We start from the raw sequence: 115,343 nt of genomic DNA on the forward strand, positions 1-115,343 counted from the left end.
AACCAGGACGACATCCGGGAAGAGCTGGCGGCGCTGACTGAGGCCGCCAAGGGCGAACCGCCCTCGGAATTCAACTACACGCTGGCCGAAGGCCTTGCCAGGCGAGCACACGCGGCAGCGAATGCCTTTGGACGTATCAACTCGCTGTACGAGGAACTGCAAAAGCAGAACAACACCGCCAGCATCGGCCTGCATGCCTGGTTCGTCGCGCTTGGGCGACAGGTGCTGCGTAGCGGAGCCCCCAACAGTGCAGACCGGGCGCTGCACCATGGCCTGCGACTGACGTTGTTTGCGTCGGTGCATGAGACCGCGCTCGACATTCGTCTGAGCGAAGCCGCTCGAAATGGACAATCGCTCAGCTCTCAACGCAGCGGTGGCCAGATTGCACGCTTTCTGGACCAGGCCTGGGCTGAAAGCCTGATGCAGGCAGACGGCAAGAAAAGTGACTTCTACAAAGTGCGTGCCGCCAGCCTGGTCTGCCTGCTGGAAGGCATGCTGATGGCGTTCAAGGCGCGGGAGCTGCCCGACAGTGATGCGCGAGTGAAGACCGAACTCCTGGCGGCTGCGATGACCACGGCAGCAGCTGGCTTTGAAATCGGCGCCAGCTATGTGGACCAGGTAGCAACCCGATACGGCACTAAGAGTGTGACCGGGAAAGGGGCAGCAGCGACATTGGGAAGGTTGAAACTATGGGGCGCTGGACTGGCGGGCATCGGAGGCTCACTGCTCGCGTGGTGGGATTTCACTGATTCGGATGAACATCTCAACAACAGCCACATTGGAACCAACAAACAGACTCAAAAAAAATCCAGAATCTTAGCCACTACGTACCTTGCAAGAGGGATGGCCACAATAACCCTTTCGCTGGCAGAGTTAGGAACAGCAATTGCGATTGCAAAGCCTCTCTTCGACTACCTATCTCAGAACGCAAAAACAAAAGCCGTGCGCATGCTTACCAAATCCATGAGCATTCTAGCAAAAAACCTTGGAAAACAAGCCGCTCGCCTATTGCTTGCGCGCTTAGTATTAGGAGCATTTTGGGTAGGACTGGCCTTGACAATAATAATCTACATATTCGAAGACGACGCACTGGAAGAATGGTGCAAACGCAGCACTTACCGCTTAACAAAAAGCTCGAAGCCCTATTCGGACGAAGAAGAACTGGCAGAACTTTACTCAGCTTTCAACGAGGTCCTGTAATGTACTTGGTCGAATGGGGGTTCTGGAAAATGGCCACTGAGTCGGTGGCCGCACGTAAAGCGTACGAAGCGGAACTGACACCCCAAGAAAAGCGCGATAGCCAGGATATATATGAAAACGAGATAGAAGAAGAAATGCACTTCCGATCCGTCAGTGACAAACCAACCTCTAGAGGACCTGTTTTTGCTTTTAACGACACATTTTTAGAAATGCGCTGCGGTGGTTCAGAAGAAAAGCGCGGCCTTATCACACTCGCAACGCTCGGTGCTATCGTCCCCGCCATCGCTGCCGCACTCATCACAACCACTGACTTTCTATGGATGGATATTACGGATCCTGAGGGACGATCCGCAGTCACGCTTCTCACCACAGTTATAATGCTCTCTGTTACGTCAGCCATACTCTACCTTTACTCAAAGTATGGAATTCATTTAACCCGACTGGAAATGCTCACCAGCCGCTATCTGCTCATTCGGTTTAATCGAATAACTCAACAGGTCCACCTCCATCGACCAAAATATTGCGGCGGCATCTTAACACTCCCATGGGAAGCAACGTGGAGCACAGGCATCAGTCCAGAAGATGATTGGCTCAGCACGGGAATACGACTTGCCCTAATTTGGCACCCGAGCCGTACCGGTCTCCCGCACATGGAAATAGCCCAGATCGGCAAACAAGGCCAAGGCGGCAGTGAACTCCGCGACGAGTGGGAGTTCATTCGCCGCTACATGGAAGAAGGCCCGCACGCCGTCCCCCGCCCTCGCCTGAGCACCCAACTGCCCTCACCCATCCAGGCCTTCAGCGCCCAGTTCGAAGGCCTTGGTCGCTTCTTCCGCAAAAGCAGCTGGCTGTTCAAAGTCGTCCTGCTCATGATCTGGCCCGCGTTCGTCATCATCGGCACAGGCCATTGGCTCAGCCTGCTGCTGTGCTGGCGACCGCACTGGCCGAAAGTGATCCGCGAGGCCGGCATGCCCGGCAAGCCCGTGCCATCAGTGACGACGCTCAGCGACTACCCGTCAGCCATCCAGGAGCGCCTGCTCGCCAACGCCGACCGCTGGCAACTCAAGCCTGGCAGGCGCCCGGCGAAAAAATCGCGCAAGCGCAGCGCCCACCCATAAACCCTTCATGCCATCGCGACAGGTTACCGGCCCTGCGCTAACCTGCCCGCTTTGCCACAGGAAGGCGTGAAATGCAGGCGAACTTGGACATCCCCTCCCGCTTCATCATCCACGAAACCCGGCACTGGGTGCTGAACCACCGCATGAACAGCGCCCTGCCCGGTTACCTGATGCTCAGCGCACGGGCGCCGGTCAACTCACTGGCGGCCCTGCCCGTTGAGGCCCAGGCCGAGCTCGGCATTCTCATGGCGCGCACGCAGCAGGTGATGGAAGCGCAGCTGCAACCGGCGCGGTTGTACATGGGCCGGTATGGCCATGACGCGGGGTATGCCATCCACTTCCATTTCATCCCTGTTTACCCTTGGGTCGAAGCGCTGTTCTGGGCAGACGAGCGATACCGGGCGCTGCAGGCATTGGGCTGGACCGATAGCGTGCAGCCGCAAACCGACGGCGCCGAGTTGACGCTATACGTCTGGCGTGAGTTTTGTGAGCGCCCTGAACCACCGGCGATACAAGGGTATTCAGTGGACGAAGCCATTACCCTGTTGCGCAGCGCATTCTTGGACGGCTGCGCGCCGTATTGACTGAAATGGAAGCCTCCATGCGCCCCAACAAGGCTTGCCCCGTAGTCCTTTCATCCTCGCTGCCTGCAAAGATCCTGCTGTTTCGCCACCCTCAGGCCAGCGGCGACTCCACCACCTGCAGGCCATCCCCGGCTGCACCAGGCAGCTGGGCAGTACACCGATCAGGTCACTGCTGCGCAACACCTCCAGCAGCATCAGAAAGCTCGGCACCGACAGGCATACCCGCCGCGCCCTGCCGATACGCGCGAGCGCTTCATCGCTGACGCCGTGAACGGCACCGCTGCCCAGCGAGACGATTGCGTGCGCCAGCGTACAGAAGGTGTCGAGGTCCAGGTGCCCGGTGGCCCGATCGACATGCGCCGAGCAGTAGTCTGATCCCGTGCGATGCTCGCCTGATTCTGCAAATGATCGCGGCTAGAGCCCGATGGCCACCTCACGCTCGCCGCTCATGTACTGCGCCAGGCGACTGCGCAACCAGCGTTCGGCAGGGTCGCTGTCGGTGGTGCTCAACCAGACCATGGCCAGTTCCAGTGCAGCCGTCTCGAACGGCAACGTCTCGGCCTGAAGGTTGCCCCAGCGCTCCATGCCTTGCGCGGCATAATCCGGGCAGCAGGCCAGCAGGTCGGTGCCGGCCAGAATCGCCGGCAATGAACTGAACTGCGGCACCGACAACACCACCTTGCGTTCACGGCCGATTTCTTTCAGCCAGTCGTCGACCACGCCCTGCGTATTGGCGGTGGGCGAGACCTGAACGTGCGGGCGGGCGCAAAACTCATCCAGTGTCAGTGGGGTGGCTGACTTGTCGGCCCGCACCACCCTGCCCTGCAGGGTGCGCAGCACCTTGCGCTTGGCATTGGCTGGCAGCCCTCTGGTCTGGCTGATGCCAACCGTCACATCGCCTGCTGCCAGCAAATCCGGTATGCGCCAGTAATCCACATGCTGCACAACCACCACCACGTTCGGCGCCTCCACCCGCAGGGCCCGCAGCAGTGGCGGCAGCAAGCCCGACTCCACGTCATCGGACAAACCGATGCGAAACGTCATGTTGCTGGTCGCCGGGTCGAAGTCATGGGACAGGCTGAGGGCGATGGACATCGCATCCAGCGCCGGGGTGAGGTACTGGATCACCTCTTCGGCCCTGGCCGACGGTTCCATGCGGTTGCCCACACGGATCAGCAACGGGTCGTTGAACATCGCCCGTAACCTGGCCAGCGCGGCGCTGACCGTGGGCTGGGCGATGAACAGTTTTTCTGCCGCACGGGTGAGGTTGCGCTCCTGCATCAGGGCTTCGAACACCACCATCAGGTTGATATCGGCTTTGCGCAGTTCGTTTCGGTTCATTGGCGCTCCCGGGGCCATGCTTGTTTTGCGGGTCAATTGCAGCATTGACAGTAATCCTGACCCAGTCAAAGGTGCAGACTTGTATCGCCAGTGCTGGCAACCTACTTTCCAAAGCCCGAATCAGGCTGCGTTGCCCCAGACAACCCAATCCGGCTACCCTTCCCACTCTTCCCTTCCGGCTTCCCCTGCCGTGCACCGCCCAGGCGTTGATTCGCGAAGCGGTCATTCATGATGCCGACCCTTGCATGGCCGCCAATCCCCGGCGTGCCCACCCGCCATCAATACATTCAGGATGACCTCATGATCATTCGCCAAGGCAATGTTGCCGACTACCCGCAGCTGCTCGACATCTGGCTGCGCGCCGTGCGCGCGACGCACCACTTTCTACAACCCGCCGACATCGACGCGTTGCTGCCACAGCTGCGCGACATCTACTTCCCGGCCGTCGAGCTGTGGGTAGCAGTCGACACAGATGACCAGCCGCTGGGCTTCATCGGCTTCAACGAGCAGCATGTGGAAATGCTCTTCGTCGACCCCGACCTTCATGGGCAAGGCATCGGCCGCGCGCTGCTGGACTTCGGCCGCCAATCGCGCCATTCAATGAGTGTCGACGTCAACGAGCAAAACCCGCAGGCTGTGGGCTTCTACCGGCATTACGGTTTCATCCAGACAGGCCGTTCGCCGCTGGATGGCGAGGGCCGGCCATTTCCGTTGCTGCACATGAGCTTGCCCATAGGGAGTGATTGAGACGCACGCATGGCAATGGGTCACCAGGTGCTTGCCGTAAGATATGCAGCGCCTTCGAAATCGAGCGCCGCCCGCGCGGCGCTCGATCTCACAGACGCCGCATCAATTACGTCGAACAATAAGAAAAACAAGAAAAGCCCTGAACACCCACAATTATGTTTCTTAATTAATGCCAAACACGCGATCTAGACTCACTAATTCTCACTTTACCCGCTGGGGGCGAGCCAGAGCGCCGACAGTGCCGACAGTGCCGACAACGTGATCATCCCGTCCACGGTGGTGCGTGGCATTGGCCAGCCGTTCATCATGGTGGCGTTGTCGGTGCTGGCGGTGGCCGGGCTGGACAAGCGCGAGCCCGGCTCGGCTTCGGCGGTGTTCTCCATGCTGCGCGCCCAGCGGGCCGCGTGAGGGGACTGGTACACTGTGCCTCCACACACTGTGCCCGACAGACCAACCGTATGAACCCGACGCGCTACGCCATCGTGGCAAAGGACTTGATGCAAGGCATCGCCAGCGGCCGCTATCCGGTGGGCAGCCTGCTGCCGACCGAGTTCGAGCTGTGCGACCTGTACGGCGTAAGCCGGCACACGGTGCGTGCGGCCATCGACCAACTGCTCGGACAAGGGCTGGTTTCGCGGCGCAAACGCGTGGGCACCCGGGTGGAGGCCAGCAGCCCGCTCGGTGGCTATTCACAGTCGCTGGCCAGCGTGGCCGACCTTGCACACCTGGCCGAAACCCAGCAGCGGGAAATCCAGGATGTGAGGCACTTCGTCGCCGACCTGAGCGAGGCGACACGGTTAGGGTTGGTACCGGGGGAGCATTACTTCTGCGTGTCCAGCATCCGCATCGACCGCCTGCACAGTGCCGCACCGCTGTGCTGGACCGACGTGTATGCGCAGCGCGACTATGCCCAGGTCATCGAACTCGCCCGCGAGCACCCCGACCAGCTGATTGCCGGGTTGATCGAACAGCACTATGGCCGGGCGATCGCGGTGGTCGACCAGCAGGTGCGGGCGGTGTTACTGAGCGCAGAAATGGCCTGCGCGCTGAAAGCCGAGGCGGGCTCACCGGGGCTGAAGATCATTCGCCATTATCGCGAGGAAAACGGCGATTTGATGGCGGTTTCAGAGACGGTGCATCCGGATGACCGCTTTACCCTGGTCACCCAGATGCGCCGGGATCGCTCGCCTGTCTGATCCCAGGCACGCAAGGCCGCTCCTAGAGGGGCCGCAATTGCTGCTCGGCCTCGATCAATTGCTTGCTGCGCACCGACACCACCCGATGATCCCGCGCCAGCCACCCATACACCGTCGGCAGCACGAACAACGTGAACAAGGTGCCCACCAGCATCCCGCACACAATCACCACCCCCAGCCCGAAGCGGCTGTTGGCCCCGGCACCACTGGCGAACAGCAGCGGCAGCACGCCAAAGGTCATCGCCGCCGTGGTCATCAGCACAGGCCGTAAACGTATCTGCGCAGCGCGGACGATAGCCGCCGCCCGATCAAGGTTGTCGCGCACCTGGATCTCGTTGGCGAACGCCACCATCAGGATGCCGTGCTTGCTGATCAGGCCAATCAACGTCACCAGTCCGATCTGCGTGTAGATGTTCAACGTGGCCCAGCCTAGCGCCAGCGGCAGCAGCGCACCGCAGATCGACAGCGGCACGGTCACCAGAATGATCAGCGGATCCACCAGGCTTTCGTACTGCGCCGCCAGCACCAGGTAGATCACCACCAACGCGGCAATAAACGCCCACATCAGGGCAAAGCCCTCCTGCACGTACTGCCGTGATTCCGATTGCCAGTCGTGGCTGAAGCCAGGCGGCAACTCACTGGCCAGCTGCTCAAGAAATGCCACGGCATTGCCCATCGACACACCCGACGCCAGTATCGCCTGCAAGGTGCTGGCATTTTGCTGATCGAATTGCAGCAAGCGATTAGGCGCAACCTCGATATCCAGGTGCACCACCGTGGCCAGCGGCACCAGGCTGTCGTCCTCGGCGCGCACATATTGGCGGTTCAACGCTGCAGGCGTCAGGCGCTGGTCCTGAATGCTCTGCGGAATCACGTCGTAGGAGCGTCCGAACAGGGCGAAACGGTTGAGGTACTGCTCGCCCACCAGCACACCCAGCGACTCGCCGATGGCCTGCATGCTGATGCCCAGGCTGGCTGCCTTGGCCCGGTCGATGCGCACCTTCACCACCGGGTTGTTGTAGTCCAGGTCACTGTCCACCACGGCGAACAAACCACTGTCGCGGGCACGCTGCTTGAGGGCTTCCATGGTCTGGTACAGCTCGGGGTAGTCATGGGCACTGCGCAGCACCATCTGCACCGGCAAGCCTCCGCTGGAACCCGGTAGCGAGGCCACCTGGAAGGCGAAAATGCTGCTGCCTTCGATGTCCGCTACCGCCTGTTGAAGCTGCGCCTGCACCTGTGCAGCAGAGCGCTCGCGGGCCTGCCAGGCACTGAGGTTGATGCCGCCGAAACTGGCGGCCGGGCCGTCGGTGCCGTTGATGATCCAGGTGTCGGTGGTTTCGGCAATGGACTTCATCACCTGGTCGAGCTTCTGCGCAAAGCGTTCCGCATAGTCCAGGCTGGCATGCTGCGGCGATTTGATAGCCGTGAGCACCGCCGCCTGGTCCTCGGGGGGTGCCAGTTCGCGCTGTGGCAGGAGGTACAGCCAGGGCAGGCTCAGGCACACCAGCAGTCCCACGCCGCCACTGATCCAGCGATGAGACAGGGTGTAAGCCAGCACCCGCCCGTAAGCCCCGGTCAGCGCCCCGAACAACCGGTCCGCCAGGTTGGCCAATGCGCCGTGCTGCTGACCGGGTTGCAGCAGCAGCGAGCTCATCACCGGCGACAAGGTAAGCGCCACCACCCCAGACACGATCACCGCCCCCGCCAGGGTCAGGGCGAACTCGCGGAACAGCGTGCCGGTCAGCCCGCCCATCAGCCCGATTGGTGCATACACCGCCGCCAGCGTGAGGGTCATGGCAATCACCGGCCCGGCAATTTCCCGCGCCCCGGCCAGTGCTGCAGCAACCGGCGACTTGCCCTCCTCGATATGGCGGTGCACGTTCTCCACCACCACGATGGCATCGTCCACCACCAGGCCGATGGCCAATACCATCGCCAGCAAGGTCAGCAAGTTGAGGCTGAAGCCGAACAGCAGCATCAGGCCTGCGGCGCCGAGCATCGACAACGGGATGGCCACCACCGCGATCAACACGCTGCGCAGCGACCCCAGGCACAGCCAGATCACCAGCACCACGATCAGCATCGCTTCTACCAGGGTGCGCAGCACCTCGTGGATCGAGGCGTCGATGAAGCGTGCGGTCTCGTAGGCCAACGCCACATGCACGCCCGGTGGCAGGGTCTGCTGAATCTGCGGTAGCAGCTGGCGAATGCCCTCGACAATCACCAGCGGGTTGCCGGTTGGCGTGGGGAACAAGCCCAGGTGCACGGCCGGTTTGCCATCCATGGTGGCACTGGTCTGGGTGGCCGCCGCACTCAGCTCGACGGTGCCGACATCGCGCAGGCGTACCAGGTCGGTGCCCGCGTTACGGATGATCAGTTCGCGAAAGTCCTCGACCCGGGTGAGGTCGGTGTCCACCTGGATGTCGGCCAGCACGTACTGGCCGCGCACCTGGCCAGGCGTCGCCTGGTAGTTGTTGGCACGCACTGCCTGCGCCACATCGGCTGCCGTCACCCCGCGCCCGGCCATCCGCTCGCTGTCCAGCCACAGGCGCATCGCCAGGCGCTGCCCGCCGAACGACTGCACCTTGGCCACGCCGTCGATGCCGGAGAACTGCGGTTCCACCACCCGCGACAGGTAATCGCTCAGCTCGGGTATCGACAAGGTATCACTGGCAAAGCCTACGTAGGCCACGGCAGTGGAGTCACCTGCCGACAGCTCCACCACCGGGTCGTAGGCTTTTTCCGGCAGGCGATAGCGCACCTGATTGACCTTGGCCATGGTCTCGGCCAGCGCCTGGGTCGAGTCGCGGTTCAGCACCATGCGCAGGGTAATCAGGCTGCGCCCCTGCTGCGATGACGAGGACAGGTAGTCGATGCCCTCCACCGAAGACACCGCCTGGGTAATCGGTTGGGTCACGAAGCCTTGCATCAGCTCGGCAGAGGCCCCGGGATACTCGGTGCTGATGGTGATGGTCGAGCTTTCCAGCAACGGGTACTGGCGGATCGGCAGTTTGCCCATGGCAAACAGCCCCAGCAGGATGATCAGGCTGCTGACCACCAGCGCCAACACCGGGCGGCGCACGAAGACGTCGGTGAACTTCACGATTGCCGCCCTCCCTGGCTGGCCTGCAGGCTGTCCTGGGCCACCGGCTCGACAGACATGCCATCGTTCAGTTTCAGCTGGCCAGAGACCACCACCTGATCACCCGGCCCAAGGCCAGAGATCACCTCCACCAGCCCCTGCCAGCGCTCACCGGTGGTGACCTGCACCCGTTTCACACGGGTGCCATGCTCCGCGTCCCGGGTGGCGACGAACACCGTCTGCCCATAGGCGGTGTAGGTAATTGCGGTTTCTGGTACGGCCAGCACCGTCGACGGCTGTGCCGCGTCCAGGCGTACGCTGGCGTACATGCCCGGCTGCAACTGCCCGTCCGGGTTCACCAAGGCGGCCTGCACCTGCACCAGGCGCGCCTTGCTGACAACCGGGTCGACCGCCACTACCTGGGCCTTTAAGCCTCGGCCGCGCACGGCATCCACATCCAGTACCAGCACCTGCCCCACCTGCACGTCGGGCGCAGCCTGCTCGCCCAAGGAGAAGTTGACGTGCAACTGGCGGGTATCTGCCAGGCTGACGATGGTCTCGCCAGCGCCCAGGTATTGGCCCTGATGTACCCGGCGAATGCCCAGCTTGCCAGCGAACGGCGCACGGATGGCCTTCTGCGCGATCAACGCCTCGACGTGCTGCAACTCGCCACTGGCCACATCCACGGCAGTGGCGGCGTTATCGAACAGCTCCTGCGATACAGCATGCATAGCCAACAGTTTGCGGCTGCGCTGCAACACCACTTCGGCGTTACGCAGTTTGGCCCGCAACTGCTGACGCTGGGCCTGCTCCGGGGCGTCATTGAGCTGCACCAGTAACTGCCCGGCCGTGACGGTCTGCCCAGACTCGAACGCGATACGGGTAATGCGCCCCGCCACCTCGGCCGCCACCTGCACCTGGTTGACCGCCTCCAGCTCCCCCGAGGCAAAGTTCTGCCGCGCCACCTGCACCTGCTCGGCCGTGGCCAACGCCACCTTGGTTGCCGGCCATGCGGCAGCAGCGGGTTGCATCGAGCTGTTGCCCACCAGCGCATAGGCGCCCGCCAGCACACCTGCCACAACGCCGGCACAGGCCAGTAACGTCCTTTTGTTCATGCAGTGCTCCGATCAATCAGGAAAGCGGTTGCGGGGAAGATCGGGCAGGACTATAAGAGCTCAACTTAACTTGAGGTCAACAGGCATGGCAGCGGACAACACGCGGATGCTCACGGTAGGCGAAGTGTCCAGGCGCAGCGGCGTGGCGGTGTCTGCGCTGCACTTCTACGAGTCCAAGGGGCTGATCGCCAGTGTCCGCACCGCCGGCAATCAGCGCCGCTTTCCCGCGCTGGTGCTGCGTACGCTGGCGATCATCAAGGTGGCGCAGCGCACCGGTATTGCGCTGGAGGAAATCAAACAGGCCTTCAGCCGTTATGCACCCAACAGCAAGCTCACGGCGGCGCAATGGGGCGAGATGTCCACGGCCTGGCGCGAAGACCTGAACGCCCGCATCCGCACGCTGGAGGCACTGCGCGACAGCCTGGACAACTGCATTGGTTGCGGTTGCCTGTCGCTGGAAGACTGCCCGCTGCGTAACCCCGAGGATGTGCTGGGCAAGGAAGGTAGCGGAGCGCGGATTCTCGAAAAGAAGGCCCGCTAGCCGCACGCGTGTCAGTCGCCTTTGCCCAGCACAAAGCGGTCAAAGTGCTCGATGTGCTCATCCAGGTTGTCTTCGAGCATCATCCGGTACTGCTCGCAGAAGTACTTCAGAATCTCTTCCCGGGCGGCTGCCAGCTCCGCGCCGCTCTTGAAGCTGCGGGCGCTCATCCAGGCACTGAAACGGGTCGCGCCGAAGGTGAGCGAGGCGCTGACCTTGCCCAGGTCTTCGAATTTTTCGATCTGCTGGTTGGCCAGGTCGATGTGCGCATCGGCGCGGTCGTAAAAGGCCTGATCGGTAGCTTGGGTCATTGCGGTTCACCTGGTAACGGAAGCCCAAGCCTTGCATGGTGGCGCGCATACGTGCAAGGCTGAAAAAGGATCACCCGCAATGAAAAAGGAAGCAAAGCACCTCATGCCAGGAATCACACGTATCCATCGCTACTTGCGCCCACTGCCTGCAAACCGGACTGCAGCCAGTGGGCGTGACCTCAAAGACAAACACGTCATCCGCCTCGCCTCCAAACTCGCAACACTGCTCTGCACGCCCCGCTCTGCCCCGCCTTACCTCTGTGTCACGCCCGAGCGTGCACCTGCCAAACGCCTGCCCCCGACCTGACTGCCAACGCTGCAGCGCACAACGCCGTTCTCGCTTGCTACAGGCGGGATGTCTGACGCACTTACAGGGGCAACACTCATGCTTTTATTTCAAGGCAAACAGATTCACAGCGCCATCTTCGACATGGATGGCACCCTCTTCGACACCGAGCGCCTGCGCTTCAGAACGCTCAAGCAAGCCTCGCTGGAAATCTTCGGCAAGGCACTGGGCGAACACACACTGATCGGCTCGCTGGGCCTGAGCGCGAAAAAAGCCGAAGCCCTCGCCAAGGCGCACAACGGTGAAGACTTCCCTTATGCTGAAATCCGCAAACGCGCGGATGAACTTGAGCTGGAGTACGTGCGCAATCACGGCGTACCGATCAAGGCAGGCCTGCTGGAAGTGCTGGAGCGCCTGCGCAAGTCGGGCCTGACCATGGCGGTAGCCACGTCCAGCCGCCGTGCCATCGCCGAGGAATACCTGATCAACGCCAATGTGCTGAAGTACTTCGATATCACCGTGTGCGGCGATGAAGTAAGCCAGGGTAAACCCCACCCCGAGATTTTCCTGAAAGCCGCCCGCGCGCTCAATTGCGAGCCGGGCCAATGCTTCATGGTCGAGGACTCGGAGAACGGCATGCTCTCGGCAATGCGCGCTCAGGGGCAGGCGATCCTTATCGAAGATATCAAACCGCCGGCCCCCGAGATCAAGGCAGGCGCGCTCAAGGCCTACCGCAGCATGACCGAGTTCCTGGCCGATTTGAGCGAGTGCGTTCCCGACCTGGGCATGCCCGAATTGAACGACACCTTCCCGGCCTCCATGAACCAGTTCCGCGTGGGCATTCATGGTTTCGGCGCCATCGGGGGTGGCTACCTGACGCAGGTCTTTTCCCATTGGGATGGCTACACCCGGCCTTGTGAGATCATTGCCGCGACCCGCTCGCGCATGCTGCGTGAAAGCGTCAATGCCTTCGGCCGTTACAGCGTGCGCTACGGGGCCACTTCGTTCGACCAGACCATCGACAATGTGCGCATGATCGACATGGACGATGATGATGCACTGGTCCACATGTACACCGCTGCCGAAATTGTCGGCCTCAGCCTGCCCGAGCAGGCCATCCGCAACCAGGCGCAGGTGATTGCCAAAGGCCTGTTGAAGCGCTTCGAACGCCGTGGCCGTGAGCTGACGTTGCTGATCGTGCTGAACAAGGTGGGCGGCGCTGCGTTTGTGCGCCGCCATGTGCAAGCGGAGCTGGCATTGCTGTGCCCGCCAGCAATCGGCGAGCAAGTGCTGGAAAAGACCCACTTCGCCGAAACGGTGGTCAGCCGCATCGTCTCCAAGCTCAGCAACGACGCTCTGGTACGGCAACTGCGCATCAAGTCGCAGATGTTCCAGAACAGCCTGGAAGACGAGCCGGCGGTCGCCACAAAGGCATCGACGCCAGTGCCTGAATACGAACGACTGATCGGGCGCTTCAGGCCCTTTGCCCAGCCCAGCAGTGCGATGAGCCAGTTGCACCTGATCCTGTTCAACAGCGAACCCGACATGCCGCTGTATGTAGAGCATGGCAGCGACCTGCTCGAACGCCTGCGCCAGGTGAAGACGGTGCCTGACATCACCCAGATCCAGGTCATCAAGAACCGCTTGTGGAATGGCCCGCATGCCATCGTTGCCTGGTACGCCAGCCTGCTGGGCCATGACTCGGTAGGCCAAGGTATGGGCGATGCACAGGTGAGCGAACTGGCCGAGCGCCTGATTCACCAGGAAGTCGGCCCCGCGCTGGTGGCGGAGTACCCACAGATGGCGGAAGTGGTCAGCCGTTTTGCCGATACCTTCCTGGAGCGCTGCAAAACCTCGTTCAAAGACCCTTGTGCCCGGGTGGGGCGCGACCCGTTGCGCAAGCTTCAGCGCAACGAACGCATTTTCAGCAGCATCGAGCTGGCCCACAAGCATGGTATTCAGACCCCCGGGCTTGCGTTGGGTGTGGCGCTGGCCCTGCATCACGCCCTGCATGGCAAAGAAACCAAGGACCTCGAAGCCCAGGCGATCAGGCAGGTGTACCAGGCCAATGACGCCAGTGTAGAAGCCGTGCTTACCCATGAGGGCGACTACAACGGTAAGCGTTTTCCAGGGTTGGACCCGGTCAGGGATGCGCAACTGATCACAGCAATTTCTGGTGCTTTCCGGCAACACATGCCAAAGGAAGTGATAACCGGACTGGACCAACCAAGCGTAGGCACCTGATGCCGTGATGCATCAAGGGCGTTGGCACCGCCACCCTGTGCGAGCGACTTTCTCGAGTAACCCTTGAATGCTGGGCACGACCACTGTGGGAGCGGGCGCGCCCGCGAACACGGGCGAAGCCCGTGCCATCTGCCGCATCGCCTGATTCGCGGGCATGCCCGCTCCCACAGTCACCGCGCCACTTTCAGATCCTGTAAAGAACCCAGGGCATGACACATCGCTTGCATATGACACCTTGTGTCATTAATATCGCGCTGTGTCCTGATGACAGCAACCTGTCCATCAGCAATCCATCGCCCTTTCCCATGCAGGTACCGCCCATGCCGACCACCATGCAGGCTCCCAAGGACCAACTGGTCAAACTCGCCCAGCAGCAAATGCTGACCGCGCTGGCCGACAACACCTACACCGCCCGGCAAAAGCTCGCCCTCACCTGCCGCATCCTCTTCGACGGCGGCCACGACTCAGGCCTCGCCGGGCAGATCACCGCCCGCGCGCAGGAGCCCGGCACCTACTACACCCAACAACTGGGCCTGGGCTTCGACGAAATCGCCGCCTCCAACCTGCTGGTGGTGGACGAGGACCTCACCGTGCTGCAAGGCCGCGGCATGGCCAACCCGGCCAACCGCTTCCACAGCTGGGTGTACCGCGCCCGCCCCGACGTCAACTGCATCATCCACACCCACCCGCTGCACAGCGCCGCGCTGTCAATGCTGGAAGTGCCGCTGGCCATCTCGCACATGGACCTGTGCCCACTGTTCGACGACTGCGCCTTCCTCAAGGAATGGCCCGGCGTGCCGGTGGGCAACGAAGAAGGCGAAATCATCGCGAAGGCAATTGGCGACAAACGCGCCATCCTGCTTTCCCACCACGGCCTGCTGATCGCCGGTGGCTCGATTGAAGAAGCCTGCGTGCTCGCCCTGCTGTTCGAGCGCGCGGCAAAGATGCAACTGCTGGCCATGGGCGCCGGTGACATACGCCCTATCCCCGAAGCACTGGGCAAAGAGGCCCACGACTGGATCTCCACCCCCAAACGTCATGGCGCCGCGTTCAGCTACTACGCACGCCGTGCCTTGCGTGCCCATGGCGACTGCCTGGGCTGATCGAAGCTGTACTCTTTCCTCAACAACGACAAAGGTGCCTGGTCATGTCTACACCTGTAATTCGCGGCGTTATCGGCTACACCATCACTCCCTTCACGGCAGACGGCACGCTCGACCTGGATGCGTTGGGCACGTCCATCGACAGCTTGATTGCAGGCGGTGTGCACGCCATCGCACCGCTGGGCAGCACCGGCGAAGGGGCCTACCTGTCCGACAGCGAATGGGAAACCGTGGTGCGCTTCAGCCAGGCACGCATCGCCGGGCGTGTGCCCAGCGTGGTCAGCGTCTCTGACCTGACCACTGCCCGCACCGTGCAGCGTGCCCGCCTGGCACAGGCCTGCGGCGCCACGGCAGTGATGGTGCTGCCCATCTCTTACTGGAAGCTCACCGAAGCCGAAGTGGTCGCCCACTACAAGGCGGTCGGCGCCGCCATCGACATCCCGATCATGCTTTACAACAACCCGGGCACCAGCGGCACCGACCTGTCGGTGGAGCTGATCCTGCGCATCCTGGGTGAAGTACCCAATGTGACCATGGTCAAGGAAAGCACCGGTGACATTCAGCGCATGCACCGCCTGTTCACCGCTACCGATGGCCAAGTGGCGTTCTATAACGGTTGCAACCCGCTGACCCTGGAAGCCTTGGTGGCCGGCGCTACCGGCTGGTGCACCGCCGCCCCCAACCTGATCCCGGCACTGAACCTGGCGCTGTGGGACGCCGTTCAGCAAGGCCAGCTGGCCGAAGCCCGCACGCTGTTCTACCGCCAGTACGAGCTGCTGGAGTACATCACCCGCCGAGGCCTGCCCACCACCATCAAGGCCGGTTTGAAACTGCTCGGCCAGGATGTCGGCGCCCCGCGCCTGCCCCTGCAGCCGCTGGATGCACAAGGCAGCGCTTACCTGAAAAACCTGCTGGTAGCGCTGGCCAGCTGACCCTGAAACCTGTCCGTCAGCCTGTGGCTGGCGGGCAGCGCATTTCTATAGAAGCAGCCTTGCGCTGTTCTACCTGATCTATACCAGAGGCAACCATGGACGCGCCTGTACAAAGCCCTTCAACCCCGTTTCGGGTGGCAGACATCCTTCACCCCGTTGTGGCAGGAATCGTTTCGGTCATCGTCAACTACGGTGGCACCTTCATCCTGGTGTTCCAGGCGGCCAAGGTTGCCGGGCTGAGCCCCGAGCTAACGTCGTCGTGGGTCTGGGCCGTGTCGATAGGCGTCGGCCTCAGCGGCCTGGCGCTGTCCTGGTACAGCCGCGCGCCGGTGATCACGGCCTGGTCCACGCCAGCCGCTGCGTTCCTGGTCACCGCCCTGGCCAACGTGCCCTACAGTGAAGCCATCGGCGCCTACCTGCTGTCGGCCGTCGGCTTCGTGGTGCTGGGGATTACCGGGTGCTTCGAGCGCCTGGTGCGGGTCGTCCCTGGCGGTGTTGCAGCCGGGCTTCTGGCCGGCATCCTGTTGCAGTTCGGTATGGGTGCCTTTGCCAGCCTGTCGGTGGACCCGGCCCTCGCCGGGCTGCTGATTGCGGCCTACGTGGCATTCAAGCGTTTTACCGCCCGCTACGCCGTGGTCGGCATTCTGCTACTGGGCCTCGGCTACTTACTGCTGCAAGGGCAAGTGGGCCTGACCACGTTCAAGCTGGAATTCGCCTCTCCGGTATTCACCGCGCCCACCTTCTCCCTCAACGCTACCCTCAGCGTGGCCCTGCCATTGTTCCTGATCACCCTCACCGGCCAGTACATGCCTGGCATGCTGGTACTGCGCAACGATGGCTTCACGACCAGCGCCAACCCGATCGTCGCGGTCACGGGCCTGGGGTCATTGCTGATGGCGCCGTTCGGTTCGCATGCCTTCAACATCGCCGCCATTACCGCAGCCATCTGCACCGGCAAGGAAGCCCATGAAGACCCAGACAAACGCTGGGTGGCAGGGATCGCCGCCGGTGTCTGCTACATCCTCGTGGGGGTGTTCGGGGTTACCCTGGCGAGTGTGTTCATGGCGCTCCCAGGCACGTTCATCACCACCCTGGCCGGCCTTGCCTTACTGGGTACCATCAGTGCCAGCCTGGCCAGCGCAATGGCCGATGCCCGTGCCCGCGAGGCGGCATTGATCACCTTTCTGGCGGCAGCTGCCAACATCAGCCTGTTCGGCATTGGCGGGGCCTTCTGGGGCCTGGTCATTGGCCTGCTGGCCCATGCTGCACTGAACGGCCGCCTCCCCGCTTTCAGCGGCAACTCCCGCTGAGCGGGCTTCCCTTCACCTTGCCGTGCGCCAGCGGCGCACGCCGTACAACAGGTATCGACATGCCCCAAGCTGGCCCCAAGTTGCTTACCCAAGTGGCTGCCGTGCACTTCGTCAGCCATGTGCACATCATGCTGATCCCGGCGTTATTGCCCGTGCTTCCCGGCCTGCTGCGGGTGGGCTTCGTCGAGCTCGGCGTTGCCTTGGCAGTATTCAACATCGTCTGCGCCCTGGTGCAGGCCCCGCTGGGTTACGCCGTCGACCACTATGGGGCGCGTAAAGTGCTCAAGGCCGGGCTGTTGCTGGGCAGCCTCAGTTTCCTGCTGCTGGCGGCCAGCCCGGGGTATGCGGTACTGCTGGTGGCGATGGCCATGGCTGGCCTGGCCAATGGTGTGTACCATCCGGCCGACTACGCACTGCTGGCCAACGGCATCGAGCCCGCACGCCTGGGGCGGTCGTTCTCGATTCATACCTTTGCCGGGTTCCTTGGCTCGGCGGTCACGCCAGCCGTGTTCCTCGGTATCGCCGCTGTGTTCGGCACGCGGGCGGCCCTGACGGCGGGCGCGGTAGTCGGGATAGCGGCATTGCTGCTGATCTCGATACCTGGCAGTGGCGTGTACCGGGTGGCAGGGCCTGGCAACCAAGCGGGCGCTGGTCCGGTCGCAGCGACAGGCCGCGTGCGTTTGTTCACACCCATGATCGGCGTGCTGACGGTGTTGTTCATCCTGCTCAACCTGAGCACCAGCGCCATTGAAAAGTTTTCCGTCGCCGCACTCGTACAAGGCCAAGGTCTGACCCTGGCCTGGGCCAACACCGCGCTCACCGCCTTCCTGCTGTGCAGCGCAGCGGGCGTGCTGTGCGGTGGTGCCTTGGCCGACCGTACCCGGCGCCATGGCCTGGTGGCTGCACTGGCTTTCGCGGCGGCGGCCGCGCTGACCGCGCTGGTGGCCCTGGGGCTGCTGCAGGGCTGGGCACTGGTGGTAGTACTGGGTGCCATCGGCCTGCTGACCGGGATCATCGCCCCGTCGCGGGACATGCTGGTCAAGGCGGCTGCACCGAAAGGCGCCGAAGGCAAAACGTTCGGGCTGGTGTCGACCGGGTTCAACATTGGTGGCGCCATCGGGCCGGTGGCGTTTGGCTGGATGCTCGACCAGCGCCTGCCAAACGGGATTTTCGTTGCATCGGTCGTGTTCATGGTGCTGACGGTGCTGCTGACCCTGGCGCAAGAGGCGTACCTGGCCAGGGCCCGCAACGCAGAACGACTGGCGCGCGCCGTGTAGGTGCGGCCTGGGCCTGTCATTTGGGTCGTTCAGGATGCCGGGTTGGCATGTACCACGCGCCCGCCTGCGGCCGGCCGATTGACGAACAACACATCCAGCACGCTGTTGCGCAAGCCCTTCAGCGCATTCCAGTTCGCCGAGGCATGCACATACTTCTCGCACAGCAGCCGCTGTTCAGCCTCGCTCAACCCCGGCTGGTCCGTTTCTCCCAAGGCAAACGCATGCAACTTGCGGCTGATCTCCAGCAAATCCTCCGGCAGCCTGTGCTCAGGCTGCTCGCCCAACGGCGCAAATGGCACGCCAGCCCGCACCGCCAGCGCTCGCATCACGCTCAAGTACACCCGGGACAACTGCCCCGCCACTTCCCGTTCACGGTACAACGCCGCATACACCTGCTTTTGCGCTTCATCTGGCCGGCCACCGGCAAGGGGCGCCTCCCAGCTCACGACCTGCGGCCTGGGCTCGCGGCTATCGGGATACGCCGACGCCAACAAGGCGCTTACCGTGGCGTGCGCACGGCTTTGCTCGGCACGCATGCCCACCGGTACACGCTGGGACTGCGGCTTGCACAGCAGCACCTGCTCCAGCATGGTTTCCGGGTAACCGCCCCCGATATTCGAATGCACCCCCGGCAACACAATGTCGTGACCACTGCCCACCAGCGGAAAGTTATGCCGCTGCTCATCCCCCGCCACCAGTTGCACCACCTGCCGGGCAATGCCTGCCCTGAGGCCAAGGCGCAGGCCGCCCTGGCGGCTATCGGCGGGATCGAAGTCGCCCTGCAACGGCGCGATGATCGCTGCCACGGTGTCGAACAGGCCGATAAAGTTGATGGAAGTGTCGCACGCTATCGGCAACAACCCACCCGCGCCATCCTGTAGCAGATTGGCCAGATGCCGTGCCGCCGCCGCCCCGCGGCTGAAACCGAACAGGTCGAACTCGACCCGCGCCACGGCTGCCTGCGGATGCGCCCGGCACCAGCCACGCAGTTGTTCGGCCATCCCCTGCAAAGCCTCGGCGACCCTCGCCTCAACCCCCGTGCGCCCACGACCGGTGGCCGCGGCATAGGTATGGTCCGCCTCACCTGCCAGGGTACCCACGCCTTCCACGTAGCGTTTCAGAAACACCAGGGTGCCATCGGCATCAGCCTCACCCGCCGGATACAGGGCATGCAACAGGGCCACATTGCTCAGGGCATTGCCATAGCTGCCGCGCGGTTCATCCACGGCCATGGCATTGTGCAGGTTGTTACCGGTGCCATCGAAAAACACGCCAACACGCAGGGTGGCAGGTGTGGGGATTGGCGTGCTACCGCTGCTCATTTTCATCATCGTGCCTTCTGCTTGCCTGAAAAGCACAAGCAGGCGCCAGCACGCCTTCACCGACCATCAGACAATGGCCAGCCTTACCTGGGACATTTCTGTACCGGCGAGCCCCGTAACGATAAATTTACCCGCCGCCATTGGTCGCCGCCCCCCCGGATAGATTAAAGTATCAGCCCTTGCCAGGGCCGCTACCGTCAGCCGCCTCAGGCCCCACACCAGGAACCGTCGCCGATGGAACACCGTGAAGCGCTGATCGCGCTGCGCACCTTTCTTTCTTCCCAGATCCTAGGCCAGGAGAAACTGGTCGAGCGGCTGTTGATCGTGCTGCTGGCCGACGGCCACATGCTGGTGGAAGGCGCACCGGGCCTGGCCAAAACCAAGGCCATCAAAGAACTTGCCGAAGGCATCGAAGCGCAGTTCCATCGCATCCAGTTCACCCCCGACCTGCTCCCGGCCGACATCACCGGCACCGAAATCTATCGCCCGGAAACCGGCAGCTTCGTATTCCAGCAGGGGCCGATCTTCCACAACCTGGTGCTGGCCGACGAAATCAACCGCGCCCCGGCCAAGGTGCAATCGGCACTGCTCGAAGCCATGGCCGAGCGCCAGGTCAGCGTGGGCCGCAGCACCTACGACCTGTCGCCGCTGTTCCTGGTCATGGCCACGCAGAACCCCATCGAGCAGGAAGGCACCTACCCGCTGCCCGAAGCCCAGCTCGACCGGTTCCTGATGCATGTAAAAATCGGCTTCCCCGACGCGGCGGTGGAGCGGCGCATCCTGGCGCAAGCCCGTGGCGAAGCCCTGGGCGGCGAGACCAAGCCCGAGCGCCGGGTCAGCCAGCAGGCCATCTTCGCCGCGCGCAAGGAAATCCTTGGCCTGTACATGGCCGACGCGGTAGAGGAATACCTGGTGCAGCTGGTCATGGCCACCCGCACCCCGGCCAAGTTCGACGCCGAGCTGGCCGACTGGATCGCCTACGGCGCCAGCCCGCGCGGCTCCATCTCGCTGGACCGCTGCGCGCGTGCCCACGCCTGGCTGGCCGGGCGCGACTTCGTCAGCCCCGAAGACATCCAGGCGGTGCTGTTCGACGTGCTGCGCCACCGCATCATCCTCTCGTTCGAGGCCGAGGCGGCGGGGATCGACCAGGACCGCGTGGTCCAGCGCATCCTCGACGTCGTCGCCGTTGCCTGAGCCCATGCCCACCGCGCAGCTGGCCGAGCCCGGTATCCGCATCGGCCTTGCCGAGCTGATCGACATGCGTCACCGCGTGCGCGAAATCCAGCTGTTTTCCAAGCCCGGCCAGCGCAGCCCGCTGGTGGGCCTGCACCATTCCAAGCTGCGCGGGCGCGGGGTGGACTTCGACCAGGTGCGCGTGTACCAGGCCGGCGACGATGTGCGCAATATCGACTGGCGGGTGACCGCGCGCACCCAGGAGCCGCACACCAAGCTGTTCCACGAAGAGCGCGAGCGGCCGATCTTCATCCTCGTCGAGCAAAGCCAGCGGCTGTTTTTCGGCTCGGGGCTGATGTTCAAGTCAGTGTTGGCAGCCCAGGCCGCTGCCCTGTTCGGTTGGGCCGCGCTCGGCCACAACGACCGCATTGGTGGTTTGGTGTTCGGCGATAACGAACACCACGAAATCAAACCTCGGCGCAGCAAGCAAAGCCTGCTGCAACTGCTCAACCGCCTGGCCAAGGTCAACCAGGCACTGCACACCGAAGCCACGCCCGGGGCCGACAGCCTAGGCCTGGCCCTGCGCCGCGCCCGCGAAGTGCTGCGCCCCGGCAGCCTGGCCATCGTGATTTGCGATGAACGCTCGCTTAGCGCCCAGGTGGAACAGCACCTGGCCATGCTTTCTCGCCATTGCGACCTGCTGTTGCTACCCGTGTCCGATCCACTCGACCATGCCCTGCCGGCCGCCGGCCTGCTGCGCTTCGCCCAGCGCAGCGCCCAGCTGGAGCTCGACACCCTCGATGCCAACCTCCGCCAGGCCTACCGCCAGCAGGCCGAAGCCCGCATCGAGCGCTGGGAACTGATGGCACAGAAGCTGCGCGTGGTCCTGATGCCACTGAGCACGCAAAGCGAAATGATCGAGCAACTGCGCGAATACCTGAACGCACAGCGGCCACGGAGCGCGTCATGAACCCTCTCGACCAGTTGCACCCGCTGATCGACCCGGCACCCATCGGTTTATGGCCACCGGCACCGGGCTGGTGGCTGTTGCTGGCGCTACTGCCGCTGCTGGGCTGGGGCCTGTGGCGGCTGCGCCGCTGGCGCCCGGGCAAACGCCGCATCGTGCGTGCCGAGCAACCGCTCGACCCGGTGCGCGTGGCCGCCCTGGCCGAGCTGGCCCTCCTGCCACGCCCCTACGATGGCGCACCGGCCGGCGCCTGGCTGCAACAGATCAACGCCCTGCTCAAGCGCCTGTGCCGCAACCACTACCCCGGTGCCAACAGCCACACCCTCAACGGCCGCCAATGGCTGGCGTTTCTCGACAACCGCTGCCCGGCCGCCGGCCTGACCCGCTGGATGGTGCTGGTCGAAGGCGCCTACAAACCCGAGTGCAAGCTCGACGACAAAGCCATCGCCGGGCTCAGCCAGGCCGTGGAAACCTGGATCCGCAAGCATGTTTGAACTGGCCTGGCCGTGGGTCTTCGCCCTGTTACCGCTGCCATGGCTGGCACGCCTGCTGCTGCCTGCAGCCGACAGCGGCGAGCCGGTGCTCAAGGTGGGCTTCCTCAACGAACTGGAAGGCCTGGCCGGGCGACGCGCGCGGCTCAACCTGCCGACCTGGCGCCAGCAGGCACCGTTCGTGGTCATCTGGCTGTTGCTGCTGTGCGCAGCTGCCCGCCCGCAGTGGCTGGGCGATCCGGTGCCGGTGGCCGCCAGCGGCCGCGACCTGCTGGTGGCGGTTGACGTGTCCGGGTCGATGGACTTCCCCGACATGCAGTGGAAGAACGAAGACATCAGCCGCCTCGACCTGGTCAAGGCGCTGATGGGCGACTTTCTGCAGGACCGCGAAGGTGACCGCGTGGGCCTGATCCTGTTCGGCAGCCAGGCCTACCTGCAGGCGCCGCTCACCTTTGACCGGCGCACCGTGCGCACCTTCCTCGACGAAGCACAAATCGGCATCGCCGGTAAAAACACCGCCATCGGCGACGCCATTGGCCTGGCAGTCAAACGCCTGCGCCAGCGCCCGGCACAAAGCCGGGTGCTGGTGCTGATCACCGACGGTGCCAACAACGGTGGGCAGATCCACCCACTGACCGCCGCCCGCCTGGCGGCCCAGGAAGGCGTGCGCATCTACACCATCGGCATCGGCGCCAACCCCGAAGCCAGTGGCACCCCTGGCCTGCTGGGCCTCAACCCGAGCCTGGACCTGGACGAAGCCGCGCTCAAGGAGATTGCCGACATCACCCACGGCGCCTACTTCCGCGCCCATGACGGCGCCGAACTGGTCGCCATCGGCGACACCCTCGACCAGCTGGAACCGGTGGCCCAGCAACCGACCCAGGCACGCACGGCCCAGGCCCTGTACGCCTGGCCCCTGGCGCTGGCGCTACTGCTTAGCGTGCTGCTGGTGGTGGCCGTGCAATGGCCCGACAACCTGCTGCAACGCCTGCTGCGCAAGCCGCGCTTTCTGCAACCGCACCCGGAATGGCGCCAGCGCCTGAAGCGCCTGCGTTTAAGGAGGCGGCGATGATCGACCTGTGGCCCCAATGGCTACGGCCGCTCTGGCTGCTGGCCGTGCCCCTGCTCGGCTGGCTGTTGTACAAGCTGTGGCACCGGCGCAAACGCGCCGGGCGCTGGCAGATGATTCTGCCGCCGGCGTTCCATGGCGTCTTGCTGGGCGGCGGTAGCGGCAGCACCAGCAAACTGCCATGGGTGGCGCTGGGCCTGGCCTGGGCGCTGGTGATCCTGGCCCTGCTCGGGCCCAGCTGGCAACGCGTCGAAGAAAACCGCCAACGCCCGGCCGACCCGCTGGTGATCCTGCTGGAGCTGACCCCGCAGATGCTTGCCGAAGACAGCCCGCCCAACCGCCTGGAGCAGGCTCGGCGCAAAATCCTCGACCTGCTCGAACACCGGCGCGACAGCCAGACGGCGCTGGTGGTGTATGCCGGTTCGGCACACACGCTGGTGCCGCTGTCCGATGACCTGGCCACCACCCGCAACCTGCTGGAGGCCATCGACCCGTCGATCATGCCGCAAGCGGGCCAACGCGCCGACCTGGCCGTGCAAAAGGGCCTGGCGCTGCTCGCCCAGAGTGGTTTGGGCCAAGGCCGTCTGCTGCTGATCGGCTCGTCGCTCAGTGCGCCGGAGCGCCAGGGCATCAGCCAGGCCCTCGGCCGCCAAGGCCCCAGCCTGTTGATGCTGGGCATCGGCAGCCGCGAAGGTGCCCCGGTGCGCCAGGCCAACGGCGAATTCCTGAAAGACAACCAAGGTGGCATCCTCTTGCCACGCCTGGAAAGCGCCAGTCTCAAGGGTTTCATCAGCGGTACCGGCGGGCGCTACCGGCATGCCCGCATCGACGACCTCGACCTGCGCGGCCTGGGCCTGTTCGACAACCCGCGTACCGCGCGCAATGACGGCCAGACCCTGCAACTGGACAGCTGGGCAGACCAAGGCTACTGGCTGCTGATCCCGCTGTTGCTGCTGGCAGCCTGCGCCGGCCGGCGAGGCTGGCTGTTCTGCCTGCCGCTGCTGCTGGCCTTGCCGCAGCCCAGCCAGGCCTTCGAGTTCAACGACCTGTGGCTGCGCCCCGACCAGCAAGGCCGGCGCCTGCTGGAACAAAACCGCCCGGCCAGCGCCGCGCGTCACTTCCAGGACCCACAGTGGCGCGGCATGGCGCTGTACCAGGCCGGCGACTATGCCGGTGCCGCCGAAGCGTTTTCTCAGGGCGACACGGCAGCTGCCCACTACAATCGAGGCAATGCCCTGGCCCGCAGCGGTGAACTGGAGGCCGCCCTGGACGCCTACGAGCAAGCCCTGGAGCGCCAGCCCGACCTGCAAGCGGCGCTGGACAACCAGGCGCTGGTGCAACAACTGTTGCAACAGCGCGAGGCCAAAGCCGAGGAACAACCGGCCAGCAGCGACGACCAAGGCACACCTGGCAGCGAAACCGAGGGCAACAGCAGCTCGGCCAGCAGCCCGGCCCAAGGCACGCCCGGCAACAACGAACAAGCCAGCGCCGAACAACCCGGCGAAGGCAGCAACAACAGCCAGGCCACGCCCGGTAACCAGGCGGGCAGTGACGACAGCGTGATCCAGCCGCCCCAGCGCCCGGTATCGACAAATCTCGATGCCGAGCAACGCCAGGCCCTGGAACAATGGCTGCGGGAGATCCCCGACAACCCGGCGGAGCTGCTGCGGCGCAAATTCTGGTATGAACAGCAATTGCATCAGGAAACCCCACGATGAGTCGCTTCGGCGTCTTGCTTCTCACCCTGCTGTGGGCCGTGCTGGCCCAGGCCGAACCGCTGCTGCAAGCCAGCGTCGACCGTACCCGCCTGGAAGCTGGCGAAAGCCTGGAACTGACCCTGGAAAGCCAGGACGTGACCCAGTTCGGCAAACCCGACCTGCGCGCCCTGGAAGGTGACTTCGAGGTACGCGGCACGCGCCAGCTGAACAGCCTGCACACCCTCGATGGCGAAACCCGCGCCAGCACCCGCTGGATCATTACCCTGCTGCCACGGCGCAGCGGCAGCCTGCGCATTCCTGAGCTGCAACTGGGCCAGTCGCACAGCCAGCCCATCGAGCTGCAAGTGCTGCAGGCTGATGCCAGCCGGCCCGACAGCGCCTCTCAGGTATTCATCGAGGCAACCCTCGACAGCACCGACGTCTATGTCCAGGCCCAGGCCATGCTGACCCTGCGCATCTACCACTCGGTAGCGCTGTACGACGACAGCAGCCTGAGCCCGTTGCAACTGGATAACGCCAAGGTCGAGCCGCTGGGCGAATCGCGCACCTATGAAAAGGAAATCAACGGCGTACGCCACGGCGTGATCGAAACCCGCTATGCCGTGTATGCCCAGCAAAGCGGCACCCTCGACATCCCGCCGTTGACCTTCACCGCCACGGCCGCTGCCAGCAGCGACGAAAGCGCGCAGGCCAATGCCACGGCCCGCGCCGGCCACCAGGTGCAGGTGAGTTCACTGCCGCTGCGCCTGACCGTGCGCCCCATTCCGGCCGCCTGGCCCGCCGGCGTACCTTGGTTGCCGGCGCGCAGCCTGACGCTGGAAGAACACTGGAACCCCGACCCCGGCAACCAGCAGGTACAGATTGGCGACTCGCTGACCCGTAACATCACCTTGCGTGCCGAAGGTTTGTCCAGCACCCAGCTGCCGCCACTGCCGGCCACCGAAATCACCGGTTTGCGCCGCTACCCAGACCAGCCGCTGCTACGCAACGAAATCAGCGACCGTGGCATGACCGCCAACCGCGAAGAGCGCGAAGCCTTGGTGCCCACCCACGCCGGCACGCTGGCCCTGCCGGCGCTGGAAGTGGCCTGGTGGAACACCCGCGAAGACCACCTGGAGCACACCAGCCTGCCAGCGCGCACCCTGAACGTGCAGGATAACCCGGCATTGGGCGCCGACACCCCGGTAGGTGACAACAGCAGCGCCAGTACCCTGCTGTGGCCCTGGCAGCTGGCCACCTTGGTGTTCGCCCTCACCACCGTGCTGGGCTTCGCCCTGTGGTGGCGCGCCCGCTCACAACCGGCGGTGCTGCGCGCCGCGCAGAACGGGCCAAGCCCACGCACCCTGCTGGACGACCTCAAGCGCGCCTGCCAGGCCAACGACCCTCAGGCCACGCGTCAGGCACTGGACGCCTGGGCCCGGCAGCAGCCGGAGACATTGGCCGAAATGGCGGCGCGCTTCGTGCCGTTGTCGGATGCGCTGGACGGGTTGAACGGGGCGCTGTACAGCGAGAGTGGCCAGTATTGGCAGGGTGAGGAATTGTGGCGGGCAATCGGCACCATCCCTCCGGCCGAGCAAGTGTTGTTGCCGGCCGGGGAGAATGGCGGGTTGCCGCCGCTTTATCCCAAGTAATGGGCTGCCTGAGCCGGCCTCTTTGCGGGTAAACCCGAGCCCACAGCTGCCCCGCGCTTGGGTTACCATACCGCCCTTTCCCCGCTTGCCCGACTCGACACCAACAGGTCATCCATGCGTCTGTTTCATACCTCCGACTGGCACCTGGGCCAAAGCCTGCACGGCCAGGAACGCGACTTCGAACACGCCTGCTTCCTCGACTGGTTGCTCGGCCAACTGCGCCTGCGCCAGCCCGATGCGCTGCTGATCGCCGGCGATATCTTCGACACGGTCAACCCGCCGGTCAAAGCCCAGGAACGCCTCTACGACTTCATCGTCCAGGCCCACGAGCAGCAGCCCAAGCTGGATATCGTGATGATCGCCGGCAACCACGACTCGGGCTCGCGCATCGAGTTGCCCGCCGCGTTGATGCGCCGCCTGCGTACCCATGCGCTGGGCCGTGTGCATTGGCTGGACGAAGGCCAGCTGGATGCCGAGCGCCTGTTGATTCCACTGACCAATGGCCGTGGCAAGGTCGCCGCCTGGTGCCTGGCCCTGCCCTTCCTGCGCCCGGCCGAAGTGACTGGCCCGCACCTGGGTGACGACTACCTGCAAGGCATTACTCAGGTACATCAGCAACTGATCGCCGCCGCGCAAAAAAAGCGCAAGAAAGACCAGGCGCTGATTGCCATCAGCCATGCGCACATGGCCGGTGGCGCGGTGTCGGAGGACTCCGAGCGCAGCCTGATCATCGGCAACGCCGAGGCGCTGCCGGCCAAGCTGTTCGACAAGGCCATCAGCTACGTTGCCTTGGGCCACCTGCACAAGCCGCAGAAGGTCAACCGCGAAGAACGTATCCGCTACAGCGGCTCGCCGATCCCGCTGTCGTTCGCTGAAATCAACTACCCGCACCAAGTGCTGGAAGTGGAGCTGGACGGTAGCGACCTGGTCAGCGTCGAGCCGCGGCCGGTACCGCGCGCCGTGGCCCTGCAACGGGTTGGCCCGGCACCGTTGGGCGAACTGCTGCAGCAACTGGCTGACTTGCCGGTAGTCGACCTGCTCGAAGACCCCAACCGTCAGCCCTGGCTGGAGGTGCGGGTGGTACTGGACGAGCCGCAACCCGACTTGCGCCAGCAGATCGAAACCGCCCTGGAAGGCAAAGCCGTGCGGCTGATCCGCATCAGCGCCGAATACGCCGGCCGCACCAACGCCGAAGACGATGACCTGGCCTTTGTCGAACTGGCCCAAATGACCCCGCAAGACCTGTTCAGCCGAGCCTGGGAACAGGCCTACGGCAACCCCGCCGACGAACAGGCCCTGGCCGACTTTGCCCTGCTGTTGCAGGACGTGCAGCAGGAAGAAGAGCAGCCATGAAGATTCTCGCCATCCGCCTGAAAAACCTGGCATCGCTAGCCGGCCCGATAGACATCGATTTCACCGCAGAACCCTTGGCCAGTGCCGGCCTGTTCGCCATCACCGGGCCGACCGGGGCCGGCAAAAGCACCCTGCTCGATGCCCTGTGCCTGGCGCTGTTCGGCACCGTGCCACGGCTCAATGACATCGGCCGCGAGGCCAAGGTGCCGGACGCTGAGGGCGAAATTCCCACGTCTGACCCGCGCAACCTGCTGCGCCGTGGCACCGGCAGTGGCTTTGCCGAGGTCGATTTCGTCGGCATCGATGGCCGCCGCTACCGCGCCCGCTGGGAAGCCAACCGCGCCCGCGACAAAGCCAACGGCAAACTTCAGCTTAGCCGCCAGAGTTTCTATGACCTGGACAGCGAGCAAGTGCTGGCAAGCGCCAAGAACGAGTACAAGCAACTGATCGAAGCCCGCCTCGGCCTGAACTTCGAGCAGTTCACCCGCGCCGTGATGCTGGCCCAGAGCGAGTTTGGCGCCTTCCTCAAGGCTGACGACAGAGAGCGCAGCGAACTGCTGGAAAAGCTCACCAACACCGCCATCTACACCCGCTTGGGCCAACGCGCCTTTAGCAAGGCCCGTGAAGCCGGTGAAGCCCACAATGCCCTGAAGGACCGCGCCAGCCACCTGCTGCCAATGGCCGCCGAAGCACGCGCCGAGCTAGACCAGCGCTTGGCGCAAGCCCAGCAGCAGTTCAAGGCCGACCAGGCCGACGAGCGCCAGCTGGAGCAGCAACGCAACTGGCTGAATGAACAACGCCAGCTGCAGGCCCAGTACGCCGAAGCCGGCACCGCGCTGCAGGCCGCCGAGCAGGACTGGCAGCAACTGGCCGAACCTCGCCTGGACCTCGTTCGCCTGGAGCGTTTGGCGCCGCAGCGTCACCAGTTCCATCGCCAGCAAACGCTGACCGCTCAACTGGCGCCAGTCGCAGCGACGATCGCTGAACAGCAACAGCAACAAACTGAGTTGCAACTGCGTACCCGTGAACTTGAACAGGCACTGGACAATGTCCGCCAAGCGCTGGCCGACAACCAGGCACGGCACGGTGAAAACGCCCCGCGCCTGCGCCAGGCCTTTGCCGCACAGGACAACCTGGCCCGCCTGGACCAGGAGCTGGCCGCGCAGCGCAGCAGCAGCGAACAGGCCGCACAGCACGTCGCCGACGGCCAGCAACAGTTGCAGCAGCTGGAGCACAACCAGCAACGCAGCGTGCAACAACTGGCCCAGATCGACACCGCGCTCGCCGACAGCCAGCACTTGGCGGGCCTGGCCGATGCCTGGCATGCCTACCTGCCGCAACTGAAGCAGGTGATGCTGATTGGCGGCCGTCTGGCCAAGGGCCGTGAGGAACTGCCTGGCCTGCAAGCCCTGGCCAGCCAGGCCAATGCGCACTTGCAGGCCGAACGCGACACCTACGACCTGCTGTTCCGCGAAGCCAAGGCCGAACCGCACGCCCTGGCGGAACAGATCGACCTGCTGGGCGGCATGCTGCAGGACAACCGCAAGCAGCAACGCGCCATTGAACAACTGTCGCGCCTGCATGGCCGCGAAATGGAGCTGCGCCAGCAGCTGGATGCCGTGCGCGAGCGGCAACAGCAAGCCATGCAGCAGCGCCAGCAACTGATTACCGAAGGCACCGCCGCCAAGGCCGAGCTGGAAACCGCCGAACAGGCACTTGACCTCACCCGTCAGCTGCTGGAGCGCCAGCGTCTGGCGCGCAATACCAGCGTTGAAGAATTGCGCGGCCAATTGCGCGATGGCGAACCCTGCCCGGTATGCGGCAGCGCCGAGCACCCGTTTCATCAACCCGAAGCGCTGCTGCAAAGCCTGGGACGTCACGACCAGGCTGAGGTAGACGCCGCGCAGAAGCAGGTGGAAACCCTCAACAGCAAACTGGTGGAGCTGCGCACCCAGTTGGGTGTGGTCAACGCCCAGCTCAAAGACTATCAGCAGCAACAACTGCACCTGGGCGAACAACTGCACGCCCAGGTGGCCGAAGTGCAGGCACATAGCCTGTGGCCTGCCCTCGCCCCGCAAGACGACAAGGCCCGCAGCACCTGGCTCGACAGCCAGTTGCGACGCCTGGACGAAGAAATCGGCCGGGACGAGAAGCGTCAGAGCGCCCTGCTCGCCCTGCAAAAAGATGCAGCCCGCCTCAATCAGCAACTGCAGGCCGCCCACGAAGCGCAACAGCAAGCCCAGCGCCACCTGGAGCAACAGCACCAGGCCCTGGCCAACGACGAGCAGCAACTGCAGCAAGGCCTCGACGACCTGGCCGGCGTATTGCCCGAAGAAGCCGTCAAGGCCTTGAACGACGACCCGGCCAATGCCTTCCTTGCCCTGGACCAGCAGATCGCCCAGCGCCTGCAACACCTGGAACAACGCAAGGACGAGCTGGAGGAACAGCAAGCCCGTCAGGCCCAACTGGACAAGCTGCGCGACCAGCAACAGGCACGTATACAAGGCCAGCAGCAGTTGCAGCAGAAGCTGGCCGCCCTCGACGAGCAACGCCAGCAGGCCCAGGCCTCCCTCGGCGAACTGCTTGGCGAGCACACCAGTGCCGAAGCCTGGCAGCAGCACATGGACACCACGCTGGAACAGGCCCGCGCCCTCGACGCCGACACCGCCCAACGCCTGCAAGCGCTGCGCACCCAGGGCGTGCAGCTGGCCAGCGAACTCAAAGCCAACATCCAGCAGCAACAGGCACTGAACACCGAGTGCCAGCAGCTACAGGGCCAGATCAGCCAGTGGCGCAGCGAGCACCCGGAGCTGGATGATGACGGGCTGGATCGCCTGCTGGCCATGGATGACGCGTACGTCCATGAGTTGCGCCAACGCCTGCAAGGCGCGGAAAAGGCCATCGAACAAGGCCGCGTACTGCTGCAGGAACGTGAGCAACGCCTGCAACAGCACGCCGCGCAGATGACCGTGGACACTTCGGCCGAAGCTCTGGAGCAAGCCCTGACCGAGCTGCGCGAACGCCTGGCCAACCACGAACAGCAGTGCGCCGAACTGCGCGCCCAGCAGGCTGACGACCAACGTCGCCAGCAGGCCCATCAGGCACTGGCGGCCGAAATCGAACAGGCTCACCAGCAGTGGCAACGCTGGGCCCGCCTGAACGCGTTGATCGGTTCGGCCTCGGGCGATGTGTTCCGCAAGATCGCCCAAGGCTACAACCTCGACTTGCTGCTGCACCACGCCAACGCCCAACTGCGTCAACTGGCCCGCCGTTACCGCCTCAAGCGTGGCGGCAGCGCCCTTGGCCTGCTGGTGCTGGACACCGAGATGGGCGATGAACTGCGCTCGGTGCATTCGCTGTCGGGCGGGGAAACCTTCCTGGTGTCGCTGGCCCTGGCCTTGGGCCTGGCATCGATGGCCTCCAGCACCCTGCGCATCGAGTCGTTGTTCATCGACGAAGGCTTCGGCAGCCTGGACCCCGAGTCGCTGCAACTGGCGATGGATGCGCTCGACGGCCTGCAGGCCCAAGGCCGCAAGGTGGCAGTGATCTCTCATGTGCAGGAAATGCACGAGCGCATTCCGGTACAGATCCAGGTGCGGCGCCAAGGCAATGGCCTGAGCGACGTGGAGGTGTGCGGGTGATCCTCTACTCGTTCCGCCGCTGCCCGTGGGCCATGCGTGCGCGCCTGGCCCTGCGCTATGCCGGCTGTGAGGTAGACATCTGCGAGGTGGCGATGAAGAACAAGCCGGCAGAGCTGCTGGCCTTGTCGCCCAAGGGCACGGTGCCGGTGCTGGATACCGGTGCCGGGGTGCTGGAAGAGAGCCTGGACATCATGCGCTGGGCGCTGGCGCAACACGACCCGCAGGACTGGCGCTTGCAGGCAGACCCTGCGGCGGCGCAGGTGGCTGACGGGCTGATTGCGCGTAACGACAGCACGTTCAAGGCGCAGGTGAACCTGTACAAGTATGCCGAGCGTTACCCGGAGTATTCCCGCGAGCATTACCGCCAGCAGGCCGAGGCCTGGCTGGCGGAGCTCGAAGGCCTGCTTGAAGGCCGGCCTTACCTGCTGGCTGATCACCCGAGCCTTGCCGATGCTGCGTTACTGCCCCTGATGCGCCAGTTTGCCGGGGTCGAACCACAGTGGTTCGCCGAGGCGGCTTATCCGCGGGTGCGGAGCTGGCTGGAGGGGTGGTTGGCTTCGGAACTCTTCAAATCGATAATGGCCAAGTGATCGGATCGAGTCAGGCTTGACTCAGTGATGCTGCTTGCCGCTAAGGGCCGCATGGAAGTTCGCGCTCTGGCGCAGGTACTGCTCGGTGTAGCTGTGGGTGGCAACAGCCTTGCCGCTGCTGTCGGCATGGGCATGGGTCGGCAGTACGACCGAAGCGGAAATGGCGGATGCGGCAATGACCGGGAAGAGATTGAAGTTCATCTGGGCTGACCTCGACGGCGGTGGTTTGACGGTGGCCCGTTTGGGCCTTGGGTCAAACTTACGCCGCCAAGGCCGAACGCAAAAATTCATTGCGGCAGTATCGATTATCACGCCGATCGATATCACTCGATGAACTTCAGGTCCGATGGGGCATCCTGTTTCAGTGTCTGCACCGTCTCCAGCAGCTTGCCGCTGCGCGGATCGCGGCGTATGACCACGATCTGGTTGCTCTTCTGGTTGGCCACCAGCAGGAAGTTGTCACTCGGGTCCAGGGCAAACTCACGTGGGTGATCGCCCTCCACCGAGCGCCGCTGCAGGAAGGCCAGCTGGCCGTCCTGCTTGCCCACGCTGAACGCAACGACCTCGTTGGCCGTGCCACGGTTGCTCACGTACAAGAAGCGCCCGTCTGCCGACAAGTGCAAAGCACCCGCCGCCTTCGCTGCTGCCTCGTGACGTTCGGTCAGTGGCAGGCGCTGGCGTTCCACCAGGTTGCCATCCTGCACATCGAACACCACCACCTCGGCACTCATTTCCAGGGTGAGATAGGCGTGCAGGCCCTTGGCGTCAAACAGCAGGTGACGCGGCCCACTGCCCGGCGGCAACGCCACCGACGCGGGTATCGCCGGGGTCAGCGGGTGGTCCGCGCTGGCGCCGTCGTAGCGGTAGATGAACACCTTGTCGGCACCCAGGTCGCTGGCGTACAGGTGCCGGCCGTCCGGCGACAGCACCAGCGAATGCACATGGGCACCGGCCTGTCGCTCCGGGTTGACCCCGCTCGGCTTGTGCCGGGTCTGTTGCACCACGGGCTTGAGCTTGCCGTCCTTGGCCACCGGGATCACCACCAGGCTGCCCCCGGGGTCGGGGTTGACCGCGTAATTGGCCACGAACAGGAAGCGCTGGTCGCGGCTGAGGCTGGCGTGGGTTGGCTCGTCGCCCTGGCTGGCCACTTGGTTAAGTGGTTTGATTTCGCCTTTGGTGCTGATGCTGAAACTGCTGGCATGCCCCTGCGGGGTTTCATTTACCGCGAACAGCTGGCGCTGGTCAGCCGACAGCACCAGCCACGAAGGGCTGACGCTTTTCACCACTTGCAGGGGTGTGGGGTCGATATGGCCGGCCTTGTCGTCGAACTGATAACGGTAGATGCCCTGGCTGGCGCCATCGGTGTAGCTGCCCACCAGCAAGGTAGCGGCGTGGGCATGGAGTGTCAGGCTCATCAGGCTAGCGGTCAGCAGGCTCGTCCAGATCCGGTTCATCTTGGTCGTCGTCCGGGGCACGAAAGGCACTCATACAGACTAGACGATGCTCGCCATCGGCATCGTTGAGTTGCCATTCATCACCCGTGGCGATGGCGGCGGCGACTTGCTCGGGAGTGAAGGACCAGCGGCGCAGTTGGCGACCATCCATACATTCGACGGTGAGGCCGGACTCATCAGCGGTGAAGTCGAAGGCGTGCAGGCCGTCGATCAGGAGCATGTCGCAGGTTTGCAGGGCGGTGGCGAGGGGGGACATGGGGGTACCAATTTGAAATGAACCGGCATTATAGCTTGGGGCCGCCAAGCGGCCCCCAACTATTCAATGGGCGAAAATCGACCCACCCTCCTTGCCCACCATCTTCTCCGGTTTGATCAGGAACCGCGCCAGCGCCGGCAGCAACCACAACGCACCAAACATGTTCCACAACAACATGAAGGTCAGCATCAACCCCATGTCGGCCTGGAACTTGATCGCCGAGAAGATCCAGGTGCACACGCCAATGGCCAGGCACAGGCCGGTGAACAACACGGCTTTACCGGTCGAGCGCAGGGTCTGGTAATAGGCTTCCTGCAACGGCAGGCCGGCCCGCAAGAAGCTTTCCAGGCGGCTGTAGATGTAGATGCCGTAGTCCACGCCAATGCCCACGCCCAGCGCCACCACCGGCAAGGTCGCCACCTTCACCCCGATGCCCATGTAGGCCATCAGCGCGTTGCCCAGCACCGAGGTCAGCACCAGTGGCAGCACGATGCACAGGGTGGCGGCGAACGAGCGGAAGGTGATCAGGCACATCACCGCCACGCAGATGTACACCAGAATCAGGATGGTCAGCTCGGCCGACTTGATCACTTCGTTGGTCGCCGCCTCGATCCCGGCGTTACCCGCCGCCAGCAGGAACTGCAGGCCTTCCTTGTTGTGGCTGTCGGCAAACGCCTTGGCCACGGCAGTGACCCGCTCCAGGGTCTCGGCCTTGTGATCGTTGAGGAACACCAGCACCGGCGCCAGCGAGCAGTCGCCGTTGTACAGGCCGTCGGCACGGGCAATGGAGTTGTTGAGGATGTCCGGGTTACGCGACAGGGTCTCCCATTTCAGGCTGCCCTCGTTCATGCCCTTGATCACCTGCTTGGACACGGTCACCAGGGAAATCGCCGACTGCACGCCCGGGGTGTTCTGCATGGTCCACATCAGCTCGTCGATCGGTGCCATGGTCGAGTGGATTGAGCACTGCTCCGGTGGAGTCTTGACCATGATCACCAGCACGTCGGAGCTGGTGGAGTAGTTGCTGATGATGAAGCTGTTGTCCTGGTTGTAGCGCGAATCGGGGCGCAGCTCTGGCGCGCCCTGGTCAAGGTCGCCGATTTTCAGGTTCTGGCTGTACCACAGGCCACCGGCAAAGGCGACCAGCGCCAGCACCACCGACACCGGCGCCACCTTGGCACTGGCAAAGTTCGACAGCAGCCGCCAGAACGGGTGTTCGCGGGTGGCGTCCTTCTTGCTGCGCTCGATGGCCTTCTTGCTGATACCGACGTAGGAAATGGCCACCGGCAGCAGGATCAGGTTGGTGAACACGATCACCGCCACGCCGATGGAGGCGCCGATGGCCAGCTCGCGGATCACGCCAATGTCGATGATCAGCAGGGTGATGAAGCCTACGGCGTCGGCGAGGATGGCGATCATGCCCGGCAGGAACAGCTGGCGGAAGGTGCGACGCGCCGCCGTAAGGGCGTTATCCGCGTCACTCGACTGCAAGGCGATGCCATTGATCTTCTGCACCCCGTGGGAAATCCCGATGGCGAAGATCAGGAACGGCACCAGCATCGAGTACGGGTCCAGGCCAAAGCCCACCGCATGCATCAACCCCAGCTGCCAGACCACTGCCACCAGGGTAGTGATGAGCACGGCGATGGTGCTGCGGATGCACCAGGTGAACCAGTACAACAGCACCCAGGTGATCACCAGAGCGACGCCGAAGAACATTGCCACCATCACCAGGCCGTCGATCAGGTCGCCAACCTTCTTGGCGAAGCCGACGATGTGTACCTTCACGTTGGGGTTCTGGGCCTGGAACTTGTCACGGATCTTTTCTTCCAGCAGGTGCGAGAACTGCTGGTAGTCCAGCTTCACCTGCTTGCCTGGGTCTTGCGGGTCGGGGTAGCTCTCCAGCAGCGGCACATCGACGATGCTGGACTTGAAGTTGTTGCCCACCAGCCGCCCTACCTGGCCCGACTTGAGCACGTTGTCGCGCAGGGTGTCGAGGCTGTCCTGCGAACCGTTGTAGGTGTTGGGGATTACCTCACCACCGGAAAAGCCCTCTTCGGTGACCTCACTCCAGCGCACGCTGGGGCTCCACAGCGATTTGAGCCCGGCACGGTCGACACCCGGGATGTAGAACACCTCGTCATGGACCTGGCGCAGGGTCTCCATGTAGTCCTTGTCGAAGATGTCGCCGTTCACTGCCTCGACCGAGATGCGCACGGTGTTGCCGAGGTTGGCCAGGTCGTTGCGGTGTTCCATCATCTGCTCGATGAACGGGTGTTGCAGCGGGATCATCTTCTCGAAGCTGGTGGACGGGCGAATCTGCGTGGCCTGCCAGAACAGGAAAATGCTCACCAGCACGCACAGGGCGATGACCACAGGGCGGTTGTTGAAAATCAGGCGTTCGAGCAGCGTGGCCTTGTCCTGGTGATGCGGGTGCATGGTAATGCTCTCCCTGCTGGTCATCGGCTTGCCCCCTCGGCCCCTTGGGCATCCGCCAGGTGTACACCGCCCTGCCCTACCAGCAGCAGCCCACCGTTGGCCAGGCCGCTGACGCCGGCCAGGGCGATACGGTCGGCACGGTTGTACACGCTGAAGGCCTGGCCGCCATCGGTACTGCGCAGCACGCTGCCGCCGTTGCCCACCAGCACCAAGGTGCCATCATCGAGAAGCGTAGCGCTTGCCAGGCCGAATTCGAGGTTGCCGCGCGCGGCCTTGAGTTCGATCGGCTGCCAGCTGTCACCAAAATCGGTGGAACGGAACAGGTTGCCGCGCAGGCCGTAGGCCAGCAGGGTGTGCGGCTGGGCGGTGCCGATCACGCCGAACAGCGAGCCTTCGTAGGGGCCTTCGACCTTGGCCCAGGTCTGGCCGTTGTCGGCGGAGCGGAACATGCCGCCCTGCTCGCCCACGATGAACAGGCCGGCGTCACGCACTCGGGTAATGCCGTTCAGGTGAAGCTGGTCGGGGTTGTCCAGGCGCTCGGCCACGTCCTGCCAGTGCTGGCCGCCGTCGGTGGTTTCCAACAAGGCGCCGTAGGCCCCCACGGCAAAGCCGTGCCGCGCGTCGAGGAAAGCGACGTCAAGCAAGGGCGCTTCGCGGGCGAGATCTTCGAACTGCTTGGTCCAGGTCGCGCCGCCGTCGTTGCTGGCGAGGATTTGCGAATCGTGGCCGACGGCCCAGCCGCGCTTGTCGTCGAGGAAGAACACGGCGGTGAGCAGTTGCCGGGTGGGCACGCGGGCCTGGGTCCAGGTGCTGCCCTGGTCGTCGGAGAACAGGATGTGACCCCGATCGCCCACCACCACCAGGCGGCTGCCGGCATGGGTGGCGCCGATCAACAGGCTTTGGCTGGCCTTGGCCGATTCGGTGGAGTATTCGTCGGCGGCGGCGGCCTGGGCGCTGTCGGCCCACACCCCCAATGCCAGTGCCAGCACTGCGCTGGCTGCCCATGGCCAGGCACCGCGCCTGGCTGGCGCCTGTAGCTGTTCCCTCATGACTGCCCCCTGTTGTGTTCTTCTTGGTGGGTCAATGCACTGCAGGCACTGCGAGATGCCTGATCTAGAGGCCTGCAATAGCTTGAGGGGATCGTAGCGGGGATGTTTGCGGGATTACAACGGGCGGGGTGTTATGTTTTGTTGTCGGCTTGAAAAAGCAGGGGGCCGCTGTGCGGCCCCACTGGCCCTCAAGCCAGGCTCTTGCTCACCACTTCATACACATCACTGGACAGCTCACCCGAAGCCAGAATCCGCTCCAGCTCACCCTTCATCAGGGCCTGACGCGCGTCATCATACTTGCGCCAGCGGGTCAGCGGCGCCAGCTGGCGCGAGGCAATCTGCGGGTTCAGCGCATTCAGTTCGATCACCAGGTCCGCCAGGAAGCGATAACCCGAGCCATCCGCCGCATGGAAGTTGACCAGGTTCTGCCCGGCAAAGGCACCCACCAGCGCACGGACCTTGTTCGGGTTCTTCAGGGTGAACGCCGGGTGCTGCATCAGCGCCTTGACCCGCGCCAGCCCGCCCGGCAGCGCGCTGGCCGCCTGCACGCTGAACCACTGGTCCATGACCAGCGGGTTGTCCTTGAAGTGCTCGGCAAAGGTGTCCAGCGCCTTGGCGCGTTCAGCCTCGAACGGCGAATTGACCAGCACCGCCAACGCCGTCAGGCGCTCGGTCATGTTGTCGCACTGGTCAAACTGCTCAAGGGTCGCTTCCAGCACTTGCGGCTTGCCGCTCTGCATCAGGTACGACAGGGCGATGTTCTGCAGGCTACGGCGGGCAAAGTGTTCGGCAGAGGCCACGTAAGCGGTGCTGCGCGACACTTCGCGGTTGGCCTGGTAACGCGCCCACAGGGCGTCGAACAGCTGTTCGGCGATCTGCTGGCGGGCGAACTCGCGAGCGGCGTGGATGGCATCCACGTCGGCCACCTGGCTGATCTCGGTGAGGTAGGCCTCACCCGGCAGCGAAAGCATTTCGGCCACCATGGCCGGGTCCAGCGCTTCGTTACCCAGCACGGTGCCCAGAGCGTTGATCAGGCGCTGGTCGAGTTTGAGCGCCTCGCCGCGCTGGTGCTGGCCAATCAGCTCCTGCAACACTTGCACCGACAATTGCTGCCCCGCTTCCCAGCGGTTGAAGCCGTCGCTGTCGTGCTGCATCAGGAACATCAGCTGGTCGCGGTCGTACGGGAAGCTCAGCTTCACCGGGGCGCTGAAGCCTCGCAGCAGCGAGGGCAGCGGCTTGGCCGGAATGCCCTGGAAGGTGAAGGTTTGCTCGGCCTCGATCACCGACAGCACACGGCTGGTACCGCCAGCAGCCGCTTCACCGACAAGGCGCAGCGGCAGGTCATTGCCTTCGGCGTCCAGCAGGCCCAGTTCCACCGGGATCACAAACGGCAGTTTTTCGGCCTTGTCCGGCGTTTGCGGGCAGCTCTGGCGGAAGGTCAGGCTGTAGGTCTGCGCGGCAGCATCATAGGCTTCGCTGACCTCCAGGCGCGGGGTGCCGGCCTGGTTGTACCAGCGCTTGAACTGGGTGAAGTCGACACCGTTGGCGTCTTCCATGGCCTTGATGAAGTCGTCGGTGGTCACCGCCTGGCCATCATGGCGTTCGAAGTACAGGTCGCTGCCCTTGCGGAAACCTTCGGCGCCCAGCAGGGTGCGGACCATGCGCACCACTTCGGCGCCCTTCTCGTACACGGTCAGGGTGTAGAAGTTGGAGATTTCGATGAAGCTGTCCGGGCGCACCGGGTGGGCCATAGGGCCGGCGTCTTCGGCGAACTGGTGGGTACGCAGGTAGGCGACGTCTTCGATACGCTTGACCGTGCGCGAGTTCATGTCGGCACTGAACTCGGCATCGCGGAACACCGTGAAGCCTTCCTTCAACGACAGCTGGAACCAGTCACGGCAGGTGACGCGGTTGCCCGACCAGTTGTGGAAATACTCGTGGGCAACCACGCCTTCGACACGCTGGTGCGCGGCATCGGTGGCGGTTTCGGCACGGGCCAGCACACAGCTGGAGTTGAAAATGTTCAGGCCCTTGTTTTCCATGGCGCCCATGTTGAAGTCGTTGACCGCAACAATCATGAAGATGTCCAGGTCGTACTCACGGCCATAGATTTCTTCGTCCCAGCGCATGGACTTCTTCAGGCTGACCATGGCGTGGTCGCACTTGTCGATATTCTCGGGCTCGACGTAGATACGCAGGGTCACATCCCGGCCAGACTGGCGGGTAAAGGTGTCCTCGACGCACCACAAGTCACCGGCCACCAGCGCGAACAGGTAGGCCGGCTTCATGAACGGGTCTTCCCAGGTCGCCCAGTGGCGGCCATCTTCTGCCGGCCCGCTGCCGATCGGGTTACCGTTGGACAACAGCACCGGGTAACGATGCTGCTCGGCGATCACCGTGGTGGTGAAGGTGCTCATGACGTCCGGGCGGTCGAGGTAGTAGGTGATCTTGCGGAAGCCCTCGGCCTCGCACTGGGTGCAGAACATCTTGCCCGACTTGTACAGGCCCTCCAGCGCAGTGTTGCTTTCGGGGTGGATCTTCACGCTGGTGTCGAGGGTGAAGCGCTCGGCCTTGGGGTGCACGGTCAGGCTGTCGACGTCCAGCTGATAGTCAGCCGCGTGCAGTTCCTGGTCATCCAGCGAAGCGCGCAGCAACTCCAGTTGCTGGCCATCGAGCACCAGTGGCGGCAGCCCGGCACCGCGCGCCGGGTTGCGGCGCATCACCAGTTGCGCGTGAACCAGGGTGTGGTCCTCGAACAGCTCGAAGGTCAGGTGCGTCTCGTCGATCAGGTACTCGGGCGCCTGGTAATCCTTGAGGTAGATCACTTGCGGTTGTTCGGTACGCATGTAGAGGTCCTTTTACTGGAGCACGGCCAGCTGGTAGGCCGTGTACTTGCGAATATTGATCACACCGGTATCGAAGATCAGGTACTGGCCCTTGATACCCAGTAGCGTGCCTTCGGCCACCGGGTCTTTGTCGAGGTTGAAGCTGACGATCTTTTTCGGGTAGGCCTCGACCGGGTAATTCATCTGTACCACTTCGGCGTCGGGCAGCGGCTGAATCGCCTGCAAGCCGAAACGCGCTTGCAGCGCGCTCAAACCGTCGGCACAGGCATCGAAAATCTGCTCACGAATGGCCGGCAGGTCGAGCACTTCGGCATCGCCCTTGAGCAGCGCACGCCAGTTGGTGCGATCCGGCACCTGGCTGCGCAGCACGTCTTCGACCAGGCCGGACTGCTGGCGGGTGGCCACGCGCATGATCGGCAGGGCCTGGCTGGCGCCCTGGTCGAGCCAACGGGTAGGCAGCTGGGTGGCGCGGGTGATGCCGACCTTGATCCCCGACGAGTTGGCCAGGTAGACCACATGGTCGGTCATGCAGAACTGTTCGCCCCACGAAGGCTCACGGCAGGTGCCGGCGTCGTAGTGGCATTTTTCCGGGGCCATGATGCACACGTCGCACTGGGCCAGCCTGGTCATGCACGGGTAGCAGTAACCTTGGCTGAAGCTGGTCTTGGTGCGCTTGCCGCAATGGCTGCAATGAATGGCGCCGAGGTATTCCAGGCGCAGGCGCTGGCCGATCAGCGGGTTGACCGGGACCTGCGTGTCATCAAGGCGGAAGCTGTACTGCACCACGGGTGCCTGCAGGCTTACCGCCATTTTGCTCAACGAGCCACGAGCGAGTTCGATCAATGTACCGAGTCCGACTTGAACAGAATGTTGGGGATCGGCGCGGACTTCGACGCACACTCTTGCGGGCCCATGTAGCCGGTGCGCTGGTCTTCAGGCAGGTTCTTGATCTCCCAGGCGATAACGGCCTGCAGCGACAGCTCTTTCTGCTCGGCGGTGAGCTTGCGGCCATCCGACCATTTGCCGATTTCCACGGCCAGTTTCAGGCTCTCGTAGATTTCCGGGGTAATGTTTTCGATCATTTGCGCGAAAGTGGACATAGTGTCTCCTGATTCAAGCCGACAGTTTACGCCGGGCCAGCGCCCCGCCCAAGAGCCCGGTCAGGCATCCGATGAGCAGCCCGCCCACGTGGGCGGCGTTGGCGATCTGGCCAAGGCCCAGGGTGCCGACCACGCCGGTGAGGCATACCACCAGCCAGATCAGCATCATTACCAGCACGCCCCTGGGCAGGTTGAAGTAACGGTTGGGCGCCAGCCACTGGAACAGCCATACATGCCCGAGCAGGCCATACAGCACGCCGGACAGGCCGCCGAACAGGCTCGGCCCGCTGGTGTAGTGCTGGGCCACGTTGGACACCAGGCTGAACAGCAGGGTCAGGCCCAGCAACATCCAGGGGCCTTGGCGCAATTCGATGCGTTTGCCCAGCTCCCAGTACCACAGGCTGTTCATGGCCAGGTGCAGTACACCGAAGTGCAGCAGCATGGGCGAAACCAGCCGCCACCATTGGCCTGCGTCCAGGGTTTGCGCCAGCGGGCTGAAGTACAGGTAATCGCCCTGGACGCGGAAGTCGAGGAAGGTGAACCAGCTGATGGTGGTGAAGTTGTCGCCCAGACTGGTGAGGCCGGCGACGATGAAGCACAGCAGCAGGGTGAGGGTGGTGACCTTGCAGGCTTTGGCTTGTTCTACCAGGGAGGGTTGTGTGGGGCTGTTCGCGGCGGTTCGGCGCCCCGACAAGCCCGCGCCCTCAGGTTCGTCGGTTGCCTGGATGTCTGCGTTGCCGTCAGGGTAGCGCTGGTAGAGTTGCAGCACGTCTTCGGCGAGGGTGTCGGGGGCCCAGAGCACCTGGGCATCGCCCTCCTCGCTCACCCGATGCGGCACCTGCAGGCGCTGCAACAGGTGGACGAAGCCGCTGAGGTCGACCGACAGCGGCAGGCGCATCACTTCGATAATGTTCATTGGTTGGCCTGTGGGCGGTCGACGTCGACCCAGACGAACTTGTGCGGGTCGATGCGGGTTTCATCATCCAGCCGGTAGGCGACCAGCTTGCCGTAGAGCACGGCGCTGTAGTCCAGGCAGGCCAGGTTGGCGCGGATCGGCGCCGGGCGGCCGCTACGCCAGTAATGGCCGACGAACAGCAGAGGCTCGTCTTCGTCGTAGCGCAACAAGGCGTTCTTCTGGCTGTGGCTGAGCGGGGTGCTGGCCACCTCTTCGGGCAGGGCATCGGGCTGGAACACGATGTCACCGTAGGTTTGCGGGTCTTCTTCCCAGAACTTGGTGCGGAAGAAGGCGCGTGTCAGGCCATCACCGCCCGTCAGGGTCAGGCCGTCCGGCAGGCGCATGTCGGTGCCGCGCAACAGGCGGTTGCACACGGTAGCAGCAAAGCTGTTGCTCACCGCCGAAGCCTGGATGAAGTGTTCATCGATGCGCCCGTCGGGGTACTGCTGGCGCAACGGCTCGATCAGTCGCGGGTCCCAGCAGGCATGCACCAGGCGGAAGCGCCCGGCATCGACGAACAGTGGCAGCTCGTAGAACCAGTTGACGAAGTCGTGCCAGTCGCCGGGGTGGTGAGCGAACTGGGTCAGGGTTTCGTCGATCAGCCGGGCGTGGCGTGGCGTGTGCTCGCGCACGTAGGCCTTGCCACTGCCGGGCAGCGCCGGGGTAACCCAACCCAGGGCGTTGTACTCGTGGTTGCCCATGATGCACAACGCCTGGCCGGCCTCGACCATGTCGTGGACGATATGCAGCGCCTCGCGGATGCGTGGCCCGCGGTCGACGATATCGCCCAGGAACAGCGCCATGCGCCGCGGGTGGCGCCATACGCCGGCCACGCGCTTGTAACCGAGGGCGTCGAGCAGGCGTTCAAGGGTCAGCGCACAACCGTGCACGTCACCGATGATGTCGAAACTTCGCGCCGGATCGAACATCAGTCGTCCCTGCTCCCCAGGCGGCTGCCCCAACCGAGCTTGGTGCGGCAGACCTCGTAGTAGTTGTGGTCCAGCGGGTGGATCAGGCGCAGCTTCTGCGGCTTCTTGCTGACCGTGATGGTGTCGCCGGGGGCGCAGGTGAAGTGGTTCTGGCCGTCACAGGACACTTGTGGGTAGATCTGCAGATCCTTCGACACCACGATCTTCAGCTCGCTGTTGCCATCGACCACGATCGGCCGGCCCGACAGGGTGTGCGGGTACATCGGCACGATGACGATGGCGTCCAGCTTGGGGTGCATGATCGGGCCACCGGCCGAGAGCGCATAGGCGGTGGAGCCGGTGGGGGTGGCGACGATCAGGCCGTCGGCCTTCTGGCTGCAGACGAACTGGCCGTCGATGTAGATCTCGAACTCGATCATGCGCGTGGACTTGCCGGGGTGCAGCACCACGTCGTTCAGCGCATCGCCCTGGCCAATGGCTTCGTGGTGGCGGCGCACTTCGGCCTGCAGCAGAAAACGGTTTTCCACCAGGTAGTGGCCGTCGAGCACCTCGGCGACTTTTTCTTCCAGTTCGTCGGGGCGGATGTCGGTGAGGAAGCCCAGGTTGCCACGGTTGATGCCCAGCACCGGAATGTTGTGACGGGCCAGGGCGCGGGCAGCGCCCAGCAGGCTGCCGTCGCCGCCGACCACGATGACCAGGTCGCAGACTTCGCCCAGCAGCTTGCGGGTGGAGGTTTGCAGACCATGACCGGGCAGCACTTCGGCGATGGTGTCCTCGAGGATCACATGCAGGTGGCGCTCGAGGAGGAATTTTTTCAGTCGGCGAATGGTGTCGAGCACCTGCGAGCTGCCAAGGCGACCGATGATACCGATATTGCGAAATTGCTCCATGGGGCTCCTGCAAGGCTCTGCGGCGGGTGACGATGGGCCGATTATGGGCGAAACCACCGGGTAGCGGCAAACCGGCTATGCTCGCTGCATGACGCCTTTCATGCATCTACATGACCTGCCCCGGCACCTGCGCCGCCCTGCGGTACGCGACTTGGCCTGGGCCCTACTGTCGCCGCCCCTGCTCAGCGCCCCGCCCTGCCCCCAGCGCCACCCGCTGGCGGGTAGCCTGTGGGCGCAGCAGCCGCAGCACCTTGAGCAGTGGTTGCGGGCGCTGGATGAAGATGACCGGCCATTGCAAGACTGGCTGGCGAAGCTGGGCAGCGGGCGGCTGGGGCATTACTACGAACGCCTGTGGCAATTCGCCCTGGGCCAGGCGCCGGGCATCGAGCTGCTGGCAGCCAACCTGGCGATCCGAGATGCCGGGCGCACGCTGGGCGAACTGGATATGGTGTTGCGCGACCGTGACGGCGTGCACCACCTGGAACTGGCGATCAAGCTGTACCTGGGGCCGGAAGGCGCCGGGCACGACCCGCATGCCTGGTTGGGGCCTGGGTGCCATGACCGGCTGGGGAGCAAGCTTGCGCACTTGGCGGGGCATCAGTTGCCCATGTCGAACGGGGCCCACAGCCGCGAGCTGTTGACCGGGTTGGGGGTTGGGCAGGTGCAGGCCCATGTATGGCTGGGGGGTTATCTGTTCTACCCATGGCCGGGGCATGCCGAGCCACCGACGGGCGCGAACCCGCAGCACTTGCGTGGGCGCTGGGTACGGAGGCGGGACTGGGTCATGGCTGAGGGTGAGCATTGGCAGCCATTGCAGCGGCATGCCTGGCTGGCACCGGCGCGGGTGGAGGCAGGTGAATGCTGGGCGGTGGAGCAGTTTGCGGCCTGGTTGCATGTGTTGGAGCGCCAGGCCCCGGCGCAGTTGCTGGTGAGGTTGGAGCCTGATGCTGATGGCGCCTGGCAGGAAAAGGAGCGGGTGTTTCTGGTGGCTGATAGTTGGCCATTTTCCCCCGAAGCATGAAGTCGCCCGCGAAAGGACCGGCACAGGCAACACAATTTTCACAGACCTAGCGCAAAGATTCGTTCCCGGTAGCCATTAAAGTAATACCTGAGCGCCAAAAAGAGCGCCATTCCGACCTGATGACGAGGACCGATCATGGTTTCATCCCCCCCCGCGAACCACTACGCGCGCCTGTCCATCGCCCTGCATTGGCTGATGCTGGTGCTGCTGGCCGCTGTCTACGCCCTTATCGAACTGCGCGGCCTGTTCCCTAAAGACAGCGTTGAACGCAACCTGATGAAAGACCTGCACTTCATGCTCGGGCTCAGTGTGTTCGTGCTGGTCTGGCTGCGCCTGGCCTTGCGCCTGAGCCGCCCGACCCCGCCGATCGTGCCCAAGCCGCCGGCTTGGCAAACCGGCCTTGCGCACCTGATGCACCTGGCGCTGTACTTGCTGATGATCGGCCTGCCGCTGGCCGGCTGGCTGATCCTCAGCGCCGCCGACAAACCGGTGCCGTTCTTCGGCCTGGAGCTGCCCCACCTGATTGGCCCGGACCCAGACCAGGCCAAGTTCATCAAGGGCTGGCATGAACGGGTTGGCAGCTGGGGTTACTGGCTGATCGGCCTGCACGCGCTGGCCGGGCTATACCACCACTATGTGCAGCGCGACAACACGCTGCTGCGCATGCTGCCTTACAAGTAACCGCGCCGGCCCTGCAGGCCACCGGTGTGCACGACGATCAGGCGGGTGCCGGGCGCGAACAGCCCGGCCCCGACCTGCTCACGCAAGGCCAGCAGGGCCTTGCCGGTGTACAGGGCTTCGAACGGTACGCCGCTGTGTTGCTCGGACTCGGCGATAAAGGCCAGCAGGTCATCGTCGAACTTGCCGAAGCCGCCACGGCAGGCATCGTGAAGCTGGTAGCCGTGGCCGCCAGCCAAGGCTGCCACCGTCTCGGGTACACCGTGGTCCCGGGGTACGGCCAACGCGCCATGCACGGCATGTGCGCCCGCCTCCGCCAGCACCAGGCCGGCCAACGTGGTACCGGTGCCAGCAGCCAGCCACCAGGCGTCATAATCCGACCAGCCCAGTACCGTGATTTGTGAGCGCGCCTGCTCCATGATCAGGGCACAACCTTGTGCACCGGCCAGCCCGCCGCCACCTTCGGGGATGCAGTGCCAGCCGGGGTAGCGTGCCTGCCACGGGGTCCAGAAGTCTGGTTCGTTGCGCGCGCGGTAGCCACCATAGCCCAACCAGTGCAGTTCCATGCCCAATGCCTTCACGTCACGCACAGTGGGTGTGTCCTGGGCGTGACCCCGTAGCAGGCCGGCGGTGGCGAAGCCGAAGCGCTTGCCGGCGGCGGCCAGGGCATGCAGGTGGTTGGAATGGTTGCCACCTAGGCTGATAAGGCCCGGGGCTTTGCTGGTTCTGGCTTGCTGCAGGTGATGGCGCAGCTTGAACCACTTGTTACCGCTGATCAGTGGGTCGATCAGGTCCAGGCGCAGGATGGCGGCTTTGACCTGAGCTTGTTGCAGCCAAGGGAGGTTCAGGGGTTGCAGAGGGGCTTGGGGGAGGTCGAAGAACATGCTGCGAGTTTACCAGTGAAACCCCGGGGCCGCTGTGCGGCCCCGGAGATTTTCAGAGCTCAGCCGCCAACCTTGAGCCTTGGTTGATCGCCCGCTTGGCATCCAGCTCGGCGGCCACATCGGCGCCGCCAATCAGGTGCACCGACTGCCCTGCCGCCACCAACCCGTCCTGCAATTCACGCAGCGGATCCTGTCCGGCGCAGATCACCACGTTATCCACCGGCAACACCTGCGGCTCGCCATCCGCCACACGAATGTGCAGGCCGGCATCGTCGATACCCAGGTACTCAACGCTATTGAGCATCTGCACCCGCTTGTTCTTCAGCCCGGTGCGGTGAATCCAGCCGGTAGTCTTGCCCAGGCCATCACCCACCTTGGACTTCTTGCGCTGCAACAGGTACACCTGCCGCGCCGGGGCATGCGGCTCGGCCTTGACCCCGGCCACACCACCGCGTGCTTCCAGGTGGGTATCGATGCCCCATTCCCTCCAGAACGCCTCACGGTCCTGGCTGGTGGCCACCCCCTGATGCACCAGGTACTCGGACACATCGAAGCCGATGCCACCCGCGCCAATCACCGCAACCGATTGGCCCACCGGCTTGCGCTCAAGCAGTACGTCGAGATAGCTGAGCACCTTGGCATGTTCGACACCGGGAATGGCCGGGGTGCGTGGGGCAATACCGGTGGCCAGGATGATGTCGTCGTAGCCACCGTCCACCAATGCCTGCACATCGACACGGGTATTCAGGCGCAGGTCCACGCCTGTGCTTTTCACCTTGTTGCGGAAGTAGCGCAGGGTTTCATGGAACTCCTCCTTGCCTGGCACCCGCTTGGCGACGTTGAACTGCCCGCCAATCTCGCTGGCAGCGTCGAACAGGGTGACCGAATGGCCACGCTCAGCTGCCACGGTGGCCGCTGCCAGACCCGCCGGGCCGGCCCCCACCACGGCAATGCGCTTCACGGCCCGTACAGGCAGGTAATTGAGCTCGGTTTCGTGGCAGGCACGGGGGTTGACCAGGCAGCTGGTCAGCTTGCCACCAAAGGTGTGGTCCAGGCAGGCCTGGTTGCAACCGATGCAGGTGTTGATCTCGTCGGCACGCCCGGCTGCCGCCTTGTTGACGAAATCCGGGTCGGCGAGGAATGGCCGGGCCATCGAGACCATGTCGGCATCGCCCTCGGCCAATACGGCCTCGGCCACCTCCGGGGTATTGATACGGTTGGTGGTGATCAGCGGAATGCTCACCGCACCACGCACCTTGGCGGTGACCTTGCTGAAGGCTGCACGCGGCACCTTGGTGGCGATGGTCGGGATACGCGCTTCGTGCCAGCCGATGCCGGTGTTGATCAGGGTCGCGCCAGCCTGCTCGATGGCCTTGGCCAATAGTTCGATCTCGTCCCAGGTGCTGCCACCTTCCACCAGGTCGAGCATCGACAGGCGGAAGATGATGATGAAGTTCGGCCCTACCGCACCACGCACCCGGCTGACGATGTCCACCGCCAGGCGCATACGGTTTTCATAACTCCCCCCCCAACGGTCGGTACGGTGGTTGGTATGGGCAGCGAGGAACTGGTTGATGAAGTAGCCTTCCGAACCCATGATTTCGACGCCGTCGTAACCGGCACGCTGGGCCAGTACCGCGCAGTTGACGAAGTCTGCGATCTGCTTCTCGATGCCCGCCTCGTCCAACTCCTTGGGCTTGAACGGGTTGATCGGCGCCTGGATCGCACTGGGTGCCACTTGCCGTGGGCTGTAGGCATAGCGCCCGGCATGCAGGATCTGCAGGCAGATCTTGCCCCCCGCGGCATGTACCGCTTCGGTGACGATACGGTGCTTGTCGGCCTCCTCCTCGGTGCTGAGCTTGGCCGCACCGGAGTACACCCCGCCTTCATCGTTGGGCGCAATGCCGCCCGTTACCATCAGGCCAACGCCACCACGGGCACGCTCGGCAAAGTACGCCGCCATTCGCTCGAACCCCCCGGGACGCTCTTCGAGGCCGGTGTGCATCGAGCCCATCAGGGTGCGGTTGCGCAAGGTGGTGAAGCCCAGGTCCAGCGGGGCAAGCAGGTGCGGGTAGCGGTCGGCGGCCATGGAAAGGTCCCCTGGTGGCGTGATCACGGTATGCAGGCACCTCACCGGTCAGCGGGGCCTGTCGTTTGTCTGTCAGCGACATTAAACAGCCGTTTGAATTGGCTCAATGATCGAAACTGACAAGTTATTGATCCTGGCATACAGCGGGACTACCCTAAGGAACCCTCGTAACCAAGGCGCAGCCCTGCTTCATGCGAAAACTGCTTGCTGGCGCCCTGGCGCTGGTCTTCCTCGCCGCCCTCTGTGGTTATGGCTTCTGGACCCAACAGCGCCCGGAAGGCCACTACCTGTCCGACCTGCGCATCGAGCTGGCACTGAACCATGGCGTGCCAGGCGAACACGGCAACCTGCTGGGCGTCGAGCCGCTGCTGTACCCCGGTGACTACCAGAACCTGCAGCGCCTGCACCGCAAGCTCGCGGCTTACCTCGAGCAGGCTCGCGCACAAGGACTGATAAGCCCGCGCACGGTAGTGGTGCTGCCGGAGCACATCGGCACCTGGCTGTGGGCGCGCGGTGAGAAAAACGAACTGTATCAGGTGACCCAGAGCCGCGAGGCCCTGCAATGGCTGGAGCTGAGCAACCCGTTGCGCTACGGCCTGGCCATGCTCGGCGCCGACGGCGATGACTGGCGCGCCGATGCGCACCTGCGCATGAAGGCCGAGCAAATGGCCGCAGACTATCAGCAGTTGTTCGGCGGCCTGGCCAAGGAATTCGGCGTTACCCTGGTGGCCGGCTCCATCGTGCTGCCTGCACCTTACGTGAAACAGGGGGTGCTGCACGCCGGTAGTGGCCCGCTGTTCAATAGCAGCATGGTGTTTGCTGGCGATGGCTCGCTACTGGGCGAACCACAACACCAGCAATTCCCTGACAGCGACATGCGCCGCTATGTGCACAATGGGCGCAAGCACCCGTTGCAGGTCGTGCAAACACCTGCCGGGCGGCTGGGTGTGCTGATAGGCAGTGACAGCTGGTACCCGGAAAACCATCGGCAATTGGCACAACAAGCGGTACAACTGGTCGCCAACCCGGTGTTTCTCAGCGGCAAGAGCAGCTGGGAAGCGCCATGGCGTGGCAACCGCCACCAGCACGCCGCCGCCGGGCTGCCCCTGAAGCGTGGCGAAGTCAGCGAACAGACCGCCTGGCAACGCCTGACCGAGGCGGCCGGGGCCAGTGTCAGCAGCATGAGCGTGTTCATGCGTGGGCAGTTCTGGGAGCAAGGCAGTGATGGCCAAGGCTTCGCCCACCAGGCGGGTGAGTTGCTGGTGGGCACCCCAAGCCCAGGTGCCCGCCTGCTGAACCTGTGGCTGTAGCACCATGGCCCGCCCCCGCGTTCGCCTGGGCGACCTGTCGGTTGGCTTTGTTCAACCGCTGAGCGAGGCCCTGCGCGAGCTTGGCCACGCCCCCGAACCGCTGCTGCTGCGCTATGGCCTGGATGGGCCGCGCCTGGCTGAAGCCGGCGCGCGCTTGTCGATCTCCCGCTACATGCACCTTGGCCACGCCGCCATCGAACTGTGCGGCGAGCCCGCCCTGGGCCTGCACATGGGGCGCCTGAGCCGCCTGGCTCATGCCGGCCTGGCCGGGGTCACCGCCGCCCAGGCCCCTACCCTGGGCGAGGCAGCGCGCACCCTGCTGCACTTCGAACCGCTGTACGCGGCCAACTACCGTGGCCACTCCAGCTTTCACGAAGACGCCCAGGGCGCCTGGCTGCGCTTCTACTCCATCAGCCCCTATAACGCCTACAACCGCTTTGTGGTCGACTCGCTGCTCGCGGGTTGGCTAGCCCAGCTAGCCGACCTTGCAGGCACCCCGGTGCAGGCCGAACGCCTGGACATCGAATTTGCCGCACCCGGGTATGCCGCGCGCTACCAACCACTTTGCAGCACACCCGTGCAGTTCGCCGCCGACGGCAACCGTCTGCGCCTGAGCCGCGCCACCCTGCAACTGGCCAACCCCAGGCATTGCCCAAGCACCTGGCAGCACCTGCTGCAACTGTGTGAGGCAGAGATGCAGCAGCGCACGCGGGTGCGCAGCCTGGGTGAGCGCATCACCCATCTGCTGGGACCACTGCTCAATGGCGGCCGCGAACCCGACCTGGAAGAAGTGGCGCTGCACCTGCAGTTGCCAACCTGGACACTGCGCCGCAAGCTGGCCGAGGAAGGCACACGCTTTCGCGACTTGCTCAATGAAACACGGCGCGACCTGGCCGAGACCTACATCCGCGATACGGAGCTGGCCTTTGGCGAGATTGCCTATCTGTTGGGGTTTGCATCGGCAGAGGCCTTCCAGCGCGCGTTCAAGCGCTGGACGGGCCTAACACCGGGGGAGTTCCGCCGCAGCCAGCGGCGGGCGGGCTAAAGCTCGGTGGCGTCGTCAGCCGGTTCCGGGGTGTCCAGTTCGTAAGCCTGGGTTTCGAGTAGTTCTTCCTGATATTCATCCATAGCCCTGCGTCCTCTTTACTCATTTTGTATTCGTCGGTGTCACCTTCAACCTAAGCAGGTTGGATGAAGGAATCATGACAAGCTTATGAGTGGTAAACGTAGCAGGTGTTCAGGAAGTTATCGCGGTGCGTCTGTAACAGGGGATGTGCACGGCCTGTACCTGCGAAAGGGCCGGTACAGGCGACCATTCAAAGGGAAGGCGAAGCGGCCTCGGCAGGCTGTGCATCCTGCTGCACCTGAATCGGCGCAGCCTCCACCGGCGGTGCCACCGGCTGCGAGCCCTGGCTGTCATTCACCACGGGTGCTGCCACCGCCTCATTGGCCGGGGCAACGGCCGCAGGTGCGGGCGCAGGTGCGGGCGCAACTTCAGCCGCCGGTGCGGGTGTCGGGGCCACAGGATTAGCCGCAGCCTGCTCCGGCAACCCCAGGTCAACCGCCGGCTTTTCAACCTTGGGCGCTTCGGCCTTGGCCTTGCTCACCTTCTTCGGCTTGGGCAGGTAACTCTCCACCAGGGCAAAGTAGCGGTCATAGAACTGCGCTGCCGTCACCGTCTCGCTGGCCACTTTGACCATTGAATCGTCACTGGAGCCAATCGGCATCGACACCGAACCCAGCACGCCCACCCCCAGGCTGGCAGAGGTGTTGGATTTTTTCAGCGCATAACGGTCCTGCAGGGCGTTGGCGAACATGGTCGAGCGCTGCTCGTCGCTCACATCCGGTGCACAGGTAACGTTGAAACTGATTTGCAGGTGGTTCTCGCTGTTCTGCTGGAAGCTCTTGTTACCCACCACCTGGTTGGCGCCACTGCTGGTGATGATATACCCCTGGCTGAGCAAGGCACGCCGGGCGGCCTCGCAAGAGCCGGCATCGCTCACAGGGAAGCTGCGCGAGAAAGTGCCCGAGTCGTCGAAGTTCTCGTGCTCGTAGATGGCGGCCTTTTTCGAGGAACAACCGGTCACGCCCGCCAGCACCAGGGCCAGCCCGAGCGCACCAAAGACGGAAGATCTGGTCATTGCGAATTCCGGGTATGTCGAGAAGGTGCCTATTGTGCAACACAGCAGGCAGGCACAGGAACCACTGGTCGGTGAAGAACCTGTCAGGTTGGTGTAAATGTGGGTAAAGGTCGGAATTCTTGCCCGCAGAAACGAAAAAAGCGACCCGAAGGTCGCTTTTCTGTACTTCAAGGCGTTCAAGGGGCCTTGAGGCGAAGATGGCGCAGCGGACGGGACTCGAACCCGCGACCCCCGGCGTGACAGGCCGGTATTCTAACCGACTGAACTACCGCTGCGTATCATTCAGGCTTGCGCCCGATTGAAACCTGGGTCTACCCTTCCGGCGCATTGGCCTCAGGGCAGGCACAAAAAAAGCGATAACATGATCGCTTCTCTTGTGTTGCTTCAAGGTGTTCTAGGGACCTTGAAACGAAGATGGCGCAGCGGACGGGACTCGAACCCGCGACCCCCGGCGTGACAGGCCGGTATTCTAACCGACTGAACTACCGCTGCGTATCGTTCAGGCTTGCGCCCGATTGAAACTGGGATCAGCCCAAGGTTTTTGCCTTGTGGCTTCAGACCGGTGCCAGGCACCCATCTGTTACTGAAAAATGGCGCAGCGGACGGGACTCGAACCCGCGACCCCCGGCGTGACAGGCCGGTATTCTAACCGACTGAACTACCGCTGCGCAGTGCGCTCCTCTCTGGCTTTTGGCTTCTTGCGAAACCTGAAGCGTCAGGAACATCTCAGGAAGTGGTGGGTGATGACGGGATCGAACCGCCGACCCTCTGCTTGTAAGGCAGATGCTCTCCCGGCTGAGCTAATCACCCTCGCGATGTTGCTTGTTGCGTTTGCTTCGCTGAGGCCGCGAAATTTACGCAGATGGCGAAGCTAAGTCAATAGCCCCATTGAATTTTTTTCAAAAAAGGTAAAAACAGAAAAGGGACCTTTCGGTCCCCGTTCCTGGAACACCGGTCTCAGGTGTAGATCATCTTGCGAGTCATACCGCCATCGACCACAAACTCCTGGCCAGTCACGAACGCCGCCTGGCGTGACAGCAGCCAGGCAACCATTGCCGCCACATCTTCTACCGTCCCTACCCTGCCCGTCGGGTGCTGGGCATGGTCGGCTTCGGTCAGCGGTTCGGCACGGCGCTGCGACGGGTCACGGGCATCGATCCAGCCCGGGCTCACCGCATTGACGCGAATCTCCGGGCCCAGGCTCATGGCCAAGGCATGGGTCAAGGCCACCAGGCCACCCTTGCTCGCGGCGTAGGCCTCGGTATCGGGCTCGGACTGCCGCGCCCGGGTAGAGGTGAGGTTGACGATCGCCCCATTGTGCGCACGCAAGTACGGCGCGCAATGCTTGGCCAGCAGCATCGGCCCGTTGAGGTTGACCGCCAGTACCCGATTCCACTGCGCCAGGCTCAGGCTTTCCAGCGTCTGGTTGTGCGGATTGGCAATCGCCGCATTGCACACCAATGCGTCCAGCCGACCAAACTGCCCCAACACCTCGGACACCCCGGCACTGACCTGAGCCTCGTCGGCAACGTCCATTGTGATGAACCAGGCGTTGTCACCCAGGGCCTTGGCCACCTTTGCACCGCGCTGGCGGTCAAGGTCGCTGAGTACCACCTGCCAACCTTCGCAGATCAGCCAGGCGGCAATGCCCAGGCCGATGCCGCGCGCGGCACCGGTTACCAGGGCTACCCGGCCGTTGTGGCCTGGCACACTGCCGCCGATTTCGATCACAGCGCCGCCAGCCCGCGCGCCAGGTCTGCCTGCAGGTCGGCCACGTCTTCCAGGCCCACGGCAACGCGGATCAGGCTGTCGCGGATGCCTGCAGCTTCACGCTCCTGCGGCGACAGGCGGCCGTGGGAGGTGGTGGCCGGATGGGCGATGGTAGTCTTGCTGTCCCCCAGGTTGGTGGTGATGGAAATCACCCGGGTCGCATCGATGAAGCGCCAGGCGCCCTCTTTGCCGCCCTTGACCTCGAAGCTGACCACCGCACCAAAGCCGCTCATCTGACGCTTGGCCAGTGCGTGCTGCGGGTGGCTAGGCAGGCCGGCGTAATGCACCTTCTCCACGCCATCCTGCTGCTCCAGCCATTCGGCCAGGGCCTGGGCGCTTTCACAGTGCGCACGCATACGCAGGCGCAGCGTTTCCAGGCCTTTGGTGAAGATCCAGGCGTTGAATGGGCTGAGGGTCGGGCCTGCAGTCCGCAGGAAGCCCACCACTTCCTTCATCTGCTCGGCGCGGCCGGCCACCACGCCCCCCATGCAACGACCCTGGCCGTCGATGAACTTGGTGGCCGAGTGGAACACGATGTCGGCACCCAGCTTCAGCGGCTGCTGCAGCGCGGGGGTGCTGAAGCAGTTGTCCACCACCAGCATGGCACCGTGGGCATGGGCGATTTCGCTGAGCGCGGTGATATCGACCAGCTCGGCCAGCGGGTTGGACGGCGATTCGACGATCAGCAACCTGGTATTGGCCTTGATGGCCTTTTCCCAGCCAGCAAGGTCGACCAGTGGCACGTAGTCCACCTGAACGCCAAAGCGCTTGAAGTACTTCTCGAACAGGCTGATGGTCGAGCCGAATACGCTCTGCGACACCAGCACATGGTCACCGGCGCTGCACAGCGACATCACCACGGCCAGGATCGCCGCCATGCCGGTGGACGTACCCACGGCCTGCTCGGCACCTTCCATCGCCGCCAGGCGCTCCTCGAAGGCACGTACCGACGGGTTGGTGTAGCGCGAGTAAACGTTACCCGGCGTTTCACCGGCAAAGCGCGCAGCAGCATCGGCCGCCGTGCGGAACACGTAGCTGGAGGTCAGGAACAGCGCTTCGCTGTGCTCGCCCTCGGGTGTACGGTGTTGACCGGCGCGAACCGCCAGGGTGTCGAAACCGACACCCTCGAGGTCACTGTCCAGTCGTCCGGCATCCCATTGATCCGTCATGCCGTCGCTCCCTGAATCAGTTGTTGTAGAGGTCGATGATCGCGCTGACGGCCTGGTTCTTGACCTTGGCCAGGTCATTACGGGCCTGCTCGATGCGGTCGAGGTAGGCCGCGTCGATATCGCCGGTGACGTACTCACCGTTGAATACCGCGCAATCGAAGTGATCGATCTTGATCTTGCCGCCACCGACCGAATCGATCAGGTCAGGCAGGTCCTGATAGACCAGCCAGTCGGCGCCAATCAACTCGGCCACCTGTTCGGTGGTACGGTTGTGGGCGATCAGCTCGTGAACACTCGGCATGTCGATGCCGTAGACGTTGGGGTAGCGCACTGCAGGGGCTGCGGAGCAGAAATAGACATTCTTGGCACCGGCTTCGCGGGCCATCTGGATGATCTGCTTGCACGTGGTGCCGCGCACGATCGAGTCGTCCACCAGCATCACGTTCTTGCCGCGGAACTCCAGCTCGATGGCGTTGAGCTTCTGGCGAACCGACTTCTTGCGCGCAGCCTGGCCGGGCATGATGAAGGTACGGCCGATGTAACGGTTCTTGACGAAACCTTCGCGGAACTTGACGCCCAGACGGTTGGCCAGCTCCAGCGCGGCGGTACGGCTGGTGTCCGGAATCGGGATGACCACGTCGATATCGTGCTCAGGGCGCTCACGCATGATTTTGTCGGCCAGCTTTTCACCCATGCGCAGACGGGCCTTGTACACCGAGATACCGTCGATGATCGAATCCGGGCGGGCCAGGTAGACGTGTTCAAAGATGCACGGCTGCAGGGTCGGCGCTTCGGCGCACTGCTTGGTGAACAGCTGGCCGCCTTCGGTGATGTACACCGCTTCGCCCGGCGCCAGGTCGCGGATCAGGGTGAAGCCGAGCACGTCCAGGGCCACGCTTTCCGAGGCAATCATGTATTCCACGCCTTCGTCGGTGTGGCGCTGGCCGAATACCACCGGGCGGATGCCATGGGGGTCGCGGAAACCGACGATACCGTAGCCGGTGATCATCGCCACCACGGCGTAACCGCCGACACAGCGGCTGTGCACGTGGGAAACCGCAGCGAACACGTCTTCTTCGGTCGGCTGGAGCTTGCCGCGTACCGCCAGCTCATGGGCGAAGACGTTCAGCAGCACTTCCGAGTCGGAGTTGGTGTTGACGTGGCGCAGGTCAGACTCGTAGATCTCCTTGGCCAGCTGCTCGACGTTGGTCAGGTTGCCGTTGTGTGCCAGGGTGATGCCGTACGGCGAGTTGACGTAGAACGGCTGGGCCTCGGCCGAGGTCGAGCTGCCCGCTGTCGGGTAGCGCACGTGGCCAATGCCGATGCTGCCCACCAGGCGCTGCATGTGGCGCTGCTGGAACACATCGCGCACCAGGCCATTATCCTTGCGCAGGAACAACCGGCCGTCATGGCTGGTCACGATACCGGCAGCGTCCTGGCCGCGGTGCTGGAGGACCGTAAGCGCGTCATACAGCGCCTGATTGACGTTCGACTTACCGACGATACCGACGATGCCACACATGCGACGCAACCCCTACTTTGACGAAACTTGAGTGAATAGCGCTCAGGGCTTGGACGGCCCGAGCAACTGTTCCTTGAACGGAAGATCAGCCGGAGCGCTGATCAGCCCACTGGGCGTCCACTGGCCGGTGAAACCCAGGATCAGGTTTTTCGACCAGTCGGCGACCAAGAGAAATTGTGGTATCAGGCGTGATTCCTGCCACCAGGTGTCTTGTTGAACCGGCCCCAGGCTGATCAGGCCTATGGCCACCACTACCAGCAAGGCCCCGCGCGCGGCACCGAAGGCCATGCCCAGGAAACGATCGGTGCCGGACAACCCGGTTACACGGATCAGCTCGCCGACCAGGAAGTTGACCATGGCCCCCACCAGCAAGGTGGCGACGAAAAGAATGGCGCAGCCCGCGATGACGCGCATCGATGGCGTCTGGATATAGCTTTCAAGATACACCGAGAGCGAACCGCCGAACATCCAGGCAACCGCACCGGCAATGATCCAGATGAGCAAGGACAAGGCTTCCTTGACGAAGCCGCGCTTGAGACTGATCAGAGTGGAGACGGCGATGATCGCGATGATCGCCCAATCAACCAAGGTAAATGCCACGGTGTTGCCTGCAGACGTTTGAGGCGGCGCATTTTACCAGAGCAGCGGGCTGGGAGTAAGCGGAATGTCGGGTGGATTCGTGTTAAGCCATTCGCGGGCAAGCCCGCGAATACCTTGTTCAGCTGCGCTCAGGCTGGAAGCGCACCAGAAAACCCTTGAGGCTGTTCTGGCGGTTGATGGCATCCCGCGTGCGCTCGGCTTCGGCCCGCTCTATCAACGGCCCCACGTATACCCGGTTCATCCCACCTGCCGAGCGGATATAGGCGTTGTAGCCTTGGCTGCGCAGGGTTTGCTGCAACTTTTCAGCGCCAGCACGGTTGGACAGGCTGGCCAACTGGATCGACCAGCTGACGGGCAGGCCATTGACGTCGATCTTCGAGGGTGCAGCGGGTTTTGCCACAGCTGCGGTCGGCGCAGGCGTAGCCACAGGTTTCGGCTCGACCTTGGGCGCTGGCGCCTGCGGCTTGGCCGGCTGAACCTGCGCCTGGGTCTGCGGCGATGGCGTGATCGGCTGGCTGGGCGTGCTCGCGGGTGTTGTGGACTCGTCAACCACCACAGGTGGTTGCTGAGGCTCTTCCGGGATGGCCTGCGGCTCCGGCACGGCAACCGGCTCCACCTTCACCTCGGGCAGGCTGGGCATCGCCGGCGCCTGCGGGGCTTCGACATGCACCTGGCGCATCTCGTCCTCGCGGGTGAACAGCATGGGCAGGAAAATCACCGCCAGCGCCACCAGCACCAGCGCACCTACCATGCGCTGTTTCATCCCTTTATCCAGCACTGCCATCTACTTCACCCTCCTGGGTGTGCCGCTGCAGCCATTCCAGCGCCTGGGCGACACAGAAAAACGAACCGAACAGCAGGATCTGGTCATCCGCCGTCGCCTGCGCGCATTGCCCCTCAAGGGCCGCGTCGACGCTGGCATAAGACTTCACCGCAGCGCCGAGGTTCGTCAAGGCCGTGGCCAGTTCTGCAGCCGGGCGGCTACGTGGGGTATCCAACGGCGCCACGGCCCAGTCGTCTACCAGGCCCTGCAAGGGCGCGACAACGCCGTCCAGGTCCTTGTCGGCGAGCAGGCCGAACACCGCCAGGCGGCGCCCCTTGAGCGGCCGGGCGGCCAGGCGCCGGGCCAGGTACTCGGCTGCATGCGGGTTATGGCCCACATCCAGCATCAGCTCCACCGGCTTGCCCTGCCAGTTCAGCAGGCGACGGTCCAGGCGACCGGTGATACGGGTAGCCAGCAACGCCTGGCGCACCTGCGCAGCGTCCCAGGGCAAGCCCATCAGCAGGTACGCCTGCAAGGCCAGCGTGGCATTTTCCATGGGCAGGTCAAGCAAAGGCAGATCACGCAGTTCTACCTGCGCACCATCCGTCCCCGTACCCCGCCAGCTCCAGCTGCCATCGGCGGTTACCAGGTCGAAGTCACGGCCGCGCAGAAAAAGGGGCGCAGCAAGTTCGGCGGCCTTGTCCAGCAGCGGCTGCGGCGGGTCCAGGTCGCCGCACAGGGCCGGCTTGCCCTGACGGAAGATACCCGCCTTCTCGAAGGCCACCCGCTCGCGGGTATCACCCAGGTAATCGACATGGTCTACGCCGATACTGGTCACCAGGGCCAGGTCGGCATCCACCACGTTCACGGTGTCCAGACGACCACCAAGGCCCACTTCCAGTACCACGGCATCCAGTTGCGACTGGTAGAACAACCAGAACGCAGCCAGCGTGCCCATCTCGAAGTAGGTCAGGGAAATGTCGCCCCGCGCCGCCTCGACGGCGGCGAAGGCGTCGCACAGGCGCTCATCGCTGGCCTCTTGGCCATCGATCAGCACCCGCTCGTTGTAACGCAACAGGTGCGGCGAGCTGTACACGCCGACCTTGAGCCCCTGGGCGCGCAGCAGCGAGGCCACGAAGGCGCAGGTGGAGCCCTTGCCGTTGGTGCCGGTTACCGTCACCACGCGTGGCGCCAGCTTGCCCAGCGCCAGCCGGGCAAGCACCTTCTGCGACCGCTCCAGGCCCATGTCGATGGCCGAGGGGTGCAACTGCTCGAGGTAGGCGAGCCACTCGCCCAGGGATCGTTGTTTCATCACGCGACGGCTGCCGCCTCACGCGCTTGCTCCGGGGTTTCCTGGCCTGTCATCTGCGCCAGCAGGCGGGCCAGACGCGGGCGCAGTTCGCCACGGGAGATGATCAGGTCGATGGCACCGTGCTCCAGCAGGAACTCGCTGCGCTGGAAGCCTTCTGGCAGCTTCTCGCGTACGGTCTGCTCGATCACGCGTGGGCCGGCGAAGCCGATCAGGGCTTTTGGCTCACCGACGATCACGTCGCCGAGCATCGCCAGGCTGGCGGAAACACCCCCGTACACCGGGTCGGTCAGTACCGAGATGAACGGGATGCCTTCTTCGCGCAGGCGCGCCAGCACGGCCGAGGTCTTGGCCATCTGCATCAGCGAAATCAGCGCTTCCTGCATACGCGCACCGCCCGAAGCGGAGAAGCAGACCATCGGGCAGCGGTTTTCCAGGGCGTAGTTGGCCGCGCGCACGAAGCGTTCGCCGACGATGGCACCCATGGAACCGCCCATGAACGAGAACTCGAAAGCGCTGACCACGATCGGCATGCCCATCAGGGTGCCGCTCATGGAGATCAGGGCGTCTTTCTCGCCGGTCTGCTTCTGGGCGCCGGCCAGGCGGTCTTTGTACTTCTTGCCGTCGCGGAACTTCAGGCGGTCGACCGGCTCCAGGTCGGCACCCAATTCGGCACGGCCTTCGGCGTCGAGGAAGATGTCGATGCGCGCACGTGCGCCGATGCGCATGTGGTGGTTGCACTTGGGGCAGACATCCAGGGTCTTTTCCAGCTCCGGACGATACAGCACGGCCTCGCAAGCCGGGCACTTGTGCCACAGGCCTTCAGGCACCGAGCTCTTCTTCACCTCGGAACGCATGATCGAAGGGATCAGTTTGTCGACTAACCAGTTGCTCATGCTTTCTTTCTCCAGTATTGGCAGGCGGGGGCCGGTGTCGCCGGCCCTGCCCTGCCCTTGAGCTCAAAATCTTTTATCAAACGATGGTGGACCGGCCGCCGGGGCTTCCAGCGCACCGCTCCACCGCTAATGTGTTGTTCTGCCGCCTGTGCAGGCAGCTGCCCAGCAGGGCTGCGAAAGCTATGGACGATGGCGCGCAGCCAGCCGTCACATCTGCCATCACGCCTGTTTCACGGCCCGCATGAACGCCTCGATCTTCGCGGCATCCTTGATGCCCTTGGCCTGCTCGACGCCACCGCTGACATCCACCGCGTAAGGCCGCACCTGGGCAATGGCCTGGCCGACGTTATCGGCCGACAGCCCGCCCGCCAGGATGATCGGTTTGCTCAGGCGCTCCGGCACCAGAGACCAGTCGAACGCCTCTCCGGTTCCCCCCGGCACACCCGCCACGTAGGTATCCAGCAAAATACCGCGCGCGCCCGCGTACAGCTTGCAGGCCGCCTCCAGGTCGTCACCCGGGCGTACACGCAGGGCCTTGATCCAGGGGCGGTGGTAGCCTTCGCAGTCCTGTGGCGTTTCGTCGCCGTGGAACTGTAGCAGGTCCAGCGGAACCACTTCGAGGATCTCGTTCAGCTCGCAACGCGAGGCGTTGACGAACAGCCCGACCGTGGTCACGAACGGTGGCAGTTCGGCAATGATCGCACGCGCCTGGCGCACGTCCACGGCGCGAGGGCTCTTGGCATAGAAGACGAAACCGATGGCATCGGCACCCGCTTCGGCAGCGGCCAGTGCGTCTTCGATACGGGTGATCCCACAGATCTTGCTGCGAACATTGCTCATGAACAGCGAACCTTGGTTATTGCGGTGAAAGGCCGGATGTTAGCAAATGACTTTTCGCCCGTCAGTCTGCCAACGCCTCATAACCGGTCAAAAAGTGTGGGCCGATGTAACGCTGGGGCAGTGCATATTCCTCGGGGTACTCCACCTGCACCAGGTACAGCCCGTATGGATGGGCCGTGACCCCGGCTTCACGGCGGTCGCGCCCTTCCAGCACTTCACGCGCCCAGGTGACGGGGCGCTCGCCGGCACCGATGGCCATCAACACACCGGCAATATTGCGCACCATGTGGTGCAGGAACGCGGTGGCGCGCACGTCCAGCACGATCATCTGGCCATGGCGGGTAACGCGCAGGTGGTAGATGTGCTTGACCGGCGACTTGGCCTGGCACTGGCTGGCGCGGAAGGCGCTGAAGTCGTGGGTGCCGAGCAGGAACTGCGCAGCCTCGGCCATGCGCTCGACATCCAGCGGGCGGTGGTTCCAGGTGACTTCCTCGGCCAGGTGCGCCGGGCGGATCGGGTCGTTGTAGATAACGTAGCGATAACGCCGGGCACAGGCCTTGAAGCGTGCATGGAAATCGGCCGGCATCGACCGCGACCAGACCACACTGATGTCGTGCGGCAGGTTGAAGTTGGTGCCCATGGTCCAGGCGCGCTCGTCGCGCACAGCGCGGGTGTCGAAGTGCACGATCTGCCCGCAGCCGTGGACACCGGCGTCGGTACGCCCGGCGCAAATCACCGAAATCGGCTCGTTCGCGACTTTGGACAGCGCTTGCTCCAAGGCCTGCTGGACACTTGGCACGCCACTGGCCTGGCGCTGCCAGCCGCGGTAGCGGGCGCCCTTGTATTCCACGCCCAGGGCGATGCGGGAGTAGCCTTCGGCCGCGGATTCGGTGGCGGCGGTGTCGATGATGTCCAAGCGCTTGAAACCTGTGGGGTGTACGGAATGGCGGGGATTATAACGACAACGGCAGCCGTGTAGGGCTGCCGTTGACGTGCACTTCATTTGAGGACGATATCAAACCAGGCGAGAGAGCATGTCCTCGGCTTCCTGGCGCTGACCGTCGTCGCCGTCCTTGACCACTTCATCAAGGATGTCACGCGCCCCCTGACTGTCGCCCATGTCGATGTAGGCACGAGCCAGGTCGAGCTTGGTGGCCACTTCGTCACTGCCGGAGAAGAAGTCGAAGTCCAGGTCGTCCAGTGGCGGCTCGGGATCCGGCTGCGCAACCGCGTCTTCTGCAGTGAAATGCGGCTCCAGAGAGGGCGATTCCAGGCTCTGCGACAGCTTGTCCAACTCGGCATTGACGTCGTCCAGCTCCGAGGCAAAGCTCTTGGCCGCCGGCGAATCATCTTCCAGCGACAATGACAGGTCAAAGTCCGATGGCAGGTCAAAGTCGGAGACCGGTTCGAATGCCGGCTCGCTATCGAAGGCTGCCAGTTCGGCGGCAACATCCACCGGGGCCTCTTCAACGGCATCTGGAGCGGCCGGGGCAACCGGCTCACTGACATCAAGGTCGAAGTCAGACAGGTCCACGGCTGGCTGCGGCTCGGCCTGGTCCAGCATGGCCTCGAAATCGGCATCAGCGTCGGCTTGCAGTTCGGCATCCACGGCAAACGGCGGTTCTTCCGGCTGAGCCTCTTCAAATGCAGGCTCATCCAGCACAGGCTCGGCAATGACCAACTCGTCAGGTACAGACTCCTGCTGCATAGCCTCGTCCAGCAGCGGCGCGGCCAGCGGGTCTTCTTCGGGCAGGTCTTCACCCAGGCTCAAGTCGAAGGCACTGTCCAGATCCTGCTCATCGAAGCCCTGCGCTTCCAGGCCCGATACATCAAGGGTCGGCACATCATCGGAGGCATCCAGCTCGGTTTCTGGCTCGAACACGGCTTCAGGCTCCGCTTGCGCGACGACCTCTGGCTCAGCCTCCACTTGCGGCTCGAATTCAGGCACTTCCTCAGGCACCACGTCGGCAACCACTGGCGCCTCGGCCTCATCGTGCAGCAGCTCCTGCACGTACTGCTCATCCATCTCGGCAGCCAGTGCCGCCGCGCCCAGGCCGGCAGCGGCCAGGCCGAGCATGGCAGGGTAACGTTCTTTCAACCCGGTGACTTCGGCAATGTTCTGCTCGCTGGCCGGCAGCTTGCGCTCCTGCTCGGCGAACGCGCTCTGGTCACCCTGGCGGGCGTACACGCCCATCAGCTTCAGGCGCAGGTCGTCACGTTCTGGCGCGGCAGCCACGGCGGGCTCCAGCAGGTCAGTGGCACGGTTCAGGCGGCCTTCGGCCAGGCATTGGTCAACTTCCGCCAGCAGCGCGGCATGCGGGTCGGCTTGCGGTTCAGCTTCCGGCGCCGACTCGGCAGAAGGCTCAGCCACTTTTTCCGCAGCAACGGCAGCGGCGGCTGAAGCGGCGACCACGGCTGGCGACAGGGTAACGCTCGGCTCCGAAACTTCGACGCCATCGAGGCTCTCGGTATCGGTGTCAAAGCCTGTGCCCTGCTCTTCCTCCAGCGCCCGTGCCATGCGCAGGTGCTTTTCAGCTTCTTGCTGGGCTTTACGCTTACGCGCCAGCAGCCACAGCAGCAGTGCCAGCACCAGCAGGCTGGAACCGGCAATTATCCCGATCAGCCATGGGTTGCCCAGAATCTGGTCGAGCGCGCTATTCGGCTGCCCGACAGGCGCAGGCTTGGCTGCCGGCACCGGCTTGGGCGCTGTATCGACGGCAGCCGGTGCGGGCTTGGCCGCCGGCTGGGCAGTTGCCGCCCGCTCAACCGGTTTGGCGGCGGCGGCAGCCGTCGCCGGCGCTGCCGCACCCTGGGCTTGAAGGCGGGCCAACTGGTCATTCTTCAGCTCGATCAGACGCTGCAGCTTGTCCAGCTGGCTCTGCAGGTCGGACATGCGGCTTTTCAGTTCTTCGTTGTCGCGGCGGCTGGTATCCAGGCTTTCCTGGGCCACCGCTAGCTTGTCATTCAACGCCTTGGTCTGGCCGGCCTGATTGCCCGGACTGACCAGGCGCAAGTTGTCGCCCTGGGCGATGCGCGCCGGCGCAGCCTCGGCGGCACCGCGGCGGGTAGCGTCGAGCTGGCGGGCACGCGGGCCCAGGCGCCGGCCTTCACGCCAGGCGGCATACTGCTCGGCCACTTCGCTGTTGGCCTCGCCCTGCGGAATGTTCTGGATCTGCTGCTGGTCGGGCAGGCGCAGTACCTGGCCCACCTTCAGCTGGTTGATGTTGTTACCGATGAAGGCATCCGGGTTCAGCGCCTGGATTGCGATCATGGTCTGCTGGATCGAGCCACCTTGCGTGTTGCGCGCGGCAATCTGCCACAAGGTGTCGCGGCGCTGGGTGGTGTAGCTGCTGGCACCGGTTGTGGCCGGCATCACATTGCCAGCAGCCGGCTTGTCGCCCTGGGCCTTGGCCTGGTCAAGCAGCACGCTGTAGTCGCGCAGCAGGCGGCCTTGCGGCCACATCACCTGAACCAGGAACTTGACCACTGGCCCTGGCAGCGGCTGGCTGGAGGTAACCCGCAGCACGCTTTTACCGTTGGGGTTGATCACCGGTGTGAAGGTCAGGTCTTCGAGGTAGGTCGGAAACGCCACCCCGGCCTTGCTGAACTCTTCCGGTGGCGCCAGGCTGGGCGCCACTTCGGCGGCTTTGAGGTCGCGCACATCGAGCAATTCGATCTCGGCGTCCAGCGGCTGATTCTGTGCCGACTTCAGGGTCAGCTCCCCCAGGCCCAGCGCATTCGCCATGCCAGACGACAGCGCCGATGCTGCAGCCATGGCCAGAACCAGTTTGCGAATTCGAAGCATGACCTCTTCCCTTGTATGAATCGTCCCGAAACCTGCATGCGGAGCAGGACAAAAGTGCTCGCCAGTATCTTTTACGGCATGTGTTTAATCAACAATTGCGCCACTTGCACGGCATTGAGCGCGGCGCCTTTGCGCACATTGTCGGTGGTCAGCCAGAGATTGAGCTGCTGGTCTTCATCAACACCGTGACGTACACGACCAACATAGACCACGTCTTGGCCTACTGCGTCACCAACCGGGGTCGGATAATCATCACGCTCCACCCGCTCTACGCTGTCGGCTGCTTCCAGGGCCTGGTTGACCGCTTCAAGGTCGACCGGGCGACGGCTCTGCACGGCCACACTGAAGCTATCGCCGAAAAACACCGGGACTTGAACGCAGCTCACGGAAATCTTCAGCTCAGGCATGCCCAGCAGCACACGCAACTCGTTGACCAGCCGGCGTTCCAGCGCCGTGTGGCCATGCTCGTCGGCCGCGCCAACCTGGGCCAGCAGGTTGAAAGCCACCTGGCGATCGAAGAAGCGCGGTTCCAGCGGCCGGGCATTGAGCAGCTCTGCCGTTTGACGGGCCAGCTCGCTGACGGCCTCACGGCCTTGTGCAGACACCGCCAGCGATGCCATTACCTGCACCCGCTCGATGTCCAGCAGGCCCTTGAGCGGTGCCAGCGCGACGGCCACGGCAACGGCGGCCGAGCACGGACTGACAATGCGTGCCGGCAGCGCCAGGCCAGCCAGGCGTTCGGCGTTGGCTTCAGGGACCAGGGCCAGGGCGTCGTCCAGGCCACCGGACAGGTCAATGACGGTGCAACCTGCTTGCAGTGCCTTGCCGGCAAAGCTGCGGCTGACTGCGGCACCTGTGGCGAAGAAAGCCAGCTTGACCTGGGCGAAGTCGAAGCTGTCCACCTCGCGCACCTTGAGCTTCTTGCCGGCGAACATCACGCTGCTGCCCGCCGATTCCATGCTGGCCAGCAGGTGCAAGGTGGCGACCGGGAAGTCCAGCTCTTCGAGGATCTGCACCAAGGCTTCACCGACGCTGCCGGTGGCGCCGACGACGGCGATATCCAAAGGGTGTGTCATGAAAGGATCCTTTTTGCTGAGAACGGCGGGGGCGGCACTTTACTCGGATTGTAGAGGTTTGTCTGTGATGGCCGTATTTTCGCCGGATAAGGGTCGCAATGGGTTGCGTAAGGGCTGCCTGGCGCTGCAAACCTCACCCCAGGCATAAAAAAACCCGCGCTGTCGCCAGCGCGGGTTTTTAATTACAGCAGAACGATCAACGCTCCAGCAGAATCCGCAGCATGCGGCGCAGCGGTTCTGCCGCGCCCCACAGCAACTGGTCGCCCACGGTGAACGCACCCAGGTACTGCGAACCCATGTTCAGCTTGCGCAGGCGGCCAACCGGGATGTTGAGGGTGCCGGTGACTTTGGTCGGGGTCAGTTCCTGCATGCTGATTTCACGCTGGTTCGGCACCAGCTTCACCCAAGGGTTGTGCTGGCTGATCATGCCTTCGATATCGGCCAGCGGCACGTCCTTGTTCAGCTTGATGGTCAGTGCCTGGCTGTGGCAGCGCATGGCGCCGATGCGCACGCAGATGCCGTCGACCGGGATCGGACTCTTGAAGCGACCGAGGATCTTGTTGGTTTCGGCCTGGGCCTTCCACTCTTCGCGGCTCTGGCCGTTCGGCAGTTCCTTGTCGATCCACGGGATCAGGCTGCCAGCCAGTGGCACACCGAAGTTCTCGGTCGGGAATGCATCACCGCGCATGGTCTCGGCAACCTTGCGGTCGATATCGAGGATGGCGCTGGCCGGGTTAGCCAGGTCATCGGCCACGGCGGCGTGGGTGGCACCCATCTGCTTGATCAACTCGCGCATGTTCTGCGCGCCGGCACCCGAGGCTGCCTGGTAGGTCATGGCGCTCATCCATTCCACCAGGCCGGCTTCGAACAGGCCGCCCAGGCCCATCAGCATCAGGCTGACGGTGCAGTTGCCGCCGATGTAGTTCTTGGTACCGGCGTCCAGCTGCTGGTCGATGACCTTGCGGTTGACCGGGTCGAGGATGATGACCGCGTCATCCTGCATGCGCAGGGACGAAGCGGCGTCGATCCAGTAACCCTGCCAGCCGGCTTCACGCAGCTTGGGGAAGACCTCGTTGGTGTAGTCGCCGCCCTGACAGGTCAGGATCACGTCGAGGGTCTTGAGTTCTTCAATCGAATAAGCGTCCTTGAGCGGCGCTGTATCCTTGCCCACGTTCGGGCCCTGGCCGCCAACATTGGAGGTAGTGAAGAACACCGGCTCGATAAGGTCGAAGTCCTGCTCCTCCAGCATCCGCTGCATGAGCACGGAACCGACCATACCGCGCCAACCGATCAGACCTACACGTTTCATCGCAACTACACCTTTGCTAAAAGTGGGCCGCCACCGGGAATTTTGGGTGGCGGGCCAGAGAGATTACAGATTCCGCAGCGCTGCGACTACTGCGTCGCCCATTTCCTGCGTACCAACTTTGCGGCAGCCTTGCGAATGGATGTCGCCGGTGCGCAGGCCTTGGTCCAGCACCAGGCTCACGGCCTTCTCGATCGCTTCGGCGGCAGCCGACTGATTGAAGCTGTAACGCAGCATCATCGACACCGACAGGATGGTCGCCAGCGGGTTGGCAATGCCCTGGCCTGCGATGTCCGGTGCCGAGCCGTGGCACGGCTCGTACATGCCCTTGTTGTCGGCATCCAGCGACGCCGAAGGCAGCATGCCGATGGAACCGGTGAGCATGGAAGCTTCATCCGACAGAATGTCACCGAACATGTTGTCGGTCACCATCACATCGAACTGCTTGGGTGCACGCACCAGTTGCATGGCGGCGTTGTCGACGTACATGTGGCTCAGTTCCACATCCGGGTAGTCCTTGGCCACGTCTTCGACCACTTCACGCCACAGCTGGCTGGAAGCCAGTACGTTGGCTTTGTCTACCGAGCACAGCTTCTTGCCACGCACGCGGGCCATGTCGAAGCCGACACGGGCAATGCGGCGCACTTCGCTTTCGCTGTACGGCAGGGTGTCGTAGGCCTGGCGCTCGCCACCTTCCAGCTCGCGCTGGCCACGCGGGGCACCGAAGTAGATGCCGCCGGTCAGCTCACGGACGATGAGGATGTCCAGGCCCGAGACGATTTCCGGCTTCAACGACGAGGCATCGGCCAGTTGCGGGTAGAGGATGGCCGGGCGCAGGTTGGCGAACAGGCCCAGCTGCGAACGGATTTTCAGCAAGCCGCGCTCGGGGCGGATGTCGCGCTCGATCTTGTCCCACTTCGGCCCGCCCACGGCGCCCAGCAGCACGGCATCAGCCTTGCGCGCACGCTCCAGGGTTTCGTCGGCCAGCGGCACGCCGTGCTTGTCGATGGCGGCGCCACCGATCACGTCGTGCTCCAGGCTGAAGCCGAGCTGGAACTTGTCGTTGGCCAGCTCCAGCACCTTGACCGCTTCGGCCATGATTTCCGGGCCGATACCGTCACCTGGGAGAATCAGAATCTGCTTGCTCATGCTTTCCTCTATCCATTCACGCGGTGCGGCCAAACGGGCCGCACCGAAAAGTGCTTAACGCTCGGCCCACAGCACCAGCACATCGGTGCTGAACGAGCCATCGGCCTCGATCTGGTAATACTGCCGTACTTCTTCGCCCATGGCTTGCTGCAATTGGCGGATGGCCACGCGCATTGGCTCGGGGGTGCGCATGCGCTCCACCCAGCTGCCGAACTCCAGGCGCAAGGGCTGACGGGTGTGACTGCGCACATGCAGGCCAGCCTCGCTGACCTGACGCTGCCATTCGGCGGCGGAGTAGTCGCGCACATGGCTGGTGTCACGCAGCACCTCGACCGTTTGCAGGTAGGTGTCGAGCAGCGGGCTGCCCGGCGACATCACGTCGATGAACGCCGCCACGCCACCCGGCTTGAGCACCCGGCGCACTTCGCGCAGGGCCAGGCCCAGGTCGCTCCAGTGGTGGGCCGAGTAGCGGCTGAAGACGAATTCGAACGAGGCATCGGCGAACGGCAGACGTTCGGCGGCACCGCGCTCGGTGGTGATATTGGCCAGGCCGCGCTCGGCGGCGGCACTGGCGACCACGTCGAGCATGGATTGCGACAGGTCGTAGGCGACCACTTCGCTCACCAGCGGGGCAACGTGGAAACTGACATGACCGGCACCACAGCCCAGGTCCAGCACGCGGGCATTGCCCTGCCCCGCCAGCTCGGCCTGCAGCAGGGCGAATTCACTGCCCTGGGCGTGCACGGCGCTGCTGAGGTAGGCGCTGGCCTGTTCGCCGAACTGGCGCTGGACCACGTCGGTGTGTTGGGTGCTGGTCATGTCTCGATCCTTTAGATTTTTGTTGCCTGTGCCGGCTATATCAATCAGGCATCCCGGAACAACCAAGGCTGCCCGGCGCGGTGCTTGCTTTCGAAGGCCTTGATCGCATCGCTGTCCTGCAGGGTCAGGCCGATGTCGTCCAGGCCGTTGAGCAGGCAGTGCTTGCGGAACGCATCGATCTCGAAGTGCAGCACCTTGCCGTCCGGGCGGGTTACCGCCTGCGCCTGCAGGTCGATGGTCAGCTGGTAGCCCGGGTTGGCTTCGACCTGCTTGAACAACTCGTCCACTTCTTCATCGCTGAGGATGATCGGCAGCAGGCCGTTCTTGAAGCTGTTGTTGAAGAAGATGTCGGCAAAGCTCGGCGCGATGATGCTGCGGAAACCGTACTCGTCCAGCGCCCAAGGGGCGTGCTCACGGCTGGAACCGCAACCGAAGTTCTCCCGCGCCAGCAGCACGCTGGCACCCTGGTAGCGTTCGTGGTTGAGCACGAACTCCTGGTTCACCGGGCGCTTGCTGTTGTCCTGGTAGGGCTGGCCCACGTCCAGGTAACGCCATTCGTCGAACAGGTTAAGGCCAAAGCCGGTGCGCTTGATCGACTTCAAAAACTGCTTGGGGATGATCTGGTCGGTGTCGACGTTGGCACGGTCCAACGGCGCGACGAGGCCAGTGTGCTGGGTAAAGGCTTTCATGCTGCGCTCCCTTGGATCAACTCGCGGACATCGATGAAGTGGCCGGCTACCGCAGCAGCGGCGGCCATGGCCGGGCTGACCAGGTGGGTACGGCCACCGGCGCCCTGACGGCCTTCGAAGTTGCGGTTGGAGGTGGACGCGCAATGCTCGCCGCTCTCCAGGCGGTCCGGGTTCATCGCCAGGCACATCGAGCAGCCTGGTTCACGCCATTCGAAACCGGCTTCGAGGAAGATCTTGTCCAGGCCTTCACGCTCGGCCTGTGCCTTGACCAGGCCCGAGCCCGGCACGACGATGGCTTGCTTGACGGTCGCGGCCACCTTGCGGCCCTTGGCGATCTCCGCCGCGGCACGCAGGTCTTCGATACGCGAGTTGGTGCACGAGCCGATGAACACGCGGTCCAGCTGGATGTCGGTGATCGCCTGGTTTGCGGTCAGCCCCATGTACTTCAAGGCGCGCTCGATCGAACCACGCTTGACCAGGTCGGCTTCGGCGGCCGGGTCCGGTACGCGCTGGTCTACGGCCAACACCATCTCGGGCGAGGTGCCCCAGCTGACTTGCGGCTTGATCTGGCTGGCATCCAGCTCGACCACGGTGTCGAACACGGCGTCGTCATCCGACACCAGGTCTTTCCACGATTCGACTGCCTGCTTCCATTGCTCGCCCTTCGGCGCGTAAGGGCGGCCTTCGACATAGGCAACGGTGGTGGCGTCGGTCGCTACCAGGCCCACACGGGCACCGGCTTCGATGGACATGTTGCAGATGGTCATGCGGCCTTCCATCGACAACGCGCGAATGGCGCTGCCCGCGAACTCCATGGCGTGGCCGTTGCCACCGGCGGTGCCGATCTTGCCGATCACGGCCAGCACGATGTCCTTGGCGGTTACGCCGGCCGGCAACTGGCCTTCCACGCGCACCAGCATGTTCTTCATCTTCTTGGCGACCAGGCACTGTGTGGCGAGCACGTGCTCGACCTCGGAGGTGCCGATGCCATGGGCCAAGGCACCGAAGGCGCCGTGGGTGGAGGTGTGCGAGTCACCGCAGACCACGGTCATGCCGGGCAAGGTGGCACCCTGCTCCGGGCTGATGACGTGAACGATGCCCTGGCGCTCGTCGTTCATCTTGAATTCGACGATGCCGTATTCGTCACAGTTTTCGTCGAGGGTCTGCACCTGCAGGCGCGACACCTGGTCGACGATGGCCTCGATACCGCCCTTGCGCTCTGGCGTGGTCGGCACGTTGTGGTCGGGCGTGGCGATGTTGGCGTCGATGCGCCACGGTTTGCGGTTGGCCAGGCGCAGGCCTTCGAAGGCCTGGGGCGACGTCACTTCGTGAATGATGTGGCGGTCGATGTAGATCAAGGACGAGCCGTCATCACGGCGCTTGACCTCATGGGCTTCCCAGAGTTTGTCGTAGAGCGTTTTGCCAGCCATCAGACTGTTCCTCATCAGCGTCTTTCTATGCCAAAGACCCCTTGGCTTGTACGGACGATGCTATGGGGTTAGATTGAATAACTCAAATTCATAATTTTTATCCTTTGGATAACCAAGAGGAATGCGACCCTTGGACCTGGCCAACCTCAGCGCCTTCATCGCCATTGCCGAAACCGGCAGCTTCTCCGGGGCGGCTGAACGCCTGTTCCTGACCCAACCCGCCATCAGCAAGCGCATCGCCGGGCTGGAGCAGCAGCTGGATGTGCGCCTGTTCGACCGCCTGGGCCGCGAGGTGACCCTGACCGAGGCCGGACGCGCCCTGCTGCCCCGGGCCTACCAGATCCTCAACGTCCTCGATGATACCCGACGTGCGCTGACCAATTTGTCGGGGGAAGTGAGCGGTCGCCTCACCCTGGCCACCAGCCACCACATCGGCCTGCACCGCCTGCCCCCGCTATTACGGGCGTTCACCCGCCAGTTCCCGGCCGTGGCGCTGGATATTCAGTTTCTCGATTCAGAACAGGCCTACGACGAGATTCTGCATGGCCGCGCCGAAATAGCCGTGATCACCCTGGCGCCCGAGCCGCATCACCTGGTCCAGGCGGTGCCCGTGTGGGACGACGCCCTGGATTTTGTCGCCGCCCCTGAGCACCCGCTGGCCAACAATGCGGTCGGCCTGGCCGATGTGGCACGTCACCCGGCGGTGTTCCCCGGCGGCAACACCTTTACCCACCACATCGTTCAGCGCCTGTTCGAAAGCCAGGGCCTCACGCCGAACATCGCCATGAGCACCAACTACCTGGAGACCATCAAGATGATGGTGTCGATCGGCCTGGCCTGGAGCGTGCTGCCGCGCACCATGCTCGACGAACAGGTTGCACCCATCGCTTTGCCCGGCATACAGCTGTCGCGCCAGCTAGGCTACATTTTGCACACGGAGCGTACGCTATCGAACGCGGCCAGGGCATTCATGGCCCTGCTCGACAGCCACGCGGGGCCCGCCTGACCGGCCGTCAGCCAGGTATTTCCATATCCAAGGACGCGTCATACGCCAAAGGTCTGGTACCGATGCCCAAATCAGCAAACCGCTTTTTGCGCCTACCGCGTATTCCTGCGGCCGACCCCCAGGAGTCCGAACAGGCCTGGCAGAACGCCCCACAACTGCTGGCCGCGCTGAACGGGGCCCGGTTAGGGGCATGGCTGTGGGATATTGAAAGCGGCCGTGTCAGCTGGTCACGGGGCACCCAGGCCCTGTTCGGCTTCGACCCGCAGCGCCCGCTGCCTGCTGATGTCGACTACCTCGACCTGCTGCCCGAAGAAGACCGCGCCCGCACGCGACAGGTGTTCCAGGCGGTGTTCAACGGCGAGCCGGTGGAACAGGCCATGCGTCATCGCATCCGTTGGCCGGACGGCAGCCTGCACTGGCTAGAGATCAACGGCAGCCTGACCCACGACCCGCATGGCCGGCCGCAGATGATCGGGGTAATCCGCGAAATCACCCGCCAGCGCGAGCGGGAAACCGCCCTGATCAATTCGGAAAAGCGCTTTGCCACCCTGTTCCACCTCAGCCCCAACGCCATTTTGCTCACCCGCCGCCACGACGGCATGATTTTCGAGGTCAATCAGCACTTCGAAGACATGTTCGGCTGGCCTGGCAGCCAGGTGATCGGCAAGACCAGCCTGGAGCTGGGCCTGTGGGTCAACCCCGAACAACGCCACCAGGTGATGGAGTCGACCCGTGCCAACGGCGGCCCGTTGATCATGGAGGTGCAATTCCGCGCCACCAGCGGCAAGGTGCATGACGGCATCCTCTGCACCCAGGGCATCGAACTGGAAGGCGTGACCTTTCTGATCAGTACCTTCGTCGACACCACCGAGCGCAAGCGCGCCGAGCAGGCCCTGAAGGACAGCCAGGAGCGCCTGGACCTGGCCCTGGATTCGGCGCAGCTGGGCACCTGGGACTGGCATATCCCCAGCGGCATGCTCTACGGCTCTGCCCGGGCCGCGCAGTTGCACGGCCTACCGCCCATCCCCTTTCATGAGTCGTTCGATGCCTTTTTCGAAGGGGTACCGGAGCAGGAGCGCAACTCGATGCGTCAGGCCTACCGCAGCCTGCGCGAAGGGCCCGCCGGCAACTATCAGATCACCTACCGGGTGCAACTGGAGAACGGCATTTCGCGCTATATAGAAAGCCGCGCACGCCTGTACCGCGACGAACAAGGCAACCCGCTGCGCATGGCCGGCACCCTGCTCGACATCACCGACCAGGTGGAGCGCGAACAGCGCCTGAGCGCCTCGGAAGAGAAGTTCGCCAGCCTGTTCCAGGTCAGCCCCGACCCGATCTGCGTCACTCGCCAGGACACCGGTCAGTTCATCGAGATCAACCCGGCGTTCACCCAGACCTTCGGCTGGGGCAGCGAGCAGGTGCTTGGTCGCACCGCAGAGGAAATCGGCCTCTGGGCCGAGTCCATCGAGCGTGCGCAACGTATCGAGCGGGTGATCCGCGAACAGGCCTTGAGCAACGTCGCCGTGGTGGTCAACCACCGCAATGGCGCCCCCCTGACGTGCGTGATTTCCAGCCGCCTGATCACCGTCGATGACCAGCCGTGCAGCGTGACCACCCTGCGCGACATTACCCAGCAGCAACGCGCCGAAGCGGCACTGAAGTCCAGCGAGGAGAAATTCGCCAAGGCCTTCCACTCCAGCCCCGACGCCATCACCATCACCGAACGCCATAGCGGCCGCTACCTGGAAATCAACGATGGCTTCTGCCGCCTGACGGGCTACAGCGCGGCCGAGGTGGTCGGCCACACGGTGTACGAGATCGGCATCTGGGCGGACGACAAGCAGCGCAGCGCGCTGCTGGCCGAGCTACGCGAACGCGGCCGCGTGCATCACCGGGAGATGCTCGGGCGCAACAAGCGTGGCGATATCCTCACCGTGGAAGTCTCGGTCGAGCCGATCACCCTCAACGAGGTGGACTGCCTGCTGCTGACCGCCCGTGACGTCAGCCAGCTGAAAAATGCCCAGGCGCAGATTCGCCACCTGGCCTACCACGACCCGCTGACCAACCTGCCCAACCGCGCCCTGCTGATGGACCGCCTGAGCCAGCAGATCGCCCTGCTCAAGCGCCACAACCTGCGCGGCGCCCTGCTGTTCCTCGACCTTGACCACTTCAAGCACATCAACGACTCGCTGGGCCATCCGGTGGGCGACACGGTGCTGAAGATCATCACCGCCCGCCTGGAGGCCAGCGTGCGTCTGGAAGACACCGTGGCGCGGCTGGGTGGCGACGAGTTCGTGGTACTGCTCAGCGGCCTGGAAGGCAGCCGCGAACAGGTAGAGGAAAAAGTGCGCGAACTGGCCGACACCCTGCGCGAACTGCTGGCCGAACCGATGTCGCTGGATGGCCAGCGGCTGCAGGTAACGCCCAGTATCGGCGTGGCGCTGATCCCTGACCACGGCGCTACCCCGGCCGATTTGCTCAAGCGTGCCGACATTGCCCTGTACCGGGCCAAGGACTCCGGGCGCAACACCACCCAGCTGTTCCACACCACCATGCAGAAAGCCGCCAGCGAGCGCTTGCGCATGGAAAACGACCTGCGCCTGGCCTTGGCCCGTGGCGAACTGGCGCTGCACTTCCAGCCCCAGGTGGATGCCCGCGACAACCGCATCGTCGGGGCTGAAGTGCTGCTGCGCTGGCACCACCCGCAACTGGGTCAGCAACCACCCGGGCAGTTCATCCAGGTGCTGGAGGAAAGCGGCCTGATTCTGGAAGTTGGCAGCTGGATCCTCGATGAAGCGTGCGATGCTTGCGCGCGCATGCTGACCGACGGGCTGATCAACGCGGATGATTTCAGCCTGTGCGTGAACATCAGCCCGCGGCAGTTCCGTCAGAACGACTTTGTCGGGCGGGTACTGCGCAGCCTGGACGACTATCGCCTGCCTCGGCACATGCTCAAGCTGGAAATCACCGAAGGCATCGTGATCCAGAACCTGGAAGACACCATCAGCAAGATGCGCGAACTCAAGCGCTTCGGGGTGAGCTTTGCCATGGATGACTTTGGCACCGGTTATTCCTCACTCACCTACCTCAAGCGCCTGCCGGTGGATGCGCTGAAGATCGACCAGACCTTCGTACGGGACGCGCCGGTCGACCCCAACGACGCGGAAATCGTGCGCGCCATCGTTGCCATGGCCCGCAGCCTGGACCTGGCCGTGATTGCCGAGGGGGTAGAACTGACCGAACAATTGGAGTTCCTCGAGCGGTTGGGCTGCCACTTGTACCAGGGATACCTGCACAGCCGGCCATTGCCGTTGCCGGAGTTTCGGCAGATGTTGCTGGAGGCGCCGGCGGGTTACTGAACCGGCCTGCAAACGCAAGAAGGGCACCCGAGGGTGCCCTTCTTCACTGCAGCGCGATCAGTTCAGCGCTGGCTTGTCACCATTGATCGGGATGCGCTTGGCCTTGGCTTCTTCAGGCACGATGCGCAGCAGGTCGATGCTGAGCAGGCCATTCGCCAGGCCGGCGGCCTTCACTTCGATATGGTCGGCCAGGCGGAACGACAGCTTGAAGGCGCGTTGCGCGATACCTTGGTGCAGGTAGGTCACTTCAGCGGCGCCATCGTCGCGCTTGCCACCGGTCACGGTCAGGACGCCTTTTTCGACTTGCAGGTCGAGGTCCTGCTCCTGGAAACCGGCTGCGGCAACTACGATGCGATAGTGGTCATCGCCATGCTTTTCCACGTTGTAGGGCGGGTAGCTGCTACCGGCCTCGTTACGTGCCGCAGACTCGAACAGGTCGTTGAAACGGTCGAAACCTACGGAATGGCGGAACAGGGGTGCGAGAGAGAAAGCGGTAGTCATGGTCATAAACTCCTGAGAATCAGCAAGTAAGTCATTACGCGACCCGACTTCGGCATCGCGTACTCAAGAGATATGGCCGGTGGAAATGCTTTCAAGGGGCACGTAGAAAAAATCTGAAATCAGTGCAGCCCTCTTCGCGGGTACGCCCTCTCCCACAGATCACCACAGGCCTCAAGACCGGCGCAATACCTGTGGGAACTGGCTTGCCGACGATAGGGCCGGATCAGGCTACACAGGTTTCCAGAGCTTGAGCCTCAACAATCCCCAGCAACCGGCTGATCCGCGCACAGTCATCTTCCCGGCGCAGCTCGGCAAACAGCACCACCGCTTCGGGATAACTGCGAGTCAGCATCGCCAACCACTGCTTCATCCGCCCCGGCGCATAGCGCGGCGACAGCTTGTGCTGAGCCTGGCGCCAGAACTCGCGTAGCAGCGGCAGCAGGTCATCCCAGCTCATCGGCTGATAATCGCGGCCGTCACGCGCCGCCGCAATCTGCAGACCCAGGTCGGGGCGCGACACCAGCCCACGACCCAGCATGATGTCTTCAGCCCCACTGACCTCGCGGCAACGTCGCCAGTCGTCGACAGTCCAGATCTCGCCATTGGCGAACACCGGCACCTTCACCACATCCTGCACCCGCGCCACCCACTCCCAGTGTGCCGGCGGTTTGTAGCCTTCGACTTTGGTCCGCGCATGCACCACCAGATGCGCCGAGCCGCCTTCGGCCAGCGCCGTGGCACACTCCAGCGCACCATCAGGGCTGTCGAAGCCCAGGCGCATCTTCGACGTCACCGGGATATCTGCCGGCACGGCACGGCGCACTTCGCGCACGATGGCGTGCAGCAGTTCCGGCTCCTTGAGCAGCACGGCACCACCCCGCGACTTGTTCACGGTCTTGGCCGGGCAGCCAAAGTTCAGATCGATCACCGGCGCGCCCAGTTCGCAGGCCAGCGCGGCGTTTTCCGCCAGACATACCGGGTCCGAACCCAGCAACTGCACACGCATGGGCACCCCGGCAGCCGTGCGCGCCCCCTGGCGCAGCTCGGGCGCCAGCTTGTCGAACGAAGAAGGCGGCAGCAGGCGGTCGCACACACGAATGAACTCGGTGACGCACCAGTCGATGCCGCCCACGCGGGTCAGTACGTCGCGCAGGATGTTGTCGACCAGCCCCTCCATGGGGGCCAGGGCAATTTGCATGTCGGGGTCTCGGCAGAAAAAGCCGGCAGTCTAACAAAAATTGCCGGGGTTTCAGGCGCCGATCAGCGCCGGGCCGTAACCGTCGAGGAATTCTGCCGGCATGCGTTTGGGCTTACCGCTGGACAGCTCGATGCAAGCGAAGGTGGTTTGCGCACGTAGCAGGGTCACGCCGTCACGCGGGCGCTTGAGCTGGAAACGGCGGGTCATGCGCAGGCGCTGGTCCCAATCGATGATCCAGGTGGCCAGTTGCAGTTCATCGTCCTCGTAGGCGGCGGCCAGGTAGTCGATTTCGTGACGCACTACCGCCATGGCGCGGTCTAGCCGACGGTATTCGGCCAGGTCCAGGCCCAGGCGCTGGGAGTGGCGCCAGGCGCAGCGCTCCAGCCAGGTGACGTACACCGCGTTGTTGGCGTGGCCGAGGCCATCAATATCCTCGCTGCCAACGCGCAGGTCGATGACGAAGGGTGTTGCCAGGTCCCAGCTCATGTTCGCTTCCTTGGCGGAAAAAGTGAATTTAGCCGTGACAGGTGAGGGAATGTCCAGCCCTGCTGCCAGTCAGGCGCTTTGACGCGCCGGTGCAGCAGCGCGGGCGAGCAATTCGAGCACTGCCTCACCCAGCCGCGGGTCGGACAGTACACGCTGATGCCCACCCGCCTCCAGCAGCATCAGCCGGCTGTCGAACCACGCTTTATGGATAACCTGAGCCTCATCGGCGGCCACCAAGGCGTCATCAGCGGCATGCACCACCAGCCCCGGCAACTCCAGCTGATAACCCGTCACATCCAGCCGGGCTATCTGCATCCCCACATCCCGCTCAATCTGCCGAATGAACGCCGCCCGCGCCCGTGCTGGCAGCCCCAGGCGATGAGCAAAACCACGCAACACACCCAACAGCCGTGCCGGGGCTGCAATGCTGACAGCAGCCTCTGTACGCAGCCCCATCTGCAAGGCCAGCAGCACACTGGCACCGCCCATGGAATGGCCAATGACCGCACGCAGCGGCGGCAGCTCGGCGGCGGCCTCCAGCAGGGCCCGGGCAAACAGCACCACATTGGCCTGCTCGCCAGGCGAACGCCCATGCCCCGGCCCCTCCAGTGACACCACCGTGTGCCCGGCCCGGACCAAGGTTTCGATCAAAGCGGCAAACTGGGTCGGGCGCCCTTCCCAGCCGTGCATCAGCAGCACGGTCGGCCCATTACCCCAGCGCAGGGCCGACAAGCCGAAGCGCAGGGTAATGCGCTCGGCACTGGCCAGCACGGGCAGCTCCCAATCCCGCGGCGGCAAGTTGCGTGGCGTCATGAAGGCACGGCGCATCTTGCCCGCGACATGCTCGGGGGCCAGACGGCCCAGGGTGCCATTGACACCACGAATCCAGCTCAGGGTAGTCATTGCCGTGCTCCAGGGTTAAAGCACCGCCGATTTGGCGGCGCGCAGAATGCGGTCTGACAACTCGCTGGTACCCAGAGCGCGGGCCAGGGCCAGGCCACCGACCATCAACGCCAGATCGGCCAAGGCTTTGTCGGCATCCTCGGGGCGATCGACCATGGCAGCGGTCATCAGCTCGATGTGTTCGGCCAATACCTCACGGAAGACTTCCGGCAGGCGCTGCATCTCGCCCAGCGAGTTGGGCAACGGGCAGGCATGCACCTCGGCATCGCGGTGCTTGCGCGACAGATAGAAGGCACTGGCCAGCGCCCGCCGCCCTGCCCCATCGAGGCTGGGGTCGATCTGGGCGAGCAAGGCGCGACGCTCCCCCAACAGCTGGCGGAACGCTTCGAGCATCAGCTCATCCTTGCTGTCGAAATGGGCATAGAACCCACCCACCGTCAGCCCGGCAGCCCCCATCACCTGGCTCACGCTGGGCTCGGCGGGGCCATGCTGGATCAGCGCACTGCGTGCGGCTTCCAGGATGCGTTCGCGGGTTTTGCTCTTCTTGTCGCTCATCTGAACATTCGCCGGACAAAATATGATGATCGAAATATTATTCTCATCATATTTTTTGGCAAGCAGAATTTCTCGCCGCCTGTCGGTTGCGAATTTTTCGGGAGGGAGAAAAACAAAAGGCCCATTCAATAATCGAATGAGCCTTAAAGGTCCCGCAAAACGCGGGTAAAAATGGCGTCCCCTAGGGGACTCGAACCCCTGTTACCGCCGTGAAAGGGCGGTGTCCTAGGCCACTAGACGAAGGGGACGTAACCTTCGCGAAGATCCACTTACGTGAACCCTGGCAGAAATGGTGGAGCTAAGCGGGATCGAACCGCTGACCTCCTGCATGCCATGCAGGCGCTCTCCCAGCTGAGCTATAGCCCCGGATTTCTAGCCTCTCGGCCCAGCGACATATTTAAACATCGCTTGTGCAAAACTGGCGTCCCCTAGGGGACTCGAACCCCTGTTACCGCCGTGAAAGGGCGGTGTCCTAGGCCACTAGACGAAGGGGACGAACCTTCTTACCTTCAAGACCCGGTTGCTGGACCCGGTCTTGCTTATCAGCCTTGGCTGGTAAGCGGAATTTGGTGGAGCTAAGCGGGATCGAACCGCTGACCTCCTGCATGCCATGCAGGCGCTCTCCCAGCTGAGCTATAGCCCCACAATGTCGCTCTGAACAGAATCGCTGGCTGGGTGGCTGGCGTTTCGTTTTCGTTCATCGCTGTGGACGGGGCGCATATTAAGTTCGGATTGCAGGGCTGTCAAACTAATTTTTTAAAATAATCAAAAAAATTTTCACAGATAACAATCACTTACCGCCCTGCCCTACCAAAACCCCAGCATCGAACCCTGTGGGAGCAGGTTTACCCGCGAATGCGGCAGTGCAAGCGCCATCGTATTCGCGGGCGAACCCGCTCCCACAGGTTTCAGCTACAGGCTGGGAAACGCTGTCACGCGATCGAGGCCAACAGCTTTTCCCACTCCTTGTTTTCTTTCTTCGACACGCCACCCAGCAGGTCCAGAGCCTGACGCAGGCGGTAGCGGGTAAGGTCCGGGCCAAGGATTTCCATGGCGTCCAGTACCGAAACCGAACTGGCCTGGCCAGTGATGGCGGCGAACATCAGCGGCATGGCGTCACGCAGCTTCAGTTCCAGCGCCTCGACCACGGCCTGGATGCAGCCGGTGATGCGCTCTTTTTCCCACTGGCGCAGGCTTTCGAGCTTCCACAGGATCAGCTGGATCACCTGACGCACCTGGTCGGCCGACAGTTTCTTGCTTTCGAACAGCTTGGCATCCAGCTTCAGCGCGCCTTCGAAGAAGAACCCGCCCAGCGGGGCAACCTGGCTGAAGGTTTCCACACGGCCCTGCACATGCGGCGCGATCTTCATCATGTAGTCGCTGTTGAATGCCCACTTCTGCAGGCGTGCCGCGAATTCCTCGACCGGCAGCTCGCGCAGCCACTGGCCGTTGAGCCACGACAGCTTCTCGATGTCGAAAATCGGCCCGCCCAGCGAAATGCGCGACAGGTCGAAGTGCTCGACCATTTCGGCCAGCGAGAACTTCTCGCGCTCGTCCGGCATCGACCAGCCCATGCGGCCCAGGTAGTTGAGCATCGCCTCGGGCATGAAGCCCATGCGCTCGTAGAAGGTGACCGAGGTCGGGTTCTTGCGCTTGGATAGCTTGGATTTGTCCGGGTTACGCAGCAGCGGCATGTAGCACAGCTTTGGCTGTTCCCAGCCGAAGTACTCATACAGCTTGATCAGCTTGGGCGCCGACGGCAGCCACTCTTCGCCACGCAGTACGTGGGTAATGCCCATCAGGTGGTCGTCGACCACGTTGGCCAGGAAGTACGTCGGCAGGCCGTCGTTCTTCATCAGCACCTGCATGTCCATGCGGTCCCACGGGATTTCGACATCGCCGCGCAGCATGTCCGGGACCACGCACATGCCTTCGCTCGGCACCTTCATGCGGATCACGTGTGGCTCGCCAGCGGCCAGGCGGCGCTGCACTTCCTCGGCGCTCAGCAGCAATGCGCGACCGTCGTAGCGCGGGGTTTCGCCGCGGGCTTGCTGCTCGGCACGCATCTGATCCAGCTCTTCAGCGGTGCAGAAGCAGTAGAAGGCGTGGCCGGCGTCGACCAGTTCCTTGGCGTACTTGGCGTAGATCTCGCCACGCTCGCTCTGCCGATACGGACCGTGCGGACCGCCGACGTCCGGGCCTTCGTTCCATTCGATGCCGAGCCAGCGCAGGGCGTCGAAGATCTGCTGTTCCGACTCGCGCGTGGAACGCAGCTGGTCGGTGTCTTCGATGCGCAGGATGAACTCACCGCCGTGCTGCTTGGCAAAGCAGTAGTTGAACAGGGCGATGTAGGCAGTGCCGACATGGGGGTCGCCGGTAGGCGATGGCGCGATACGCGTGCGTACGGTGGTCATGGAAGGTCTCGAACGAAAGATGAAACAAAGGCGGGATGTTAGCAGGAGGCAGGCACCGGGCTCCAGCAATGGCGCGAACGTCACTTGTCGACAGGCCCTGTGCCGCTGTTAAATTTATTTACATTTCTGGAACGATAGTCCCCATGCCCGCCCAACTCAAACGCCGCCTGCTGGTCTTTTTCACCCTCGTGGCCCTCATCGCCCTCGCCTTCCTGGCCCACTGGTACTTCAAAGGCCGCTTCTACGAGAGCACCGACAACGCCTATGTGCAGGGCGAAATCACGCGCATTTCCAGCCAGCTGGGCGCCCGCATCGACACGGTGCCGGTCGAGGACAACCAGCACGTCAACAAAGGCGACCTGCTGGTGCGCCTGGAAGCCGCCGACTTCGAGCTGGCAGTTGAGCGCGCCCACGCCGCCCTCGCCACCCGCGAAGCCGAATACGCACAGGCGCAAAGCCGCCTGACCCAGCAAGGCAGCCTGATTGCTGCCGGCCAGGCCCAGGTGGCGGCCAACCAAGCCACTTTCGACCGTTCACGGCTAGACCTGAGCCGCGCCGAGAAGCTGCGCAAGCCTGGTTTTGTATCCGAAGAACGGGTCACCACCCTGTCGGCAGACAGCCACGTCGCCGGCTCCCAGGTCGACAAGGCTCGCGCCGACCTGCAAAGCCAGCGCCAGCAAGTCAACGCGCTGAACGCAGACCTCAAGCGCCTCGATGCGCAAATCGCCAATGCCCGCGCCGACCTGGCCCAGGCTGAGCTGAACCTGACCCGCTGCGAGATCCGCGCCCCGATCAGCGGCACCATTGGCCAGCGCAATGCGCGCAATGGCCAGGTGGTGCAGGCCGGCGCCTACCTGCTGTCGATCGTGCCAGACGAAGACATCTGGGTGCAGGCCAACTTCAAGGAAACGCAGATTGGCCACATGCAGCCCGGCCAGCGCGCTGAACTGCTGTTCGACAGCTACCCCGACACGCCCATCGAAGGCCGGGTCGACAGCCTGTTCGCCGCGTCGGGCGCGCAATTCAGCCTGCTGCCGCCCGACAACGCCACCGGCAACTTCACCAAGGTGGTGCAGCGCATCCCGGTAAAACTCACCTTCCGCGCCGACAACCCGCTGCACGGGCGCATCCGCCCCGGCATGTCGGTAACCGCCACCGTCGACCTGCGCAGCGAAAACGAAGGCCACGATGGCCGGTGATCAACTGCTCAGGCCTACAGCCGAGCCAACCCGACGCGACTGGATCGCAGTGATGAGCGTGATGCTCGGCGCCTTTATGGCGGTGCTGGACATCCAGATCACCAACTCGTCGCTCAAAGACATCCAGGGCGCACTGTCGGCCACGCTGGAAGAAGGTTCATGGATTTCCACTTCGTACCTGGTAGCGGAAATCATCATGATCCCGCTAACCGCCTGGCTGGTGCAGCTGCTGTCGGCGCGGCGCCTGGCGGTGTGGGTATCTGCAGGCTTCCTGCTGTCGTCGCTGCTGTGCTCGATGGCCTGGAACCTGGAGAGCATGATCCTGTTCCGGGCCCTGCAAGGCTTTACCGGTGGCGCACTGATCCCGTTGGCCTTCACCCTTACCCTGATCAAACTGCCTGAGCACCACCGCGCCAAAGGCATGGCCATGTTTGCCATGACGGCCACCTTCGCCCCGTCCATCGGCCCCACTCTGGGCGGCTGGCTGACCGAAAACTGGGGCTGGGAGTACATCTTCTACATCAACATCCCGCCGGGGCTGGTGATGATCGCCGGCCTGCTGTACGGGCTGGAAAAGAAGGAAGCGCACTGGGAACTGCTGAAAAGCACCGATTACGCCGGCATCGTCACCCTGGGCCTGGGGCTGGGTTGCCTACAGGTGTTCCTGGAGGAAGGCCACCGCAAGGACTGGCTGGAATCGCACCTCATCGTGGGCCTGGGCAGCATCGCCCTGGTCAGCCTGATCACCTTCGTCATCCTGCAGTTTTCCAGGCCAAACCCGCTGATCAACCTGCGCATCCTGGGCAACCGTAATTTTGGCCTGTCGAGCATTGCCAGCCTGGGCATGGGCGTGGGGCTGTACGGGTCGATCTACCTGTTGCCGCTGTACCTGGCGCAGGTGCAGGGTTACAACGCCTTGCAGATCGGCGAGGTGATCATGTGGATGGGGATTCCGCAGCTGTTCCTGATTCCGCTGGTACCGCAACTGATGAAAGTGGTTTCGCCCAAGGTGCTGTGTGCGTTGGGGTTCTGCCTGTTCGGTGCGGCCAGTTTCGGCTCGGGGGTGCTCAACCCGGATTTTGCCGGGCCGCAGTTCAACCAGATCCAGATCATCCGCGCCTTGGGCCAACCGATGATCATGGTGACCATTTCGTTGATCGCCACAGCCTACATCCAGCCGCAGGATGCCGGGTCGGCTTCGAGCCTGTTCAATATCCTGCGTAATCTGGGTGGAGCGATTGGCATTGCCTTGCTGGCCACCCTGCTGGATGCGCGGACCAAGGTGTACTTCGATTACCTGCGGGAGGCGGTGGTGCCGAGCAACCCGCAGGTGGCGGAGCGGCTGGCGCAGCTGGCCGAAAGGCTGGGGAATGACAATGCGGCGCTGGGGAAGTTGAGCGAGATTACTCACCAGCAGGCGTTGATCATGGCGTACAACGATGCGTTCCACTTCGTTGGGATTGGGTTGGCGGTGAGTATGGTGGCGGTGTTGCTGACCCGGAAGTTGCCGGAAGGCTTGAAAGCCGGGGAAGCCCACTGAGGCTATTTCAGATTAAATGCGCCCCATGCGGGAGCGGGCACGCCCGCTCCCGCATGGCCGGCGACAGGCTTCAGCTGGTAATCAACCGCTCCCGCAGTTGAGTGATCTCGTCGCGCAACTGCGCCGCCGCCTCGAATTCCAGATCGCGGGCAAACTGCATCATCTTCTCTTCCAGTTGCTTGATACGCTTGGTGATCTCGCCCGGCGTGCGCAGTTCGGCTTCGTAACGGGCGCTCTCCTCCGCCGCCTTGGCCATGCCCTTGCGTTTCTTGCTGCGCGCGCCAGGGACAGTAGCACCTTCCATGATGTCGGTGATGTCCTTGACCACGCCCTTGGGCACGATGCCGTTGGCTTCGTTGAACGCGATCTGCTTCTCGCGGCGGCGCTCGGTTTCGTCAATCGCCCGCTGCATCGAACCGGTGACAGTGTCGGCGTACAGGATCGCCCGGCCATTGAGGTTACGCGCAGCACGCCCGATGGTCTGGATCAGCGACCGCTCGGAACGCAGGAACCCTTCCTTGTCGGCATCCAGGATCGCCACCAGCGACACCTCCGGCATGTCCAGGCCCTCACGCAGCAGGTTGATACCGACCAGCACATCGAAAGTACCCAGCCGCAGGTCGCGGATGATTTCCACCCGCTCCACGGTGTCGATGTCCGAGTGCAGGTAGCGCACCCGCACGTCATGGTCGGCCAGGTAGTCGGTCAGGTCTTCGGCCATGCGCTTGGTCAGCGTGGTGGCCAGCACCCGCTCGCCCAGGGCCACACGCTTGCGGATCTCCGACAACAGGTCGTCCACCTGGGTCAGTGCCGGGCGCACCTCGACCTGGGGGTCGACGAGGCCGGTCGGGCGCACCACCTGCTCCACCACGCGCCCAGCGTGCTCAGCCTCGTAGGGGCCAGGGGTAGCGGACACAAAGATGGTTTGCGGGCTGACAGCCTCCCATTCATCGAAACGCATGGGGCGGTTATCCAGCGCCGAGGGCATGCGAAAGCCGTACTCGACCAGGGTTTCCTTGCGCGAGCGGTCGCCTTTGTACATGGCCCCGACCTGCGGAACACTCACGTGGGATTCATCGATCACCAGTAGCGCATCCGGCGGCAGGTAGTCGTACAAGGTGGGCGGTGGTGCGCCGGCCGGGCGGCCAGACAGGTAGCGCGAGTAGTTCTCGATGCCGTTGCAGTAGCCCAGCTCCAGGATCATCTCCAGGTCGAAGCGGGTACGTTGTTCCAGACGCTGCGCCTCCACCAGCTTGTTGGCCTTTTGCAGGTACTCCAGGCGCTCCTTCAACTCTTCCTTGATACCCTCCACCGCCTCCAGCAGGGTTTCCCGCGGCGTGACGTAGTGGCTTTTGGGGTAGAAGGTAAAACGCGGCAACTTGCGGAAGACCTCGCCGGTGAGCGGGTCGAAGGCGGCGATATTTTCCACCTCGTCATCGAACAGCTCGATACGGATGGCCTCAAGGTCCGATTCGGCCGGGAAAATGTCGATCACATCACCGCGCACGCGGAACGTGGCACGGGCAAAGTCCATTTCGTTGCGGGTGTATTGCAGATCAGCCAGCCGGCGCAGCAGTGCACGCTGATCAAGCTTGTCACCACGGTCTACGTGCAGGACCATTTTCAGGTAGGACTCGGGGCTACCCAAACCATAGATGCACGAAACGGTGGTCACGATGATCGCATCGCGCCGCTCCAGCAGTGCCTTGGTCGCCGACAGGCGCATCTGCTCGATATGGTCGTTGATCGACGCGTCCTTCTCGATGAAGGTGTCCGAAGACGGCACGTAGGCTTCAGGCTGGTAGTAGTCGTAGTAGGAAACGAAATACTCCACCGCATTGTTGGGGAAAAACGCCTTGAATTCGCCGTACAGCTGCGCGGCCAGGGTCTTGTTAGGCGCCAGCACCAGGGTCGGGCGCTGCACCTGCTGGATGACATTGGCAATGCTGAAGGTCTTGCCCGACCCGGTCACCCCGAGCAACGTCTGGTGCGACAGCCCCGCCTCGATGCCTTCGACCATCTGGCGAATGGCCTCGGGCTGGTCGCCGGCCGGCTGGAAACGGGTGACGAGCTGGAACTCGGACATGACGGACCTCGCGGTGCTGCAGCAACTGTAAATTTAGCCAGTAGTCTATACCCAAATGCGCCCGCCTGGGGGCGCTTTCAAGGCGTAGCTGTGAGCGCGTGTAACGGTGGACCCGGCAATTCGACCAATGGTCGAAAAATATTTGCGCAAATAGCCGGAAAAGCTGTGCCCGAGTGTCGCAGTGACCGGTCGGTATCACTATACTGACTCCCCGTTTGTGCACCGCTTCAGTGCATTCGGCTGGAGCGTGTACGTCCTATCACTCTCCAATCAGAGCCAAGGTAACAATGAGCCTGTTTTCCGCTGTCGAGCTGGCACCCCGCGACCCTATTCTGGGCCTCAACGAAGCATTCAACGCCGACCCACGTACCGACAAGGTCAACCTGGGCGTTGGCGTGTACTGCAATGAGGAAGGCCGCATTCCGCTGCTGCGCGCCGTGATCGAAGCCGAGACCCAGCGTGCCGCCCAGCACGCCTCGCGCGGCTACCTGCCGATCGACGGTATCGCCACCTACGACCAGGCCGTGCAAAAACTGATCTTCGGCGCCGAGTCGCCACTGCTGGCCGCTGGCCGCGTGGTTACCGTGCAGGCCGTCGGCGGTACCGGCGCACTGAAGATTGGCGCCGACTTCCTCAAGCGTATCTCGCCAAACGCCGTGGTTGCCATCAGCGACCCAAGCTGGGAAAACCACCGCGCCCTGTTCGAATCGGCCGGCTTCCCGGTGCAGAATTACCGCTACTACGACGCGCCGACCCATGACGTCAACCGCGCCGGCATGCTCGAAGACCTGAACAACCTGCCGTCCGGCTCGATCGTGGTGCTGCACGCCTGCTGCCACAACCCGACCGGCGTCGACCTGAGCCTGGATGACTGGAAAAACGTCCTGGAAGTGGTCAAGGCCAAAGGCCACGTACCGTTCCTCGACATGGCCTACCAAGGCTTTGGTGACGGTATCGCCGAAGACGCCTTCGCCGTGCGTCTGTTCGCCGAGTCGGGCCTGGAGTTCTTCGTTTCCAGCTCGTTCTCCAAATCGTTCTCGCTGTACGGCGAGCGCGTGGGAGCACTGTCGATCGTCACCGCATCCAAGGACGAGAGCACCCGCGTGCTGTCGCAGGTCAAGCGCGTGATCCGCACCACCTACTCCAACCCGCCAACCCACGGCGCCACCATCGTGGCCACCGTACTGAACAGTGCCGAACTGCGCCAGATGTGGGAAACCGAACTGGCCGAAATGCGCGAGCGCATCCACGGCATGCGCAAACAGATGGTTTCGCTGCTGGCCGAATATGGCGCCAAGCGCGATTTCAGCTTCGTTGGCCGTCAGGTCGGCATGTTCTCCTACTCGGGCCTGACCGTTGAACAGGTTGCCCGCCTGAAGAACGACTTTGGCATCTACGCCTTGGACACAGGCCGCATCGCAGTGGCCGCGCTGAACCAGAGCAACATCCACGTTGTCACCAAAGCCATCGTGGAAGTGCTGTAACTCATTGTTTTGCCAAGGGGTAGCTTGACATCCTCTTGGCAATCAGTAAGATACGCGCAGATTCCGCGATAGCTCAGTCGGTAGAGCAAATGACTGTTAATCATTGGGTCCCTGGTTCGAGTCCAGGTCGCGGAGCCAAACACTGAAAAGCCCCCGGTTGCGCAAGCAACCGGGGGCTTTTTCGTGGCCCACCGGAAGGATGTCAGCGCCTGGCAGATCGAGCGCCTTCAGCTACTCCGCCCGATCGGGTAAAACGCCCCTTGGCTCCATACCCCAAGCCACTCGTCACCGTCGATCACACGCGGCACCGCCAGTTCCACCAGCTGGTAGAACACGTTGCGATGAATCAGCGCCTCAAGGTTGCTACGCATCAGCACATAGGGCGACGGCTCTTGCGTCACCGGGTCGATCACCACGCGCAGCGGGCTGTCCGGGCCGGCATCCACCTGATCCTCGACATTGCTGGTAAAGCGCAGCACCTGCTGTTCGCCCTCCCCCAGCACCTCCAGCGCCACCGCCACGAACGGCGCGTCATCCACGCGGATGCCAACCTTTTCTACCGGGGTAACCAGGAAGTAGTCATCGCCATCGCGGCGGATGATGGTGGAGAACAGCCGCACCATCGGTTTGCGCCCGATCGGCGTACCCAGGTAGTACCAGGTGCCGTCGCGAGCGATCCGCATGTCGATGTCGCCGCAGAAGTCCGGGTTCCACAGATGCACCGGCGGCAACCCCTTGGCCTTGGGGATCTGCGCCAGAAGATCATTGGCCTTGCCGGAATCGCTCATCACGCCTGCCTCATTCGCTCATGCCCAGAAGGCTACGAGCGTACTCGCGCATCGGTGCGCCAAGCAAATCCTCGGGGGTATTGTCGTGGAACGTCAACAAACCGCCACGGCTCTTGATGCGTGCGGTATCGATCAGGTAGCGGGTATTGGTTTCGATCAGCATCATCTGCACCACGCCACTGTCCCAACCCAAGCGGTCGACCGCCTGTTCGTCATACCATTCGTCGCCATTGCCGATGCGGTCGTCGGTACGGGCGAAGCGGGTGTACAACACGTAGTCCGCACCAACCGAACGTGCCTGGGCAACGGCTTCTTCCAGGCCCAGCGGGCCTTGAGCACGGCGCACCAGCGGGAAATACTCCACGAAGCTCTTGAAGGCCTGCTCGGCCACCACGTTCTGCCGTGGCACCGGCCCCTTGCCCGGTGGCACGAACGCGCCCTGGCCAATGAAGATGAACGAATCGGGCTGCAGACGGATCGACAGGGTGCGACGGGTATCGCTGTGGTCGAGCAGACCGGCATCGCTCATGTGATAACGAACGCCCTCGCCCATATCGCTGACATTCATGCAACCGCCCAGCGCCATCAGCGCCAGCAGCAAGACCAGGCTACGCATCTTTCCTCCAGTGGCCGGTGACGAAAAACCGGCGAATAGCCGGCGGATGCAGCTTTTGCGCCAGCTTCAGCCGCCGATCACTTTCATCACCATCACATCCCCGGCAAACGCTTGCTCTTGCTTGTCAGCCAAGGCCTTGACCAGCAAGCGCTGCAGGGCCGGCAATGCTTGATGGCGTGGCTTATCCAGCAGATCGCCGACGAAGTGGCGATTGCTGGACGAAAGGCAGCCATGCAACCAGCCTGTCGAGGACAAACGCAAACGCGAGCAGGTGCGGCAGAACGGCAGGCTTTCGTTGGCAATGACGCCGAAGTGCCCACGCCCAGGTATTTGATAGCGCAAAGCCGTGGCGTCCACTGGCGCATCGACTTGGGCATAGGTGTGCCTGCTGCCAATCAGCGTGAGCAGTGGGTCCAGGCCGACGAACTGTTGCAGGAACGTATTGCGGTCACGCGCCAGGTGGCCCATGCGCATGAGCTCTATGAAGCGAAGCTCAAAGCCGCGTTCAAGGCAGTAATCCAGCAGGGGCAATACCTGGTCGAGGTTCTGCCCACGCATCGGCACCATGTTCACCTTGATGCGCATCCCCTTCGCACTCGCCTGCTCCATACCTGTCAGCACATTGGCCAGGTCGCCACCCCGCGCAATGCGGCGGAAGGCTTGAGGGTCAAGGGTGTCGAGCGAAACATTCAGGCGGCGGATGCCAGCTGCCTGCAACTGGGGCAACTTGCGCGCCAACAACTGGCCATTGGTGGTCAACGAAATATCATCGAGGCTTAGTTCGGCCACAGCGGCCAGAAAGGCATCCAGGCGTGGGCTGACCAGCGGCTCACCGCCCGTGATGCGCAGCCGCTCGATACCGGCCGCTTCGATCAGGTAGGCCACGCCACGGGCCAGGGCATCCGCCGACAATTCGTCCTGCGCCGCCACCAGACGCTTGCCGTCTGGTACGCAGTAGGTGCAGGCGTAATTGCAGGCAGCCGTCAGGCTGACGCGCAGGTTGCGAAAACGCCTGCCTTGACGATCGACAATCATGAATGACTCCGGCATGGATGATGAGGGCTGGCAAAACCTGACTCATAAATCAGGTTTTTGCAAGCCCCCGCTTCATACCGGGTATCAGCAGCGAAGGAAGCTGCGCTTCAGTTCGAAGGTTCCGGATCGCGCTTGCGCTTGTTACCCATGCGCACGCCAATGTCCATCAGGAACTGGAAGAAGCCCTCCTGGTCCTCCAGCACATTGCTCCAGAACGGCGAGTGGTACAGCGCCACGGCGCCATGCACCAGTGCCCAGGCGGCGCAATAGTGGAAATAGGGCGGCACGTCTTCAAGCTTGCCTTCGCTGATGCGGCCTTTGATCAGCTGGGTCAGGCGGTCGAAGTTGGAGGCCCGAATGCTGTGCAGTTGCTCGACCATTTCCGGCACCTGATTGCCCTTGACCACCTTTTCTTCCAGGCGGTCGAACAGCCGGTAACGTTGCGGGTCGCGCATGCGGAACTCGAAGTAGGCACGCGACAGGGCTTCCTTGTCGCGGTCGACGTCGGCCGAGTGCAACAGTGCGTTCAGGTCACGCTCATAGTCGAGCATCAGGCGCAGGTAGATCTCCGCCTTGGACTTGAAGTGCTTGTAGATCGTGCCTTTGCCGATGCCCACGGCGTCGGCGATCATCTCGACGGTGACGCTGTCTTCACCCTGTTCGAGAAACAGCTTGAGCGCGGTGTCGAGGATTTCCTGTTCGCGACGGCGAAACTCACGGACCTTACGAGGTTCTTTCTGCATGGGAAGGACTGGATGACAATCGAAGCGGTTTATTATGCCTAACTTGCGGGAAATTGCACGGATCATCCAAGCATGTCTGTGTTTCACGATGCATATGGCCATGCGCTGCGGGAGGAATGGCACCTCGGTGTATTCCAAATCTGTTTAAAAAACGACCAATATGCACTGGCACTGCGCCAAACCTGACCAATACTTGAAGTGTTGGCGCGGCGCATCCCCCCCAAGTGGCGCGCCGATAAAGGTGCTCAGGGACCGCGTACCTTTGTTTTACTCCTAATGGTCTTAACCCGGATTCCCCCCCCAGAACCCGGGTTTTTTTTGTGCGCCCCGCAGGGTGGACTGGCCAGGGAATACAGTTCGAGCGATCAGCGCACTCGCGCCAAGGGGAACAACCGCTTGAAGTTCGCCGTGGTTTGCTCCGCCAGTTGCTCATAACTGGCCCCCCGCAACGAGGCCACATACTCCGCCACCTCGCGCACATACTGCGGCAAATTCGGCTTGCCCCGGTGCGGAATCGGCGCCAGGTACGGCGAATCGGTTTCCACCAGCAGCCGATCGACCGGCACCTGCCGCGCCACTTCGCGCAGGGCTTCGGCATTGCGGAACGTCACGATGCCAGACAGGGAAATGTAATACCCCAGATCCAGCGCCGCCCTGGCCATGTCCCAGTCTTCGGTAAAGCAATGCAGCACGCCGGCCTGCGGCAGGTTGGCCTCGCGTAACAACGCCAGGGTATCGGCGCGTGCCGCCCGGGTGTGCACGATCACCGGCTTGCCAGTCTGCCGCGAGGCTTCCAGGTGCAGGCGGAACGAAGCCTGCTGCAGTTCGGCAGCTTCGGGCTCATAGTGATAATCCAGCCCGGTTTCGCCAATCGCTACCACATGCGGGTGGGCCAGCTCGCGCAGCAGCCACTCCAGCGCTGGGGTTTCACCCGGCGCGAGGTCCAGCGGGTGTACACCTACCGAGCAATCAACATCGGCGTATTGCTCGCTCAGGGCTTTCACCGCGCCGGCGTTCTCGGCACTGACACCGATACAGAGGAAGTGCCCCACCCCACGCTCACGCGCCGCCTGCAAGGCAGCATCGAGGGAGCCCTGATGGGCGCTCAGGTCAAGACGGTCGAGGTGGCAATGGGAATCTACGAGCATGGGATAACAGCACACATGAAAAATGGGAAATCAGCGGGCGCCCGGCAATTGCAGCCAGTGAGCCAGCAGCGACTCTAGCAACAGGGCACGGTTGAGGTTGGCCTTGCCCAGCACCTTCTGGCGCTGCTCCAGGATCCACGCCTGCACCTCCAGCACCTTGGCCTGGCGGCTCTTCTGCGCCAGGTATTGCACCACCTTGCGCATATCGGCCAAGCCTAAACCTTCCTCGTCCTGGGTCAACTGGTAGCGCAGGATCAGGTGCGACCAATCGCAAAACCAGTCGAACAGCAGCAACAACGGTACACCGTTCCAGGCATCGGCCAACTGACTCGGCGATTGCTGCTGTTTGAGCAGCTTCTTCACCCCATCGGTAACCAGCGCACGCTGCTCACGCACGCCTTGCGCCTGCAGACTGACTGCCATCAATGGCGAACCGGCCGCCAACGTCAGCAGCTCGTCACGTTCGGCCTGGTCACTGTCGGGCAACGCTTCGGCCAGCCAAGCCTGGCTCTGGGCCAAGCTGGGCTGCGGGCAGGCGACCTGCTGGCAGCGGCTCTTGATGGTGGCCAGCAGGCGGCTAGGCTGGTGTGTGACCAACAGCAACACGGTATCGCCAGAGGGCTCTTCAAGGCTTTTGAGCAGTGCGTTGGAGGCATTTACGTTCATCGCCTCCACCGGCTCGATCAAGACGACCTTGCGCCCGCCCAGCTGGGCCGTCTGCACCACGAAGGCTACCAGTTCGCGCACCTGGTCGACCTTGATCGGCTTATCGGCCTCTTCAGGTTCGAGGACGAAGTTGTCCGGGTGGCTACCCGCCTTGAGCAGCAGGCAAGACTTGCACCCACCGCAGGCGTTCAGGCCCTGAGGCTGCTGACACAGCAAAAGGGCCATCAGGCGCTCTGCCAAGGCCCGCTTGCCGATACCCTGTGGCCCGTGCAACAGATAGGCATGGGCGTGCTGGCTTCGGCCGGCCAGCTGCTGCCAGAGGGCCTGCTGCCAAGGGTAGGCCTCAGCCACGGCAACGCTCCACGATGCCGGGCAGCAGCACGTCAATGGCCCGCTGCACGGCCTCAAGGGATTGCGCGGCGTCCAGCAGGCTGTAGCGCTGTGGCTCGCGCTGGGCGCGCTGCAGATACGCCTGGCGAACGGCTTCGAAGAAGGCCTGGCCTTCCTGCTCGAAACGGTCCAGGCGACCGCGAGCGGCGGCGCGGGCAAGGCCAACTTCGACCGGCAGGTCGAACACCAGGGTCAGATCTGGGCGCAAGTCGCCCTGTACAAATTGCTCCAGGGCAGCGATACGCTCGACAGACAAACCACGGCCACCCCCTTGATAGGCATAGGTGGCGTCCGTGAAGCGGTCACACAACACGACGGCCCCGCGAGCCAATGCCGGACGAATGACCTGTGCCAGGTGCTGGGCGCGCGCAGCGAATACCAGCAGCAGCTCAGTGTCGGCTGCCATGGTTTCATCGCTGGGAGCCAGCAACAGTTCGCGCACTTTTTCGGCCAGCGGCGTACCACCAGGCTCCCGGGTCAATACCACATCCAGGCCCTGCTCGCACAAGCGCGCGGCCAGGTAGTCACGATTGGTGCTCTTGCCCGCGCCTTCGGGGCCTTCCAGCGTAATAAACAAGCCGCTCACAGGCAGTCCTTAATGTTGTTCGTCAGGCGTCGGCCGTTCGGCCGCTTGCGCGCCACCGGCAGGGGCGTCTTGCACAGGGGGCTCATCGGGTGCCGGCTGCGTAGCCGGCTCATCCGCCGCAGGCACCTCGGGCTGGGCGTCTTCAGCAGCCGGTTGTGCCTCTTGCTGCGGGGCGGGGCTGGAGCGGTAGTCTGCACGGCGCTTGAGCTGGAACTCGCGCACCGCCGAGTTGTGGTCATCGAGGTCGTCGGAGAACACGTGGCTACCGTCGCCACGGGCGACGAAGTACAGGCTGGTACCGTTCGACGGGTTGAGCGCCGCATGAATCGCTTCGCGACCGACCATGGCAATCGGGGTCGGCGGCAACCCTGTGATGGTATAGGTGTTGTAGGGCGTCGGTTCGCGCAGGTCGGCGCGGGTAATCTTGCCGTTGTAACGCTCACCCATGCCGTAGATCACCGTCGGGTCGGTCTGCAGCATCATGCCCAGGCGCAGGCGCCGCACGAACACGCCGGCTATCTGCCCACGTTCCTGAGGGATACCGGTTTCCTTTTCCACCAGCGAAGCCATGATCAGCGCCTGGTACGGGTCGCGGTATGGCAGGTCGGTGGTGCGCTCGGCCCATTCCTTGGCCAGCACTTCGTCCAGACGCATGTAGGCCTGTTGCAGCAACTCGACATCGCTCATGCCACGCACGAAGCGGTACGTGTCCGGGAAGAAGCGCCCTTCCGGGAACACGCCGGTATGGCCGAGCTTGTCCATCACTTCGGAGTCCGACAGGCCGTCCAGGGTGTGCTTGATCTTTTCATGCTTGGCCACGGCCGAGCGTACCTGGCGGAAGGTCCAGCCTTCGACCAGCGTGAGGTTGTACTGCACCACATCAGCACGTCGCCAGGCATCGAACAGCTGCCCGACGGTCATGCCCGGGGTGAGGCGGTACTCGCCGGTGTGCAGGGGGGTGCCGGCCATGTTGAAGCGCCAGTACAAGCGCAGCCACACGGCGTCTTCGAGCAACCCTTCGCTCTGCATGCGATAGAACATGCGGTTGGGGGTGGTGCCATTGGGTACATCGAGCAGGCGCTCCTGCGTGATGTGCAAGGGCTGCTCCAGGACGGCGTTGACCTTCCAGGCCGACCAGCCAAGCGCCAGGCCGGCAAGGATCAAGGCCATTTCCAGCAGCAGCAGGAATTTACGTCTCACGAATTCAGGTTTCCAGTAACGTACGGGCAACGGCCTGCAGTTTACGGGTGAGCGGGCCAGGCGACCAGTTTAGCGCGGCTACGCCACGCACGGGCCAAATGCCGTAAACGCTATTGCAAACAAATACTTCATCTGCGTGCTCCAGCGCCTTGAACGGCAGGTCACAGACCTGCGCCGGGATGCCCAGCAGTACGGCCTGCTCCAGCAACGCCGCACGCATCACCCCGGCTACACCACAGCGGCTGAGGTCGGCGGTAAGCAGCACGCCGTCGCGCACCAGGAACAGATTGCTGTATACCCCTTCGATTACCCTGCCCTGCCCGTCACGCATCAGGCCTTCGGCGTGTTCGCTGTCCTGCCATTCGGCACGTGCCAGCACCTGCTCCAGGCGGTTGAGGTGTTTGAGCCCGGCCAGCAGCGGTTGTTCCCCAAGCCGGGTCTGGCAAGGGAACAACCGCACGCCTTGCTCGGCATGCTCAAGAGGATAACCGGGCAACGGACTGCCCTGCAGGATGCGCCGTGGCGCGGCATCGGCTACCGGGGCATAGCCACGCTGGCTGTCGCCACGGGTGAGGATAAGTTTGGCTACGCCTTCCCCGAGCTGGTTGGCATAGCGAAGCAGTTCGTCGCGCACCAGCGCCAGGTCGGCGTTGATCGCCAGGCGCTGGCAGCCCAGCGCCAGGCGTGCGAGGTGGCCGTCCAGCAAGCTGGGGCGACCGCCGCGCACGGCAATGGTCTCGAACAGGCCATCGCCGTAGGCCAGGCCACGGTTCTGCAGGTTGAGTGCAGCCGCCGGCTGGCCATCGATCCAGCCGTGCATCAACCGGCGAACCGGCGGAACACCAGCGAGCCGTTGGTGCCGCCAAAGCCGAACGAGTTGGACAACACCACGTCGATCGGCATGCTGCGCGCCTGGTGCGGCACGAAGTCAAGGTCACAACCTTCGTCCGGCTCGTCCAGGTTGATGGTGGGCGGTGCCATCTGGCTGTTGATGGCCAGTACGCTGAAGATCGCCTCCACCGCGCCGGCAGCACCCAGCAGGTGACCGGTCATCGACTTGGTCGAGCTGACAGCCAGCTTGTAGGCATGCTCACCGAACACGCGCTTGATCGCAGCCACTTCGGCCACGTCGCCCGCAGGGGTCGAAGTGCCGTGGGCGTTGATGTAGCTGACCTCTTCCGGCTTGATACCGGCATCGCGCAGGGCGTTGGCCATGCAACGGGCAGCGCCTTCGCCAGTGTCGGGCGGCGAAGTCATGTGGTAGGCGTCGCCGCTCATGCCAAAGCCAACCAGCTCGGCATAGATGGTCGCACCACGCGCCTGGGCGTGCTCCAGTTCTTCGAGCACCAAGGCACCGGCACCGTCAGACAACACGAAGCCGTCACGGCCCTTGTCCCACGGGCGGCTGGCCCGGCTTGGCTCGTCGTTGCGGGTGGACAGCGCGCGCGAAGCACCGAAACCGCCCATGCCCAGGCCGCAGGCGGCCATTTCGGCGCCACCGGCGATCATCACGTCGGCCTCACCGTAGGCGATATTGCGTGCGGCCATGCCGATGCAATGGGTGCCGGTGGTGCAGGCGGTGGCAATGGCGTAGTTCGGCCCTTGCAGACCCAGGTGGATCGACAGGAACCCGGAGATCATGTTGATGATCGAGCCCGGCACGAAGAACGGCGAAATGCGGCGCGGCCCCGAGTCGTGCAGGGTGCGGCTGGTTTCTTCGATGTTGGTCAGGCCACCGATACCCGAGCCCATGGCCACGCCAATACGCTCGCGATTGGCGTCGGTGACCTCCAGGCCGGCATTACGCACCGCCTGGAAACCGGCCGCCAGGCCGTACTGGATGAACAGGTCGAGCTTGCGGGCCTCTTTGGCCGACAGGTATTGCTCGACTTCGAAGCCTTTCACCGAGCCGCCAAAACGGGTGGAGTAGGCAGACAGGTCCGTGTGTTCGATCGGACCAATGCCACTGCGGCCAGCCAGAATGCCCTGCCAGGTGCTCGGTACATCGGTACCCAGTGGCGACAGCATACCCATACCGGTGACCACGACGCGTCTACGCGACACAGTACTCTCCTTTTCTAATAACAGAGTCTCTTGGCATTGCATTCATACGATGGAATGAAATGACAACAGGCTCTCGGTGCGCGGTGAACAAAGCAGCCCCGCCAGAACGCGGCGTGCTCGCAAAGAAAAAACCGCACGCCGGCGAAGGCAGTGCGGTTTTCCCCGACAAGAAGCGTCGACTAAAGCGTCTTAGCCTTGGTGGGCAATGACGTAGTCTACGGCAGCTTTAACGGTAGTGATCTTCTCGGCTTCTTCGTCAGGGATTTCGGTCTCGAATTCCTCTTCCAGAGCCATCACCAGCTCAACGGTGTCAAGCGAATCGGCACCCAGGTCATCAACGAAGGACTTCTCGAGAGTCACTTCTTCTTCCTTGACGCCCAGTTGCTCGGCGACGATTTTCTTGACGCGTTCTTCGATGTTGCTCATACCTAGGTTTACTCCTAATGGATATATGTCAGGCAGCTGGCCGGTGGCTAATTTTATAGAAAGACGTTCGCTTTTCAAGCGAAACGCGCTTTCACGCCAGTCACCCCACCCGCTGCCTGGAATCTGGTTGCAGCTTTATAACGGATTTTAGGCTCGCAGTATGACTCTTTTTTTACGAAATCCGTCACATTGAGTTGCAGTGTTACATGTACATCCCGCCGTTGACCGGCACGGTAGCGCCGGTCACGTAGCCAGCGCCGTCGGATGCCAGGAACGAAACCACCTTGGCGATTTCGTCAGCCTGGCCCAGGCGGCCCAGCGGAATCTGGGTCTGCAGGGCTTCGCGCTGCGCTTCTGGCAGCTCGCGGGTCATGTCGGTGTCGATGAAGCCCGGGGTCACCGAGTTGACGGTGATGCCACGCGAGCCCACTTCACGCGCCAGGGCGCGACTGAAGCCTTCCAGGCCAGCCTTGGCGGCCGCATAGTTGGCCTGACCGGCGTTACCCATGGCACCCACGACCGAGCCGATGCTGATGATACGACCCCAACGTGCCTTGGTCATGCCACGCAGCACGCCCTTGGACAGACGGTAGAGGCTGTTCAGGTTGGTGTCGATCACGTCGAACCACTCGTCGTCTTTCATGCGCAGCATCAGGTTGTCGCGGGTGATGCCGGCGTTGTTGACCAAAATGGCCGGTGCGCCGAACTGCTCGCCGATGGCGGCCAGTACCGCTTCAACGGACTCGGCGCTGGTCACGTTCAGCTCCATGCCGGTACCGGTGATGCCGTGCTCTTTCAGGGTGGCAGCGATGCGCTCGGCGCCGGACGCCGAAGTGGCGGTGCCGATCACGGTCGCGCCCTGGCGGCCCAGCTCGAGGGCGATGGCCTGGCCAATGCCACGGCTGGCGCCGGTGACCAGTGCAACTTTACCTTGCAGGCTCATGCAAGCTTCTCCAAATCAGGCCAGTGCCGCGCGGGTGGCGGCAACGGCATCAGGGGTGTTGAGGTTGTAAGTGGTCACGCCATCGGCGCAACGCTTGTTCAGGCCAGCCAGGACCTTGCCCGGGCCACACTCGACCAGGTTGACCGCACCGCTGGCAGCCAGGGTCTGCACACACTCCACCCAACGCACAGGCAGGTACAGTTGCGCCAGCAGGTCGTGCTTGAGTGCATCGAGGTCGGCGGCAACAGCAGCCGTGACGTTCTGCACCACTGGAATTTGCGGGGCCTTCCACTCGATGGCGTTGACCGACTCGGCAAAGCGCTCGGCCGCCGGCTTCATCAGGGCACAGTGCGACGGCACGCTGACCGCCAACGGCAGGGCGCGTTTGGCGCCCTTGGCCTTGCACAGCTCCATGGCGCGATCCACGGCAGCTTTATTGCCAGCGATGACCACCTGGCCTGGCGAGTTGAAGTTGACGGCGCTGACCACTTGGTCTTCAGCGGCTTCGGCGCAGATTTCAACGACCACAGCGTCGTCCAGGCCGAGGATGGCAGCCATGGCACCATGACCCGCCGGTACGGCCTCCTGCATCAGCTGACCGCGGCGCTCGACCAGGCGAACAGCGTCTTTCAGGGTGATGCTGCCCGCAGCGACCAGGGCACTGTATTCGCCCAGGCTGTGGCCGGAAACGAAGGCTGGCTGCGCGCCGCCCTCTTCCAGCCACAGGCGCCACAGCGCGATGGACGCGGTGAGGATGGCCGGCTGGGTCTTGTCGGTCTGGTTGAGTTGCTCTTCAGGACCTTCCTGGACCAGCTTCCACAGGTCGTAACCCAGGGCTTCGGACGCTTCCTTGAAGGTTTCGATGATCACTGGCTTCTCGGCGCCGAGCTCGGCGAGCATGCCCAGCGACTGGGAACCTTGACCGGGAAAGACGAATGCGAGAGATGCAGACATTGAACAAGCCCTTATGATCTTGTCGTCGGATAGGGTGCGCCAGGCCCTGGGCCAGGCGCGGAATCTGAAAACTTGGATGGATACACAGACCAAGCGGTCACATTTAAGCACTTCATGGGCAAAATGCCTAAGGCAACAGGTCTTCGAGGCGCCCATGCAAGCGCTGCGGCAGGTTCTCCTGTATCTCGATCAGCGCCCGCTGGATAGCACTCTGGAAGCCCTGCACGCCCGCCGAGCCATGGCTCTTGATGACAATGCCCTGCAACCCCAGAAAACTGGCACCATTGTGCCGCGCCGGCGCCAGGTCGGCCTGCAGACGCTTGAGCAGCGGCATGGCCACCGCCCCGGCCGCCCGCGACAACACGCCGCCCTTGAACAACTGCTCGATGCGCGCAGCGATCATCGTCGCCAGCCCCTCGCTGGACTTGAGCAGGATATTGCCGACGAACCCATCGCACACCACCACATCGGCCTCACCACGATACAGCCCGTCACCTTCGACAAAACCCACGTAGTTAAGCCCACGGGCATTCTGCAACAGGCTGGCAGCCAGCTTGACCTGCTGATTGCCCTTGATGTCCTCGGTGCCGATGTTCAGCAGCGCCACCCGTGGACGATGCACACCCAGGGCCTGAGCAGCCACCGAGCCCATCACGGCAAACTGGTAGAGGTTTTCGGCACTGCAATCGACATTGGCACCCAGGTCGAGCAACTGGCAGTAACCCGCCTGAGTCGGAATTGCGGCCACCATGGCGGGCCGGTCGATACCCGGCAAGGTCTTGAGCACGAAACGGGACAGCGCCATCAGCGCGCCGGTATTGCCGGCACTGACGCAGGCCTGGGCCTTGCCGTCACGCACCAGTTCCAGGGCGATGCGCATCGACGAATCCGGCTTGCCCCGCAATGCCTGGGAGGGCCGCTCATCCATGCCGACCACCTCACTGGCGGCGACAATCTGCAGACGCGCGCGATCCGCAGCCGCAAGGCCGCTGACAAGATCTTCCAGGAGTGAGGGTTGACCGACGAGGGTCAGGTGCAGCGAGGGAGTAGCAGAAAGGCAGGCAATGCTAGCCTGGACAATGCTGCGGGGACCGAAGTCCCCGCCCATTGCGTCGATCGCGATGATCTGAGCGGACAAGGATTACTCGTCAGCGCCCTTGTCGACCACTTTGCGACCACGGTATACGCCTTCTGGCGAAACGTGGTGGCGCAGGTGAACTTCACCGGTGGTTTTCTCTACCGACAGCGCGTTTTCCGACAGGGCGTCGTGCGAACGGCGCATGTCACGGGCAGAGCGGGATTTTTTGTTCTGCTGAACAGCCATAATTGATTAACTCCTAAACGTTTGGGTCACGCTTTAACTGCGCCAAAACACTGAACGGGTTGGACCGCGATACCTCGTCCTTGCTCGATTCGGGCTCGTCTGCGCCCGCCGGCTGCTGGCATTCTTCCGGATGATGAGCAGGCACGATTGGCAAGGCGAGCAGAAGCTCCTCCTCGATCAATGCCTGCAGATCCAAAGGATCTTCGCCCAGTTCCAGCACGTCATAGCCTTTCGGCAACGACTGGGTATTCGCACCCTCCTTCACCACGGCGTAAGTACATTCGCTGTGAATCGGCAGGGTGACCAGCTCAAGACAACGCTGGCAAACCATCTTGACTTCGACGTCCAGCTCGCTGTGGATAACCACGACGTGCTGTTCATCTCGTTCAAAATCGAACTTCGCCTGCACCGTACCGACATTGTCGGAAAGCGGGTCGCAGAGTCTTTCCAAATCAGCGAGTTGCAGCGAACCGTTAAGGGTTACGCCACGATCGGCTAATTTGCGCGGGTCAACGTGAGGTGGAATCGGGTCATTCAACATAGGCGCAGCATAATAGGGATGCCCCCCGCCCCTGTCAAAGGAAATTAGGCGGCATCGTGCGTGATAGAATTTGTTCAACTGATTCAGGAGTCTACCATGCTTCCTTTGCTACTGGCTTCCAGCTCTGCCTATCGCCGCGAACTGCTCGCACGCCTGCGCCTGCCCTTCACCTGGGCAAGCCCCGATATAGACGAGCAGCGCCTGGCTGATGAACCCGCCGTGGACCTGGTGCGCCGGCTGGCCAGGCAAAAGGCCGAAGCCTTGGCGGGAAGCCACCCCGGACACCTGATCATCGGCTCGGACCAGGTTGCAGTATTGGGCGAACAGGTGCTGGGCAAACCTCACACGTTCGAGCGGGCCTGCGAGCAACTGCTGGAGTGCAGCGGGCAGCAGGTGAGTTTTCTGACCGGGCTGGCATTGCTCAATACTGCGACCGGGCACTGCCAGGTGGACTGCGTGCCGTTTACGGTGACGCTGCGCGAATTGAGCAGGGAGCGGGTGGAGCGCTATGTGACGGCGGAACAGCCACTGGATTGCGCAGGAAGCTTCAAGGCTGAGGGATTGGGGGTGAGCCTGTTCCAGAGCACGCATGGGTGCGATGCAACCAGCCTGATCGGGCTGCCGTTGATTAGGCTGGTGGACATGCTGACAAAGGAAGGCGTGGATATCCCTTAGCCCGCCTGGAGATTTGTTGCGCCCGACAGATCGAGCGCCGCGCGGGCGGCGCTCGATTAATCAGGCGCCGCAGACCGTGCGACGAACCTTCAGCGCAACTGTGGCCCCTGGAACCCCATCCACATCGCCAGGTGCTCGGCCACGCTAGCCCCTACACGCTTGGAGAAGCGGTCGAACGGCGACTCCTGAACGGTGAAGTCCACCAACTCTTTCTCACCAACGACCTCACGTGCCACATAACTGGCACTGCCCAGCCCGTCCACCAACCCCAGCGCCTTGGCCTGTTCACCCGACCAGATCAGGCCACTGAACAACTCTGGATGCTCTTTGTCCTTCAGGCGCTCGCCACGGCCCTGCTTGACCATGGCAATGAACTGGTTGTGCGTGGTGTCCAGCACGCCCTGCCAGAACCGGGTTTCATCAGGCTTTTCCGGTGAGAACGGGTCGAGAAACGCCTTGTGCTCACCCGACGTGTAAGAACGCCGCTCCACGCCGAGCTTCTCCATGGTGCCGACAAAACCATAGCCGGCCGCCGTCACACCAATGGAGCCGACCAGGCTGGCTTTATCGGCATAGATTTCGTCCGCCGCACTGGCGATGTAATAGGCACCGGAAGCACCAAGGTCCGCAATGACCGCATACAGCTTGATGGCCGGGTATTCGGCCCGCAAACGGCGGATTTCGTCATACACATAACCCGCCTGCACCGGGCTGCCACCCGGGCTGTTGATGCGCATCACCACAGCCTTGGTCTTGCTGTCCTTGAACGCCTCGCGCAGGCTCTTGACGATATTGTCGGCGCTGGCGGCCTCCTGATCGGCAATCACCCCGCGCACCTCGACCAGCGCGGTATGGCTGGCACTGCGCGACGCGGCCTTGTCCATGTCCATCAGCGGCGTGAACAACGCCAGGATGCCGAACAGGTAGACGAAGGTCAGCAGCTTGAAGAAGATGCCCCAGCGCCGCGACCGACGCTGCTCCTGCACGCTGGCCAGCAGGGTCTTCTCCAGCAGCTTCCAGCTTTTGCGCTCTTCACGCTCCTCGGGCTCGGCCTCGGGGGCTTTCCATTCATCTGCCATGCTTACCTACCTTGGAAGTGGAATTGCGGAACCAGCCAGCCACTCGCGCAGCTGGGAAAAGTGGTTGATGCACACCTGCGGGCCGAATTCGGCCAGCGCCTGCAGCGACATGGCACCATAGCCCACCGCCACCGAATGCATACCGGCATTGCTGGCCATCTGCAGGTCGAACGCCGAATCTCCGACCATCAGCGCACGCCCGGGTTCGACGCCGCAATGGCCGAGGATTTCCTCAAGCATCAAAGGATGCGGCTTGCCACGGGTTTCGTCGGCGGCGCGGGTGATATCGAAGAACGCCTCCCAACCATTGGCCTTGAGCACCCGATCCAGGCCGCGACGCGCCTTGCCGGTAGCCACCGCCAGGCGGTAACCCTCGGCACGGAAGGCGTCCAGCGACTCGACAACGCCATCGAACAACGGCGAAGGCTGCTGGTCCAGCGCCATGTAGATATCGGCATAGTGCTGACGGAAGGTTTCGACCTGCGCAGGTGCCAGGTGCGGGTACAGGGTATGAATGGCCTCGCCCAGGGCCAGGCCGATGATGCCCTTGACCGCCTCGTCACTGCTTTGCGCCTCACCGGCACGATCGGCAGCGGCGTTCATGGCCTCGACGATGCGCCCGATGGAATCGGCCAGTGTGCCGTCCCAGTCGAAGATCAGTAGCTCATAGCCTTTTTTCATAGATCAGGACGCACTCAGACGCTCAACGGTTTTCGCCCACACTTCATCCACGGGCGCTTCAAGCTTGAGCTCACCACCGTCCGGCAGCGGCACGGTCAGCGCGTAGGCGTGCAGGAACAGGCGCTTGCCACCCAGCTCGCGGATTTCGCGACTGAAGTCTTCGTCACCGTACTTGCTGTCGCCGGCAATCATGTGCCCGGCATGCAAGGTGTGCACGCGGATCTGGTGGGTACGCCCAGTGATCGGACGCGCCTCGACAATGGTGGCGAACTCGCCAAAGCGGCGCAGCACGCGGAACAGGGTCAGCGCTTCCTTGCCCTCCTCGTTCACTTCGACCATGCGCTCGCCGGAGCGCAGGTTGCTCTTGAGCAAGGGCGCATTGACCTGCTTCTTCGAGGTGGGCCAGTGGCCGCGCACCAGCGCCATGTAACGCTTGTCGACACCGTCGCCGCGCAGCGCGGCATGCAGGTGGCGCAGCATGCTGCGCTTCTTGGCGATCATCAGCAGGCCGGAGGTGTCGCGGTCCAGGCGATGCACCAGCTCCAGTTCCTTGGCGTCCGGCCGCAGTTGGCGCAGCGCTTCGATCACGCCAAAGCTCAGGCCGCTGCCGCCGTGCACGGCAATACCAGCCGGCTTGTTCATCACGATCAGCGCCTTGTCTTCGTAGACAATGGCGGCCTCCAAGCGCTGCAGCAGGCCCTGGGCCACCGGCGCCGGCTCGTCGCGCTCCGGCAGGCGGACGGGCGGCACCCGCACGATGTCGCCAGCCTGGATCTTGTACTCCGGCTTGACCCGCCCCTTGTTCACCCGCACTTCACCCTTGCGCAGGATGCGGTACACCAAGGTTTTGGGCACGCCCTTGAGGGCCGTGATGAGGAAATTGTCGATGCGTTGGCCGGCAAGCTCCGGCGCGACTTCGATCAGCTGAACGCCGGAAGTCGGAGGGGTATTGGTCGTCATGGCGGGATCATAACAATTTTTTATGGAATTGAAGCACTTAATCATTGCTGCTATAGTCGCGAACGCCGCCAAAAGCGGCAGGCCAGCGGCACCAGGCTCTTTGCCGGCCCTGACCAACGCAATTCTCCAGGACGCGAGGCCGTCCTACGGGGTTTTCGCCAGTTTACCGAATTGCCTGGAATCGCCACCAGCGCTGTGTAGAGAAGACCGAAAAAAAACGACAAGTGCGGTGTTTCACCTGCTTACCCGATTCTTTTCGCTGCACCTCTGCCCGCCCCGTCGCTTCCACGCAACGCACGGCGAATGCTTCGGAAATACCTGCCTTGGACATGAATGGCGCCAGTGCAGTACCTGCAGTGGCGAAAAATGCAACCCGTTGCGGATTCAGCGCGCGGCAGCACCCGAATTATCAGGGATACGTGCAGGGTGGAGATGCACAGCCCTCGGACCGTGTAGCACCGCGTCCGGCCACCAGCCCACTGACGGCTGGCGAGCGGATAAGGTCCTGAACAGATGCCCCCGGGCGTCCACGGCTGACGGTTGATTCCTCCTCCTGACTGAGTGCACAAGGCCCGCTTGGTTGATTCGGATTCCTATTCGAAGCCACCGGGGCCTTGTTGGCACCGCAGCAAACAGGACGCGTCGTCGCGACAACGGCAGGCTGGGCAACCGGCTGGTGCCGAACGTCGCTCGACACGGGGGTGGCCCGGCCACCCTTTGCGCACCTTGGCACCGACCATGAGACGTCGTGTGTGCCGAACGCCGTTTCCGGCAGCCCGGAAACCGACGGTACAACATGAAAAGAATGCTGATTAACGCGACTCAACCCGAAGAGTTGCGTGTAGCCCTGGTGGACGGCCAACGTCTCTACGACCTGGACATCGAGTCCGGTGCGCGCGAGCAGAAAAAGGCCAACATCTACAAAGGCAAGATCACCCGCATCGAACCCAGCCTCGAAGCCGCCTTCGTCGACTTCGGTTCCGAACGTCACGGCTTCCTGCCGCTGAAAGAAATCTCCCGCGAATACTTCAAGAAGGCCCCCGAAGGCCGCGTCAACATCAAGGAAGTGCTCAGCGAAGGCCAGGAAGTCATCGTCCAGGTCGAGAAGGAAGAGCGCGGCAACAAAGGCGCCGCCCTCACCACCTTCATCAGCCTGGCCGGCCGCTACCTGGTACTGATGCCCAACAACCCGCGTGCCGGTGGCATCTCCCGCCGCATCGAAGGCGAAGAGCGTAACGAACTGCGCGAAGCCCTGAACGGCCTGACCGTGCCGGGCGACATGGGCCTGATCGTGCGCACTGCCGGCCTCGGCCGCAGCAGCGAAGAGATGCAGTGGGACCTCGACTACCTGCTGCAACTGTGGACCGCCATCAAGGAAGCGTCCCTGGACCGCGCCGCGCCGTTCCTGATCTACCAGGAAAGCAACGTCATCATCCGCGCCATCCGCGACTACCTGCGCCAGGACATCGGTGAAGTGCTGATCGACAGCATCGACGCCCAGGAAGAAGCCCTGACCTTCATCCGCCAGGTGATGCCGCAGTACGCCAGCAAAGTGAAGCTGTACGAAGACAGCGTGCCGCTGTTCAACCGCTTCCAGATCGAAAGCCAGATCGAAACCGCCTTCCAGCGCGTAGTCGACCTGCCGTCCGGTGGCTCGATCGTGATCGACCCGACCGAAGCCCTGGTGTCCATCGACATCAACTCGGCGCGCGCCACCAAAGGCAGCGACATCGAAGAAACCGCCCTGCAGACCAACCTGGAAGCGGCCGAAGAAATCGCCCGCCAGCTGCGCCTGCGTGACATCGGCGGCCTGATCGTCATCGACTTCATCGACATGACCCCGGCGAAGAACCAGCGCGCAGTGGAAGAGCGCGTTCGCGAATGCCTGGAAGCCGACCGCGCCCGCGTACAGGTTGGCCGCATTTCGCGCTTCGGCCTGCTGGAAATGTCCCGTCAGCGCCTGCGCCCGTCGCTGGGCGAGAGCAGCGGCATCGTCTGCCCGCGCTGCTCAGGCACCGGCATCATCCGTGACGTCGAGTCGCTGTCGCTGGCCATCCTGCGCCTGATCGAAGAAGAAGCCCTGAAGGACCGTACCGCCGAAGTCCGTGCTCAGGTCCCGATTCCGGTAGCCGCGTTCCTGCTCAACGAGAAGCGCAACTCGATCACCAAGATCGAACTGCGCACCCGTGCGCGCATCATCATCCTGCCGAACGACCACCTGGAAACCCCGCACTTCGAAGTCCAGCGCCTGCGCGACGACAACCCGGAAGTGCTGAACAACCAGTCCAGCTACGAAATCGCCGCCTCCGAGGCCGAAGAAGCGCCGCAGCCGACCGCCACCCGCACCCTGGTACGCCAGGAGGCCGCGGTGAAGACCGCTCCGGCCCGCGCCAATGCGCCAGTACCCGCCGCCGCTGAAGAGCAGCAGCCTGCCGCACAGGTCGCCCCTGCCCCGAGCGCTCCGGAGCCAAGCCTGTTCAAGGGCCTGGTGAAGTCGCTGGTCAGCCTGTTCGCCGGCAAGGACGAGCCTGCTGCCGCACCGGTCGTGACTACCGCCGCCGAAAAACCGGCTGCCGAACGCAGCCCGCGCAACGAAGAGCGCCGCAACGGCCGCCAGCAAAGCCGCAACCGCAACGGCCGCCGTGACGAAGAGCGCAAGCCGCGTGAAGAGCGTGCCGAGCGCGCGCCACGCGAAGAACGCCAACCGCGCGAAGAGCGTGCGCCACGTGAAGAACGCGCCCCACGCGAAGAGCGTGCACCGCGTGAAGAACGTGCACCACGCCAGCCGCGCGAAGACCGCCGTAACAACCGTGGCGAAGAGCGCGTGCGCGAACTGCGCGAGCCGCTGGATGCCACCCCGCCAGCCGAACGTGAAGAGCGTCAGCCACGCGAAGAACGTGTAGCCCGTGAAGAACGCGCTCCTCGTGAAGAACGCGCACCACGTGAAGAACGTGCTCCGCGTGAAGAGCGCGCCCCACGCGAAGAACGTGCTCCGCGTGAAGAGCGTGCCCCACGCGAAGAACGCGCTCCTCGCGAAGAACGCGCTCCTCGTGAAGAACGCGCCCCACGCGAAGAGCGTGCTCCACGCCCACCACGCGAAGAGCGTCAACCACGGGTAGCCGAAGAAGCAGCTGAACAGGCTGCCGAACTGGCCGAAGAGCAACTGCCGAACGAAGAGCTGCTGCAAGACGAGCAGGAAGGCACCGATGGCGAGCGCCCGCGCCGCCGCTCCCGTGGCCAGCGTCGTCGCAGCAACCGTCGCGAGCGTCAGCGCAACGCCAATGGCGAGCTGATCGACGGCGAAGAAGAAAGCAGCGAAGAGCAGCCACAACAGCACCAGGCCACCGAGCTGGGTGCCGAACTGGCCGCTGGCCTGGCAGTAACTGCCGCTGTCGCCAGCAGCAACATCAGTGCCGACGCCGAGGCCCAGGCCAACCAGCAGGCCGAGCGTGCTACCGCTGAAGTTGCCGTCGTTGCAGAGGCCGACAACAGCAAAGCCACCCAGCCGGTTGAACAGGCTGAAAAAGTGGAGCAGGCCGAAGCGGTCGTCAAGGCCGAGGAAGCCGCCGTGGCCCCAGTGGTCGAGCAGCCTGTCAGCGAGCCGGTGGTCGTGACCGAAGTCACTGCCGCGCCAGTGGTCGAAGTCGCCCCGCAGCCAGCCGTTGAGGAAGCACCTGCCGCCGAGCCGGTTGTGGTTGCCGAGGCGCCAGTGGAGGCCCAGGTGGTCGAAGCCGGTGAAATCGAACAGGCCCCGACCGTGGTCGAAGCCGCTCCGGTTGTCGAGCAGCCTGCAGCGGTTGTTGAAGCCCAGCCAGAAGTTGTGGCCGAGCCTGCACCTGTGGCGGTCGAGCCGGCACCGGTCGAAGCCCCGGTAGCGGTAGAGCCTGCTACTGTCATGCTGGCCAACGGCCGTGCGCCGAACGACCCGCGTGAAGTGCGCCGCCGCAAGCGTGAGGCCGAGGCTGCCGCCAAAGCTGCACAGGAAGCTGCTGCTGCCTCCGAGGAGCCAGCCCTGGAAGCCGCCGATGAGCACAAGCCTCATCACGGTTGATAGCCAAAGCTGAATGAAAAAGCCCCGCCAGTGCGAACTGGCGGGGCTTTTTATTGGCCTTGTGTTTTGCCTCTAGCGGCCTCTTCGTGGCTAAAGACGCTCCCACAGGTTCAGTGCTTACCTCAAGGCATGCGCAACTCCTGTGGGCGCGGCTTTAGCCGCGAAAGGGCCAGCACTGGCAATGCATCAATAGAGGTTAGGCTCCATCTCCAGCTCAACCCCGAACCGCTCCAGAATATCGGCCTGAATGCGTTGCGCCAGCGCATGCATCTGCGCCCCACTCGCCTGGCCGTAGTTGACCAGCACCAGCGACTGCAAGCGGTGAACACCGGCGTCACCCTCGCGATGCCCCTTCCAGCCCGCCTGCTCGATCAACCAGCCCGCCGCCAGCTTCACCTGGCCTTCGGCCTGAGGATAAGCCACGACGCCAGGGTAATGCGCACGAATACGCTCGACCTGTGCGGCCGACACCACCGGGTTTTTGAAGAAGCTCCCGGCATTACCCAGCTGCGCAGGGTCTGGCAGCTTCTCGCGGCGAATGCTGCAAATGGCATCACTGATCGCCTGGGCAGTCGGCTCGGTCGCGCCCTGCTCCGTCAGCCGCTGGCGCACCGGGCCGTAATCGAGGTGGGCCTGCAGGGTATGGCTCAAGGCGAAGCGCACACGCAAGATCAACCAGCGGCCAGGGTTGCGCTTGAACACGCTGTCGCGATAACCGAAAGCACAGTCCGCCAAACCAAACTCACGCAGCTCACCTGTCTCGCGGTCCAGCGCCGTCAGGCCGGCAAACACGTCCTTGATCTCTACCCCATAGGCGCCCACGTTCTGCATCGGCGCGGCGCCCACGGTGCCAGGGATCAGGCTGAGGTTTTCCAGCCCGCAATAACCCTGCGCCAGCGTCCACTGCACGAACGGGTGCCATGGCTCACCCGCCTCGGCCTCGACCACGATATGTTCGCCATCGTCGCTGAGCACACGGCGACCACGGCTGGCCATGTGCAGCACCAGCGCATCGATGTCACGGGTCAGCAGCAGGTTGCTGCCGCCGCCGATCACCAGTACCGGCAGGCCCTGCTGATGCGCCTGGCTCAGCGCCTGACGTACCTGCTGGTCATCCTGCGCCTGGCTGAAATAGCGGGCTTTCACGTCGATGCCGAAGGTGTTGTACGGCTTGAGCGATACCTGCTCCTGCCACTGCACTGTCATAGCCGCCCCTTGATTTCCAGCACCAGCGCCTGGCACGCCGACTCGACCAGGTCCAGCACCTGCTCGAAGCCGTCTGCGCCGCCGTAATACGGGTCTGGCACTTCATCCAGCGCAGCACCATAGCGGCGCAGGAACAAGTCAAGCTCGCCCACTGCGTTGTGCGGGCGCAGGGCGCGCAGGTCGCGCAGGTTGCTCTCGTCCATCGCCAGGACCAGGTCATATTCGGCGAAGTGCGCCGCCTTGACCTGCTGGGCACGCTGCTGCGAAAGGTCGTAACCACGCGCCAGCGCCGCCTTGCTGGTACGGCTGTCAGGCGCCTTGCCCACATGCCAGTCACCCGTGCCGGCAGACGCCACCTGCACCTTGTCGGCCAGTCCGGCGGCCTGCAATTGGTGGCGCAGTACGCCTTCGGCAGTGGGCGAACGGCAAATGTTGCCCAGGCACACGAACAAAACGCGCATCAGGCCTCCAGCAAGCGCCGTACGCGCTCCAGGTCTTCAGGGGTATCCACACCCACGGCGGGCGCCTCGATGGCGTCCTCGACATGAATGCGCACGCCATGCCACAGGGCACGCAGCTGCTCCAGCGCTTCGGTCTGTTCGAGCCAGCATGGCCCCCAGCCAACGAAGTCCTGAAGGAAGCCGACGCGGTAGGCGTACATGCCAATATGGCGGCGATACGGCACGCCCTGCGCCAGCACACTGCGGTCCTTGGCAAAGGCATCGCGAGCCCAGGGCAGCGGTGCACGGCTGAAGGTCAGGGCCAGGCCGTTCTTGTCACTGACCACCTTGACCGCGTTGGGGTTGAACACGGTTTCCGGCTCATGGATCGGCTCGGCCAGGGTGGCGATGCCAGCCTCAGGATGCGCCGCCAGGTTGGCGGCCACCTGGTCAATGATGACCGGCGGAATCAGTGGCTCGTCGCCCTGCACGTTGACCACGATGGCGTTAGCCGGCAGGCCCAACTGAGCGGCCACTTCGGCCAGGCGATCGGTGCCCGACTTGTGGTCGGCGCGGGTCATCAGCACTTCGGCACCGAAGGCCTGGCACGCTTCCAGGATGCTGGTGTCGTCGGTGGCGATGACCACGCGGCTGGCAGCGCTTTTACGCGCCTGCTCCCACACATGCTGCACCATCGGCTTGCCGGCAATCGCCAGCAGCGGCTTGCCCGGCAGGCGCGTGGAGCGCAGCCGGGCGGGAATCACTACCGTGAAGTCCAGGCTCATTTGTCCAGACGCTCGTCGTCGGTCAGGGTGCGCGCCTCGCTTTCCAGCATGACCGGGATGCCGTCGCGGATCGGGTAGGCCAGGCCGGCGCCCTTGCTGATCAGCTCGGTCTTGTCGGCGCTGAGCTTGAGCGGGCCCTTGGTGATCGGGCAGGCCAGGATATCGAGCAGTTTGGTGTCCATTGGAGGCTTCCTTTAGGCCAGGTGGCCGGAAATTGAAAACGGGCTCAGGGCTTGCGCAGCAGGCGCTGCAGCTGGCTGTCGAACCAGGCGCTGAACGCCGGTGTGGGCTGCGCCTCGACGGCCAGGTACCACCAGTCGTCAGCGGCGAAGGCCCGGCATTTCACCGCATCCTTCTCGGTCATGACCAACGGCAGCGGAGGGCTGAACGCCAGGCTCTGGGCGCTGAACTGCGCATGGTCGGCAAAGGAGTGCGGCACCGGCTGCCAGTTTAGCCCCAGCAGGGTATTGAAGAAACGTTGCGGGTTACCGATACCGGCTACCGCGTGCAGACGCTGGCCGGCGGGGAAGTGATCAAGCGCCCGGCGTTCGCCACTGCGCAGATTGACCAGCGCAGACGGTTGCAGGCAAAAGCCAAAACCCTCGGCGCGGTCTGTGCTGGCACCATTGAACAGCACTGCGTCGGCGTCGTTCAGGCGTTCTGCGGGCTCGCGCAAGGGGCCGGCCGGCAGGCAACGGCGATTGCCCAGGCCCCGTGCGGCATCAATCAGTACCAGTTCCAGATCACGGGCAAGGCGGTAGTGCTGCATGCCGTCGTCGCACAGGATCAGGTCGAGTGGTTCACTGGCCAACAGCGCCTGCACGGCACGGGAGCGGTCGGGGTCGATCATCAGCGGCACGCCAGTGCGCTGCACGATCAGCAGCGGCTCATCACCGGCCTGCCCGGCAGCTTGATCGGCCTGCACGCGCCAAGGCAACTGCGGCGGCTTGGCGCCGTAGCCACGGCTGACCACACCCACCTTCAGCCCCTGCTGGCGGCAGTGTTCGATCAGCCAGAGAATCATCGGCGTCTTGCCGGTGCCACCGACGGTGATGTTGCCCACCACGATGACCGGCACCGGCGCCCGGTAGCTGGCACTTTCACCGCTGAGAAAACGCGCCCGTTTACGTGTGACCACGCGGCGGTACAGCGCCTCCAGCGGGCGCAGCACGGCCAGCGCAGGGTGCCCATTGTACCAGGCGGCGAGCAAACGGTCGGCGAAAGAAATCAAGGCGTGCCCTGAGCCGCCTCGACGGTGGTCATGCGCAACTGGCTGAAACCGAGCTTGCCGGCGGCATCCATTGCAGTGACCACAGCCTGATGCGGAGTCTTGCCGTCGGCGCTGATGGCCAGCGGCAGCTTGTTGTCGCCGCCCGACTCACGCTCGATGGCTTCGCTCAAGGTGGCCAGGTCGCTCTTGGGCAACAAGTGGTTGTTCACCGAATACACGCCTTCGGCACTGATGGTGATTTCCACCAGCTTGCCCTGGTCGGCAGGCGCCTGCTCGGCGCTGGCGGCCTCGGGCAGCTCGACACGCAGCTGGGTCTCGCGGGTGAAGGTGGTAGTTACCACGAAGAACAGCAGCAGGACGAACACCACGTCGATAAGCGACGCCAGGTTGATGTCGACGTTCTCCCGCTGGCGATTGCGCCGGAACTTCACGCCTTGCCTCCGGCCACTTCCACTTCGCGGTCGCCCTGGATCACTTCCACCAGCTTGATCGCTTCCTGCTCCATGCCCACCACCAGCTCATCGATGCGGCGCAGCAGGAAACGGTGGAAGAATACGGCCGGGATACCGACCATCAGGCCTGCTGCGGTGGTCACCAGGGCCTTGGAGATCCCCCCGGCCAGTACGGCGGCGTTGGCGGTCATCTGCGAGCCCATGAAGGCACTGAAGATGTCGATCATGCCCAGCACAGTGCCCAGCAGGCCCAGCAGCGGGGCCATGGCGGCAATGGTGCCGAGGGTGCTGATGTAGCGCTCCAGCTCGTGGATGACGCGCGAGGCGGCTTCCTCGATGCACTCTTTCATGATTTCGCGGCCATGGCGCGAGTTGGCCAGGCCTGCGGCAAGGATTTCGCCCAGCGGCGAATCGGCACGCAGGGCCTTGAGCTTGTCACTGGTCAGTTGCTTGTCCTTGATCCACATCCACACCTGGCCCAGCAGGTGCGGCGGGGTGACGCGACTGGCGCGCAGGGTCCACAGGCGCTCGACGACGATAGCCATGGCAGCGATGGAACTCAGAATGATCGGCAGCATCATCCAACCACCGGACTTGACCAATTCCCACACAGTAAACGCCCCTTCGGAAAAAGGCCGCCACTCTACCATAGGCGCGGCGAGGGCTCATCTGCCGGAGGTCAGGGAATTGGGGTTGGGGCTGACAGGCGCTGAACATGTATCGGCGTAGACCTGGCCCCCCTAGTCCAGTTGAGCCCGCCAAAACCGCCGCTGCCCCCGAACACCTTCAACCTCCCCCTGCCGCCCCACCACCAACCGCAACGCTCCCTCCACCGCCGTATCATGTATCGCCACCCCATACCGCCGATAGCGCTCGAGCACCTGCACATGCGGGTGCCCAAAGCTGTTGTTGCGCCCACGCGAAATCAGCACCCCGCGCGGCGCCGTGGCACGGATGAAAGCCTCGCTGGACGAGCTGCGGCTGCCATGGTGCGGCGACTGCAACCAGTCGATTCCCGGCGCCTCTGTGGCCGCCAGCCAGGCCCGTTCGGCCCCAGCCTCCATATCCCCCGCCAGCAGCAATCGCTCGCCCTGTGCCTCGACCATCAGCACACAAGAGCGGTCATTGCTGCTCTGTGCGTCGGCCCAACGCCATAGCGAAAACCGCACGCCATCCCAGTCCCATCGCTCGCCGCTGACACAAGGTTGCAACGGAACATCGCCCAGCGCTTCCCCACCGATAATCCGCCGCACCGGCAGACCTCGCTGGATAGCGGCAGCACCGCCCGCATGATCAGCATGGGCGTGGCTGACCAGCATCACGTCAAGGGCCGCCACGCCCAGCTTGCGCAGGGTCGGCAGCACCACCCGTTCGCCCAGGTCACTGTCACCCTTGGCCGGCCCGGCATCGTAAAGCAGGTTGTGATGGCGGGTGCGCAACAGCACTGCCAGCCCTTGGCCGACGTCCAGTTGCCAGACTTCGACCTGCCCAAGCGGCACCGGCTCCCTCGGCACCCACAGGGCCAACAGCATCACGCCCCCCAACCCACGCAACGGCACGCCCCGAGGCAGCAGCAGCAACAGCGCCCCCAGGCAAACCAGCAACCAGGCCCACACTGGCAATGCTGGCGGCATCCAGGCCGGGCGCTGTTGCGCCACCAACGCCAACCCCCGGAACAACAGGTCCAGCAGCCCGCCCGCCAGCCATAACAACGCCTCCCCTACCCCGGGCAATGGCAGCAGTACCGTGCCCAGCAGCGCCAACGGCAACACCGCCAGGCTGATCCACGGCACCGCTACCAGATTGGCCAACGGCGCACTCAAGCTCACCGGCAGGCCAGTGGCCAACAACACTGGCAGCAAACCGATGGCGATTACCCATTGCGCCCGCGTCCAGGCTCGCCAGGGCCGCCAGCCCCCTAGCCGGGCACTGAAGCAATAGAGAAGCGTGGCGACTGCGGAAAACGACAGCCAGAACCCCGGCAACAATGCCGCCAGCGGTTCGACCAGCAACACCACGACCAGCGCCAGCAACAGCGGCAACAGTGCACCGAGGTGGCGAAAACGCAGACGCCAGAGCAACACCACGGCCAGCATCAGGCA

99 protein-coding genes, 9 tRNA genes and 2 pseudogenes (1 of these 110 running past the window's edge) are annotated in these 115,343 nt (G+C 63.5%); 33 read left to right on the forward strand and 77 right to left on the reverse strand.

Going from position 1 to position 115,343, the window contains the following annotated elements:
• The 3 genes and pseudogenes from D906_RS13990 to D906_RS14000 all read left to right on the forward strand — a co-directional run.
• Positions 1-1,200, forward strand: a pseudogene (locus tag D906_RS13990) (hypothetical protein); the annotation flags it as partial.
• Positions 1,200-2,318 carry a DUF6708 domain-containing protein gene (locus D906_RS13995; protein WP_081744219.1) on the forward strand — a complete coding sequence of 373 codons (1,119 nt, stop codon included), beginning with the start codon at positions 1,200-1,202 and terminating at the stop codon, positions 2,316-2,318. The pseudogene D906_RS13990 and the gene D906_RS13995, both read left to right, overlap by 1 nt.
• A 71-nt stretch (positions 2,319-2,389) precedes the next feature.
• On the forward strand, positions 2,390-2,902 hold the full coding sequence (locus D906_RS14000; RefSeq protein ID WP_019097021.1) for an HIT family protein: 513 nt from the start codon (positions 2,390-2,392) through the stop codon (positions 2,900-2,902).
• 414 nt (positions 2,903-3,316) lie between these two features.
• Here the strand turns inward: D906_RS14000 and D906_RS14005 are convergent, their stop codons facing one another.
• Positions 3,317-4,243 (reverse strand): LysR substrate-binding domain-containing protein, encoded by a 927-nt coding sequence (locus D906_RS14005; protein WP_050587795.1) that lies wholly within the window; start codon positions 4,241-4,243, stop codon positions 3,317-3,319.
• Positions 4,244-4,543: 300 nt separating this feature from the next.
• Here D906_RS14005 and D906_RS14010 point away from each other — a divergent pair, with 300 nt between their 5' ends.
• From D906_RS14010 to D906_RS14015, 3 genes and pseudogenes are all read left to right on the forward strand, one after another.
• The gene (locus tag D906_RS14010; protein ID WP_019097018.1) at positions 4,544-4,990 is read left to right on the forward strand and encodes an acetyltransferase; all 447 of its coding nucleotides are present in this window, start codon (positions 4,544-4,546) and stop codon (positions 4,988-4,990) included.
• 240 nt (positions 4,991-5,230) lie between these two features.
• Positions 5,231-5,380 (forward strand): annotated as a pseudogene (locus D906_RS26620) (EmrB/QacA family drug resistance transporter); the annotation flags it as partial.
• Positions 5,381-5,448: 68 nt separating this feature from the next.
• Positions 5,449-6,186 (forward strand): GntR family transcriptional regulator, encoded by a 738-nt coding sequence (locus D906_RS14015; protein ID WP_027609526.1) that lies wholly within the window; start codon positions 5,449-5,451, stop codon positions 6,184-6,186.
• A 22-nt stretch (positions 6,187-6,208) separates the two neighbouring features.
• Here D906_RS14015 and D906_RS14020 read toward each other — a convergent pair whose 3' ends face one another.
• Positions 6,209-9,292, reverse strand: a complete 3,084-nt coding sequence (locus tag D906_RS14020) for a MexW/MexI family multidrug efflux RND transporter permease subunit (RefSeq protein WP_027615847.1) — start codon at positions 9,290-9,292, stop codon at positions 6,209-6,211.
• Complete coding sequence (locus D906_RS14025; RefSeq protein WP_027615848.1) at positions 9,289-10,386, reverse strand: efflux RND transporter periplasmic adaptor subunit; 1,098 nt, start codon at positions 10,384-10,386, stop codon at positions 9,289-9,291. Before D906_RS14025 ends, D906_RS14020 begins: the two co-directional genes overlap by 4 nt.
• Before the next feature lie 85 nt (positions 10,387-10,471).
• On the opposite strand from D906_RS14025, the gene soxR reads away from it, so the two are divergent.
• Positions 10,472-10,927: a redox-sensitive transcriptional activator SoxR gene (soxR, locus tag D906_RS14030; protein ID WP_019097014.1), complete on the forward strand. Its 456-nt coding sequence runs from the start codon at positions 10,472-10,474 to the stop codon at positions 10,925-10,927.
• An 11-nt stretch (positions 10,928-10,938) separates the two neighbouring features.
• Here the strand turns inward: soxR and D906_RS14035 are convergent, their stop codons facing one another.
• The gene (locus D906_RS14035; RefSeq protein WP_016714831.1) at positions 10,939-11,235 is read right to left on the reverse strand and encodes a DUF3144 domain-containing protein; all 297 of its coding nucleotides are present in this window, start codon (positions 11,233-11,235) and stop codon (positions 10,939-10,941) included.
• 385 nt (positions 11,236-11,620) lie between these two features.
• Here D906_RS14035 and mtlD point away from each other — a divergent pair, with 385 nt between their 5' ends.
• The 5 genes from mtlD (at position 11,621) to D906_RS14060 (ending at position 18,387) form a co-directional block, all read left to right on the forward strand.
• Entirely contained in the window at positions 11,621-13,765 is a 2,145-nt protein-coding gene (gene mtlD / locus D906_RS14040; RefSeq protein WP_027615849.1) for a bifunctional mannitol-1-phosphate dehydrogenase/phosphatase, read from the forward strand.
• Between the two features lie 320 nt (positions 13,766-14,085).
• The gene (locus D906_RS14045; protein ID WP_027615850.1) at positions 14,086-14,868 is read left to right on the forward strand and encodes an aldolase; all 783 of its coding nucleotides are present in this window, start codon (positions 14,086-14,088) and stop codon (positions 14,866-14,868) included.
• Positions 14,869-14,912: 44 nt separating this feature from the next.
• Positions 14,913-15,800: a dihydrodipicolinate synthase family protein gene (locus tag D906_RS14050; RefSeq protein ID WP_019097009.1), complete on the forward strand. Its 888-nt coding sequence runs from the start codon at positions 14,913-14,915 to the stop codon at positions 15,798-15,800.
• Positions 15,801-15,895: 95 nt separating this feature from the next.
• On the forward strand, positions 15,896-17,110 hold the full coding sequence (locus D906_RS14055) for a benzoate/H(+) symporter BenE family transporter (RefSeq protein ID WP_019097008.1): 1,215 nt from the start codon (positions 15,896-15,898) through the stop codon (positions 17,108-17,110).
• Positions 17,111-17,169: 59 nt separating this feature from the next.
• Positions 17,170-18,387, forward strand: a complete 1,218-nt coding sequence (locus tag D906_RS14060) for an MFS transporter (protein WP_027615851.1) — start codon at positions 17,170-17,172, stop codon at positions 18,385-18,387.
• Positions 18,388-18,416: 29 nt separating this feature from the next.
• On the opposite strand, the gene D906_RS14065 is transcribed toward D906_RS14060, so the two are convergent.
• Entirely contained in the window at positions 18,417-19,718 is a 1,302-nt protein-coding gene (locus D906_RS14065) for a DUF2235 domain-containing protein (RefSeq protein ID WP_016714825.1), read from the reverse strand.
• Positions 19,719-19,943: 225 nt separating this feature from the next.
• On the opposite strand from D906_RS14065, the gene D906_RS14070 reads away from it, so the two are divergent.
• The 9 genes from D906_RS14070 (at position 19,944) to D906_RS14110 (ending at position 32,342) form a co-directional block, all read left to right on the forward strand.
• The gene (locus D906_RS14070; RefSeq protein WP_016714824.1) at positions 19,944-20,903 is read left to right on the forward strand and encodes a MoxR family ATPase; all 960 of its coding nucleotides are present in this window, start codon (positions 19,944-19,946) and stop codon (positions 20,901-20,903) included.
• Positions 20,904-20,907: 4 nt separating this feature from the next.
• Entirely contained in the window at positions 20,908-21,852 is a 945-nt protein-coding gene (locus D906_RS14075; protein WP_016714823.1) for a DUF58 domain-containing protein, read from the forward strand.
• Positions 21,849-22,343, forward strand: coding sequence for a DUF4381 domain-containing protein (locus tag D906_RS14080; RefSeq protein ID WP_016714822.1), 495 nt, complete (start codon positions 21,849-21,851; stop codon positions 22,341-22,343). Before D906_RS14075 ends, D906_RS14080 begins: the two co-directional genes overlap by 4 nt.
• Positions 22,336-23,412 (forward strand): VWA domain-containing protein, encoded by a 1,077-nt coding sequence (locus D906_RS14085; protein ID WP_016714821.1) that lies wholly within the window; start codon positions 22,336-22,338, stop codon positions 23,410-23,412. The genes D906_RS14080 and D906_RS14085 overlap by 8 nt, the downstream gene beginning before the upstream one ends.
• Positions 23,409-25,127: a tetratricopeptide repeat protein gene (locus D906_RS14090; RefSeq protein ID WP_025754924.1), complete on the forward strand. Its 1,719-nt coding sequence runs from the start codon at positions 23,409-23,411 to the stop codon at positions 25,125-25,127. Before D906_RS14085 ends, D906_RS14090 begins: the two co-directional genes overlap by 4 nt.
• Positions 25,124-26,758, forward strand: coding sequence for a BatD family protein (locus D906_RS14095; protein WP_027615852.1), 1,635 nt, complete (start codon positions 25,124-25,126; stop codon positions 26,756-26,758). The genes D906_RS14090 and D906_RS14095 overlap by 4 nt, the downstream gene beginning before the upstream one ends.
• A 114-nt stretch (positions 26,759-26,872) precedes the next feature.
• Positions 26,873-28,111 carry an exonuclease SbcCD subunit D C-terminal domain-containing protein gene (locus tag D906_RS14100; protein ID WP_019098168.1) on the forward strand — a complete coding sequence of 413 codons (1,239 nt, stop codon included), beginning with the start codon at positions 26,873-26,875 and terminating at the stop codon, positions 28,109-28,111.
• Complete coding sequence (locus D906_RS14105) at positions 28,108-31,752, forward strand: AAA family ATPase (RefSeq protein ID WP_027615853.1); 3,645 nt, start codon at positions 28,108-28,110, stop codon at positions 31,750-31,752. Before D906_RS14100 ends, D906_RS14105 begins: the two co-directional genes overlap by 4 nt.
• Entirely contained in the window at positions 31,749-32,342 is a 594-nt protein-coding gene (locus tag D906_RS14110) for a glutathione S-transferase (protein WP_027615854.1), read from the forward strand. Before D906_RS14105 ends, D906_RS14110 begins: the two co-directional genes overlap by 4 nt.
• Before the next feature lie 21 nt (positions 32,343-32,363).
• Here D906_RS14110 and D906_RS14115 read toward each other — a convergent pair whose 3' ends face one another.
• From D906_RS14115 to D906_RS14165, 11 genes are all read right to left on the reverse strand, one after another.
• On the reverse strand, positions 32,364-32,543 hold the full coding sequence (locus D906_RS14115) for a hypothetical protein (RefSeq protein WP_027615855.1): 180 nt from the start codon (positions 32,541-32,543) through the stop codon (positions 32,364-32,366).
• A 122-nt stretch (positions 32,544-32,665) separates the two neighbouring features.
• On the reverse strand, positions 32,666-33,796 hold the full coding sequence (locus tag D906_RS14120) for a lactonase family protein (protein ID WP_027615856.1): 1,131 nt from the start codon (positions 33,794-33,796) through the stop codon (positions 32,666-32,668).
• Positions 33,762-34,052: a DUF5629 family protein gene (locus D906_RS14125; protein WP_016714876.1), complete on the reverse strand. Its 291-nt coding sequence runs from the start codon at positions 34,050-34,052 to the stop codon at positions 33,762-33,764. Before D906_RS14125 ends, D906_RS14120 begins: the two co-directional genes overlap by 35 nt.
• A 63-nt stretch (positions 34,053-34,115) precedes the next feature.
• Positions 34,116-36,491: an RND family transporter gene (locus tag D906_RS14130; RefSeq protein WP_027615857.1), complete on the reverse strand. Its 2,376-nt coding sequence runs from the start codon at positions 36,489-36,491 to the stop codon at positions 34,116-34,118.
• 20 nt (positions 36,492-36,511) lie between these two features.
• Positions 36,512-37,540: a YCF48-related protein gene (locus D906_RS14135; protein WP_019098173.1), complete on the reverse strand. Its 1,029-nt coding sequence runs from the start codon at positions 37,538-37,540 to the stop codon at positions 36,512-36,514.
• Between the two features lie 188 nt (positions 37,541-37,728).
• Complete coding sequence (pepN, locus tag D906_RS14140) at positions 37,729-40,386, reverse strand: aminopeptidase N (RefSeq protein WP_027615858.1); 2,658 nt, start codon at positions 40,384-40,386, stop codon at positions 37,729-37,731.
• Between the two features lie 12 nt (positions 40,387-40,398).
• Entirely contained in the window at positions 40,399-41,229 is an 831-nt protein-coding gene (locus D906_RS14145) for a DUF2797 domain-containing protein (RefSeq protein WP_019098175.1), read from the reverse strand.
• Complete coding sequence (locus tag D906_RS14150) at positions 41,226-41,486, reverse strand: YeaC family protein (RefSeq protein WP_016714809.1); 261 nt, start codon at positions 41,484-41,486, stop codon at positions 41,226-41,228. The genes D906_RS14145 and D906_RS14150 overlap by 4 nt, the downstream gene beginning before the upstream one ends.
• A gap of 13 nt (positions 41,487-41,499) precedes the next feature.
• Positions 41,500-42,402 carry a rhomboid family intramembrane serine protease gene (locus tag D906_RS14155; protein WP_025754917.1) on the reverse strand — a complete coding sequence of 301 codons (903 nt, stop codon included), beginning with the start codon at positions 42,400-42,402 and terminating at the stop codon, positions 41,500-41,502.
• Positions 42,399-43,370, reverse strand: coding sequence for a metallophosphoesterase (locus tag D906_RS14160; protein ID WP_016714807.1), 972 nt, complete (start codon positions 43,368-43,370; stop codon positions 42,399-42,401). The genes D906_RS14155 and D906_RS14160 overlap by 4 nt, the downstream gene beginning before the upstream one ends.
• Positions 43,370-44,260 (reverse strand): NAD(+) kinase, encoded by an 891-nt coding sequence (locus D906_RS14165; RefSeq protein ID WP_008090067.1) that lies wholly within the window; start codon positions 44,258-44,260, stop codon positions 43,370-43,372. Before D906_RS14165 ends, D906_RS14160 begins: the two co-directional genes overlap by 1 nt.
• Before the next feature lie 88 nt (positions 44,261-44,348).
• On the opposite strand from D906_RS14165, the gene D906_RS14170 reads away from it, so the two are divergent.
• A complete protein-coding gene (locus D906_RS14170) occupies positions 44,349-45,281 on the forward strand; it encodes a DUF1853 family protein (RefSeq protein WP_025754916.1) in 933 nt (310 codons plus the stop codon).
• A 135-nt stretch (positions 45,282-45,416) separates the two neighbouring features.
• The gene (locus D906_RS14175) at positions 45,417-45,962 is read left to right on the forward strand and encodes a cytochrome b (RefSeq protein WP_019098178.1); all 546 of its coding nucleotides are present in this window, start codon (positions 45,417-45,419) and stop codon (positions 45,960-45,962) included.
• Here the strand turns inward: D906_RS14175 and D906_RS14180 are convergent.
• Both D906_RS14180 and D906_RS14185 read right to left on the reverse strand, forming a co-directional pair.
• A complete protein-coding gene (locus D906_RS14180; protein ID WP_027615859.1) occupies positions 45,953-46,843 on the reverse strand; it encodes a 1-aminocyclopropane-1-carboxylate deaminase/D-cysteine desulfhydrase in 891 nt (296 codons plus the stop codon). The genes D906_RS14175 and D906_RS14180 overlap by 10 nt on opposite strands.
• Before the next feature lie 52 nt (positions 46,844-46,895).
• On the reverse strand, positions 46,896-48,932 hold the full coding sequence (locus D906_RS14185) for an NADPH-dependent 2,4-dienoyl-CoA reductase (RefSeq protein WP_027609518.1): 2,037 nt from the start codon (positions 48,930-48,932) through the stop codon (positions 46,896-46,898).
• 191 nt (positions 48,933-49,123) lie between these two features.
• Here D906_RS14185 and D906_RS14190 point away from each other — a divergent pair, with 191 nt between their 5' ends.
• Positions 49,124-50,242, forward strand: a complete 1,119-nt coding sequence (locus D906_RS14190; protein WP_019098180.1) for a carbon-nitrogen hydrolase family protein — start codon at positions 49,124-49,126, stop codon at positions 50,240-50,242.
• 4 nt (positions 50,243-50,246) lie between these two features.
• Positions 50,247-51,287 carry an AraC family transcriptional regulator gene (locus D906_RS14195; protein WP_027609517.1) on the forward strand — a complete coding sequence of 347 codons (1,041 nt, stop codon included), beginning with the start codon at positions 50,247-50,249 and terminating at the stop codon, positions 51,285-51,287.
• A gap of 271 nt (positions 51,288-51,558) precedes the next feature.
• Here D906_RS14195 and D906_RS14200 read toward each other — a convergent pair whose 3' ends face one another.
• From D906_RS14200 to leuC, 21 genes are all read right to left on the reverse strand, one after another.
• Positions 51,559-52,383 (reverse strand): DUF2242 domain-containing protein, encoded by an 825-nt coding sequence (locus D906_RS14200; RefSeq protein WP_027615860.1) that lies wholly within the window; start codon positions 52,381-52,383, stop codon positions 51,559-51,561.
• Between the two features lie 198 nt (positions 52,384-52,581).
• Positions 52,582-52,658, reverse strand: a tRNA-Asp gene (locus tag D906_RS14205).
• A 140-nt stretch (positions 52,659-52,798) separates the two neighbouring features.
• Positions 52,799-52,875, reverse strand: a tRNA-Asp gene (locus tag D906_RS14210).
• A gap of 99 nt (positions 52,876-52,974) precedes the next feature.
• Positions 52,975-53,051, reverse strand: a tRNA-Asp gene (locus D906_RS14215).
• 66 nt (positions 53,052-53,117) lie between these two features.
• Positions 53,118-53,193, reverse strand: a tRNA-Val gene (locus D906_RS14220).
• 147 nt (positions 53,194-53,340) lie between these two features.
• Positions 53,341-54,114 carry an SDR family oxidoreductase gene (locus tag D906_RS14225; RefSeq protein ID WP_019096779.1) on the reverse strand — a complete coding sequence of 258 codons (774 nt, stop codon included), beginning with the start codon at positions 54,112-54,114 and terminating at the stop codon, positions 53,341-53,343.
• The gene (locus D906_RS14230) at positions 54,111-55,322 is read right to left on the reverse strand and encodes an O-succinylhomoserine sulfhydrylase (protein ID WP_016715902.1); all 1,212 of its coding nucleotides are present in this window, start codon (positions 55,320-55,322) and stop codon (positions 54,111-54,113) included. The genes D906_RS14225 and D906_RS14230 overlap by 4 nt, the downstream gene beginning before the upstream one ends.
• A 16-nt stretch (positions 55,323-55,338) precedes the next feature.
• Positions 55,339-56,844, reverse strand: a complete 1,506-nt coding sequence (purF, locus tag D906_RS14235) for an amidophosphoribosyltransferase (protein WP_016715903.1) — start codon at positions 56,842-56,844, stop codon at positions 55,339-55,341.
• Positions 56,845-56,886: 42 nt separating this feature from the next.
• Positions 56,887-57,444 carry a CvpA family protein gene (locus D906_RS14240; protein WP_016715904.1) on the reverse strand — a complete coding sequence of 186 codons (558 nt, stop codon included), beginning with the start codon at positions 57,442-57,444 and terminating at the stop codon, positions 56,887-56,889.
• 118 nt (positions 57,445-57,562) lie between these two features.
• On the reverse strand, positions 57,563-58,228 hold the full coding sequence (locus tag D906_RS14245) for an SPOR domain-containing protein (protein WP_025754983.1): 666 nt from the start codon (positions 58,226-58,228) through the stop codon (positions 57,563-57,565).
• Positions 58,212-59,519: a bifunctional tetrahydrofolate synthase/dihydrofolate synthase gene (folC, locus tag D906_RS14250; RefSeq protein ID WP_025754982.1), complete on the reverse strand. Its 1,308-nt coding sequence runs from the start codon at positions 59,517-59,519 to the stop codon at positions 58,212-58,214. Before folC ends, D906_RS14245 begins: the two co-directional genes overlap by 17 nt.
• Positions 59,519-60,412, reverse strand: coding sequence for an acetyl-CoA carboxylase, carboxyltransferase subunit beta (accD, locus tag D906_RS14255; RefSeq protein WP_016715174.1), 894 nt, complete (start codon positions 60,410-60,412; stop codon positions 59,519-59,521). Before accD ends, folC begins: the two co-directional genes overlap by 1 nt.
• A gap of 219 nt (positions 60,413-60,631) precedes the next feature.
• Positions 60,632-61,252, reverse strand: coding sequence for a phosphoribosylanthranilate isomerase (locus D906_RS14260; protein ID WP_016715173.1), 621 nt, complete (start codon positions 61,250-61,252; stop codon positions 60,632-60,634).
• Positions 61,253-61,313: 61 nt separating this feature from the next.
• Positions 61,314-62,168 carry a tRNA pseudouridine(38-40) synthase TruA gene (gene truA / locus D906_RS14265; RefSeq protein WP_025754981.1) on the reverse strand — a complete coding sequence of 285 codons (855 nt, stop codon included), beginning with the start codon at positions 62,166-62,168 and terminating at the stop codon, positions 61,314-61,316.
• A gap of 99 nt (positions 62,169-62,267) precedes the next feature.
• A complete protein-coding gene (locus tag D906_RS14270; RefSeq protein ID WP_027615861.1) occupies positions 62,268-65,057 on the reverse strand; it encodes a FimV/HubP family polar landmark protein in 2,790 nt (929 codons plus the stop codon).
• Positions 65,058-65,128: 71 nt separating this feature from the next.
• The gene (locus tag D906_RS14275) at positions 65,129-66,133 is read right to left on the reverse strand and encodes an aspartate-semialdehyde dehydrogenase (RefSeq protein ID WP_027609514.1); all 1,005 of its coding nucleotides are present in this window, start codon (positions 66,131-66,133) and stop codon (positions 65,129-65,131) included.
• A gap of 196 nt (positions 66,134-66,329) precedes the next feature.
• The gene (asd, locus tag D906_RS14280) at positions 66,330-67,442 is read right to left on the reverse strand and encodes an aspartate-semialdehyde dehydrogenase (protein WP_016715168.1); all 1,113 of its coding nucleotides are present in this window, start codon (positions 67,440-67,442) and stop codon (positions 66,330-66,332) included.
• A gap of 63 nt (positions 67,443-67,505) precedes the next feature.
• Entirely contained in the window at positions 67,506-68,588 is a 1,083-nt protein-coding gene (leuB, locus tag D906_RS14285; protein ID WP_019098755.1) for a 3-isopropylmalate dehydrogenase, read from the reverse strand.
• Positions 68,589-68,642: 54 nt separating this feature from the next.
• The gene (locus tag D906_RS14290; protein WP_019098754.1) at positions 68,643-69,407 is read right to left on the reverse strand and encodes a class I SAM-dependent methyltransferase; all 765 of its coding nucleotides are present in this window, start codon (positions 69,405-69,407) and stop codon (positions 68,643-68,645) included.
• 44 nt (positions 69,408-69,451) lie between these two features.
• Entirely contained in the window at positions 69,452-70,096 is a 645-nt protein-coding gene (gene leuD / locus D906_RS14295; RefSeq protein ID WP_027615862.1) for a 3-isopropylmalate dehydratase small subunit, read from the reverse strand.
• The gene (gene leuC, locus D906_RS14300) at positions 70,093-71,526 is read right to left on the reverse strand and encodes a 3-isopropylmalate dehydratase large subunit (RefSeq protein ID WP_016715164.1); all 1,434 of its coding nucleotides are present in this window, start codon (positions 71,524-71,526) and stop codon (positions 70,093-70,095) included. The genes leuD and leuC overlap by 4 nt, the downstream gene beginning before the upstream one ends.
• 130 nt (positions 71,527-71,656) lie before the next feature.
• Between leuC and D906_RS14305 the strand changes: the two genes are divergently transcribed.
• Both D906_RS14305 and D906_RS14310 read left to right on the forward strand, forming a co-directional pair.
• The gene (locus D906_RS14305; RefSeq protein WP_019098753.1) at positions 71,657-72,532 is read left to right on the forward strand and encodes a LysR family transcriptional regulator; all 876 of its coding nucleotides are present in this window, start codon (positions 71,657-71,659) and stop codon (positions 72,530-72,532) included.
• A gap of 62 nt (positions 72,533-72,594) precedes the next feature.
• Positions 72,595-75,891: a PAS domain S-box protein gene (locus tag D906_RS14310; protein WP_019098752.1), complete on the forward strand. Its 3,297-nt coding sequence runs from the start codon at positions 72,595-72,597 to the stop codon at positions 75,889-75,891.
• Positions 75,892-75,948: 57 nt separating this feature from the next.
• On the opposite strand, the gene D906_RS14315 is transcribed toward D906_RS14310, so the two are convergent.
• The 10 genes from D906_RS14315 to gltX form a co-directional block, all read right to left on the reverse strand.
• On the reverse strand, positions 75,949-76,392 hold the full coding sequence (locus tag D906_RS14315) for an Hsp20 family protein (RefSeq protein ID WP_016715161.1): 444 nt from the start codon (positions 76,390-76,392) through the stop codon (positions 75,949-75,951).
• A gap of 223 nt (positions 76,393-76,615) precedes the next feature.
• On the reverse strand, positions 76,616-77,590 hold the full coding sequence (locus tag D906_RS14320; RefSeq protein ID WP_019098751.1) for a tRNA-dihydrouridine synthase: 975 nt from the start codon (positions 77,588-77,590) through the stop codon (positions 76,616-76,618).
• Between the two features lie 51 nt (positions 77,591-77,641).
• Positions 77,642-78,076 (reverse strand): thioesterase family protein, encoded by a 435-nt coding sequence (locus D906_RS14325; protein ID WP_015269427.1) that lies wholly within the window; start codon positions 78,074-78,076, stop codon positions 77,642-77,644.
• 69 nt (positions 78,077-78,145) lie between these two features.
• A complete protein-coding gene (locus tag D906_RS14330; protein WP_019098750.1) occupies positions 78,146-78,979 on the reverse strand; it encodes an alpha/beta hydrolase in 834 nt (277 codons plus the stop codon).
• Between the two features lie 15 nt (positions 78,980-78,994).
• Positions 78,995-79,534 carry a TetR/AcrR family transcriptional regulator gene (locus D906_RS14335; RefSeq protein ID WP_016715158.1) on the reverse strand — a complete coding sequence of 180 codons (540 nt, stop codon included), beginning with the start codon at positions 79,532-79,534 and terminating at the stop codon, positions 78,995-78,997.
• 172 nt (positions 79,535-79,706) lie between these two features.
• A tRNA-Glu gene (locus D906_RS14340) sits at positions 79,707-79,782 on the reverse strand.
• Between the two features lie 42 nt (positions 79,783-79,824).
• A tRNA-Ala gene (locus D906_RS14345) sits at positions 79,825-79,900 on the reverse strand.
• 53 nt (positions 79,901-79,953) lie between these two features.
• Positions 79,954-80,029 (reverse strand) — tRNA-Glu (locus D906_RS14350).
• 72 nt (positions 80,030-80,101) lie between these two features.
• Positions 80,102-80,177, reverse strand: a tRNA-Ala gene (locus D906_RS14355).
• A gap of 289 nt (positions 80,178-80,466) precedes the next feature.
• On the reverse strand, positions 80,467-81,948 hold the full coding sequence (gltX, locus tag D906_RS14360; RefSeq protein WP_016715155.1) for a glutamate--tRNA ligase: 1,482 nt from the start codon (positions 81,946-81,948) through the stop codon (positions 80,467-80,469).
• 143 nt (positions 81,949-82,091) lie between these two features.
• Between gltX and D906_RS14365 the strand changes: the two genes are divergently transcribed.
• Together D906_RS14365 and D906_RS14370 are read left to right on the forward strand one after the other, a co-directional pair.
• Positions 82,092-83,147, forward strand: a complete 1,056-nt coding sequence (locus tag D906_RS14365) for an HlyD family secretion protein (protein ID WP_025754820.1) — start codon at positions 82,092-82,094, stop codon at positions 83,145-83,147.
• 49 nt (positions 83,148-83,196) lie between these two features.
• The gene (locus tag D906_RS14370; RefSeq protein ID WP_174244696.1) at positions 83,197-84,687 is read left to right on the forward strand and encodes an MDR family MFS transporter; all 1,491 of its coding nucleotides are present in this window, start codon (positions 83,197-83,199) and stop codon (positions 84,685-84,687) included.
• 70 nt (positions 84,688-84,757) lie between these two features.
• Here the strand turns inward: D906_RS14370 and uvrB are convergent, their stop codons facing one another.
• The gene (uvrB, locus tag D906_RS14375) at positions 84,758-86,773 is read right to left on the reverse strand and encodes an excinuclease ABC subunit UvrB (RefSeq protein ID WP_019098585.1); all 2,016 of its coding nucleotides are present in this window, start codon (positions 86,771-86,773) and stop codon (positions 84,758-84,760) included.
• 287 nt (positions 86,774-87,060) lie between these two features.
• Between uvrB and D906_RS14380 the strand changes: the two genes are divergently transcribed.
• Both D906_RS14380 and D906_RS14385 read left to right on the forward strand, forming a co-directional pair.
• A complete protein-coding gene (locus D906_RS14380; protein WP_019098586.1) occupies positions 87,061-88,257 on the forward strand; it encodes an amino acid aminotransferase in 1,197 nt (398 codons plus the stop codon).
• Positions 88,258-88,319: 62 nt separating this feature from the next.
• A tRNA-Asn gene (locus D906_RS14385) sits at positions 88,320-88,395 on the forward strand.
• An 89-nt stretch (positions 88,396-88,484) separates the two neighbouring features.
• Here D906_RS14385 and D906_RS14390 read toward each other — a convergent pair.
• From D906_RS14390 to D906_RS14465, 16 genes are all read right to left on the reverse strand, one after another.
• The gene (locus D906_RS14390; RefSeq protein WP_016715150.1) at positions 88,485-89,045 is read right to left on the reverse strand and encodes a DUF1285 domain-containing protein; all 561 of its coding nucleotides are present in this window, start codon (positions 89,043-89,045) and stop codon (positions 88,485-88,487) included.
• A gap of 10 nt (positions 89,046-89,055) precedes the next feature.
• Positions 89,056-89,661 carry a DUF4823 domain-containing protein gene (locus tag D906_RS14395; RefSeq protein WP_019098587.1) on the reverse strand — a complete coding sequence of 202 codons (606 nt, stop codon included), beginning with the start codon at positions 89,659-89,661 and terminating at the stop codon, positions 89,056-89,058.
• A 66-nt stretch (positions 89,662-89,727) separates the two neighbouring features.
• Positions 89,728-90,696, reverse strand: a complete 969-nt coding sequence (locus D906_RS14400; protein WP_019098588.1) for a GTP 3',8-cyclase MoaA — start codon at positions 90,694-90,696, stop codon at positions 89,728-89,730.
• A 107-nt stretch (positions 90,697-90,803) separates the two neighbouring features.
• A complete protein-coding gene (locus tag D906_RS14405) occupies positions 90,804-91,439 on the reverse strand; it encodes a TetR/AcrR family transcriptional regulator (RefSeq protein ID WP_003260720.1) in 636 nt (211 codons plus the stop codon).
• A 365-nt stretch (positions 91,440-91,804) separates the two neighbouring features.
• Entirely contained in the window at positions 91,805-92,587 is a 783-nt protein-coding gene (locus D906_RS14410; RefSeq protein ID WP_016715147.1) for a TatD family hydrolase, read from the reverse strand.
• 30 nt (positions 92,588-92,617) lie between these two features.
• On the reverse strand, positions 92,618-93,604 hold the full coding sequence (locus D906_RS14415) for a DNA polymerase III subunit delta' (RefSeq protein ID WP_027615863.1): 987 nt from the start codon (positions 93,602-93,604) through the stop codon (positions 92,618-92,620).
• Positions 93,597-94,229: a dTMP kinase gene (gene tmk, locus D906_RS14420; RefSeq protein ID WP_019098590.1), complete on the reverse strand. Its 633-nt coding sequence runs from the start codon at positions 94,227-94,229 to the stop codon at positions 93,597-93,599. Before tmk ends, D906_RS14415 begins: the two co-directional genes overlap by 8 nt.
• Before the next feature lie 9 nt (positions 94,230-94,238).
• Entirely contained in the window at positions 94,239-95,429 is a 1,191-nt protein-coding gene (gene mltG, locus D906_RS14425; protein WP_019098591.1) for an endolytic transglycosylase MltG, read from the reverse strand.
• Positions 95,430-95,433: 4 nt separating this feature from the next.
• Positions 95,434-96,249, reverse strand: a complete 816-nt coding sequence (gene pabC / locus D906_RS14430; RefSeq protein ID WP_019098592.1) for an aminodeoxychorismate lyase — start codon at positions 96,247-96,249, stop codon at positions 95,434-95,436.
• Entirely contained in the window at positions 96,249-97,493 is a 1,245-nt protein-coding gene (fabF, locus tag D906_RS14435) for a beta-ketoacyl-ACP synthase II (RefSeq protein ID WP_016715142.1), read from the reverse strand. The genes pabC and fabF overlap by 1 nt, the downstream gene beginning before the upstream one ends.
• A gap of 189 nt (positions 97,494-97,682) precedes the next feature.
• On the reverse strand, positions 97,683-97,919 hold the full coding sequence (gene acpP, locus D906_RS14440; RefSeq protein ID WP_025754824.1) for an acyl carrier protein: 237 nt from the start codon (positions 97,917-97,919) through the stop codon (positions 97,683-97,685).
• 202 nt (positions 97,920-98,121) lie between these two features.
• Positions 98,122-98,862, reverse strand: coding sequence for a 3-oxoacyl-ACP reductase FabG (fabG, locus tag D906_RS14445; RefSeq protein ID WP_016715140.1), 741 nt, complete (start codon positions 98,860-98,862; stop codon positions 98,122-98,124).
• Positions 98,863-98,877: 15 nt separating this feature from the next.
• The gene (gene fabD / locus D906_RS14450) at positions 98,878-99,816 is read right to left on the reverse strand and encodes an ACP S-malonyltransferase (protein ID WP_025754825.1); all 939 of its coding nucleotides are present in this window, start codon (positions 99,814-99,816) and stop codon (positions 98,878-98,880) included.
• A 127-nt stretch (positions 99,817-99,943) separates the two neighbouring features.
• On the reverse strand, positions 99,944-100,954 hold the full coding sequence (plsX, locus tag D906_RS14455) for a phosphate acyltransferase PlsX (RefSeq protein WP_016715138.1): 1,011 nt from the start codon (positions 100,952-100,954) through the stop codon (positions 99,944-99,946).
• A 3-nt stretch (positions 100,955-100,957) separates the two neighbouring features.
• Positions 100,958-101,140, reverse strand: a complete 183-nt coding sequence (gene rpmF, locus D906_RS14460) for a 50S ribosomal protein L32 (protein WP_003247154.1) — start codon at positions 101,138-101,140, stop codon at positions 100,958-100,960.
• 13 nt (positions 101,141-101,153) lie between these two features.
• Complete coding sequence (locus D906_RS14465) at positions 101,154-101,681, reverse strand: YceD family protein (RefSeq protein WP_012313431.1); 528 nt, start codon at positions 101,679-101,681, stop codon at positions 101,154-101,156.
• Between the two features lie 96 nt (positions 101,682-101,777).
• Here D906_RS14465 and D906_RS14470 point away from each other — a divergent pair, with 96 nt between their 5' ends.
• On the forward strand, positions 101,778-102,356 hold the full coding sequence (locus tag D906_RS14470; protein ID WP_025754827.1) for a nucleoside triphosphate pyrophosphatase: 579 nt from the start codon (positions 101,778-101,780) through the stop codon (positions 102,354-102,356).
• An 89-nt stretch (positions 102,357-102,445) separates the two neighbouring features.
• On the opposite strand, the gene D906_RS14475 is transcribed toward D906_RS14470, so the two are convergent.
• Genes D906_RS14475 through rluC form a run of 3 tightly spaced genes read right to left on the reverse strand, consistent with a single transcriptional unit; the run spans position 102,446 to position 105,076 of the window.
• Positions 102,446-103,435 (reverse strand): S49 family peptidase, encoded by a 990-nt coding sequence (locus tag D906_RS14475; RefSeq protein ID WP_016715135.1) that lies wholly within the window; start codon positions 103,433-103,435, stop codon positions 102,446-102,448.
• 6 nt (positions 103,436-103,441) lie between these two features.
• The gene (locus D906_RS14480; protein WP_016715134.1) at positions 103,442-104,116 is read right to left on the reverse strand and encodes an HAD family hydrolase; all 675 of its coding nucleotides are present in this window, start codon (positions 104,114-104,116) and stop codon (positions 103,442-103,444) included.
• 3 nt (positions 104,117-104,119) lie between these two features.
• The gene (rluC, locus tag D906_RS14485) at positions 104,120-105,076 is read right to left on the reverse strand and encodes a 23S rRNA pseudouridine(955/2504/2580) synthase RluC (protein WP_025754829.1); all 957 of its coding nucleotides are present in this window, start codon (positions 105,074-105,076) and stop codon (positions 104,120-104,122) included.
• Positions 105,077-105,872: 796 nt separating this feature from the next.
• Between rluC and rne the strand changes: the two genes are divergently transcribed.
• Positions 105,873-109,127 carry a ribonuclease E gene (gene rne / locus D906_RS14495; RefSeq protein WP_027615864.1) on the forward strand — a complete coding sequence of 1,085 codons (3,255 nt, stop codon included), beginning with the start codon at positions 105,873-105,875 and terminating at the stop codon, positions 109,125-109,127.
• A gap of 186 nt (positions 109,128-109,313) precedes the next feature.
• Here the strand turns inward: rne and murB are convergent, their stop codons facing one another.
• The 8 genes from murB to D906_RS14540 all read right to left on the reverse strand — a co-directional run.
• Positions 109,314-110,333, reverse strand: a complete 1,020-nt coding sequence (gene murB, locus D906_RS14505) for a UDP-N-acetylmuramate dehydrogenase (RefSeq protein ID WP_027615865.1) — start codon at positions 110,331-110,333, stop codon at positions 109,314-109,316.
• Positions 110,330-110,794, reverse strand: coding sequence for a low molecular weight protein-tyrosine-phosphatase (locus D906_RS14510; protein WP_016715130.1), 465 nt, complete (start codon positions 110,792-110,794; stop codon positions 110,330-110,332). The genes murB and D906_RS14510 overlap by 4 nt, the downstream gene beginning before the upstream one ends.
• The gene (kdsB, locus tag D906_RS14515; protein ID WP_027615866.1) at positions 110,794-111,558 is read right to left on the reverse strand and encodes a 3-deoxy-manno-octulosonate cytidylyltransferase; all 765 of its coding nucleotides are present in this window, start codon (positions 111,556-111,558) and stop codon (positions 110,794-110,796) included. The genes D906_RS14510 and kdsB overlap by 1 nt, the downstream gene beginning before the upstream one ends.
• Positions 111,555-111,740 (reverse strand): Trm112 family protein, encoded by a 186-nt coding sequence (locus D906_RS14520; RefSeq protein WP_003247142.1) that lies wholly within the window; start codon positions 111,738-111,740, stop codon positions 111,555-111,557. The genes kdsB and D906_RS14520 overlap by 4 nt, the downstream gene beginning before the upstream one ends.
• Positions 111,741-111,784: 44 nt before the next feature.
• The gene (lpxK, locus tag D906_RS14525) at positions 111,785-112,786 is read right to left on the reverse strand and encodes a tetraacyldisaccharide 4'-kinase (protein ID WP_027615867.1); all 1,002 of its coding nucleotides are present in this window, start codon (positions 112,784-112,786) and stop codon (positions 111,785-111,787) included.
• Positions 112,786-113,220, reverse strand: coding sequence for a biopolymer transporter ExbD (locus tag D906_RS14530; protein ID WP_012271149.1), 435 nt, complete (start codon positions 113,218-113,220; stop codon positions 112,786-112,788). The genes lpxK and D906_RS14530 overlap by 1 nt, the downstream gene beginning before the upstream one ends.
• Positions 113,217-113,852, reverse strand: a complete 636-nt coding sequence (locus D906_RS14535; RefSeq protein ID WP_016391244.1) for a MotA/TolQ/ExbB proton channel family protein — start codon at positions 113,850-113,852, stop codon at positions 113,217-113,219. Before D906_RS14535 ends, D906_RS14530 begins: the two co-directional genes overlap by 4 nt.
• A gap of 129 nt (positions 113,853-113,981) precedes the next feature.
• Positions 113,982-115,343, reverse strand: the 3' portion of a protein-coding gene (locus D906_RS14540) for a DNA internalization-related competence protein ComEC/Rec2 (RefSeq protein WP_027609507.1). The gene runs 852 nt beyond the window's last position; 1,362 of the gene's 2,214 nt are visible here — the last part of the coding sequence; the start codon falls outside the window, past its right edge — the gene reads right to left on this strand; its stop codon occupies positions 113,982-113,984.

Source organism: Pseudomonas sp. LAIL14HWK12:I1, assembly GCF_003202095.1.
In the GTDB taxonomy this organism is placed as follows: Bacteria; Pseudomonadota; Gammaproteobacteria; order Pseudomonadales; family Pseudomonadaceae; genus Aquipseudomonas; species Aquipseudomonas monteilii.

What these genes read in the sequence shown, in the direction of transcription:
- D906_RS14015 (WP_027609526.1), top strand. Translation starts at nt 5,449, where the DNA reads ATGAACCCGACGCGCTACGCCATCGTGGCAAAGGACTTGATGCAAGGC.
- rluC (WP_025754829.1), bottom strand. Translation starts at nt 105,076, where the DNA reads ATGACGACCAATACCCCTCCGACTTCCGGCGTTCAGCTGATCGAAGTC.
- acpP (WP_025754824.1), bottom strand. Translation starts at nt 97,919, where the DNA reads ATGAGCAACATCGAAGAACGCGTCAAGAAAATCGTCGCCGAGCAACTG.
- D906_RS14190 (WP_019098180.1), top strand. Translation starts at nt 49,124, where the DNA reads ATGCGAAAACTGCTTGCTGGCGCCCTGGCGCTGGTCTTCCTCGCCGCC.
- D906_RS14155 (WP_025754917.1), bottom strand. Translation starts at nt 42,402, where the DNA reads ATGAACATTATCGAAGTGATGCGCCTGCCGCTGTCGGTCGACCTCAGC.
- D906_RS14510 (WP_016715130.1), bottom strand. Translation starts at nt 110,794, where the DNA reads ATGCGCGTTTTGTTCGTGTGCCTGGGCAACATTTGCCGTTCGCCCACT.
- leuB (WP_019098755.1), bottom strand. Translation starts at nt 68,588, where the DNA reads ATGAGCAAGCAGATTCTGATTCTCCCAGGTGACGGTATCGGCCCGGAA.
- D906_RS14395 (WP_019098587.1), bottom strand. Translation starts at nt 89,661, where the DNA reads ATGCGTAGCCTGGTCTTGCTGCTGGCGCTGATGGCGCTGGGCGGTTGC.
- pabC (WP_019098592.1), bottom strand. Translation starts at nt 96,249, where the DNA reads ATGCACGGCTGGATCGATGGCCAGCCGGCGGCTGCACTCAACCTGCAG.
- D906_RS14130 (WP_027615857.1), bottom strand. Translation starts at nt 36,491, where the DNA reads ATGCACCCGCATCACCAGGACAAGGCCACGCTGCTCGAACGCCTGATT.
- leuC (WP_016715164.1), bottom strand. Translation starts at nt 71,526, where the DNA reads ATGGCTGGCAAAACGCTCTACGACAAACTCTGGGAAGCCCATGAGGTC.
- D906_RS14270 (WP_027615861.1), bottom strand. Translation starts at nt 65,057, where the DNA reads ATGCTTCGAATTCGCAAACTGGTTCTGGCCATGGCTGCAGCATCGGCG.
- fabG (WP_016715140.1), bottom strand. Translation starts at nt 98,862, where the DNA reads ATGAGCCTGCAAGGTAAAGTTGCACTGGTCACCGGCGCCAGCCGTGGC.
- D906_RS14010 (WP_019097018.1), top strand. Translation starts at nt 4,544, where the DNA reads ATGATCATTCGCCAAGGCAATGTTGCCGACTACCCGCAGCTGCTCGAC.
- D906_RS14070 (WP_016714824.1), top strand. Translation starts at nt 19,944, where the DNA reads ATGGAACACCGTGAAGCGCTGATCGCGCTGCGCACCTTTCTTTCTTCC.
- D906_RS14465 (WP_012313431.1), bottom strand. Translation starts at nt 101,681, where the DNA reads ATGTTGAATGACCCGATTCCACCTCACGTTGACCCGCGCAAATTAGCC.
- D906_RS14055 (WP_019097008.1), top strand. Translation starts at nt 15,896, where the DNA reads ATGGACGCGCCTGTACAAAGCCCTTCAACCCCGTTTCGGGTGGCAGAC.
- D906_RS14085 (WP_016714821.1), top strand. Translation starts at nt 22,336, where the DNA reads ATGTTTGAACTGGCCTGGCCGTGGGTCTTCGCCCTGTTACCGCTGCCA.
- D906_RS14050 (WP_019097009.1), top strand. Translation starts at nt 14,913, where the DNA reads ATGTCTACACCTGTAATTCGCGGCGTTATCGGCTACACCATCACTCCC.
- D906_RS14150 (WP_016714809.1), bottom strand. Translation starts at nt 41,486, where the DNA reads ATGTCCACTTTCGCGCAAATGATCGAAAACATTACCCCGGAAATCTAC.
- D906_RS14195 (WP_027609517.1), top strand. Translation starts at nt 50,247, where the DNA reads ATGGCCCGCCCCCGCGTTCGCCTGGGCGACCTGTCGGTTGGCTTTGTT.
- kdsB (WP_027615866.1), bottom strand. Translation starts at nt 111,558, where the DNA reads ATGAGCCTGGACTTCACGGTAGTGATTCCCGCCCGGCTGCGCTCCACG.
- D906_RS14185 (WP_027609518.1), bottom strand. Translation starts at nt 48,932, where the DNA reads ATGGCCGCCGACCGCTACCCGCACCTGCTTGCCCCGCTGGACCTGGGC.
- D906_RS14230 (WP_016715902.1), bottom strand. Translation starts at nt 55,322, where the DNA reads ATGACGGATCAATGGGATGCCGGACGACTGGACAGTGACCTCGAGGGT.
- pepN (WP_027615858.1), bottom strand. Translation starts at nt 40,386, where the DNA reads ATGCGTACCGAACAACCGCAAGTGATCTACCTCAAGGATTACCAGGCG.
- D906_RS14275 (WP_027609514.1), bottom strand. Translation starts at nt 66,133, where the DNA reads ATGACACACCCTTTGGATATCGCCGTCGTCGGCGCCACCGGCAGCGTC.
- D906_RS14080 (WP_016714822.1), top strand. Translation starts at nt 21,849, where the DNA reads ATGAACCCTCTCGACCAGTTGCACCCGCTGATCGACCCGGCACCCATC.
- D906_RS14005 (WP_050587795.1), bottom strand. Translation starts at nt 4,243, where the DNA reads ATGAACCGAAACGAACTGCGCAAAGCCGATATCAACCTGATGGTGGTG.
- D906_RS14075 (WP_016714823.1), top strand. Translation starts at nt 20,908, where the DNA reads ATGCCCACCGCGCAGCTGGCCGAGCCCGGTATCCGCATCGGCCTTGCC.
- D906_RS14390 (WP_016715150.1), bottom strand. Translation starts at nt 89,045, where the DNA reads ATGAGCGATTCCGGCAAGGCCAATGATCTTCTGGCGCAGATCCCCAAG.
- D906_RS14315 (WP_016715161.1), bottom strand. Translation starts at nt 76,392, where the DNA reads ATGACTACCGCTTTCTCTCTCGCACCCCTGTTCCGCCATTCCGTAGGT.
- accD (WP_016715174.1), bottom strand. Translation starts at nt 60,412, where the DNA reads ATGAGCAACTGGTTAGTCGACAAACTGATCCCTTCGATCATGCGTTCC.
- D906_RS14120 (WP_027615856.1), bottom strand. Translation starts at nt 33,796, where the DNA reads ATGAACCGGATCTGGACGAGCCTGCTGACCGCTAGCCTGATGAGCCTG.
- D906_RS14090 (WP_025754924.1), top strand. Translation starts at nt 23,409, where the DNA reads ATGATCGACCTGTGGCCCCAATGGCTACGGCCGCTCTGGCTGCTGGCC.
- D906_RS14115 (WP_027615855.1), bottom strand. Translation starts at nt 32,543, where the DNA reads ATGAACTTCAATCTCTTCCCGGTCATTGCCGCATCCGCCATTTCCGCT.
- D906_RS14245 (WP_025754983.1), bottom strand. Translation starts at nt 58,228, where the DNA reads ATGGCAGTGCTGGATAAAGGGATGAAACAGCGCATGGTAGGTGCGCTG.
- asd (WP_016715168.1), bottom strand. Translation starts at nt 67,442, where the DNA reads ATGAAACGTGTAGGTCTGATCGGTTGGCGCGGTATGGTCGGTTCCGTG.
- D906_RS14000 (WP_019097021.1), top strand. Translation starts at nt 2,390, where the DNA reads ATGCAGGCGAACTTGGACATCCCCTCCCGCTTCATCATCCACGAAACC.
- D906_RS14160 (WP_016714807.1), bottom strand. Translation starts at nt 43,370, where the DNA reads ATGTTCGATCCGGCGCGAAGTTTCGACATCATCGGTGACGTGCACGGT.
- rne (WP_027615864.1), top strand. Translation starts at nt 105,873, where the DNA reads ATGAAAAGAATGCTGATTAACGCGACTCAACCCGAAGAGTTGCGTGTA.
- leuD (WP_027615862.1), bottom strand. Translation starts at nt 70,096, where the DNA reads ATGAAAGCCTTTACCCAGCACACTGGCCTCGTCGCGCCGTTGGACCGT.
- murB (WP_027615865.1), bottom strand. Translation starts at nt 110,333, where the DNA reads ATGACAGTGCAGTGGCAGGAGCAGGTATCGCTCAAGCCGTACAACACC.
- uvrB (WP_019098585.1), bottom strand. Translation starts at nt 86,773, where the DNA reads ATGTCCGAGTTCCAGCTCGTCACCCGTTTCCAGCCGGCCGGCGACCAG.
- D906_RS14060 (WP_027615851.1), top strand. Translation starts at nt 17,170, where the DNA reads ATGCCCCAAGCTGGCCCCAAGTTGCTTACCCAAGTGGCTGCCGTGCAC.
- D906_RS14335 (WP_016715158.1), bottom strand. Translation starts at nt 79,534, where the DNA reads ATGAGCGACAAGAAGAGCAAAACCCGCGAACGCATCCTGGAAGCCGCA.
- mtlD (WP_027615849.1), top strand. Translation starts at nt 11,621, where the DNA reads ATGCTTTTATTTCAAGGCAAACAGATTCACAGCGCCATCTTCGACATG.
- fabD (WP_025754825.1), bottom strand. Translation starts at nt 99,816, where the DNA reads ATGTCTGCATCTCTCGCATTCGTCTTTCCCGGTCAAGGTTCCCAGTCG.
- folC (WP_025754982.1), bottom strand. Translation starts at nt 59,519, where the DNA reads ATGAAACAACGATCCCTGGGCGAGTGGCTCGCCTACCTCGAGCAGTTG.
- D906_RS14165 (WP_008090067.1), bottom strand. Translation starts at nt 44,260, where the DNA reads ATGGAGCAATTTCGCAATATCGGTATCATCGGTCGCCTTGGCAGCTCG.
- D906_RS14310 (WP_019098752.1), top strand. Translation starts at nt 72,595, where the DNA reads ATGCCCAAATCAGCAAACCGCTTTTTGCGCCTACCGCGTATTCCTGCG.
- D906_RS14125 (WP_016714876.1), bottom strand. Translation starts at nt 34,052, where the DNA reads ATGTCCCCCCTCGCCACCGCCCTGCAAACCTGCGACATGCTCCTGATC.
- D906_RS14320 (WP_019098751.1), bottom strand. Translation starts at nt 77,590, where the DNA reads ATGCAAATTGCCCTGGCCCCCATGGAGGGGCTGGTCGACAACATCCTG.
- D906_RS14105 (WP_027615853.1), top strand. Translation starts at nt 28,108, where the DNA reads ATGAAGATTCTCGCCATCCGCCTGAAAAACCTGGCATCGCTAGCCGGC.
- purF (WP_016715903.1), bottom strand. Translation starts at nt 56,844, where the DNA reads ATGTGTGGCATCGTCGGTATCGTCGGTAAGTCGAACGTCAATCAGGCG.
- D906_RS14410 (WP_016715147.1), bottom strand. Translation starts at nt 92,587, where the DNA reads ATGCTCGTAGATTCCCATTGCCACCTCGACCGTCTTGACCTGAGCGCC.
- rpmF (WP_003247154.1), bottom strand. Translation starts at nt 101,140, where the DNA reads ATGGCTGTTCAGCAGAACAAAAAATCCCGCTCTGCCCGTGACATGCGC.
- D906_RS14400 (WP_019098588.1), bottom strand. Translation starts at nt 90,696, where the DNA reads ATGATTGTCGATCGTCAAGGCAGGCGTTTTCGCAACCTGCGCGTCAGC.
- D906_RS14065 (WP_016714825.1), bottom strand. Translation starts at nt 19,718, where the DNA reads ATGATGAAAATGAGCAGCGGTAGCACGCCAATCCCCACACCTGCCACC.
- D906_RS14175 (WP_019098178.1), top strand. Translation starts at nt 45,417, where the DNA reads ATGGTTTCATCCCCCCCCGCGAACCACTACGCGCGCCTGTCCATCGCC.
- D906_RS14325 (WP_015269427.1), bottom strand. Translation starts at nt 78,076, where the DNA reads ATGAGCTGGGACCTGGCAACACCCTTCGTCATCGACCTGCGCGTTGGC.
- D906_RS14520 (WP_003247142.1), bottom strand. Translation starts at nt 111,740, where the DNA reads ATGGACACCAAACTGCTCGATATCCTGGCCTGCCCGATCACCAAGGGC.
- D906_RS14200 (WP_027615860.1), bottom strand. Translation starts at nt 52,383, where the DNA reads ATGACCAGATCTTCCGTCTTTGGTGCGCTCGGGCTGGCCCTGGTGCTG.
- D906_RS14405 (WP_003260720.1), bottom strand. Translation starts at nt 91,439, where the DNA reads ATGCAGAAAGAACCTCGTAAGGTCCGTGAGTTTCGCCGTCGCGAACAG.
- D906_RS14475 (WP_016715135.1), bottom strand. Translation starts at nt 103,435, where the DNA reads ATGGCAGATGAATGGAAAGCCCCCGAGGCCGAGCCCGAGGAGCGTGAA.
- D906_RS14365 (WP_025754820.1), top strand. Translation starts at nt 82,092, where the DNA reads ATGCCCGCCCAACTCAAACGCCGCCTGCTGGTCTTTTTCACCCTCGTG.
- gltX (WP_016715155.1), bottom strand. Translation starts at nt 81,948, where the DNA reads ATGACCACCGTACGCACGCGTATCGCGCCATCGCCTACCGGCGACCCC.
- D906_RS14045 (WP_027615850.1), top strand. Translation starts at nt 14,086, where the DNA reads ATGCCGACCACCATGCAGGCTCCCAAGGACCAACTGGTCAAACTCGCC.
- D906_RS14380 (WP_019098586.1), top strand. Translation starts at nt 87,061, where the DNA reads ATGAGCCTGTTTTCCGCTGTCGAGCTGGCACCCCGCGACCCTATTCTG.
- D906_RS13995 (WP_081744219.1), top strand. Translation starts at nt 1,200, where the DNA reads ATGTACTTGGTCGAATGGGGGTTCTGGAAAATGGCCACTGAGTCGGTG.
- D906_RS14330 (WP_019098750.1), bottom strand. Translation starts at nt 78,979, where the DNA reads ATGACTACCCTGAGCTGGATTCGTGGTGTCAATGGCACCCTGGGCCGT.
- D906_RS14180 (WP_027615859.1), bottom strand. Translation starts at nt 46,843, where the DNA reads ATGTTCTTCGACCTCCCCCAAGCCCCTCTGCAACCCCTGAACCTCCCT.
- D906_RS14095 (WP_027615852.1), top strand. Translation starts at nt 25,124, where the DNA reads ATGAGTCGCTTCGGCGTCTTGCTTCTCACCCTGCTGTGGGCCGTGCTG.
- D906_RS14035 (WP_016714831.1), bottom strand. Translation starts at nt 11,235, where the DNA reads ATGACCCAAGCTACCGATCAGGCCTTTTACGACCGCGCCGATGCGCAC.
- D906_RS14260 (WP_016715173.1), bottom strand. Translation starts at nt 61,252, where the DNA reads ATGAGCAATGTTCGCAGCAAGATCTGTGGGATCACCCGTATCGAAGAC.
- D906_RS14290 (WP_019098754.1), bottom strand. Translation starts at nt 69,407, where the DNA reads ATGACCAGCACCCAACACACCGACGTGGTCCAGCGCCAGTTCGGCGAA.
- soxR (WP_019097014.1), top strand. Translation starts at nt 10,472, where the DNA reads ATGGCAGCGGACAACACGCGGATGCTCACGGTAGGCGAAGTGTCCAGG.
- D906_RS14025 (WP_027615848.1), bottom strand. Translation starts at nt 10,386, where the DNA reads ATGAACAAAAGGACGTTACTGGCCTGTGCCGGCGTTGTGGCAGGTGTG.
- D906_RS14480 (WP_016715134.1), bottom strand. Translation starts at nt 104,116, where the DNA reads ATGAAAAAAGGCTATGAGCTACTGATCTTCGACTGGGACGGCACACTG.
- D906_RS14135 (WP_019098173.1), bottom strand. Translation starts at nt 37,540, where the DNA reads ATGAGGGAACAGCTACAGGCGCCAGCCAGGCGCGGTGCCTGGCCATGG.
- D906_RS14470 (WP_025754827.1), top strand. Translation starts at nt 101,778, where the DNA reads ATGCTTCCTTTGCTACTGGCTTCCAGCTCTGCCTATCGCCGCGAACTG.
- D906_RS14100 (WP_019098168.1), top strand. Translation starts at nt 26,873, where the DNA reads ATGCGTCTGTTTCATACCTCCGACTGGCACCTGGGCCAAAGCCTGCAC.
- D906_RS14170 (WP_025754916.1), top strand. Translation starts at nt 44,349, where the DNA reads ATGACGCCTTTCATGCATCTACATGACCTGCCCCGGCACCTGCGCCGC.